Source organism: Saccharothrix sp. NRRL B-16314 (assembly GCF_000716595.1).
Lineage (GTDB): Bacteria > Actinomycetota > Actinomycetes > Mycobacteriales > Pseudonocardiaceae > Actinosynnema.
In genome coordinates, this window is record NZ_JNXC01000021.1 from 1 (window position 1) to 110,721 (window position 110,721).

The window sequence follows — 110,721 nt, forward strand, 5'->3', positions numbered from 1 at the left end:
CCAAGGCCCGACTGCGGGTCGCGCGTGTCCACGCCCGCATCGCCGACCGCCGCCGAGACCTGCTGCACAAGCTGACCACTCGACTCGTCCGGGAGAACCGACTGGTCGTGATCGAGGACCTGGCGGTCCGCAACTTGCTCAGGAACCGCACCCTGGCCCGTGCCATCTCCGACGCGTCGTGGTCGGACCTGCGGTCGATGCTGGAGTACAAGTGCGACTGGTACGGCCGCGACCTGGTCGTGGTCGACCGGTGGCTGCCCAGTTCGAAGACCTGCTCGGCCTGCGGACGGCTCCGCGACCGCCTGCCGCTGCACATCCGGAGTTGGGCCTGCCAATGCGGGGCACGGCTCGATCGCGACGTCAACGCTGCGAAGAACATCCTGGCCGCCGGGCTGGCGGTCACCGCCTGTGGAGACGGTGTCAGACCAACCCGACGCTAGTCGGCGAGGCAACCGTCACAACCTCCCTCGGGAGAAGAAGCAGGAATTGCCGGGCGCGAGCCCGACAGGAATTCCCTCCCGTCAGGGAGAGGAGGAAGTCAAGTGAGTGCCGCGTTCAGGTAGGCGGCGAGTTCGGTCAGGAGCTCGTCGAAGTCGAGGTCGGTGGTGGCCGGTCGGATCGACAGGACCAGCGACTGGGTGGTGAGCAGGACCAGGCGGGCCTGGGCGGCGGTGGAGCCGGGGCGGATGGAGCCGTCCGCGTGACCCGCCTCGACCTGCGCCACCAGGAACCCCTCGACCAGCCTCTGCGTGCTGCCCAGCCGTTGCACCAGGTATGGCAGCATCAGCTCGGCGTCGAGGTCGAGCACGCGCCGCATCAACGGGTCGGCGGCGAGCAGTCGGATGCTTGTGATGGCCTGCGTCACGAGCCGCTGCCGCGCGTTGTCGCCGCTCGGCGGGATGCGACCGAGGAGCTTGGTGAACTCCCTGGTCATCAGGGCCCTGACCAGGGTGCCGACGTCCGGGAACCGGCGGTAGAGGGTCATCCGGCTCACGCCGGCGCGTTTGGCGATGTCCGTCAGCGTGGTGCGGCGGACCCCGACTTCGACCACGCAGTCGCGGGCGGCGTCGAGGAGCGCGTCATCACTGTGACGTTGAGACGTCATATGTCACACTGTAGCGGTGACCGAGCACATCGACCACACCCTCCGGGGCAGTTGGACCACGACCACGGGCTCGATCCCGCCGCACGCGCTGAAGTGGCTGCGTGCGCGCACCGGGCTCGCGGCCGGCCGAGCGGATGACCTGGTGGATACCCGAGCGGATGACCGGGCCGAGACGGGTGGGCCGGGTAGTGCGGAGTCGGCCTTGTCGGAGGCCGCGCACGCGGCGCTGGACGCCGTCGTGGGGCCGGGGTACGTCCGGGTCGACCGCGACTCGCGGGCGGGTCGCGCGGGCGGTCTGTCCTATGTGGACCTGCTGCGGCAGCGCGGCGCGGGCGATCCGGCGGTGCCGGACGCGGTGGTGCTGCCCGCGTCGCCCGAGCAGGTCACCGACGTGCTGAAGGCGTGCGTCGAGCACGACGTGGCGGTGGTGCCGTTCGGCGGCGGCACGTCCGTGGTCGGCGGCGTGAACGCGTTGCGCGGCGACAAGGCGGCGGTGATCGCGCTCGACCTGCACCGGCTGGACAAGCTGGTCTCGGTCGACCCGGTGTCACGCCTCGCCGTGCTCCAAGCCGGTCTGACCGCGCCGCGCGCCGACCAGCTGCTCGCCGCGCACGGGCTGACGGTCGGGCACGTCCCGCAGTCCTACGAGCGCGCCACCATCGGCGGGTTCGCGGCGACCAGGTCGGCCGGTCAGGCGTCCTCCGGCTACGGCCGGTTCGAGGACATGGTGGAAGGGCTGCGGCTGGCCACCCCGGTGGGCGAGTGGCGGTTGGGCCGCGCGCCCGCGTCGGCCGCCGGGCCGGACCTGAAGCAGCTGGTGGTGGGTAGTGAAGGCGCGTTCGGCGTGATCACCGAGGTGACGCTCCGGGTGCGGCCGAGGCCGGAGGTCGAGCGGTACGAGGGCTTCGTGGTCGACGGCTGGGCGCGCGGCTCGGCGCTGGTGCGCGAGTTGGCGCAGCGGCGCGTGCTGGCCGACGTCACGCGGCTGTCCGATGTGGACGAGACCGAGGTGTCCCTCGCGCTGGCCGGCGGGTGGAAGACCGACGCGCTGAAGGCGTACCTGCGGGCGCGCGGCGTCCGGCAGCCCTGCCTGCTGGTCCTCGGGTGGCACGGCGCGGACCAGGCTGAGGTCAAGCGCCGGCGGGCGGAGACGCTGCGCGGGGTGAAGGCGGTGTCGCTCGGCACGGCGCTCGGCGAGGCGTGGCGGCACGGCCGGTTCAACGGGCCGCGCCAGCGGGACGCGTTGCTGGACATCGGCGTGTGCGTCGAGACGTTGGAGACGGCCACGCACTGGTCGACCGTCTCCGAGCTGCGCAGCGCGGTGCGCGAGGCGCTGGTCGACGCGCTCGGCGAGTGCGTGGTCATGTGCCACATCTCGCACGCCTACGAGACCGGCGCGTCGCTGTACTTCACCGTCCTCGCGGCGCGGGACGCGGCCGACCCGATCGGACAGTGGCAGGTCGCGAAGGCCGCCGCGAGCGAGGCCATCGCGGGCCTCGGCACGATCAGCCACCACCACGCGGTGGGCACGGACCACGCGCCGTACCTCGAAGCCGAGATCGGCGGGCTGGGCCTGGACGTGCTGGCGTCCGTCAAGCGGACGCTCGACCCCACCGGGGTGCTCAACCCCGGCAAGTTGATCGCTGGCGACTTCACCCCGGCGGGGCTAGCGTCGCCTGGTGACCGGTGACCTCCTGATCCGTTCCGTGCGGCCGTGGCCGAACCTCCCGGGCGCACCCGTGGTCGACGTGCTCTGCGAGGGCGGGCACGTCGCGGCGTTCGCCCCGGACCTCGACCCGCCGCCCGCCGTGCCGGTGGTCGACGGCCGGGGCGGCGTGCTGCTGCCCGCGTTCACGGACGCCCACGCGCACCTGGACTCCACCCGGCTCGGCCTGCCGTTCCGGCCGCACGGCGCGGGCGCCGGGCTGGCCGACCTGATCGAGCACGACCGGCGCAACTGGCGGTCCGCCGAGGCGTCCGTCGCGCAACGCGCCACGCACACGCTCGCCCGCACGATCGCCGGCGGCGCCACGCACGTCCGCAGTCACGCCCAAGTGGACGTCGACTCGGGGCTGGAGAAGCTGGAGGGCGTGCTCGCCGCGCGCGAGGAGCACCGGGGCCGGGCGCACGTCGAGGTGGTGGCGTTCCCGCAGTGCGGCATCCTGCGGGAGAAGGGCACGGCCGAGCTGCTGGAGGCGGCCCTGCGCGCGGGCGCGGACCTGGTCGGCGGGCTCGACCCGGCGGGCTACGACCGGGCCCCGGTGCGGCACCTGGACGTGGTGTTCGGGTTGGCCGAGAAGCACCAGCGCGGGGTGGACGTGCACCTGCACGACGGCGGGACGCTCGGCGCGTTCCAGGTGGAGCTGATCTGCGAACGCGTGCAGGCGCTCGGGATGCAGGGGCAGGTGACGATCAGCCACGCGTTCGCACTGTCCACTGTGGATGGTGATCGGCAGCGGGAACTGGTGGAGCTGCTGGCGGAGCACGACGTCGCGGTGACCACGGTCGCGCCGGGCGTGCGGGAACCGCTGCCGCTGCGGGAACTGCGGCGCGCGGGCGTGCGGCTCGGGCTCGGCCAGGACGGCATCCGCGACTACTGGTCGCCGTACGGCAACGGCGACATGCTGGACCGCGCCTGGCAACTGGCCTACCGCAACGGGTTCCGCCGTGACGACCTGGTGGAGATGTGCGTCGACATCGCGACCCGGGGCGGCGCGGCCGTGATGGGCCGGGCGCTGGGCCTCACCGAGGGCTCGCCGGCCGACCTGGTCGTGGTGCCGGGTGACACGGTGACCGCCGCGGTCATGGACCGCGCCCCGCGCACGCTGGTCGTGCACGCGGGACGCGTCGTGGCCGCCGAAGGCGAGATCGTCTGAGGTTGTCGGTGGTGGCCGCTAGCCTGCGCGCATGAGCGAAGACACCTGGAAGGCGTTGGCGGCGACCCCTCTCGCCGAGGCCCGCCGGCGTGCGGCGATCGTCGGCGAACTGGCGGGGGTCGCGCCGGTGGCGGTGGACGACGCGGAGCGGTTCGCGTGGAACGACGGCGGCGGGCAGTCGGCCGTCTGGTACTTCACGCCGGACGGCCGGGCGCTGCTCCTCACCTTCGACCACGAGTCGGACCTGAACCTGTACGCCGAGGGCGACTACGCCCTCCAGGAGTCGCTGTACCGCGGGGTGCCCGAAGACCTGGTGCGGCTGGTGCGGAACCGGCCCGAGAACTACGAGTCGCTGAACCTCGTCGACCCGGAGACCGGGCACGCGATCCACTACGCCGGTGGCGTCTTCTGGTTCGACGGGGAGCGGTGGCGGGCCGCCGAGGGCTTCCTGGAGCACTGCGAGCAGGAGGGCCTGTCCCCGATGACCGAATCGGGGTTCGACTACTGCCTCGACGCCTGCGCGTTCGGCCGGGAGTTCACCGCCGGGACGGTGGTCGGGCAGGGTGACTCCGACGGCCGGTACGAGGAGGCCGCCGACCGCGACGCCGCGCTGGTCGAGGTCCGGGAGGTCTTCGACCGGCACGCGGCGTCGCTGGGGGCGGGATCGTCCGGGCGTGGTTAGAGGGTGACCAGGGCCTTGCCGGTGTTCTCGCCGTTCAGCATGCCGATGAACGCCTCCGGAGCCCGGTCCAGGCCCTCGGTGACGGTCTCCCGGTAGCGCAGCTTGCCCTCGGCGATCCAGCCGGCGACCTCGCGCACGAACTGCTCGCGCAGGTGCTCCAGGTCGAACACCAGCATCCCGCGCAACGTCAGCCGCTTGCCGACGGCCAGACCGAGGTTGCGCACCCCCGTCGGGGTCGTGGTGTTGTAGTTCGAGATCGACCCGCAGAGGGCGACGCGGCCGAACAGGGTCAGCGCGTCGATCGCCGCTTCCAGGTGCTCGCCGCCGACGTTGTCGAAGTACACGTCGATGCCGTCCGGCGCGGCGTTCGAGAGCAGCTCACCGACCGGGCCGTCCTTGTAGTTGAACGCCGCGTCGAAGCCCAGCTCCTCGACCAGGTACCGCACCTTCGCCTCGCTGCCCGCGCTGCCGATGACGCGCTTCGCGCCGCGCAGCCGGGCCACCTGGCCGACGACCTGCCCGACCGCGCCCGCCGCGCCGGACACGAACACCGTGTCGCCCTCCTTGAACGCGGCGATCTCCAGCAGGCCCGCGTAGGCGGTCAGGCCGGGCATGCCGAGCACGCCCAGGTACGCGCCGAGGGGCGCGGCCTCCGGGTCGACCTTCACCGCGCCGGCCGCGTCCACCGCGCTGTACTCGCGCCAGCCCAGGAAGTGCCGCACCGTGTCGCCGACCGCGAAACCGGGCGCGTTCGAGGCCACGACCTCGCCGACGGCCTCGCCCGAGAGGACCTGGCCGACCTCGAACGGCGGGATGTACGACTTGCCCTCGTTCATCCGGCCGCGCATGTACGGGTCCACGCTCATCACGACGTTGCGGACCAGCAGCTGGCCGTCGCCGATCGTCGGCACGGGCACTTCGACCAGGTCGAAGTTGTCACCGGTGGGGAAGCCTTCGGGGCGGGAGGCGAGACGGATCTCTCGCGCGGTGCTCGGGAACGTCATACGGATCATGACGTTCCGAGGGCCTGCCGCTATTCCCGGCGTACCGTCACGCCGTGGACATCCGCCGGATCACGTCGCTCGAAGCGGTCATGGCCGCCGGTCACCTGTTCGACGACCTGCCGCGGGAGGACGCGACGCGGGCGTTCCTCGCCGACGACCGGCACCACCTGCTGATCGCGTACGTCGACGGCGAGCCCGCCGGGTTCGTGTCCGGCGTCGAGACCATCCACCCCGACAAGGGCGTGGAGATGTTCCTCTACGAGCTGGGCGTGGACGACGCCCACCGGCGCCGCGGCATCGCCACCGCGCTGGTCGAGCGGCTGATCGGGTTGGCCCGGGACCGCGGCTGCACCGGCGTGTGGACCGGCACCGAGAAGGACAACACCGCCGCCCTGGCCACCTACCGCCGGGCCGCCGCCGAACTCGACTTCGACAGCGTCATCGTGTCCTGGGGTTTCTGAACCGGGCTAGGAACCCTTGCGGCGCAACAGGGTGCGTTTCTGCAACGACTCCTCCAGCGCCTGGTAGGCCAGGTCCATCGCGGTGTTGTACTCGCGCTGGTCGCGCGCCGGCACCGACTCGTCCGGGCCGGGCACCGGGGTCATCGTCATCCACCGCTCGTCCCACAGCAGCTCGACCGCGGCCTCCCAGTGCACCGCGACGATCAGCTTCACCACCTGTTCCTGCTCGATCACGTCGGCCATCCGGTCCTGCGACGCGGCCAACCGGGCCAGCAGGTCGCGCACGCGGGCGCGGTCCGCCGCGCGCATCCGCTCGACCGACTCGGCGGCCAGCGCGACGATCTCCTTGTACCGCTCGACCGCCGAGACCACCTCGACGTCCGGCACCCCTTCCCCGCTGGTGCGCTGCACGGGCACTGCGGAGATCTGGCCGGTCATGATTCCTCCCCGGTGTCGAACGGGATGACGACCTGCGGGCGCGAGTGCTCGAACCGGTCGAAGAACAGGCCCCGGCGCGGTCGCGGTGACCACGCCATGACCTGCTCCGGCCCGAACGACAGCAGCTCCTTGCCCTGGATGTCGAACGCCACCCACGCGCCGATGTCGTCGTAGACACCGGGCGACAGGCTGTTCTTCAGCCGCTGCGCGCCCCGCCACCAGCCCAGCACGTGGGTGCGGTTCTCCGGGCCGTGCTTGAGCACGGTGCGCAGGTGGTCGACCCCGGAGGCCCGCGTCGTCGGGTTCTTCGCCTCCAACAGGGTGTGCGCCGCGTCCACCGCGTAAACCACCACGTAGTGCGGTTGCAGCGGCGCACCCGTCTCACCGGTCATGCTCGCGGTGATCCGACCGGCCACTTCCTCGACCAGCTGCCGGATGCCGTCGAGGCCCATCAGGTCGACCACGTGGCCCGCGTCGCGCAGCTGCTTGGCCAGCTTCTCCGCGTGCGGCCAGGCGTCCTCGGCCAGGCACGCCAGGGTGAACTGCGCGTCGCTCGGCTCGTGCTGCCGGGCCAGCGACAGCGCAGCGCCGCCCAGCACGTCCGCCGCGTCCTCGGCCAGCGATCCGAGCACCGCGATGTTCCGGCCGGGGGTGCGGGCGAAGCGCACCTTGGCCGCGCTGCCCGCCACGTCGATCACCTGGCCGAGCAGCACGGTCGGGTTGCCGGCGCCCGGTCCCAGCGCCCGGAAGTCCGGCAGGGCCTGGAGCGCGGGCACCTTGCTGCCGTCGAACAGGATCGGCTCGGCAAGGTCCGGCGGCCGGCGGCGGTGCAGCTCCGCTTGCAGCGCGTCGAACGTGCCCTTGGCGGTGGCGTCCGGGATGCGCGCGATCTCGTTGCCCGGCCGGACCCCGGACTCGTGGTTGACCACCGCGTGCCAGCGGGGCAGCTCGACGGCTGCGTCGTTCTGCGGCTCGGCCAGCACCCGCCGCGCCTTCGGCAGAGCGATGCGCACGGTGAACTGCTCGAAGATCGCCGACTTGCCCCAGAAGCCCTCGATGCCGGACACGTCCTGGCTGGACAGCACCAGGTGGATGCCCTGCGACCGCCCGCGCCGGGCCACGTCCTCCAGCAGCTGCGCGGCCTGCGCGGTGACCTGGTCGCGTTCGCCGAACAGGTACTGGAACTCGTCGATCACCGCGACGATCCGCGGCCAGTGGCCGAGCGGGTCCTCCTCGCGCAGCTGCTCCAGCTTGGTGACCTCGTGCCGCTTGGCCGCGTCCGCGCGCCGGCGCATCTCGTCGGCCAGGAACGCCAGCAGCGCCACGCCGAACTCGCGGTCGGTGTTGACGTTCACGCCGACCAGCCGCGCGTGCGGCAGCCACGTCGGGTCCTTGCGTCCCGGCGCGAACTGGGCGAACGACACGCCCTCCTTGAAGTCCAGCAGGTACAGCTCCAGCTCGTCCGGCTCGTACCGGGCGGCCAGGCTGCCGAGCATCGCGTAGAGGAAGTTCGTCTTGCCCGAGCCGCTGGGCCCGCCGATCAGCGCGTGCGGCGACGTGTCGCCCAACGCCACGTGCACCGGCTCGCCCTCCAGGAAGCCCACCGGGGCCACGACGCCCGCCGACGAGTCGTCCCGCCACAGCTGCTCCGGCAGCAGGTCCGCGAACGTGCTCAGCCGGTTGCGGCGCTCCTCCCGCTTGTCCGCGATAGCCGCGCACGCGCGGGGCACCAGCGCGCGGGGGAACGGCGGGTCGAGCGCGACCGTCACGTGCTTGCCCGTCATCGTGCAGGTCGCGGACTGGTCGGCGGCGATCGTGACGGTCTCGACCGGCGAGTTGACGGTGATCGGGATGTCGACGATGACCAGCTGGATGCCGGCCGCCAAACCGTTGCGCGCCACCCGTTGCAGCTGCTGCTGGTGCTCCTCCCGCAACGCCTGCCGGTTGCCGAACAGCACCGCCACCCGCCACGGCTCGGTCCGCCGACCGCCCGCCGCCGTCACCGACTGGTGGCCCTCGACCAGGACACCGGTGTGCACCCGCCGGATGTGGTCGGACAGCTCGTCCAGCAGCTCGTGCAGCCGGGCCGGGTCGTGCACGGTCAGCAGTCCCGCGCGGGTCAGCGGGTAGAGGCCGGGCAGCGCGCCGGTGAGCTGGCCGACGTCCCACACGTGGACGTGCACCAGTCCGGGCTGGAAGTGGCTCAGCAGCCGCAGCAGCAGGTTCTCCACCAGGCCCTCGGCCGCGTGCCTGCTCTCGTACGTGGACGACACGTGCAGGTGAGCGTGGTCGAGCAGCGGCACCGCCACCGGGAACCGGTGCGGCTCCGGCGCGCTGCGCACCGCACCCGTGCCGATGCGCCACAGCTCGGGCACGCCGTCCGTCGCGTCGGCCGTGCCCGGCGTGCCGAGCCACCTCTCGTGCGGCCAGGACGCCGGACCGTCCGCCACCGCGTCGACCAGGCCGGTCAACGCGTCCGGCCCGCGCTCGGACCAGTCGCGGAACGCGTCCACCCGGTCGATCAGCGCGTTCGCGACCTGTTGCTGGAACAGGGGGTTCGCCAGCGCGTCGGCCAGCAGCGGGTCCTCCATCGCCCGGTCCACGCCCTGCCCGCGCAGCATCACCTCGAACATGTCGCGCGCGCGTTCGTCGGCGAGTCGGCGCTGCTCGCGCGAGGCGTTGCCCAGCGCGGCGGCGACCGCCCGGCGGAACTCCTCGAAGGAGCCCTCGATCTTCTTCCGGCGCTCGTCACGCCTGCTCACGTCACAGCTCCACGGCTAGGCGTTGGACCAGTTCCAGGCTGCCGACGATCAGCTCCAGCTCGTCCGCGAACCGCTCGCCCGCCTTCACGAACCCGGCGGGCACCAGGGATTCGTGGTGGTCGGCGCTCGCCGAGACCAGGATGTCGACCGCCTCGTCCAACGCGTGCTGGGCCTCCCGGACGCTGCGGTAGGCGTCCCGGAGCAACTCGCAGCTCTGCTCGAGCGCGAGCTTGATCTCGCCTACCGAGGTCACGTCACAACCTGGAATTGATGCTCTCGGCCTGGGAGATCCCGGCGCCGAGGTGTTGCTGCAAGTCGGAGACGCCGCTGACCACCTCGGCGAACCGGGCGTTCGCCTGCTCCACGTCGGCTTGGACGCTGCCCTGGGTCGCTGTGCTCAGCAGGGCTTGCGCGTCCTCGGCCAGGTCGGCGGCCTGTTGCAGGGCGTTGACGCTCTGGCCCGCCTTCTCGACGGCCTGGGCGATCGCGGCGCGGACCTCTTCGATGCTGGCCATGTCGGATCCCGACCCTCCCGCAAAGCGTTTGCGTTCCTATAGTTGAAAGTAGTACCTAAAGAATCACGATTCACAAGCAAGATCGGCTGACCGGGTGGCGTCGAAATCCACTCGATCGGGTCAGCGTTTTCGATCTCAGTCCGGCACCGTCCACACGAACGCCGAGGCCGGTGTCGCTGTCAGTTCCAGAGCGGCGATCCCGGCCGGTGGCACGGGTGTCGCCGACCAGCGGATCGAGCCGGAACCGTCCGACCACTCGACCGGCGACCATCCCGAACGGCCCAGCGACGCCACCGCGTCGTGTAGCGCGACCGTGGGCGAATTAACGCTTGAACCGAGGTCGATGTGCACGCTCAGTAGGTGCCCGTGGGGAGCCACTCGGGTGATCTTGCCACTCCGCGCCACCCGACTCGCTACCGCCCGTGCCTGCCATTCGGCGCCGGCGGATCGGTCGGTGGCCACGTCGACCCGCAACGACAGCCGCGTGGCGGGTTCGGGCACGTCGGCGGGGGGTGCGGTCGGGTTCTCGGTGGGGTCGGCGGTGGGGTTGACAGCGGGAGTGACAGCGGGGCCGGCGGCAGGAGTGACAGCGGGGCCGGCGGTGGCGCCCGGCTCGGCGGCCCCCGATCCGGCGCGCACCGGACCGGGCTCCGATCCGGCAGCCCCTGGCCCGACATGCCCCGGCCCGACAGGCCTTGATCCGACATGCCCCGGCCCGGCTGGCCCTGAGCCGGCAGGTTCGGGTCTGTGCTCGGTGCGGCGAAGGTCGGTGTGCTGCGGGTCGTTGCGTTGGGGGTCGCCGCCGGCCCACGCCTCCACCAGCAGTCGCTCACCGCCCGGCACCGGGCCGTCGAGCAGCGCCGGGTCCTCCAGCACCGTCCACGCGGTCGGGGGTTCGCAGGCGACGCGGGGTGTCGGGAACTCGTCGCCCAACAGGCGCACGAACGCGCGGACCGCTCGGGCGAGCGCCCCCGCCACGTTCTGCGTCACGCGTTCGCCGCTGACCCCGCTGATCGTCACCGACCAGCAGCCGGGCTCCTCGTCGGAGCAGTCGACGGCACGCACGACCCGCCCGCGGACCTGGTGCAGCAGTCCGGCGCAGGCGGCACGCGCCTGCTGCTCGTCGTCGGCCGCCACCACCGCGGTGATCAGCAACTCCAGGTCTTGTCCAACCATCCCGACGGATTCTCCACGACGGCGCTGTGACGCGTGAGGGTGCCACCGATGTCACCCATAAGCAGGGGCTTGCGCACACCCCTTGTGATGTCCGCTGATCAGGCCCTTTTCGCCGGTTCAAACCGACGGTCACACGATGCGGTCGGCGTCGTTCGGAGCCCCACCGCCCGAGGTAACGATGTGAACGCACGGCCCACCAACCGCAGGAGGTTTCCACAATGCGCAGCATCATCCGACTCATCGCCGCGGGCGCTCTCTCGCTCCCGATCATCATCGGTGCCGCGGGCATCGCCTCGGCGGACGTCGAGTTCGACCAGAACAACGCGTCCGCCACGCAGCACGGCGCCGCCGTCTACGACCTCGCGTCGGGCGCCGATGATCACGGCAACGCGTACTTCTACGAGCAGTGGCAGGTCGCAGGGCCGTACGGCGCTGGTTCGGTGACCGTGGCGTCGTGGGTCCACAACGGCGACGCGGGCTACTTCGACCACTACGCCTGGGCGGACGCCTACGGTGCGTGGACAGGTTCGACACACGCGTCCGCCGACGGTGCGGACCACGACTGAACCGATTGAACCGTGAACGGGTGGGGCGGCACTGCGGCCACCGCCCCACCCCCACGGTGTTCAGCGCAGGTAGAGGTTCAGGGCAGGTCCAGTTTCAGGGCAGGTCGAGCACCCGGCGGACGAACTCGACCACGTCGGCCAGGACCTCGTCGGAGTTGGTCTCGTTGAACACCTCGTGCCGCGCACCGCGGTAGACGCGTTCCTCGAACAGCAGGCCGCGCAAGCGGTCGGTGCCGGTGCGGGTGTCGGCCAGGGGCACGAGGTCGTCGGCGTCACCGTGCAGCCACAACGTCGGCAGGTGCTCCAGCGCCGGCCCGTAGTTGACGTCGTCGAGCGCGCGTTCCAACGCCTCCAACGTCTCCCGCCGGTACGGGCCGTGCCACACCAACGGGTCGGCCGCGTACCGCTTCCCCACTTCCGGGTCGCGCGACAGCACGTCCGGGTCCAGCGGCACGTCCGGGACCTCCGCGCGGCCCAACAGGTCCAGCCCCTGCCACGTGCCCAGCACCGGCGCGGACAGCACCAGGGCCGACAGCGGGTTCAGCTGGGCGTACCGGGCCGCGACCAGCCCGCCCTCCGCGTGCCCGATCAACACCGTCGGCAGGTCGGACGACGCCGAGCTGATCGTCGCGCCGACGTCCGCCACCACGCCGTCGAAGTCCGGGATCAGCGCCCGTTCGCCCTCGGACCGGCCGTGCCCGACGTGGTCGGCCGCCACGACCAGCGCGCCCGCCCCCACCAACGCCTCGGCGACGTGCCCGTATCTCCCGCTGTGCTCGCCGTAGCCGTGCACGAGCACGGCGAGCCACCCGGCATCCAGGTTGGGCCAGGTGCGCACCGCGAGTTCACCGGCGTGGCCGGGGACGTTCGACTCGATCACCTAGCCAGCGTAGAACGCGCTGATCTCGATCTTCCCGCCGCCGCACACCGGACCCAGGCCCCACGAGAGGCTCATCGGCTGCGTCTCGTCCGGCGGGATCGCGGCGGCGCTCGTCGCCTCCGGCCGGCACGGACCGTCCACCGGCTCGTCACCGGTCGGCACCACGGTCCAGTGCAGGTTCGCCGCCGCCGCCGCGCCGGGGGCGAGGGTCACCAGGGACGGGCCGGGGTCGGGCTTGCGCTGGAGGTCCGTCGGCACGGGGTTGCCCGCCGCGTCGAGCAGTTGCAGGCCGCTGTAGCCGTTGAGCGTGCACGGCGCCGCGCCGTTGTTGGTCACCACGAGCTTGCCGTACCGGTTGCCCGCGCCGGCATCGGTCGTCTGCACCGAACCCGCGAGGGCCGCGGCCGTGCACCTGGTCGACCCGGCGGCAGCCGTCGTGGGCTGCGCCGGCGGCACCGGCTGCTCCGACGGCGGCGGGGTCGTCCCGGCGGTCGTCCGGGATGCCGTCTCCGAGGCCGAAGAGGGTGGCGTGACAGCGATGGTCTGCTGGTCGGCCGCTTGTTGGGGGCTCCCGCACGCGGTGAGCGCGACCGTCAGGGCGCCGAACGCCACGAGTCGCCTCATGTCCACCTCCTGGCTCGGATTCGTGGTCCTTGTCAGGAGGACGTACCCAACGCGGGATCGGTTGGGTGGGTCGGCGAAGAATTCACCGGATTGGGCGCATCATGGGCGATTCTCGACCCAGCCGTCCGGGAGCACCGGCATCCGGTCCACGTCGGCCGTCCAGACGTAGGTCCAGCAGACCTGCCCGTCCGGCAGCGTGACGCGCACCCGGCGGTACTGGTCGCCCTCGTACTCGTCCAGCACCGGCAGCGCGTCCTCCGGGTGCTCCAGCCGCAGCACGTGCCCCGGCACGCCCGGTCCGTCGCCCGGCCTCAGTGCCGGGTAGCCGCGGCCGGTGTCGTGCAGGGTGCCGGGCAGCGCGGCGGGTTCCGGGTCGCCGGTCACGAACGGCGCCATGAGGTGCCACGCGCCCATCCCCGGCTGGAGCGTGCCGTACGCGAACAGGCGGTCCGGCCAGTCGTCGGGCGTCGGGTCGCCGTGCACCGGGGTCACGTCCAGGCCGTCGTCGTCGGCGGGCCGCCCGCCCAGCCGTCGCGCGCCGCGCTGGTCCACGTCGGCGCAGCGCACGGGCTCGCCGTTGATCAGGAGCGGCATCCGCCTGGTGCCCGCGCCGGTGTACGCGAGCACGGAGTCGACGACGCCGCCGTCGAACAGCGTCACCCGGCCGGTGTGCACCCGGACGAGCCGGTACCGCAGGCCGCGTCCCTCGCAGCGGTCGAGCACCCGCAGCTGTTCCGCGGTGGCGAACCACACCGCGTGCTCTTCTTCGACGCCGGGCGCCGCCGCGAGGGTGGCTGGCCGCTGGCCGTCGGTCTTGCGCAGTCCCGCGGCCCAGACGGCGGCGAGGTCGGTACAGCGGGCACGCAGCACGACCGCCGGGCCGGTCAAACCGAGTTCGTCCCGCAGCCACGTCACCTTGGCGGGGTTGGCGTTGGAGCCGTAGGCCAGCACCGGCATCCGGCCCGCGAGCGGCGGTTCGCCGTGCTCCGCGAGCCAGTCGTCCAGGTCCTGCCCGTCCGGGGCGACGCGCCACCCGGAGTCGGCGCCGGGGTCGGGGGTGACCGGCCAGCCTTCGCCGTCGAGGTGCACGAAGCAGTGTCCCGGCCGAGCTCCCGGATAGGGCTCGGCCGGGTGACTATCGTCCGTGAAGGGCTGAGTCATGAATCCCATACTGGCAAACCTCACCTCGAATTCACCCGGCGTTGGGTTCGGGAGGTGACGTGCCCCACGTTCTCGGCGGCCCCGCGTGCGAGTGGGTCACGCCTTCTCGAGCCGTCGTGCGTCGTACTCGTCCTGCGCGGCGCGGAAGTGCGGCAGGTTCTCCTCGATCCACCCGAACAGCTCGCTGATCCGCTTCGCCGCGTGGTCGCCCAGCGGGGTGAGGGAGTAGTCCACCCGCGGCGGGATCACCGGGTGCACGTCGCGGTGCACCAGCCCGTCCCGCTCCAGCGCCTGCAACGTCTGGGCCAGCATCTTCTCGCTCACCCCGGCGACTTCCCGGCGCAGCTCGCCGAACCGCCGCGTGCCACCCAGCAGCTTGCCGAGCACGAGGCTGCCCCACTGGCCGGTGGCGTGGTTGGCGATCACCCGGGACGGGCAGTTGTGGTCGTACACGTCACCTCGCAGCTCCATGAGAACGACTCTACCTCGATACTTTCTGGAGGGTAAGTACCTGACAATCAGGTAGGTACTGTCGAATAGTTAGCGTCGGCCCTAACTTGGGTCGCATGACGACCTTGATCACCGGCGCGACCGGCCACCTCGGCTCCCTGATCCTCGAACACGCCCTCACCCGCCTGCCGGCCGACCGGCTCGCGGTGTCCGTCCGCGACCCGGAGAAGGCGGTGGGCCTCGGCGTCGAGGTGCGCCACGGCGACTTCGACGGCCCGCTCACCGACACGTTCGCCGGGGTGGACACGCTGCTGCTGGTGTCCGTCGACGGGCCGGACGAGATCCGCATCGCCCGCCACCTGAACGCCGTGCGCGCGGCGGCGGAAGCGGGCGTGCGGCACATCGTCTACACGTCGGTGTCGGACGCGGACACCTCGCCGCTCAGCCTGGCCAGGGTGCACAAGGCGACCGAAGAGGCGATCCGGGCCACCGGGATCACGTTCACGTTCCTGCGCAACGGGATGTACCACGAGAACTACCTCCCGCAGGGCCCCGGCCCGATCGTGACGGCCGCGGCGGACGGGCGGATCGCCAGCGTGGCCAGGGACGACCTGGCGCTGGCCGCCGCCGTCGTGCTGAGCACCCCCGGCCACGAGAACGCGGTCTACGAGCTGACCGGCGCGCGGGCGTGGAGCTTCGACGAGCTGGCCGCCCTCGTCGGCACCACGCACGACAAGGTCAGCCAGGAGGAGCGGGTCGCCGGTCTGAAGGGCTTCGGCCTGCCGGACTTCGTCGCGGAACTGCTGGCCGACATCGAGGTCAACATCGGCCGCGGTGTGCTCGCGGAGGTGCGGCCGGACCTGGAGAAGCTGATCGGCCGCACGCCCACCACGATCGAGGAGGCCACCCGCCGCTGACACCGGTCGCGGCTCGGCCGCCGGGCGATCAGCTGCCGACCGGTAGGGCCGCGTCGATCTCCTGGTGGGCTTCGGGGTGCTCCTCCCACCACTTCGCGTAACCCGGGTTGCGGGGGAGCGCCGCGCGGTACGCCCTGGCGGCGGCGATGAAGACGTCGTGGGCTCGACCGGCGGCGGGGCCTTCCCGGCGGGTGGCCAGCAGGAGGTCGACCATCAGCGGGGCGCCGCGCAGCGGCCGGATGACGATCCCGTCGCCGCCGCGTGACTGCGGGAGCGCGAAGGACACCGCGCCGCCGGCCACCAGGCTGCGGGCGATGCCCGCCTCGTTGACGTGGTGGGTGAACCGGGGCGTGAACCCGGCCGCCGCGCACACCGTGAGGAGCTGCAACCGGTGGCCGAGCACCGCGTCCGGCGGCGTGACCCAGTCCCGGTCCGCGAGCCGTGCGAGGTCCACCTCCTCCAGCTCGGCCAGCGGGTCGGTCTCCGGCAGCGCCACGAACTGCGGCTCGCTCACCAGCCGGCGGACCTCCAGCCCGCGCAGCTCGCGCCGGTCCAGCCCCTCGAACCGTTCCAGCACGCCCAGCTGAACCTGCCCGGACACCAGCAGTTCGAGCAGGTGCGACGCGCCGGACGTGATCTCGGTGCGCACCTCCGAGCAGGGGATCACCCGCCGCAGCTCCGCCACGAAGTGCCCGAAGAACAACGCGGGCACGCCGCCGACGAGCAGCGGGCCCGCCGTGCCGGGGCAGGTCCGCGCCCTGGCCAGCGACACCAGTTGGTCGACCTCGTCGAGCACCAGTCGTGCCGTGGTGACGACCTGCCTGCCCAGGTCGGTCGGCGCAGAACCGCAGGGGGTGCGGTCGAACAGCCGGCCGCCGACGATCCGCTCGGCGGTCCGGAGCTGGGCGCTCATCGCGGGTTGGGTGAGGCCGAGGCGCGTGGCGGCCTTCGTGAGGCTGCCTTCTTCGGCGATCGCGCAGACCGCGCGCAGGTGGCGGAGTTCAAGCTCGGGCATAGCGCTCTATCTATCCCCCTTTTCGCGCGGCCCGCCAGGGTCGTGGTGCGGCGACCGGCGGCGTGGACGCGTTGTCGGTAGCTTCGGAGGCATGTCAGTAGTGGACAGCCCCGTCGGCTGGGTGAAGAAGCACATCCAGAAGTACGTCGAGTCGGGCGGCACGGAAGGCCACGAGTGGCGGCCGGGCGTCTTCACGCTCCTGCTGACCACGACCGGCCGGAAGTCGGGTGAGCCACGGCGCACGGCGTTGATCTACCAGCCTTACGGTGACGCGTACGTGGTCGTCGCCTCGCACGGCGGCGCTCCGGAACACCCCTCCTGGTACCGGAACCTCCTCGCGGACGAACGGGCCGAGGTGCAGGTGGGCCCGGACGTCTTCACCGCCACGGCCCGCACCGCCGCCGGTGACGAGCGGGCGAAGCTGTGGAAGCTGATGACCGAGGTGTGGCCGGACTACGACGGCTACGCGGAGAAGACCGACCGCGAAATCCCCGTGGTGGTGCTGGAGCGCACGCAGCCCTGATCGGGGCTCGACCTGATCGGGGTTCAGCCCTGATCGGGGATGGGCACCGCCCCGCCCGTCACGGTGACCCGCGGGTCGTGGGGTGACACCTCGATCTCCAGCACGCTCGGCCGGCCCATGTCGTCACCCTGGTGGATGGTGATCGTCCGCGGCCGGGTGACCGCGCCGATCGTCCGCAGGTAACCACCGAACGCCGCCGCCGCGGCACCGGTCGCGGGGTCCTCCACGACCCCGCCGACCGGGAACGGGTCGCGCGCGTCGAACACGTCTTCGGACCGCTGGTGCACCAGTTGCGCGGTCAGCGCGTCGTTGGCGCGCAGCAGGTCGCCCAGCGCGTCGAACTCGTAGTCCAGCGAGGCCAGCCGCTCCCGGTCCCGCACCGCCAGCACCAGGTGCCGCGCCCCGCCGAACGCCCAGTGCGCGGGGTAGCGCGGGTCGAGGTCGTCGGCGGACCACCGCAGTGCCCGCAACGCCTCCACGACGTCCGCCTCGGGCGTGGGCGTGGACGACGTGGGCACGCTGGTCAGGGTCGCCGTGCCGGGCGCCGTGGCGATCTCCACCAGCCCGGCCTTGGTGTGGAACCGCAGCGTGCCGGGCCGTTCGAGGGCGACGGCGGTGGCCACGGTGGCGTGACCGCAGAACGGGACCTCCACCAGCGGGCTGAAGTACCGCACGTCGAAGTCGCGTTCACCGGCCCGGGGGAGCACGAAGGCGGTCTCGGAGTAGCCGAGGTCGGCGGCGATCTCCAGCATCCGGGCGTCGTCCAGCCCGGTAGCGTCCAGCACGACACCGGCCGGGTTGCCGCCCGCCGGGTCGGTGGTGAAGGCGCTGAAGCGGAGGACTTCGGGTCGGGGTGCGTCGTTCATGCGTACAGCGTGTGCCATCACCGGCATCGAGTCCAACGATTCCCTGTGATGCATCCGATCGGTATTGTCGATCCGGTGGACACCCGCCTCCTGCGCACCCTCCTGGCGCTCGCGCGCACGGGCAGCTTCACCGCCACCGCGGCGGAGCTGCACCTCGTGCAATCCACGGTGACGAGCCAGGTCAAGGCCCTGGAACGGCACCTCGGAGCCCGGCTGTTCGACCGGCTGCCCAGCGGCGCCCGGCTGACCGAGGCGGGCCGGCAGGCCGTCGAGCACGCCAGGGAGGTGCTGTCCGCCGAACAACGCCTGCGTGACGCGGTCCGCGGCAGCACCGCCGTGGAGGGCGACGTGCGGATAGCGGCACCCGAGTCGGTCTGCGCCTACCGGCTGCCGCAGCGCATCGCGGACGTCGCCATGCGCTGGCCGGGCATCTCCGTGCACCTCTCGCCCGCCGGGACCCGGCAGGCGATCACCGGTGTCCGCAACGGCACCCTGGACCTGGCGCTGGTGCTGGAGGACGCGGTGGTCGCGCCGGGTCTGAAGGTGACCGCCGTCGGGGCCGAGCCGATCGAACTGGTGTCCGCGCCGGGCGTCGTGCTGGACGAGCGGTACTTCCTGCTGGAGGAGGGCTGCTCGTACAGCGACCGGTTCGTCCGGGAGCTGTCCGCGACGCCGAGCATCACCCGGTTCGGCAGCATCGAGGCCGTCCGGTCGTGCGTGGTGGCGGGGCTGGGGTGGACCGTGCTGCCCCGCGTGGCGGTCGCCGAGCAGCTGGACGCCGGCACGCTCCAGCGCGTGCGCGAACTGCCCGACAGCACGCTGTTCCTGGTCACGGACCCGCGTCGGACGCCGTCGGCGGCGGTCCAGGCGGTGGCGGCGGCGCTCAACTGAGCGGGGCGAGCATCCCCTCGCAGCTGCGCACGACGACGGACGCGGCCCGCCGCTGCGCGTGGTCCAGCGCCGGGTCGACCGCGTGGTCGCGCCACCGGCCCAGCGTGTCCAGCACGGCGTGCCGCAGCTCGCCCTCGGTCGGCTCGTAGTCCATGCCCAGCCGCACCACCGGGTTCGTGCCGAGGCCGCCGACCAGCCGGGACGCCTCGGCGTCGAGGTCACCCGGAAGACGGGTCCGCCCGCCCTGCAACGCGGCCAGCAGCCGGAGTTCCCGGAAGTCGTGCGTGGACGCGAGGATGCGCTCCACCGCCGTCGCCAGGCCGATCGAACCGGGCCTCGGCTCGGCGCGCAGCACCACGTCCAGGCCCAGCAACGCGGACCGCGCCTTCAGCGCGTCGCGGCGTTCGGTGAAGTAGATGCCGACCGAGTCGCGCAGTTCGCCCAACCCGCTGCGCTGCACCAGCTGACCGGTGAGCTTCACCTGCGTGTCGAAGCCCTGCCGGATCAGGGTGGTCGTCAGCCGCACGCCGAAGACGCCGAACCGGTCCACCAGGCCGCGCCGCGCCGCCGGGTCAAGCCGGACCGGGAAGTCGTCGGCCACGAACCGGTCCGCGGACAGCAGGTGCTTGTCCAGGTCGGTGCGGGCCAGCGCCGCCAGCCTGGACAGCGCGGTGAACTCGTCCGCCCGCACCGTCCGCGCGGCCACCGCGAGCAGCCCCGCCACCGCGACCACGTTCTGGCACAACGGGGTCACGGTCGCCTCGCGCCGGTAGCGGCGGGCGATCTGCTTGGCCGAGGACAGCGCGTCGATCCGGCCGCCGCCGATCTCGTCCGCCCGCGCCAGCACCAGCACCGTGTTCACCGGCGCGGCCCGCGCCACCGGGTGGTCGTGCGCGGTCTGGAGGTACCGCACGTCCGTGGTGTGCATGTGCCTGGTCAGGTAGAGCACCGCGTCGGCCTCGCCGTAGACCTGCTCGACCGGCGCTTCGGCCGGCGTGTCGATCAGGATGAGGTCGCGCAGCGAGCGGGACGGCCACTCGACGACGACGCGCTCGGCGTCCGGCGCGTCGACGAACGCCTTGCCGTCGCGGCGGGTCACCGGCACCTCGTACGGGCCGACGTGCGCCTTCGCCTGCGGCCCGTCCTGGTACCAGGTGGTGGCGCCGGTCGGCGCGAACTCCTCGCCGATCAACGCGCTGACCACCGTCGACTTGCCCGACCGGCGCGATCCGGCGACGGCGACGCGGACCGGTTCGGCGAACCTGGCCTGGTGCCCCCGCAGCCACGCGACCGCCCGCGGGCTGTCCCGGTAGACGGCCAGGGCGTCTTCGAGCAGCGCCCAGACCTCGTCCTCCAGAGTGGTGCCGTCGAGCATCAGGCGCTGATCCCCAGCGGCGGAGCCTGACCTCCCGCGAGTGCCTGGACCCGCTGGTAGAGCGCGACGAGGTGGTCGAGCTCGCGCTTGGCCTCCAGGCTGCGGCGCTCGCGCTCGGAGTTGTCGTCCTGGACGGCGCGGCGCGCGCTGCGGGCCGACTCCAGCAGCGTCTCCTGCAACTCCTCGGCCAGCGTGGAGAAGTGGTTGCGCAGGCTGCGCTGGATGTGCCGCGCCGCGTCGCGGCAGTCCTTGCTGAACTTGATGAAGAAGTCGTCCACGTGCCGGGCCGCGGCGGACTTCGCGGCGGCCTGCCTGCGGCGCAACCGCTGATCGCTCTCGTCGATGATCGACTTGCCGCCGAACAGCGCGCCCGCGCCGAGCGAGATCGCGTTGATCAGCGGCATGCCCGCGAGGCTGGTGGCCAGGCCGAACATCAGCACGCCGCCGTAGGAGCCCTTCAGGCCGGTGAAAGCCTTCTGCACCACGGAGAACTTCTCGATCACCGGTTTCTCCATCGGTGACACGCGGTCCAGCACGTCGTCCGGGAAGATCGATCCGGGCAGCAGGTCGTCCCGGACCACCGGGAAGCTCTTCGCGACCTTCTCCGCCACCCATTCCGACCGGTCCAGCAGCCAGGCGAAGTTCGTCGTCGCGGCCTCGGTGAGGCTGTCCTCCAGCCAGGACTCGAACTTGTCCCAGCCCAGCGCCGGATCGGCGGTCTCGAACGTCTTGTCCACCTCGCGCATGATCTTGCGGGTCCGGTCGCGCAGGTCGTACTCGATGTCGGAGACCAGGTCGGCCATCTCGTCGGCCAGCACCGTCTGCCAGCGCGCGGACCGGCGCCGCAGCTCGTCGATGCGGCGCTGGGCCTCGTTCAGCGTGGCGATCGTGTCCTCCGCGCCCTTGCCCCCGGCGGCCCTCGACCCGCGGGCCGTCAGCTCCTCGCGCACCGGCGTCACCAGCTGCTTGATCGCGGACGCGGCGGTGACCGCGACCGTGCGGCGGGCCAGCACGTCGGCGGCGGCCACGATGTCCTGCCGCACGCAGGCCAGCAGCTCGGGGAACCCGGACTCGGCGTTGAGCGCCTTGTCACCGGTCTTGGCGGCGCGCAGCCGCAGCGCGGCGGACACCGGGATCAGCTTCGCGGCCACGCCCGCGCGGGCCAGGTGCGCCCGGTTGCGCTCGACCACGCGTCGCCACTGGACCGCGATGTCGATCTTCGTGAGCACGACCGTCACGTTCGGGCAGGACGTCATGACTCGCTTCAGCAGCTCCAGCTCGGAACCGGTCAGCTCGGCCGTCGCGTCGGACACCATCAGCACCGCGTCGGCCTGGAGGAGCGCGGCGAACGTGCTCGCGGTGTGCGCGGGCCGCAGGTCCCCGACGCCCGGCGTGTCGATCAGCACCAGGCCCGAGTCCAGCAGGGCGCGCGGGATGCCGATCTCGGCGCGCACCAGGTCGCCGCCGCCCTGGTCGGCGCTCACCCTGCTGGCCAGCTGGTCGATCGGCACGGGGATGCGCTCCGTGGGCGTGTTCGCGATGGACGCGCCGCGCACGAGGGCGGCGGACGGCGTCTCCGCGTGCTGCACGAATGTGGGAACCGTGGTGGTGGCGTCGTCACCCACCGGGCACACCGGTGCGTTGACCATCGCGTTCACGAGCTGGCTCTTGCCCTGCCCCGGCTCGCCGATCACGAGCACGCGGAGCTTGGGGTCCAGCTGGCGGGCGCGCTTCTCGCGCAACCGTTCGGCCAGGTCGGGCCGGTTGTGCGCAGCGCAAGCCCGGATCGTGTCGTCGAGCACGTCGAGCCAGGGCGCGGACATCACCCGGCAGAGTGTGCCGGTAAAACCCGTTCGGGTGAAAGTCCCGGGCACCGACGAGGGCCGGTGCCGTCCCGTGGACAGCACCGGCCCTCCGGTGGTCGATCAGTCTCAGAAGAGCAGGTCGTCCACGCCGAGGCCGCTCACGACCGGCAGGTCGAGGCCGTCCACGGTGCCGGTGACGTTGCTCACCAAGCCGCCGACGCCCGCGGTGTCCGCGACGCCCGAGACGGTGTCCGTGACGTCGGACAGCGGAGCGGTGCCGTGGGTGTCGAACTGGGCCGAGCCGTGCGCGGAGCCGGACACGCCCAGGGAGTCGCCGACGCCGCCGACGACGGGCAGGCCGCCGAGGTCGCCCAGGTCGCCGACGCTGCCCACGACGGGCAGGTCGCCGGTGAGGCCACCGGTCACGTTGCCGACCACGCTGGTCAGCGTGTCGACGGTGCCGAACGCGGTGCTGGTCAGGCTGTCCGCGTCCGGCAGCGAGCCGGCGACCCCACCGGCCGTGGCGAGGGCACCGTCCAGCGTGCCGGTCGCCGTGCCGGCCAGGCCGTCCACCGGCCCGGAAACGGTGGCCAACGTGCCGTCCAGGGTGTCGGTCACGTCACCCACCGCGGAGAAGTCGCCCTCGACGTGGAGCTTCGCCGAGCCGGCGATGTCCAGCAGGTCCCAGCTCGACACGCCGCCGAAGACGGTCAGGCCGTCGGCGTCCGCGCTCAGCGTGCCCGCCACGGCGGCCTTCACGTCGCCCGCACCGGTCGCGCCCGACACCGCGAGCTGGTCGGTCACCGCCTTGAGCTTGAAGATCGCGCCGGCCTGGCCCGCGTCGAGCACGTCGAGGGGCAGGTCCTCGAGGACCGAGCCGTCGAGAGCGGGCAGGCTCCCGGTCGGCACGTAGTCGAGGACCAGCGGGATGACTTCCTGCACGTCCAGAGCGCTGATGTCGCTCAGGCCCGCCCTCGCCAGGGTGCCCTCGGCGTCGGCCTGGAAGTCGGCCAGCGCGGTCGGGTCGCTGAGCAGGTCGAGAACGAAGTCGTGCAGCGTGTTGGGGCTGGAGCCCATGATGGATTTCTCCTGGTCGAATCGGACGCGGGAAGCAGGACCGGCAGGGGTGGGTCCGGCCTGGTGATCAAGGTAGGGGCGGGGGGATCACCCGCCATCGGGGATTACTCCCAGTAGATGCCGCAACCACTATGGGGTGGTTCTCGTTCACTCCCTAGGGGGTTAGGGGATGACCTTGTGACCCTCTCGTCACCCGTGTAGGTAGTGCCCTACTTCGATCAGGCGAATGAGGAGGCGTACGAGTTGCCGTATGTCCTCGGGGTCGACGTCGGCACCACGCGCACCGCGGCGGCGGTGTGCAGGCTGGGCGGCACCGGGCGGGCCGAACCGGAGCCGGTCGGCCTGGGCGGTCCCGGTGGCGGCGTCGCGTCGGCGCTGAACCTCGCCCCGGACGGCGCGTTCGCGGTCGGCGAGCCGGGCGACCCCCGGTGGACCGCCACCGGCTTCAGCCGCCGCGTCGGCGACACCGTGCCGATCGTGCTCGGCCCGGAGGTGGACGGGGCGCAGCGGTGCCCGGCCGAGGAGCTGACCGCGCTCATGGTCATGTGGGTGGCCGACCAGGTGACCGCCCGTGAAGGCGAACCGCCCGCGCACGTCGTGCTGGCGCACCCGCCCGGGTGGGGGTCGCACGCCAAGGGGCTCATGCACCGGGCGCTGCGGTCGGTGGGGGTGGAGGCGTCGCTGGTGCCGGAGCCGGTCGCGGCGGCCGAGAACCACGCGTTCAGCCGGTCGTTCGCCGGGTCGCTCGGCGTGTTCAGCCTGGGCAGCCACGCGTTCGGCGCGTCCGTCGTCGGCCGCGGGTTCGAGCTGGTCAACGCCGTGGAAGGGGTCGACCAGGCGGCCGGCGTCGATTTCGACGACGCCGTGTTCTCGCACGTCCGGACGTCACTCGGGCGGTCGCTGACCGAGCTGGACGCCGACGACCCGCGCACCCGCGGCCTGTTCGGGCGGCTGCGCCGGGACTGCGAGGCGGCGAAGCGGGTGCTGTCCGGCGCGGTGGAGACGTCGATCCCGGTGCACCTGCCGTCCGGGCCGGTGGACGTGCCGATCACCAGGGCGAGGTTCGAGGAGCTGATCCGGCCCTCCGTGGACCAGGCCGTCGCCACGTTCGCCCGGGTCGCGGCCGGCGTCGAGATGACCGTGCTGGTCGGCGGCAGCGCCCGGATACCGCTGGTCGCGGCGTCCGTGCCGGGCCGGGTCGTGCTGGAGGCCGCGCCGGAGACGTCGGTGGTGAAGGGCGCGGCGCTGGCAGCCCGGCGGCTGGTGCTGGGGCCGGACCGTGAGCCCGAACCCATCGAGACCTCGATCATGGTGCGGGACGACGACCCGCTGCTGAGGTTCCCCGTGGGCGGTCTGGACGCGCCGGACGCGGAGTTCACCGCGCCGCCGCCCCGGCCGCCCGTCGACATCACACCGCTGGACCTGCCGGAACGACGCTCGGTGAAGCGCGTCGTGCGCGGGCTCGCGTTGACCGGTGGGCAGCGCCGTGCCCGTGACCCCGAGGATGGCCGTTGAGCCCGAGCATGACCGCGCGCCCCGTGTTGTCCCGACAGGTCTCGCAGGTCCTGGAGGTCGTCGCGGCCGGGTCCGCCGTGCGACTCGGGATCGTCGCGCCCGGCGGGTACGGGAAGACGACCGTGCTGCGGGAGGTCGAGCGGGCGTTCGAGGACGCCGGCACGCCCGCCACCGTCGTGGACGACGCCCACCTGCTGCCGGACGCCGAGCTGCTGGCCCTGCGCGCACGGGTCGAACGCGGCGACGAGAGCGTGGTGGTCGCCTACCGGCCCTGGCCGCGGTCGCGGGCGCTGGCGGCGCTGGCCGAGTCGCTCGGCCGGTCGCGGCCGTCGCTGATGCTCGAACCGCTGACCCGCGAGCAGGTGCGGGCGGTGCTGCCCGCGTCCGCTCGGGGGCTGGTGGACTTCGTGCACCAGCAGACCGGCGGCGTGCCGCGGTTCGTGCGGCGGCTGGCGGGGCTGACCGCCGCGGAGGTGCCGGCGGAGGTGGTGGCGTCGTTCCGGGTCGACCTGGACTGGCTGGACCCCGACGTGCAGAAGTACCTGCTGGCCGCCGAAGCCGGTGCGGCGCTGCGGCTCGACCTGCTCGGCGGGCTGCTCGGCGGTGACGCGGACGCGGTCGGCGACGTGATCGAGGCGGGCCGGGCCACCGGGCTGGTGTCGGCGGACGGGACGCTGCCGCCGATCGCGCGCACGGCGGTGGCCGCGTTGAGCCGGACGGACCGGCGGATCGCGGTGCGGCAGCGGCTGGCCGAGCTGCAACTGCGGTCCGGTGGTCCGGTGCTGGAACTGGTGCGGCCGTTGGTCGGCCTGGGCGGGACGGGCGTCGGAGCCGGCGGTCAGGCGGGCGTCGCCGGGCCGGAGCTGGCGGCGGCGTTCCGGGCGGCGGCCGACGAGGCGCTGGCCACCGACCCGGCGCTGGCGGAACGGCTGCTGGCGGCCATCGGCACGCCGAGCGCCGAAGTGGCCGTGCGGCGGGCGACGGCGGCGGCGATGGCGGGCGACCTCGACGCGGCGATGAGGCTGGCGGACCAGGTCATCTCCAGCGGTGACACGGCGCATCGCGGCACGGCCGCCGAGGTGGCCGCGATCGCGTTGGCGCACCGGGGGCAGCTGGCGCGCGGCACCGAGCTGCACAGGTGGTCGCCGAGCTCCACGTCGGCGGCGTTCGCGGTGATCGGTCAGGTCGGCACCGGGCGGCTGCCCGAGGCGCCGTTGCCGGTCGCGCCGCCGACCATGCTCGACGGCGGTGCTGCCCTGATGGCGCAAGGGGTGGTGGAGTCGGTCACGTCGTCCGCCACCACCTCACTGTCCACTTTGGTCCGCGCGGCCGGGTTGCTGGAGCCCGCGGGCAAGGCCGTGCTGCTGCCGGACACGCCCGCCGCGCTGGCCGCGCTGGTGGCGTTGCACAGCGGTGAGCCGGGTGTCGCCGAGTCCGTGCTGGACCGGGCGGTGGCGACGTCGTCGGGCGGCGCGCTGATGGCCGTGCGGCACCGGCTGCTGCGGGGCTGGATCGCGATGCAGCGGGGCAACCTCGCGCAGGCGCGGGAGACGTTGGTGGCGCTGCGGAAGGCAGGGAGGCCGCTGGAGCCGCGCGACTGGCTGTTCGCGGTGGCGCTGGAGATCGGCATCGCCCGGCGCAACAGCGACCTGGCCACGTTGAAGCGCACGTGGGAGCAGGCGTGCGAGGCGGTGCTGCGGCACCCCGTCGACCTGTTCACGTTCCTGCCGCTGGGCGAGTTCGCCACCGCCGCCGCACGGCTGCGCGACCAGCACCGGTTGGCGCCGCACCTGCTCGTGGCGCGGGACCTGCTGCGCGACCTGGGCGATCCGAGCCTGTGGGCCGTGCCGCTGCACTGGAGCGCGCTGCACGCAGCGATCATCGCCGAGGAGACGTCGGTCGCCGAGGAGCACGCGGCCTCGCTGGCCGCGTGCCGGGACCGGAGCCGGTACGCCGGGATCGTGTCGGTCGCGGCGGAGAGCTGGCTGGACGTGCTGGCGGGCAAGGTGGACGCCGACCAGGTGGAGGACGCCGCCCGCGGGCTGCACGCCGTCGGCCAGTGGTGGGACGCCGCCCGCCTGGCCGGTCAAGCCGCGATACGGACGTCGGACCGGCAGGCGATGGTGCGGTTGCTGGACTGCGCGCGGCTGCTCCAGGGACGGACGACGGGCGTGGCGCGCAAGCAGCCCGAGCCGGTGGCGGAGACCGACGCCGGGAAGCTCAGCGACCGCGAGCGCGAGGTGGCCGAGCTGGTCGTCGGCGGGCTCACGTACAAGCAGGTCGGCGACCGGCTGTTCATCTCGGCGAAGACGGTCGAGCACCACATGGCCCGGATCCGGCAGCGGCTGGGCTGCGGCAGCCGGGCGGAGCTGCTGGACCAGCTCCGCCAGATCGTCGGCTAGTCCGGCACCACTTCGCGTGACCTGCTCGCGTGCAGCAGGACGAGCCCCAGCGCGGCGACCACGAAGTTCTGGAACGCGGCGGACAGCCCGTTCCAGTCCTTCGACTGCCACATCACGAACCACTCGCCGCCGATCGCGATGAACCCGCCCCCGAACAGCAGCACCTGCATCACCCAGCCGGTGGACGACAGCCGCCGCGCGGTCTCCTCCCGGCCGCGCAGCCAGGCGACCAGCCCGGCCACCAACACCAGCGCGGTGACCGCTTCCCACGCGATGATCATCACGTAGGCGATGGTCACGAGCGTCGGGTTGGTGATCGCGCGCCACGTCGTGTTGGGCGACCCGAACGTCGTGTCCATCGCGAACACGTGTTGGACGAACGCGTGGTTGGTCGGGTAGTCGGTGATGTTCCCGAACGCCACGAGACCCATGTAGAGCGCGGTGATGCCGGTCAGTGCCGTGATCGCCGCCTGCGGGCTCCCCACCCTGGCAAGTAAACGCATGATCTGTAGAACCTAGTCACGATCGGGTGGTTGTCCATCGGTTCACGGGCACGGGGGTTCGTAGTCCAGCTGCGGCAGGTGCTCGTGCCACCGCTCCTCCGGCAGCACACCCTTGGTCCTGGCGCAGATCCGCTCGATCGCGTGCTGGAGGTCGAGGTTCCACACCCGCACCGTGCTGTCGGAGCTGGTGGACGCCAGGACCTGGCCGTCCGGGCCGAACACGAGGTCCCGCAGCCCGCCGTCGTGCCCGGTCAGCACCTGCCCGAGCGGCGCGGCGCGGTGCAGGTCGTGCACGTCCCACAGCCGGATGGCGCGGTCCTCGCCGCCGCTGGCCAGCGTCTGCCCGTCCGGGCTGAACGCCACCGCCACCGCGCCCTCGACGTGACCGGTGAGCGGCGCGCCGATCGGCTTGACCCGGCTCGGCGAGGTCAGGTCCCACAGCCGGATCGTCCGGTCGTCGCCCGCGGTGGCGAGGGTGCGGCCGTCGGGGCTGACGTCGCCCGCCCGGACCGCCGCGGTGTGCCCGGTCAGCGGGTGCCCGAGCGGCTGGGCGGTGGCCGGGTCCGCGACGTCCCACAGCCGCACGGTCTGGTCCGCGCCCGCCGTGATCAGCGTCTTCCCGTCGGGCGTGAACCCGGCGTAGTGCACGTACTCGCCGTGCCCGACGAGCGGGCGCCCGAGCGGCTCCGGGTGCTCGCGGTCCCTGATGTCCCACAGCTGGACGGACTCGTCGTCGTGCCCGGTGACCAGCACCTCGCCGTCCGGCCGGAACGCCACCGGCGAGCTGTACCGGGTGCCCACGGCGATCGGCTCGCCCAGCGGACGGGGGTGGTCCGGGTCGGTGAAGTCCCACAGCCGCACCGACTTGTCGCTCACGGTGGCCAGCGTCCGGCCGTCGTCGCTCAACGCGAGCGACCAGACGCCCTCGCCGTGCGAGAACGAGGCGGACGACCTGGGCGCGTTCGGGTCGGTCAGGTCCCACGTCCGGATCGAGTGGTCCTCGCTGGCCGACACCAGCCGGTGGTCGTCGGGCGTGAAGCGGGGGCCGATGGTGCGGCCCGAGTGCCCGACGAGCACCCCGCGCGGCAGCGACCACAGCCGGACGACGGCGTCGTGGCTGCCGGTGGCCAGGGTGGCGCCGTCGGGGCTGAACGACACCGCGTAGACGATGCCGTTGCGCCCGGCCAGCGGCTTGCCGAGCGGCACGGCGTGCGCGGGGTCGGTGACGTTCCACACCCGGGTGGTGCCGTCCGCGCCGGACGTCGCCAGCACCCGGCCGTCCGGGCTGAACGCCACCGACCACACGCCCTCGGTGTGGTCGGTCAGCGGCCGGCCGAGCGGCCGGGGCAGGGCCGGGTCGGCGAGGTCGAACAGCCGCACGTGGTGGTCCTCGCTGCCGGTGGCCAGCACCCGGCCGTCCGGGCTGAACGCCAGCGAGCGGACCGTGTTGTCGAACCCGGTGATCGGCTCGCCCAGCGGCTTCGGGTCGTGCCGGTCCCGCACGTCGAACACCGCGACGGTCCGGTCGTCGCCGCCGGTCGCGAGCAGCGTGCCGTCGTGGTTGAACGCCACCGACCGCACCTGCCCGGTGTGCCGGCCGAGCGGTTCGCCCAGCCGCTCCGGCGCGGACGGGTCGGACACGTCCCACAGGCGGGCCGTGCTGTCGCCGTTGGCGGTGACCAGCGTCCGGGAGTCCGGCGTGAACGCGAGCAGGTAGATCGTGCCGTTGTCGCCGTTCAGCGGCTCACCGAGGGAACGCGGGCGCGCCGGGTCGGCGACGTCCCACAGGCGCACCGTCTTGTCGTCGCCCGCGGTGGCCAGCGTCCGGCCGTCCGGGCTGAACACCGCGGACGTCACCCAGCCGGTGTGACCGGCCAGCGGCGAGCCGAGCGCCTTCGGGTCGTCCGGGTCGCGCAGGTCCCACAGCCGGACGGTCTGGTCGAAGCTGGCGCTGGCCAGGGTCTTGCCGTCGGGTGAGAACGACGTCAGGTACACCGGCCCGGTGTGCCCGGCCAGCGGCATCGCCAGCGGCGACGTCTGGGTGGACAGCAGCCGGGTGCGCACGTCGCGGTCGTCGGGCCGCATCCGGTGCGCCACCAGGGCCAGCTGCGCGGACAGCGACGGGTCGGCCTCCTTCAGCCGGTCCGCCTCGGCCACGACCTGCCGGAACACCGCGTCGTCGCGCTGGCGGACCGCCAGCACCGCGGCGGTGGCGGCGATCAGCGCGAGCACGACCACGCACGCCACCGCCGCGCGTCTGCCCCAGGCGGCCCGCCGGCGGGACTGCATCGACACGGCGAGGAAGTCCTGCGCGGTGCCGGTGAGGCCTTGCGGACCGGCCGCGTCCGCCCAGTGCCGCGCCGTCTCCAGCCGGGCGCCCCGGTAGAGCAGCGACGAGTCCCGGTCCTGGCCCGCCCACGTCGCCGCGTCCTCCTCCAGCCGCTGCCGCAGCAGCTGGCCCTCCCGGTCCTGGTCGATCCAGCTGCGCAGCCGCGGCCACGCCTGGAGCAGCGCCTCGTGGGTGATCTCCACCGAGCCGGCGTCGAGCGTCACCAGCCGGGCGCGGGCCAGCACCTCCAGCGCCGCCTCGCCCGCGGCCTGGTTCGAGGCCTGGTCGACGAGCTCGTGCCGGGTGGACCGGCGGCGGGTGTCCTGCGTGTCCTCGCCGACGCGCACCAGGCGCAGCAGCAACGGCCGCGCGGCCTGCTGGGCGTCCGGCGCGAGGTCGGCCCACGCCCGTTCGGCGGTCGCCGCGACCGCGCCCTGGATGCCGCCCGCCGAGCGGTAGCCCGCGATGGTCAGCTTGCCCGCCTGCCGGCGTTGCCAGGTGGCCAGCAGGGCGTGTGAGAGCAGCGGCAACGCGCCCGCGTCGTACGCGCCCTGACCGGCTCTCGCCTGCGCGCGCCCGCTGCGCACGCCCAGGTCGCGCAGCATCAGCTCGATCAGCCCCGGTTCCAGTTGCAGGCCCGCCGCCTTCGCCGGCCGTGACACCGCCTCGCGCAGCTCGGCCGACGTCATCGGCCCGAGCACCATCTGCCGGTCCTGCAACGCGTCCGCCAGCTCCGGGAACGCGAGGCAGCGGCCGTAGAAGTCGGCGCGCACGCCCACCAGCACCACCGCGGGCGGCGTTCCGCCGGGTACGGCCGGCGTGCAGGCCACGTGCAGCGCCTGCACGAACACCTGCACCCGGTTCTCGTCCGAGGACAGCGTGAACGCCTCCTCGAACTGGTCGACCACGACCACCACCCGGTCGCCGCCGTGCCGCTCAGCGTGTGCCGCGAACGCCGCCCGGATCTGCGCGGCGAACCGCAGCACGCCCATCAGCGTCTGCCCGAGGAACGTGTCGGGACCGTGCCCGGACGCCACCAGGTCCTGGTCCATCCCGTCCAGGCTGAGCGCCATGTCCATGATTTCGGCCAATTCCGGCACCTGCCGGACCAATTCGCGCACCGGGTCCGCGCCGGGCGTGATGACGACCGAAGGCCATTTCGTGGAACCGGGCAGCGCCAGCGCGCCGTCCCGAATGGACGGAATGACGCCCGCGCGCACCAATGACGATTTCCCGGCGCCGGAAGCACCGACCAGCATCACGATTCCGCCGGTTTCCGCGGCACTTCCCAACCGGGACACCAAAGCGGCGGTGCTGCGTTCCCGGCCGAAGAACCAACCGGAATCCTCCGGCTGGAACGCGGCCAGTCCCCGGTACGGGCACACGCCGATGCCGTCGGAACTCGGCGGGTCCTCGTCCTCGCCCGCAGACGCCGGGCTGGCCAGCGCCTCCTCCCACAGCGCGCGCCACGCGTCCAGGTCGTACAAACCGGCTGCGGGCGGCTGCGGGCGGGTCTTGCGGGCCTCGCCGATGAGGACTTCCAGCACTACGGAGAGTGCCGAGAACCGGGCCGGCACGTTGCGCCCGCGGCGCCAGTCGCTGACCCGTTGAGCCGTCGCCCGGACGGGCCGGCCGCGCTCGTCCGTGCGCCGGGCACGGCCGACCGACTCGGTCACCTTTTTCAGCGGCGGGTCGCCCGCTTCCGCGTAGAGCAACGCGAACCGCTCCGCGAACACGATGCGGGGACCCGACCCCTGACCGGAACCAGCCATCCGCGGCGTGCCTCCTCAGGTCCGGTGTTCCGGACCGGAAAACCGGATGTGAACGCGTGAACAGGTCGTTTGCCGACCGGTGCAGCTCTGGGCAGTCCACCCTAACGACTTGCACTGCCAAGCTGGCCAGGACGTTCCGGTGACGTCGTCAAGTTGTGCGAAGGGACCGGTCAAAGTGGTTTCGCAGACAACTACCGCGAGTGGCAGAGCGTTCTCCGCTGAGGAGTCCTGGGGGTCTTCTCAGCGCTGTGCGCCGAACCGGCCCGGTCGGTGGAACGGTGCGGCGACCTGCCATGCCGACCGGGGTTGACGGTGAGTGGGCCGGCCGCGCGCCGGTCACGGCCCGTGAGGACCGGGGCTTCCCCGGTGAAGCACGGGTCTGCCGGATCCTCCGGACGGTGCTGGACGCGCACCAGCGGGACCGGTCCGAGGTGAGGCTGGACCTGCTGGCCCGGATCGCCGGCCCGCCGGTCGTGCCGGTCTTCGACTCCCGGTGCTTCGACTGAGACCCGTCGCCCTTCCCCTCGGGTAGTGCCGCACATCGCGGTGTGGCATTACCGGAGTCGGCACTATCGCCGCAGCCACGGACTATCGAGGCAGCCACTATCCGGCCGGCCACTTCCGGGTCCGCGACTTTCGGGTAGGCCACTGTCGGGTACGTCACTATCGCGCCAGGCGTTATCGGGTCAGTGTTTTCGGGCCGGTCACTCCCAGGGCGGGCACTGCCGGGTCAGCCGCCGGCAAGGCGGGCACGGCACGTCCGAGACCGGCACAGCCGAGGCCAGGACTGCCTGGATCGGGACCGTCGGGAACAGCGCTGTTGGGATCGGGACTGTCGGGATCAGGCCTGCCGATGCCGCGTTTTCCTCCCTGTCGCATTTCCGCCGGCCACCGGTCGGTCGGGTGACCGATGCTGGTGCCGTGCACGAAGACGCGGAACGCTGTGTCCGGGCCGTCAAGTCCAAGGACGCCCGGTTCGACGGGTGGTTCTTCACCGCCGTCCTGACCACCCGGATCTACTGCCGGCCGAGTTGTCCGGTCGCGCCGCCCAAGGTGGAGAACATGCGGTTCTACCCGAGCGCGGCGGCGGCCCAACAAGCCGGGTTCCGGGCGTGCAAGCGGTGCCGTCCCGACGCGTCACCCGGATCGCCGCTGTGGAACCACCGCGCGGACTCGGTGGCGAAGGCCATGCGGCTGATCGCGGACGGCGTGGTGGACCGCGACGGCGTGCCCGGCCTGGCCGTCCGGCTCGGGTACAGCGTCCGGCAGGTCGAACGGCTGCTGCTCGCCGAACTGGGCGCCGGACCGTTGGCGTTGGCCAGGGCGCAGCGCGCGCAGACGGCGCGGCTGCTCATCGAGACCACGTCTTTGCCGATGGTCGAGGTCGCGTCGGCGGCCGGGTTCGCCAGCGTCCGGGCGTTCAACGAGACGGTGCGCGAGGTGTTCGGGCTGTCGCCGACCGACCTGCGCACCCGTCGACGGCCCGCGCCGGACACCCCCGGCGTGCTGTCGCTGAGGCTGCCGTTCCGCGCGCCGCTGCGCCCGGACAACCTCTTCGGCCACCTCGCGGCGACCGGCGTGCCGGGGGTGGAGGAGTGGCGTGACGGCGCCTACCGGCGGACCCTGCGGCTGCCGCACGGGCACGCGGTGGTGTCGCTGAGCCCGCAGGCCGACCACGTGGCGTGCCGGCTGGCGTTGAGCGACCTGCGGGACCTGTCGATCGCCATCGCCCGGTGCCGTCGCCTGCTCGACCTCGACGCCGACCCGGTCGCGGTGGACGACGAACTGCGGTCGGACCCGCTGCTCGCGCCCGTGGTGGACGCGGCACCGGGACGGCGCGTGCCCGGCACGGTGGACGCCGCCGAGTTCGCGGTGCGCGCGGTGCTCGGGCAGCAGGTGTCGACGGCCGCCGCCCGCACCCACGCCGGTCGGCTGGTGGCGGCGGTGGGCGAGGAGGTCGAGGACGTCGGCCTCACCCACCTGTTCCCGACGCCGTCCGCGCTGGCCTCCCTCGACCCGGCGCTGCTGGCCATGCCGCAGTCCCGCAAGATCGCGTTCCGCGCGCTGGTGGAGGCGTTGGACGGCGGTTCGCTCGACCTGGGGGTCGGCGCGGACTGGGCGAAGGCGCGGGCGGACCTGACGGCGTTGCCCGGTTTCGGGCCGTGGACGGTGGAGGTGATCGCGATGCGGGCGCTGGGCGACCCCGACGCGTTCATCCCCACCGACCTCGGCATCCGGATCGCCTCCCGCACCCTCGGCCTGCCCGACACCCCCGCCGCCCTGGTGCGGCGTGCCCAGCGGTGGCGCCCCTGGCGGGCGTACGCCGTCCAGTACCTCTGGGCCACCGGTGACCACGCGGTCAACCGGCTGCCCGCCTGAAAGGAACCCCCTGTGATCGGAAACCGCAGATGAGCCACACCACGGTGGACAGCCCCGTCGGACCGCTGACGCTGGTCGCGCGCGGCGGCGTGCTGTGCGGGCTGTACATGACCGAGCAGCGGCACCGGCCGGCCGACGACACGTTCGGCCCCGAGGACCCGTCGCCCTTCGAGGACGTGACCAAGCAGCTCGCCGAGTACTTCGACGGCGCGCGGACGTCGTTCGACCTGCCGCTGGAGCTGGTCGGTACGCCGTTCCAGCGGACCGTGTGGGAGGCGCTGCGCGAGATCCCCCACGGCGAGACCGTGTCGTACGGGGAGCTCGCGCAGCGGCTCGGCCGGCCCTCGGCGGCGCGCGCGGTCGGGCTGGCCAACGGTCGCAACCCGATCGGGATCATCGTGCCGTGCCACCGGGTGGTGGGGTCGAGCGGCAGCCTCACCGGGTACGGCGGCGGGTTGGAGCGCAAGCGGCAGCTGCTCGACTTCGAGCAGGGAGCACACCCCGACCAGCTGCCGTTCGGCTGAGGTCGGACCTGGAGCAGCTGCCGATCGGCCGAGGTTGGACCCCGACCGGTTGTGGTTCGGCCGAGGTCAGACCCGGAGCAGCTGCCGTTCGGCCAGGGTCGAACCTCGACCGATCCCGCTCCGCTGAGGTCAGACGCCGACCGGCTGACGTTCGGCCGAGGTCGTGCGGGGGCGGCGCTTGCGGGCGTCGCCCCGTTCCAGCCACCACTCGGCGGCCAGCAGCGGGAGCACCCACCCGAACCACGCGGCGAAGCCGGCGATCGCCTGCGTCAGGGCGACCTGGCTGCCGCCGAACGTGGTGTCGAGCTGCGGGGAGAGCGTGATCGTCGCGACCGCGCCCCAGATCCGGTTGCTCATGATCGACGCGGTGAGCGCGAAGCTCCGGATCATCCACCGCCGGTGGTCGACGAACCGCCGCTGCCGGGCCATCCGGAAGCCCACCACGGTGAACGCCAGCCACAGCGTGCCCATCAGCACCGTGCCGGTCGCGTTGAGCGGCCCGAACGGCGAGACCGACCCGATGGCCAGCGCGAGCACCCCGCCCGGCAGCACGCCGCCGAGCACGTAGACCCGCCCGATCCGCCGGTGCGCCACCGGGTACCGCTGCCGGAACCAGGGCCAGACCTGGAGCACGCAGGTCAGGATGGCGACCGACCCGAAGATCACGTGCGCGACCAGCGCCGGGAAGTACCACGCGTAGTCGCCGGGCTGCGGGACCCGCGAGTCGGCCGGGTCCAGCGTCAGGTACGGCGGCAGCGAGAAGGCCACGAACGCCACCACCACGAACGCGAACGGCGCCACCCAAGGGCGCCGGTACCACTTCGTCTTCCCCATGGACCGCACTCTCCGCGCCCCCGCTGACGGACCGCGCACCGATCGCGCACCGCCCCTCGCGCCGCCGCCCCCCGAGCCGCCCTAGTCCTCGCCACCGACAAATCGAGTTGTCTTGACAAGAAGAGTTGTCGGTGCGACAGTTCTCCCATGCTTGACGTGGCAGTGATCGAGGACCCGGCGATCGCCGAGGTCTCGCTGGACCCGGTGCGGGCGAGGTTGCTGGCCGAACTGGCCGAGCCGAACTCGGCGACCACGCTGGCGGCGAAGCTGGGCCTGCCCCGGCAGAAGGTCAACTACCACCTGCGCACCCTGGAGCAGCACGGTCTGGTCGAGCTGGCCGAGGAGCGCCGGAAGGGCAACATGACCGAACGCGTCATGCGGGCCACCGCCGCGTCCTACGTCATTTCGCCCGTCGCGCTGGCCGCCGTCCAACCGGACCCGGAGCGCGCGCCCGACCGCCTGTCGGCCCGGTGGCTCCTCGCCGTCGCCGCCCGTCTGGTCCAGGACGTCGGCAAGCTCATCACCGGCGCGACCAGGGCGGGCAAGAAGGTGGCCACGTTCGCGCTCGACGGCGAGGTCCGCTTCGCCACGGCGGCCGACCGCGCGGCCTTCGCCGAGGAGCTGACCGCCGCCGTCACCACCCTGGTCGCCAAGTACCACGACGAATCCGCACCCGGCGGACGGGCGCACCGCGTCGTCGTCGCCGTCCACCCCAGCATCCCGAAGGAGTGAAAATGGGGCACGAGTTCGAAGGCGTCAACGAGGTCGAGCTGACCGGCGTGACGCCCGAGCAGGTCTGGGAGGCCATCGCCACCGGCCCCGGCCTCGACTCCTGGTTCATGGGCGCCAACGAGGTCGACCCCGGCGCCGCCGTCCGGCAGGTCTGCTTCGGCGGCTACGAGCCGACCCACCGGATCACCGGCTGGGAACCGGGCAAGCGCCTCGCGTACGGCGGCGACAAGGCGCCCGACGGCCGGTTCATCGCCTACGAGTTCCTGATCGAGGGCCGGGACCGGGGCAGCACGGTCGTCCGGATGGTCGCCAACGGCTTCCTGCCCGGTGACGACTGGCAGGACGAGTTCGAGGCCATGACGGCGGGCGGCGAGATGTTCTGGCAGACCCTCGTCACCTACCTCCGCCACTTCGCCGGCCGCACCGCCCGGCCCGTCACCGTCGTCGGTCCGTCCATTGAGGACTGGCCCGCGATGTGGACGGCGCTGGGCCGCAAGCTCGGCCTCGACGCCGCGCCGAAGACCGGCGACCGCGTCGACCTGGACGGCGGCGTCGTCTACTTCGCCAACTCGCAGACCGTCGGCATCCGCACGGAGAAAGCGATGTACCGCTTCTTCCAAGGACTTCCCGGCGCCCTGATCTCCATGCACCACGTGTTCACCGACGACCACCGCGACGAGCGGACCTGGTCGACCTGGATGGGAGACCTGTCATGACCACCACGGCTGTCGAAGGGCGGGCCGTTTCCCAGGACGGCACCACGATCGCCTACACGCGCATCGGTTCCGGACCGGCGCTGGTCGTCGTGGACGGCGCGCTGTGCTACCGCGAGTTCGGTCCGGCCAAGGCGTTGGCCGAGGCGTTGTCCGCGCACTTCACCGTCTACACGTACGACCGGCGCGGCCGTGGCGACAGCGGCGCGGGCACCGCGTACGAGGTCGGGCGCGAGGTCGAGGACATCGCCGCGCTGATCGAGGCCGCGGGCGGGTCGGCGCACCTGTTCGGCATGTCCTCCGGCGGCACGCTGGTCGCCGAGGCGGCGCACCGGGGCGCGACGTCCGGGCGGATCGCGATCTACGAGTCGCCGATGATCGTCGACGGCACGCGCCCCCCGATGGACCCCGACCTCCCGGCACGGGTGGAACGAGCGGTCGCCGAAGGACGTGCGGGCGACGCGGTGAAGATGTTCATGCGTTACGTCGGCACGCCGGGCTTCTTCGTCCTGGCGCTCAGGTTCACGCCGATGTGGAAGAAGCTGAAGGGTGTCGCGCACACGCTGCCGAACGACTTCTCGGTGGTCGGCGAGTTCCAGCGCGGCACGCCGCCGGCGGCCGACCGGTGGGCCGGTGCCGACGTGCCCGCGCTGGTGATCGCCGGCGGCAAGAGCCCGGACTACCTGCGCAACGCGCAGCGGCACCTGGCGGACGCCCTGCCGCAGGCCGAGCTGACCGTCCTGCCCGGCCAGACCCACATCGTCAAGTCGGACGTGACGGCACCGGTGCTGGTCGAGTTCTTCCAGCGCTGAGGGCAGCGCGGAACCCGGTGGTGGGCGAGGGTCCTCGTCCACCACCGCAGTGTCCACACCGGACTCCGAACCCGCTCGCCCCCCGCGGCGCGCGAGCCCGGAACCCGCTACGGCTTGCGGGCCACGCCGCCGGCGATGCAGTGGCTCACCGCGTCCAGCTCCCTGAGCCGCGGCCCGTCCGGCCACCAGTCGGCGCAGATCACCAGGCCCGGCTCGACCAGCTCCAGACCGTCGAACAACTGGTGCAGCTCGGCCATCGTGGCGAACCGCCCGCTGCCCATCGGCGAGTGCAGGAACGTGTCCTCCATCCGCCGCGCGATCGCCGAGTGCTCCTCGGTCTCCGGGTCGAGGAAGTGCGAGAGCGCAACGTACGAACCGGACGGCAGCGCGTCGATGTACTCGGCCATGATCTCCGCCGACGTCGGCGCGTCACCGTTGTAGTGGTGCAGCGTGCCCAGCTGGAACAGCGCCAGCGGCTCGTCGAAGTCGATGTGCCTGCGCACGACCTCGTCGTTCAGGATGTCCCGCGGCTTGAAGATGTCCGCCGCCGAGAAGTGCGTGCGGTCGTTCTCCTCCAGCAGCGCGCGGCCGTGGGCCAGCACCACCGGGTCGTTGTCGACGTACACGACCCGTGCGTCCGGGCTGATCCGCTGGACCACCTGGTGCGTGTTCTCCGCGGTGGGCAGACCGGACCCGCAGTCCAGGAACTGGTCGATGCCCGTCTGGCTCGCGACGAACCGGGCGGCCCGGATCAGGAAGCTCCGGTTGTCCACCGCGAGGGTGGCCGCTTCGGGGGCGACCTGCTGCACGCGCCGCAGCACCTCGCGGTCGATCTCGTAGTTGTCCTTGCCGTTGAGGAACGCGTCGTAAACCCTGGCGATACTGGCTTTTGTGGTGTCGATGTAGACGGGGGCGGCGGCGTCCGAGGACGTACCCGGCATTGTGGTGACCTCGCATTACGGGGGCAGTAGGGCTGGCGTCTGTGCACCGCGTCACAGTCCGCTCAGCGTAAGCGTATGGGCTGTGCGCATGAGCGGAGCGCGTGCGGCTGACCGGGCAAGATCATGGGTGTACGTTCAGTGACGATGCGAGTTTGCCCGCCCCGGCCGCAACCGCTGTTCGGGTGGACAGGCATGACGGTCGGGAGGATCGGCAGATGGCGACTGGCGAGCCCGCGCCGGAGCGGGAGAGCGGCCCCACCGCGTTGCGCATCGTGCTCGGCGCCCAGTTGCGCCGGCTGCGCGAGGCCGCGGAGATCAGCCGGGCGGACGCGGGTTACGCGATCCGCGGTTCCGAGTCGAAGATCAGCCGGATGGAGCTGGGTCGCGTCGGCCTGAAGGAGCGCGACGTGAACGACCTGCTGACGATGTACGCGATGAACGACGAGGACGCCAGGGCGAAGTTCCTGGAGATGGTCCGCCGGTCGAACTCGCCGGGGTGGTGGCACCGGTACACCGACCTGATGCCGGACTGGTTCCAGGACTACGTCGGCCTGGAGGAGGCCGCGTCCCGCATCCTCACCTACGAGACGCACTTCGTGCCCGGTCTGCTCCAGACCGAGGACTACGCGATGGCCATCGCCAGCCACGGTCGGCCGGAGCTGGCCACGCCCGCGGTGCGGCGGCGGGTGTCGTTGCGGATGCAGCGGCAGAAGATCCTGGCCAGGCCGGGTGCGCCGCGCGTGTGGGCGGTGATCGACGAATCGGTGCTGCACCGGCCCATCGGCGGTCGTCAGGTATTGCTCGACCAGCTCGAATATTTGCTCAGCGTCACCAAGGACGGGCCGGTCACTCTTCAGATTGTCTCCTTCTCGTTGAGCGGCTACGCAGCGGAAGGTCCTTTCACGATGCTCCGGTTCAGTGAGCCCGACCTGCCGGACATCGTGTACCTCGAACACCTCGCCGGTGCCCTCTACCTGGACAAACTCGAAGAGCTGGAGGCCTACAGCCGGGTTTTCGACCGGCTGACGGTGGACGCCGAGACGCCTGATCGCAGCCGTCAGATGCTCGCGAAGATGCGAGCCGGCCTCTAATCTTCCTCCTTCCGGATGAGATTCGCGCTCTGCATCTGCACGTGCATTTACCCGTGCGCCACGCAGTGCTACCGTCCGTGCACAATCAGATGCACGTGCAGCTGCATCACTCGTGGTTGGAGGGCTGATGTCGATCGCCAGCAAGGTTCACAACGGCATGTCCGCAGCCGACTTGTCCGGCGTGACATGGCGCAAGAGCGTCCGCAGCGGCGCCCTCGGCAACTGCGTGGAGCTCGCGGTGCTCAAGGGGGACGCGATCGCGATGCGCAACTCCCGGTTCCCCGACGGCCCAGCGCTCGTCTACACCCGAGCGGAGATCGCGGCCTTCGTGGCCGGGGCCAGGGACGGGGAGTTCGATGACCTCCTCAACTGACTACTCCACGCGGACGACGTTCCAGCTGCGCGAGCTGATAGCGCGGGGTTTCCAGTTCCTCCACCCGCGGGACGCGAGGGGTGAGCTGGCGGCGGTGGTCGGCGTTCGCGCCCACGACGCCGTGATCGACGTGGTACGGCTGCACACCGAGGACGACGCGATCGCGATGCGGATGCCCGCCGACGAGGTGAACGTGTTGTCCCCCAGCCGTTTCTCGTGGCGTCGCCACGGACCGGCCGCGCACGTGCTCGAAGAACTGCTCGACCTGCCGGATGAAGACCGGGTGCAGTGAACCCGGGTTCTTCTTGCCGGGCAAGGACTTCCAGTCTTCCCGTCCGCGTCCGCGGTGGCGGACGGGCCGAGGGGTCACCACCCCTCAACGGCGAACCTGACCTGGAGGCGCAGCGGGAGTCGGCTCCGCGCCGGTTGTCGACACCACGCTCGGAGCGCAACTCCGTGTTCGTCGCGTTGCACGGCGTGGAGGTCGAGGTCGGCTTCGACCTCCACGCCGACCACTACGGGCGGCGCAGGCCGCTGAGCACGACTTCCAGGCCTCGGCGGAACTCCACGTCGGAGGGGATACCGCCGGCCACCCCGGCGGTTTCGGCCAGCAGCGGGTACTTCTCGCTCAGCCCGGTCATCGCGTCGGTCCCCTCGCCGGCCAGCGGGCTCCGGTGCTCCATCTCGGTCGCGCCGATCAGGTAGCCGAGCACCACGCGCAGCGCGATCACCCGCTCCTCGCCGGTGAACCCGGCCCGGGTGAGCACTCCGAGCACGGCCTCGCCCCACCGCAGCAGGCTCGGGCACCGGTGCCGGTGCGACATGGTGAGCGGCACCGCGTTGGGGTGACGGGCGATCGCCGTGCGGACGCGTTCAGCCAGGACAGCGACCTGCTTGTCCCACAAGGCCTTCTTCGGCGGATCGACGTCGACTTGGGACAGGATGTGCTCGACCGCCACGGCTTCCAGCTCGTCCCGGTCGGCCACGTACCGGTAGAGCGACATCGTGCCGACGCCGAGTTCGTTGGCGACGGCACGCATCGACAGCGCGGCCAGGCCGTCCCGGTCGAGGACGGCGAGCGCGGCGACGGCCAGCGCGGTCTGGGTGAGCGACTTCGGGCGTGGCATGGCGCTTGACAGCGTACAAGATACGCGCATAGCTTAGGTAGGCGTACAGCGCACGCTTACAGTGGAGGGGGAAGCGGACGTGAAGGTCACTGCACGTGAATGGGAGGCCGTCCTGGGCGGTGCGGTGCGGGTGCCCGACCCGGACCGCCTGGTGCACCTCCAGTTCCGCCGGTTCGCCGGGTGCCCGGTGTGCAACCTGCACCTGCGGTCGGTCGTCCAGCGGCACGACGAGATCACCGCACACGGGATCGCCGAGGTGGTGGTGTTCCACTCGACGGCGGACGAACTGCGTCCGCACGTCGCCGACTTCCCGTTCGCCGTGATCGGCGACCCGGACAAGCGGCTCTACGTGGAGTTCGGGGTGGAATCCGCGCCGCGCTCCCTGCTCGACCCGCGGGCGTGGGGCGCGATGGTGTCCGGCATCGTCCGCGACCTCGGTCCGGTGCTGCGCGGCCGTCGTCCGCTGCCCCGCCCGACCGGCGGGCGGCTCGGGTTGCCGGCCGACTTCCTCATCGCGCCGGACGGCCTGGTCGTCGCCGAGAAGCTGGGGCAGCACGCCTACGACCAGTGGTCTGTGGACGAACTGCTCGGCCACGCACAGGCCTTGACCAGCAAGAACTGAGTTGTCCACAGGGTTGTCCCCAGCTGTGGACGGATCGAACACGCGTTCGATAGTCAGCGGGTCAACCGCAGGAGATCGGGATCGCGCAGCGGGCGGCCGTGGCCGAACAGCACCAGCTTCGGCCGCAGTTCGGCCAGCCGGCGCATGGACGCCAGGTTGCGGGTGTCGTCGTAGCTGAGGAACTTCGGCGGCGCGCCGAGGCGGAGCACGTTGACGAACACGTCGCCGCAGAGCAGCACGCCGTCGTGGTCGCGCCACAGGGCGATGTGGCCGGGGGAGTGGCCGGGGACGTCGAGCACGGTGAACCCGGCGACCTCGTCCCCTTCGGCCAAGCTGCGCGCGACGGGGTGGGGTGGGGGCATCCGCATCCGCGACACCACCGCCGCGGCGAAGCCCGAACCGGTCACGGGTGTCGCGGTGGCCACGGCCTCCGCGTCCTTCCGCCCGATCCACAGCGGCACGTCGTACCGCTCGCACACCGCGTGGCTGGAGCCGAAGTGGTCCGGGTGGGCGTGCGTGACGACGTGGGCGGCGAGCGTGCGGCCGTCGAGCTGGCGGGTGATGCGGCGGCGGGCGGACCGCGTTCCGGCGTCGACCAGCACGTCCTCCACCAGGTAGGCGTTCACCAGGTGCGGAGGACGTCCGAGGAGCAGGTGGACACCCGGGGCCAACGGACGCACGTCGCCCATCGTAACCGCGCGTGGCTCAGTGTGATGGTTCGACGGCGTCGTCGGGTGGCACGCCGTCGTCGGGGGTGTCGTCGGGGGTGTCGTCGTGGGACGACACGACTTCGAACAGGTCGTCGAACTGCATCGGCGCGAGCGCCGTCAGCGCGCCGCCGATGAAGGCCGGGCCGGGCTGGAGCTCGCCGCCGAGGACGCGCGCGACCGTGGAGCGGTTGACGTCCATCGCCCTGGCCAGGGCGTAGTCCGACGTGAACCCCGCGAGCCGCGCGGCCTTGCTGAAGACGCCGGTGCGGAGCTTGATCTTCTTCGGCATGATCCGCCTTGTGTTGTGCGCACCCAACGAGTGGTGTGAGCGCACAACGCTAGCAGTGCGTGGTGCATTCGCAACGAATGTTGTTCACGCACAACACGCAGGTCAGGCCTACCTGGGGGGAGTGCGCAACACGCGTTGCGCCCGCGCGCGTACCATGGCGCGGGTGACCACAGACGAGAGTGCGGGCTCGACCTGGTGGGAGTGGGTCGAGCGCCAGCTGGAGGACCGCGCCATGACCCCGGCGGTCCTCGGCGAGCGGACCGGCCTGGACCGCAGTTGCTTCACCAGGTGGCGCAAGGGCGAACGCCCCACCATGGACACGGCGCGCCTGGTCGCCAGGGCGTTCGGCATGAGCCCGCTGGAGGTCATGGTGAAGGCGCACCTGATCAGCGCCGAAGAGGCCGGCCTGCGCGCCGCGGCCCCCGACCCGTCGACGCTCACGGACCAGCAACTGCTGGCGGAACTAGGCCGCCGCCTGAAGCGCACCCGCTGACACTGCGGTCGCCCAGAGCTTCCTCGGCTGCCGTCGACCCGGAAAGTCGCTCGCCAGAGCAGCCGATCACCAGTGCAATGGACCGGTGATCGACTACACGGAACTGAACCGCCGGCACTGGGAGAACACGGCTGCCGCCGCCCACGGACCGCTCGCCCGTGAGCACTGGGCGCGCGAGGAGGCCTGCTGGGGGCTGTGGGCGACCCCCGAGTCGCAGGTCTCCGCGCTGCCCGCCGACGTGTCCGGGATGGACGTGATCGAACTCGGCTGCGGCACCGCGTACGTGTCGGCGTGGCTGGCGAGGCTCGGCGCGCGACCGGTCGGCGTCGACATCTCGGCGGCCCAGCTGGCCACCGCCCGCGCCATGCAGGTCGAGTTCGACCTGGAGTTCCCCCTCGTCCTCGGCGACGCCCAGCAGGTGCCGCGGGACGACGCCACGTTCGACCTGGTGATCAGCGAGTACGGCGCCTCCCTGTGGTGCGACCCGTACCGCTGGATCCCGGAAGCCGCCCGCCTGCTCAGGCCGGGCGGCCACCTGGTCTTCCTGAACCGGTCACCGCTGTTCGCGTTGTGCGCCCGCACCGACGACACGGCGGCGACGTCGCTGCTGCGCCCGCAGTTCGACCTGCGCCGCCTCGACAACGACACGTCCGCCGAGTTCACCCTCGCCCACGGCGACATGCTGCGCCTGCTGCGGTCGACGGGCTTCACCGTGGAGGACCTGGTGGAGATCCAGGCCCCCGACCCCGCGCACCGCGAGTACAGCGAGGTGTCGTCGTCGTGGGCGCACCGGTGGCCGAGCGAGGAGATCTGGAAAGCTCGCCTGACCGGGTGACGTGCGGGGGTCGGCCGCGCGGGCACGGCTCACGGACTCGTCGACGCGAGGTCGGTCCGCCGGGTCTGCGTGGACCTGATCCAGCAGAGCACCGCGGGCACGGCGAGCACGGCGGACACCCCGCACATGATCAGCATCAGGTCCTGCGCGCCCGTCACCGCGCCGAACACCGCCAACAGGACACCCGCGACCGGCGTGGCGGCGAGCACGGCGGCGACGAAGAACCCGAGCGCGCCGCCGACGACGTCGGGCGGCAGGTAGTCCAGTCGCCTCGTGCGCAGCCAGATCGTGAACACGGTGACGCCGGCCGTCCACAGGACGTAGGCGGCGGTGAAGACGACCAGGTTCGGCGCGAGCGCCATCGCCGGACCGCTCGCGACCAGCGCGGCACCGGCACCGGCGACCACGGTGCCGAGGGACGTCCTGCGGAGCAGCCGCTTCGTGAGCAGCGCGGCCACGAGGCTCATCACGCTCGCCGCGCCCGCCACAACGCCGGCCATGGACGGCGCGGCGTCGAAGTCGCCCACGACGATCACCGGGAGCGCACCCAGGGCGAGGCCCGCCACGAGGTTCACGACGATGGTCAGCGACACCAGCGACATCAACGGCTTGCTGCCCAGCACGACCCGTGCGCCGTCGACGAGGTTGCGCAGCGGTGACCCCGTCACAGCGCCACGGCGCACCTCAAGGGACCTGAGCGCGGCGGACGTCGCCGCCGCCGCGACCACGAGCACACCCGAGATCAGCACGACGCCACCGGACAGACCCGGCCACACCAGCAGCGCGCCACCCAGCGCGGGACCTGCCGTGAACGACAGCTGTTGCGCCACCTGCACCCTCGACTGCGCGTCCGGCATGAGCCGGCTCGGCACGCACCTGGTGAGCACGGTCTCCGTCGCGATCACCGCGTGCCCGTTGAGCAAGGTCATCACGGCGGACGCGGCCATCAGCGCCACCGGGTCCGCGACCACCGCCACCACGAGGAGGACCCCCGCCCTGGCGAGGTCGTTGACCAGGAACTGCCTCGCGATCGGGAACCGGTCCACCAGCACGCCGAGGACGGGCAGCGCCACGACCCGGGGCAGCCACTGCACGGCGAACGCCAGCCCGGACAACCCGACGCTGCCCGTGGTCGCGTAGATGACCACGGGGATCAGGTACGTCGACATCTGGTCGGCGAGCAGGCCGAGGAACCGCGCGGCGATCATCCGTTGGACGGCACGCGCGGTCGTGCCCGGGATCTCCCGCTCCACCGCGGGGTTCATGCCAGCACTAATGAGTCGTTGAGCCAGGCCATGGCGTGCCCGAGCTCGTCGAGCACGACGCGGCGGCTGTCGCCGACGACGACCATCGCGGCCACGCAGTCCACGCTGGACGTCGAGTCGGCCAGCTCGGTGCCGACACCGACGCGCAGGTCGTAGTCCTTCACGGCGGGCAACGGGCACACGGTCGGCACGGACGTGACGACACCGGGTCGGGGCGGCGCCAGCAGCCACCCGGCCTGCGTGCGCGGTGCCGCGGCAGGCGTCGGCATGCGGTCACCGGTGCCGAACGCGTGCCGGACGTACCACTCCAGCAGGTCGACCCCGAACGCCTGGATGAGCATGTCCCGGATCTTGCCCCCGCCCACGCGGCAGCCGATCTCGTTGAAGACCAGCTCACCGTCGGGCGTGCGGAACACCTCGGCGTGGAACAGGCTCACGTTCGGCGTCGGCAACGCCCTGATGGCGCGCGTGGTCAGCTCGACGAGGGCGGCGCGGTACGGGTCGTCGGGTTCGAGGGCCGACGACAGCAGCGGGTCGCCCGACTCGAACGCGAGACCGTTGGTGATCTGCGAAGGCCAGCACAACTGCACCTCGCCGTCGCGCACGCAGCCGTCGACCGTGTACATCTCGTTGGGCACGAAGCGCTCCGCGATCAGGTGCGCGGGCTGGTCGGTCCTGATCGGACACCCCGGGCCGAGGAACCGCTCCAGCTCCAGCCGGTCCCGCAGCACGTGGACGTCGATGGACGACGCGCCGGTGCGGGGCTTCACCACCACGGGGTAGTCGTGGCGCCGGGTGAACTCGACGAGGTCCGTCGCGCTGTCGACCGCGCCGTACGGGGTCACCGGCACGCCCGCCGCGCTGAGCACCTGCTTCATCACCAGCTTGTCGCGGTAGGCGGTGGCGCTGTGCACGCCCTGCCCCGGCAACCCCCACGCCTCCCGCAGCGCGGCGGACCGCAGGATGTCGAACTCGGACATGGCGAGCACCGCGTCGAAGCGGTAGGTGCCGTGCAGGCGGTAGGCGTGGAACTCGACCATCGCCGTGCTGGTGTAGTCGTCGAGCGCCACGATCTCCGCGTACCCCTCCGGCTCGACGGGGGGCAGCGCGCCGGCGCGGGTCAGCAGCACCAGCTCGTGCTCGTCGTCGATCCACTCGCGGTAGGGCACCCGGTCGAGCGCGTAGCGGTTGAGGATGAGGATCTTCATGTCGGAACTTCCCGCCAGTCGAAGGACAACGCCCGCACGGCGTCGTTCGCACGCTCGGCCGCGACCGCCGAATTCCCGGCCGTCGCGATGACCGAGGCCACCCGGTCGCGGTTGGACCCGTTGCTCTCGTAGGTCACGCCGACCCCCTTGTACAGCCGCACTTCCGCCACGTCCGGCCGTGCCCGCACGTCGTCCACGCCCTGGATCGAGCGCAACCGGCCGCTCGGCGGCGCCACGGCGAACGCGATGGCCGCGCCACCCGTTCCCGTGCCCGGCTCTCCCGGCGGCAGCCCGAGGTGGGCGCGCACGAGCTCGGTGGTCAGGTCGACGCCGATCGCCAGCCGCACCAGTTCCGGGATGCGGTCGCCCGCGAGCCGCGGGTTGACCTCGATGATCTTCGCGTGATCGCCGGAGAGGCGCAGTTCGACGTGCGCGGCGCCCCACCCGAGGCCGAGCGCGCGCAAGGCCGTCAACGCCGCGTCGGCCGCCTGTCGGTGCACGGGCTCCGGTTCCGGTGCGGGCACCAGGTGCCCGAGCTCGACGAAGTACGGCTCCGGTCCGATCAGCTTCCTGGTGACGGCGACGGCGCGGCCACCCACGACCTCGACCGAGAACTCGGTGCCGCGGACGTACTCCTCGACCTGCACCAGCGGTCGCACGGCGAGCCCGACGTACTCGCCGATGGCCAGGATCAGCCGCGCCTGGTCCCGCACCTCCTCCTCGGTGGCGCAGAGCTTCACGAACGCGCTGCCGGTCAGGTGCACCGGCTTCACGACCACCGGGAACCCCAGCTCGGCCGCCTGCTTGGCGACGAGCACCGGGTCGTCGCCGACGACGTACCCGACCGTCAGCTCCGGTGCGCGGTCCCGCAGCACCCTGCGCATCTCCGGCTTGTCGCGGCACCGCGCGACGGCGTCCGGATCGGGCCCCGGCACGCCGAAGACCAGCGCGGCGCGGGCGGCGATCTCCGTGGTGTACTCGTAGAAGGACGCGATCCCGCGCAGTCCGTACTCGTCCGCCAGCGCGCCGCACGCGCGCACGACCTCGTCCAGGTCGAACGTCGCGCACTTCACGACCGGCACCCCGAGTTCGGCGTAGCGGTCCAGCAGCCCCGCGGGGAGGTCTGCCGCCATCTGGCTCAGCAGCACCGGTTGGACGCCGCACTCCAGCATCCGCACGGCCGCCGACTCACCCGCGCCGGTGCGCGGGGTCTCGACGATCACACACGCGTCCCGCTTCACGACGCACCTCCGGCGAGCGCCACGAGGTCGGCGCACCCGAGCACCGCCAGGTCGGGGTCGACCCGCGCGGCGGTGCCCTGGAAGCGGCCGGGATCGGGACCGATGCCGACGAAGGGCAGGCCGAGCGCGGCGGCGGCCTCGGCGTCCCACACGCCGTCGCCGACCGACACCGCCCGCAAGTGCCCCGCCGGCTCGTGCCCGGCCCGCTCGTGCCCGGCCCGCTCGTGCCCGGCCCGCTCGTGCCCGGCCCGCTCGTGCCCGGCCCGCTCGTGCCCAGCCCGCTCGTGCCCCGCCGCCCGCAAGTGCCCCGCCCGCTCGTTGCCCGCCGGCTCGTGCCCAGCCCGCTCCACTGCGGCGGCCACGATCTCCACGCGGCTGAGGTGATCGCTCGCGGTCACGACCGGGAACCTCTCGGCGGCGGTGCCGAAGTGCGCGAGCTTCAGCGCGGTGACGCCGGCCATCCCGCCCGTCGCGACCACGGCCGTGCAGGAGTCGGATTCGGCCAGCTCGGCGATCAGCCGCGCCGCACCCGGTACCTCCTCCAGCGGTTCCCGCGCGAGTTCCTCCACGAAGTACTCGGTGAGCAGCGAGTCCAACCGCGCCAGTTCCTCCGGTGAGACACCGCGACCGACACCGGCCTCGAACAGCTCGTCGAGGATGCCCGAGTCCGTGTGGTGCCGGAACCGGTCCCAGCCGCCCGTCACGGTGGGCACGGGGAAGTGCGCGTACGCGCGCACCAGCGCGGCCTGGTGCTGGCGCACGCTGTGCAGCAGGGTGCCGTCGATGTCCAGCACGACCGTCACCATGGTCCACCTCCGTCGAGGACGATCAGCATTGGCGCCGCTACGACGCAGAAGGCGGTGAACACGTGCACACCCCATCCGGTGATCTTCGGCACCGACAGCGCGGAGACGTGCAGCACCGCGCAGCACACGACCACGGCGTACAGGACGACCGGGAACGCGGCGTCCAGGAACGGCGTGGCCAGCACCACCAGCGCGATCACCGGGGTGTTGTGCACGATCGGCAGACCGCGGTAGCGGCCGGACGCGTCGAGCCCCACCACGTTGAAGTAGGCGAGCCGGACCGCGCCGGCCACCGCCACCGCCAGCGCGCCCGGCCAGTACTGCGGCGCGAACCCGCCCGCCGCCAGCAGCACCATCGCCGGGTTGATCCCGCCGCTCACCAGGTCGGCGAGCGAGTCGAGCTGACCGCCGAACTCGCGGGTCAGCTGCGCGCGGCCCGCCGTGGCCCGCGCGACGCGGCCGTCCCACCAGTCGCACAGCACCGCGAGCAGCGTCATCGCGACCGCGAGCTCGACCCGGCCGATCGCGGCGAACGCCGTGCCGCACAGCGCGAGCACCAACCCGCCGAGCGTCAGCAGGTTGGCGGGATCGACGACCACGGCGCCGATGCCGTGCCGGCGGAGGTCGCCGCTCATGCCGGCACGACCAGCCGGTGGCTGTCGTCCACCGTGAGCCGTGCCATCCCGTCCAGCAGCCGGTAGTTCTCCTCCGCGGTCCGGGACGCGATGCGCAGGAACCGGTGACCGTCGACCATGGACTTCCCGGCGCAGTGCTTGACCATGGTGCCGTAGAAGGTGAACAGGTCCTCGGCGAGCGCGCGCCCGTCCATCGGCCCGGTCAGCTCGACCATGACGAAGTTCGCGTCCGGTCGCCACGCGGTGATGCCCTCGATGTCCACCAGGCCGTGGTAGAGCTGGTCGCGCTCGACGCGCACCTGGCGGCAGCTGAGCGTGAAGTCGTCGAGGAACCTCGGCAGCAGCCGCAGGAACGACTCGGCGAACCCGTTGACGTTCCAGATCGGCAGGTCGGCCCGGACGGCGTCCACGAAGTCGGTGTCGGCCGACGCGACGTAGCCGAGCCGCAACCCGCCGATCCCGTACACCTTGCTCATGCTCTTGAGGATCACGAGGTTCGGGTGCTGGTCCAGCTCACCGGCGAGCGTCTGCCGAGCCGGGTCCCCGCAGAAGTCCACGAAGGACTCGTCGAGCAGCAGGGTGCAGCCCGCCGACGCCAGCTCGCGGCACAGCCTGCGCAGGTCGGCGGCGGGCACCGCCAGCGACGTCGGGTTGTTCGGGCTGACGACGATCGCCAGCTTGGCCCCGCACCGCCGCGCCTCGGCGGCCAGGTCGTCGACGTCCAGCTCGAACGACGGCCTCGGCAGCTCGTACCGGACCAGGCGACCGGGCTCGACGCTGTTCTCGTACTCGTTGAACCCCGGCACGGGGATGATCACCGGGCCGGAGGTGACGCGGACCAGCGCGCGGATCAGCTCCGAACCGCCGTTGGCGACCGCGAGCCGGTCCTCGTCGAGGCCGAGGGCGAGGGACGCGAGCCGGGCCAGCTCCCGCTGCCCGCTCGGGTAGTGCGCGATGAGGTGGTCCATGTCCCGGGCCAGCGCGCGTTTCAGACCGCGGGGCGGGAAGTGCAGGTTGTACAGCAGTGCGTGGTCGATCACGGGATAGCGCCAGTAGCTGCCGTAGATCTCGTTGAGCCTGCGCAGCTGCGCCTTGCGGTCGGTGAGCTGGAACTCGGCCCGGTCGCGGTCGGTGTGGTCGTCGATCTCGAACCACTGCTCGGCCGGCCACACGACCTGGTGGAACTCGAACCGGCCCTGCTCGATGGAACGTCGGAACGCCGACTCGTAGTAGTCGCCGGTATTGCCGGCGGCGATGGCCGCGTCCAGGGCCGGCACCAACTCTTCGACGAGGTAGTCCTTGCGGAGTAACGAGATGTTGACGGTCTTGAAGGTGCCGTCGAAGTCGAAGTCGTCGCCCTGGTTCGGCTTGTCGACCAGGCAGGTGACGCGCCCGGTCGGGTCCGCGGTGACGACCGTGCCGTCCATCGTGGACGACCACCGCGAGGTGACGAGCACGTTGCCGGCCGGCCTGGTCAGCAGCGACCGCAGCAGGTGGCCGCGGAAGACGATGTCGGCTTCGAGCAGCAGCACGTCCTCGGTGAGGTGCTCGCGGGCCAGCCAGAGCGAGTAGATGTTGTTGGTCGTGCGGAACTCCTCCGACATGACGTACGTGATGTCGATGCCCGCGAAGCGGGGGCCGACGGCCTCCCGGATCTGCTCGTGCATGTGGCCGACCACGATCACGGCGGTTTCGACGCCGACGGCCGCGAGGTTCTCCAACGTCCGGTGCAGGATCGCCTTGTGGGCGACCTCGATGAGCGGCTTCGGGCTGACACGGGTGGACAGACCGAGGCGGTTCCCCCTGCCCGCGGCCAGGATGACGGCTCGGGTGGGTGTCGTGGCTGTAGTCAAGGATCTTCTCCGTGAGCGCGCGGACGGGCCGCAGGCGCTCCTGCCGGCGGCGACAACGATTTCGTCAGACGATGGCGGGGCGACGCAGGGTCGAGGTGATGACGGACCCGACGTCGTGCTGGTAGAGCCAGACGCCGTCCGCCCGACCGCGGAAGCGCGGCTCGCCACCGACCGCGGCGGACACCCGCAGCCCGCAGCCGAGCCCGAACGCGACGAGTTCCGGCACGGACCGCCCGGCCTCGTCGACGAGGTGCCCGTCGGCGTCGACCGCGTGGCCGTCCGCCGTCGTGAGCAGGCGCAACGACTCGCCGTCCCGTCCGGTGACGGGTGGGACGGCGCCGTCGAACCCGGTCGCCGCGACCACGAGGTCCGCGGACGCGAGCACGTCGGTGTACGTCCGACGCGGGGTGTCCCGGGTGATCGGCAGCACGTCGAGCGTCGCCGGCCGTGAACCGGCCAAACCCAACGTGCGGGCCGCGAGATCCTTCGCCCTGCCGCGCAGGCCGCTGTACCGGTTCACCCTGCCGCTCAACGGGCACACGTCCTCGGTGTCGAACGGGTAGCCGTCGGCGGCGGCCAAGGCGGTGCTGGTGTAGAACAACCGCAGCGGGCTGCGGTGGAGCACCGTGACGTGCGGACGTGCGCCGAGCACTTCCTCCTTCAGCAACAGGTGCGCGACCGACCAGGCGCTGTGCGCGCCACCGACGACGACCACGCGGGCGTTCGGCCCCAGCGGGGGGAGTTCGGTGCGGCGGTCGATCACCGCCGAGGAGTGCACCGACTTCCCGAGGTAGTCCCGCAGGCTCAGGTCGTCACGCAGTTCGACCCGGTCCAGCGGACGTGGCCGCCCGCCGGTGGCGACGACGACGGTGCGCGCCGTCGCGGTGTCCGCCGCGCCGGTGACCTCGTCGACCATCCGCACCTCGGCCCCGCCGGCCGGTAACAGCCGGATGGCGTCGACCCGGGTGCCCAGGCGGACGTCACCACCGGGGTGCGCGGAAATCGCTTCGCCCACAACGGTTCCGAGCTCGCGCAGGTACTCGCCCACCACCGGCAGCGGCGGCGTCGTGCCGGCGAGCGCCCGCACGGCCGCCACCGACGGGTGGTTGCGCAGCGCGGCGAGCCGGGGGTCCACGGCGTCGTCGTCCAGCGCTTCCAGGAACGCCCCGCCGAGCGAGTTGGCCTCGATCCGGTAGTGCGCCAGGGAGCCCGCGCCGAGCTGCGTCGACCGCTCGACCAGCAGGACGCCGGGTGCGAGGAACGCGTCAAGTGCGTTGTGCCGCATGGCGTGCACGAAAAGCCCAGTGCCCGCCGGACCACCGCCGCAGACGATCAGGTCGTGGTTCACGCGACGGTCTCCAGCGCGCGGTGGGCGAGCATCCAGTCCACCGCGAGGTCGACGAACGGTCGCTGCGGGAACAGGACGGCCTCGCCGTCACCGACCTTGCCCGTGCGGGCCTCGGGCAGGCGGTCGAGGCACCACCGGCCCATCGGCTCGAAGTCCTCTTCGTAGAGCTCGATGTCGGCGCAGGTCGTCCACCGGGTGCGGCCTCCGTGCGGCACGGGCACCGACCTGGTGAGCGTTCTGCGGCCCGCGTAGTCGGCCCGGTTCTCGGCGAGGTGGAACGACGTGTTCTTCGCGAAACCGATGCCCAGCAACAACACCCACCCGTCCACGTCGTAGACCCGTGCCAACGGAGAACCTTCGCCGAAGCGGTAGTCCAACGCGTGCTCACCGACGATGTGCGCGGCCTTCGGTCCACTCGCCGCGAACGAGTTCTGCGGGTGCGGACTGCGCAGGACGCCGTGTCCGGTGCGGAAGCACTCGGCGACCGCACCCGTGCCACGGGTGGCCGTGCGCGCTTCGTCGTAGGCGGGCAGCTCTTCCCGGATCGTGTCCCACCATTCCCGCGGTGCGGGAGGGTTGCGCCAGGTGGCCGGATCGGACAGCTGCCCCGAGAACGTCGGCATGACCAGCGTCCCAGCGGTTCCGACAGCCGTTTCGAGCGCGGTGACCACGGCGTGCGCGCCACCGCACACCCAGCCGAGGGCGCTCAGGGACGAGTGCACGAGGAGGGTGCTCCCCTCCACCACGCCCAGTGAACGCAGGTCGCGTCCTAACGAGCGTGCTGTGACAACAGCGGAACCGTCCACCAATGGCTTCTCCCCCCAGTGGCCACCTGGCTGTTACCAGACGTTTACCCTAGGCATTGGTGCACCGCAAGCGGAGTGATCTCACCGTGACAGGCGCTCACGTCTCGTCTCGGCGAAGTCCTTGGCGGCCCACCGGATTCCCCGAAACCGAACAATGCGGGTCTTCGAAGTACCCAAACAGCGTGACCGTCCGTAACGGACAGTAGCCGCACGGCCGTGGACAGTCCCGATCACCACCACGACGTCCGCTCCTGGAACAGAGTTCAGCGGAAGCGGGCTGTGTCGCCGTCGATGCGGAGCAGGAACTCGGTGATGGGTGGTCCGCCGTCACTCGGCAGGAGCACAAGACCTGCCGTCATGATCGCTTCGTCAGCCGCACGGGCCGCCTCCAGGTCTCTGCGCCTCCATGCCTCGGCAGAGCGGGCGATGAGAGGGCGCACGTCCTCCCACGCCGGACCTGGCTGGAAGCGGCAGTCGGACCAGAACATGTCCTGTGCCTCGAAGATCAGCGTTCCGACGGGACGATCCGCCAGTTCGAGCGCCCAGGTCACCTTCGGCGAATCGCTCGCTTGCGCGTCACCTGCGGGCACGCCCGAAGCATACGACTGACGCGGTCCCCACCCGGTGGCAAGACGGCCCGGCAGTCGATCACCGTGCCCTGCCACCCGACCCGCGCGACCGTCCCGCCCGGCAAGCCGCGGTCTCTGTACCGACGTGATGACCGCCCGGCCGCGTTCCGGCCGGCGGCGCGTCTCGACCCGGTAGCACCGTCGACCCCTGACCGGGTCGATGGCCGCCGCCACCGGCAGCGGGCCAGGCCTGCGGGCAGATCCCGGCTGACGGCGACTGAGGTAAAAGATCAGGCCCCGAGCGCGTTGCCGCTGCTCAGGGCCTGATTCACCCGGCGAAAGGTGAGTGCCCCCGGCAGGATTCGAACCTGCGACACACGGTTTAGGAAACCGCGTGGCCCAAGTCGCGTTGCGCATCACCTGACCTGTACGAACCCGGTCCCAGCGCTCACCACGCCACACAGCCAGTCCGTGAGGAGTCCGCAGTCCGCGCGCTGCCCTTCGGCGGGCCTCGCTCCAGCGCGCCCAAGACCCGATGGCAAGGCGGCGAAGCCGTCGCGGCAGTCGATCGCCCCGGCCACCACGGTAGCCGGGTAACCGCGCGATCGTCCCGACCGGCAAGCCGCGGGACTCCTCGGCTTCCAGCTCCGTTGCGCCCAGACGGCGTTGCCCCGGTGCTCCCTTATGCCGTTGCCGCTCCGCGCCGCCTCCGGGCCATGTGCACCGACTCCGCGCACGGCCGCCGGGTGGAGCGAAGCGGGAGCCCGGCGTGCCGTGATGCGGGAGTCGGTGCCAACATGCCCCCGGCCTGCCCGCGCGCAGCTGCAGGCGGCGCGCCTTGATCCTGTATAGCCGGATTCGGCAGTGGTCCCAGGTTGGATGTGCCCTGGTTGCCGGCCAGCTCCTGGCGTATTACGCCTTGTGCTCGCTGGTTGTTTTCCGTAATACGGTTATCTACACTGAGGGGGTGCCGGCTGGTGAGGACGACTATGACGGTGTGGCCTACGGAGACCTGGTCTTCGGGGATGTGGACTGGTCGGAGGTAGGTGATCATGACCCGGCTCGGCGGTCCGCCAGGAAGGGGACGACCGAGCAGAACGTCCATGTGGAATGGGCGACGGAGGCTTGTCAAGATCCACGGCGCTGGGTGCGGTCAGCCGGGAGTAAGTCCGGAATGACCGTCAAGGTCACCGGTTACTCGGAGTCTGCCGGGTTCCTTGTGACGGCGGTAGTGGCACCGAAGGACAGCCCGCCTCGAACCAGCTGGTGGGGTGCATCGGCCTGGAAGGCCAACACCAAGGACATGGAGCAGTATAGGGAGGGCGGATGAGCGAGAGCATTCGAGACATGCTTGCGCGGGAGGCCGCCGAGGCTGAGGCGCAGGCGGAAGCGGAAGAGCGAGGGGAAGTCGCTCCTCCGCGAGGACAGCGAGGACGGAAGCGCGCTGAAGACCCTTCCCAGGTTTATGCGGTCCGAATTCCCGTATCTCGACTCAATGAATTGCGCGAACTTGCCGACAGTCTAGGCGTGCCTCCTACTTCTTTGATTCGAGAGTGGGTCATTGGGAAGCTGGATGAAGCAAAAGAAAATGAACACTCCGATGTCGCGTCAGTCGCACGCCTCGGCGCAGATTCGCTCGCTCCAGGAGAAGTGCGTCTAGGGCCACCGAGGCAGCCGAAGTTTGTCGAAGGATTGGACTTGTTGCCGCAGAAAGTGGTGCAGCGTAGGAGGCGTCGTGCCTGACACTTTGTATGTTCCGGTATTGAAGGGCAGGCAAGGCGAGCTTTCGGCCCTCGGAAAGATACAGCCTATAACGCGTTCGGCAGTTCTTCCGCTTCTTGAGATAGTCCCCGGTGAGTCCGACGATCCGGAATCGGTCCGGCGCGTGATCGATCGGACTGCTAAAAAGCTTGATCAATGGGGCGGAGAAAGGTTGATGGTCGATGCCGGCTTGCTTGGTTCGACTACACCGGTACAAGATGAATCAGGTGCCGCTGCCTATGCAGTTGCTAAGGCTCGCGAGTTCGGGATTGGGGCTATTCCGGTAGTCCGTCTCGCTGACGGCGAGTTGGCACGCAATGATGTGCGTAATACGCACCAGTCATATCAATCTGGAATTGCTATTCGCCTCAATGTCGAGGACATGGATGAAGATCCAGACGACGTAAATGACGCTGTGTCTGCCCTGCTCGATCAACTCAGCGTCAAGCGTGCGGACGCCATTTTGATCCTAGATCTGGGTGTAGTGCAAGGCGACATCGCTGTCAGAGCAGGCTCGCGCATGGTTCTTGATGTGCTTCGCGATGCTGACGGAGTCGATGAATGGCGGCATATTGTCGTCGCATCTGGTGCTTTTCCAGCGGATTTGTCTACAATACTTCCCCGTAGCATTGGTGATCTACCTCGTTACGATGCCGCCTTGTATGACGCTCTACGGGGCCGTCGTCGCCTACCGCGTTTGCCGCTGTTCGGTGACTATGGTGTGTCTTACCCACTTCTATCCAGTGGGCCCCCGTTCCCTGCTGCGCCACAGTTGCGCTATACAGTATCTGATCGTTGGCTCGTTCTGAAAGGTAAGCGCAGCGATCCGCGTGGTAATGAACAATTCTACGAAGTATGTGACACAATCGCGGGGCACCCGGAATTTGCAGGAGCGGCATTGGGTGCGGCTGACGCCAGGATCGCCGATTCGCGTGCATACGGCGGTCCCGGCAACGGCTCAACTTGGCGTGAGATTGGCACTACTCACCATCTTGACTTCGTAGTACGTAGATTTACCACTGTTGGCGAGCCTTGATGGCTTCCCTGACCTCGCTCTGGAGCGTTTCGAGAGGTAGCTCTTCGGCTAGTCTATTCCATAGACGCCATCTAGTGGACGTTCTAAATCCCGCTGCCAAGTCATATTTTTTCAAGATTGCATAAGCTTCGTCGCGGAGAACTAGTTGCGCTACTGATAGTGGATCTGGGCATGGATTCAAACAATGCGGCCGAATGATCCTCAGTGTAACTCCTCGACTTGTCTCCGAGGCTTGCCAGATGCCCCACCAGGAAGGGACTGCGGAATCGGCCCGACGAGTGGCCTGATCGCCCTCAACAACTAGTACGGCAGTGTCTAGAACGGCGCTATAGAGAGGAACTTGCGAAGCGAGGCGCGAGAAATTGTCACGAGAACTTTTGATCTCGCAACCCGTTATTTCCCCATTGATCGCTGCAAAGTCGATTCTTGTAGCGCCCGCCGCTATGGGCCATTCTCGACGGTAGACGGTCCTACGTCCGCGGTGACTGCGACGAAGACGCTTCTCGACTGCATCAATGATCTGGGCCGCCCACACCGGGCGAGTCTAGCCCGACTGCCTCTGTCCTACATGGTGCGTTCGGTCGCTAAGGTCATGCTGTGGACGTCTCGACCATGGCGTGGAACCTCGCGTGGGACACGCTAGGCGGCTCCTCGCCGCGCCGCTGGCTGCATGTGCAGGGCGTCGGAGCGCGCGCTTCACAAGCAGCCCCGATGCTGGCACCGCCCGAAGGTGTACTTCTGGTGGCCGCTGCACTACTCCACGACATCGGCTACGCGCCTAACGTCGCCTTGACCGGTTTCCATCCCTTAGACGGTGCTCGCTACCTGCAAACCCAGGGTCTGCCCGAACGTCTTTGCGCCCTTGTCGCTCATCACTCGTGTGCCCGTATGGAGGCGGAGCTACGGTGCCTGTCCGTTGAGCTGGCAGCTTGGAACGACGAGAAGACCGAGCTCCGAGATGCTCTCTGGTGGGCTGACATGACGACGACACCGGACGGTAGGCCAACCAACGTGCATGACCGGATCGTGGAGATCGAGAGACGGTATGGGCCGCATGATGTGGTTACGACCTTCATCCGGCAAGCCGTGCCAGAGCTAGTAGGCGCTGTTGAGCGGACTGAGGAACGGTTGCGGGTGGCTGGGTTGGGTCACTTGGCGAAGTAGGGGGTGGTCCGCGGTGCGAAGCCGTGTTCGATCCGGAGGCGGATTGATGGGTGGATGTTGAGGGCTTGGAGGTCTTCGCGGGCTACCCAGTGGACTTCGCTGGATTCGTTGCTTGTGCGCAGCTCGCCTCCGATGGGTTGAGCGCGGAAGCAGATGGAGAATTCTTGGCGGACTTCGCCGTCCGTGTAGGAGATGACGTGGGCCGGGTCCGAGTAGATGCCGATGACATCGGTCGGTTCGACATCGAAGCCGGTCTCTTCCTTGACCTCGCGGATGACGGTGTGGCCGATGGTCTCGCCTACGTCCTGGGCTCCGCCGGGGATGGAGTAGAGGTCGTTGTCGGTGCGGCGGATCATCAGTAGGCGGCCTTGGTCGTCTTGGACGAACGCGGTCACGGCTACGACGATGTTGGTTGCCTTGGGGGCGTTGGGGTCGTTGTAGTGGTCGGTGCGCGCCATGTGTCCCTGCCTACCACTTGGGTGGCTTGGCGTCGTCCCAGACGCCCTGGAAGCTCTCCGCGTAGGTCTCGAAGAGGTCGCCTCCGGAGAGGCGGCGCAGGTGCAGGACCGGGGCGTGAGCTGCCATGAAGCCGTGTACGTGGGTGTTGACCAGCATCTCGTCGTCGAAGCGGTAGATCGAGTTGTAGAGCGTGGTGCGGTGGCACCTGACTTCGGCGTGGCCGGTGTCGGCCAGTGGCTTGAAGAACGCGAGGGCGTTGCGGACTTTGGCGGCGAGGGTGCCCTTGCCGATGCCCTCTTCCTCGCTGCGGCGGGCTACCTCGCGGCTGGCTGGGTCGCCGAGGAGTAGGCGGATCTTGACGCCTGCCTCGGCCTTCTGGCGGAAGGTCTTGATCAGGTTCGGGTTGTCGGTGAGGAACATGCCCGAGTAGATCAGGATCGAGATGTTCATGCGGGCCTGGTCGACCAGGTAGGTCCACTGCTCCTGGGGGATGGAGTGGCGGTGCGGGTAGACCTGCACGACCTCGGATTGGGTGATCTCCTTCTTGGCATCCGGGGCGAGGGCGTTGGGCCAGAGGTAGGTCTCGGCCTCCCGGACCATGGCGGCGATGGTGCGCCGGTGCCGGGGGTACGGGGTGCGGTCGAGGTTGATCCAGCGTTCAACCGTCTTGGGGTCCACGCCGGTGGCTTTGGCCACCTGGATGAGGTCGAAACCGTTGCGTAGCAACGAGTCTCGTAGGCGTTGGTTCGGCATGGCTCCCCCTGTGGAACGAGTTGGGACGCCTTCAAGGTAGCAAGGACGTCTGTAGTTGTCCCGCTATGCGGTGCTGCCGTCCCGCATTTCTGCCGAAAGTGGTTGGTGTCGAGATGCCGGACAGCAGGTCCGGCCGACGCTGACGACAGGAGAACGGCTATGGCGATCACGGGTGGGAGCAGGCTCCCCACGTCGCACGACTTCGTGTTCCCGCGCGGTGCGTTGGTGATGGGCGTTGAGCCGGTGCTCAAGTTCCAGTCCGCCGAGGAGCGGGCGAAGGGCCTGCCGGTTCAGCAGGAGACGGACAAGGAGACCGGGTTGCTGGTGTGGTCGGTCCTGGTGATCGACCAGGCGGCCGAGCGGAAGACCGATGCGGCGGTCACGGTGAAGATCGCTGCTCCTCACCAGCCGGTGCCTCCGGAGGCGATTCCGGGGACGGATGTTCGGCCGGTGGTGTTCGAGGGGTTGACGGTGACGCCGTGGATCGATGACAAGGCGTGCCGGGGGAGCCACGGGGGTGAGCGGCACCGGTGCCGGGCGAAGCTCGGGTACAGCCTGCGCGCGTCCGGGATGAAGCCGGTCGTCGCCAAGCCCGCCTCTAAGGCCGCGTGACCCCGGTGGCGGACATGGTGCGTCTTCACGTGACCGCTGACCTGCCGATGCGGGTCGAACCGCTGGTGTTCGCTGGGCGGGTGGAGGTCCGGTTTGGCAACGCCTTCCCGGCCGTGCTGTTGGTGGACCACGCGGCGCTTCCGCGTCTGGTGCGTGGCCTCACCGAGGGGCAGGCGGCTCTGGAGCAGGTGGCCCCTCCGAAGGCGGGGCGGCATGTGCTGGTTGAGGAGGTCGGTGATGACGCCACCGGGGAGGGTTGAGTCGATGGCCCTGCCGCAGGTGGGCGGCAACGTCGCCCTGATCGTGGCGCGCTACCCGGAGCTTGGCCGCCTGGTCGAACTGGAGGCGGCGGGGTGGTCGTTCATCCACCACCGGGACGCGGAGGGCGTCAAGCAGGTGGACGCGTTCCGGGCGTGGCCTGACGGGTGGATGGACTGCCTCCGGGTCCGCTCGGCCACTGATGCGATGGGGCTGCGGTCGACCGGTGGTGATCCGCCCGCGTTGACGTGGGAACGGACCGGGGATCTGGCTGAGGTGGTCGACGGGCTGATCGGGCTTCCGGCACCGGGGGAGAGGACTGCTCCGCGATTGGTGCGCGGGGTTGCTCCGCGGTTGTGGACGCCTGGGGGGCGGCGGTGACTGCGGAGGGTAAAGCCGCACGTCAACCGGCACGGCGCTCGGTGTACTACCAGGTGTTGGGCGGGCATCTGCGGCAGTTGCGTCGTGAGCGGGGCGTGTCGACGGTGGACATGGCCGAGCGGTTCGGGATGTCGGTGGCGATGTTCTCCAAGATCGAGCATGGGACGCGGGGGCCAAGTCCGGCGGCGTTGGAGATGTATGCCGAGGTCACGGGTGTGCCGCTGCTGGAGCTGTTGGCGGGCGCGGCGGCTCGGCACCGGGAGGAGTTGGACCCCTTCGATCTGTTGTTGCGGGTGGAGCTGCCTGAGCACGTGCGGGCGTTGGACGGCCTGGCGTTGTACGCGGGCATCCCGGCGCGGCACATGCCCCGGTCGCTGCCGCTGCGGCTCACCGACACCTCGGGCGTGATCTTCGGCGCGGCCGACGCCTACACCCGCAGGAGCGGCACGGAGGCGGGGTGATAGCTGACTGAAGTCCTGTTTGGACAAACCGCGTGATCCGCTGTGGGTCATGTGGCGATGCCGCACATCCTGTTGCGGCGCAACGCTTTCCGTAAGACGCAGGAGCGGTACCGGGCTACCAACCTCGCCGCTCCTGCGTTGTCCACACCGCGTGGGAGTGAACAACGATGACGGTAAGGCATGGGCGCAAACACGCGCCAGAGAGGGTCACCCGGACGCGCTGCGCGACCTGTCGCAGGTTCACGCGGCTGCTGTCGGGACAGAGCGAGTGCAACCGCTGTGTTGGGGCGCTGGACTTGGACTTCGGCGGTGCCCGATGAGCGGCGGCAGGTGGGTTGACCCGGCTCCGTTCGAGGGCGCTCGACCTCGCGTGCCGTGGTGGGTCCTGGTGCCGGGCAGGTTGAGGTGGATCGCGTTCCTGGTGGCGCTGGTGTGGCTGGTGGTGGTCGGGATCGTGCGCCTGGTGCTCGTCGTCGTGCGCTACCCGGTCGTGACGGTGGTGCCGGTGTCGGCGGTCTGGTGCTGGTGGCGGTTCGGGCTGTCGCCACTGGTGCTGGCGCTGTTGTCGCTGGTGGCGGCTCTGACGGTCTGGGCCGGGTACGACCGGGCGTCGTTCCTGCGGCACTGCTGGTACCGGCTGGTCACCGAGTGGCGGCGGGCCACGGTCTACGTGCCGAAGTGGCGGGCCGTCGTGCGCCTGGCGGACCTGGCCAAGCGGGATCGGGGCCGTGAGTACCGGCCTCGACTGCGTCGGGTGCGGTCGGAGGGGTGGCGGGATCGGGTTCGGGTGCGGATGGTGCCTGCGCAGGCACCGGAGGCGTGGGAGCTGCGGCGGGACGGGCTGGCGCACTCGTTCGGAGCTCGGTCGTGTCGGGTGCGGGTGCTGCGGCCTCGGGTGATCGAACTGGACTTCGTCCACCGTGACCCGCTGGCACGTCCGCTGCCGGTGCCTGTGCTGGCTGACGTTGAGGTCGATCTGAAGCGCGTGGTCGTCGGGCGGACGGAGACCGGTAAGCCGTGGCGACTGCGGTTGCTGGGATCGCAAGTCCTGGTGGTCGGTGTGCCCGGTGCGGGTAAGGGCTCGGTGTTGTGGTCGCTGGTGTGGCAGCTCGCGCCGGCGGTCCGGGCGGGCTTGGTGCGGCTTGTGGGGATCGACCCGAAGGGCGGGATGGAACTGGGCCAGTGTCCGGATGCCTTCGATCGGGTTGTCTACGACAACGGGCCGGAAGCTGTTGCGCTGCTTGAGGAAATCGCATCGGCGGTCAAGGAGCGTGCGACTCGCTACCGGGGTGTGCGGCGGCTGTGGGCGCGGTCGACGGGTGAGCCGTTCACGGTCTTGGTGGTCGATGAGCTGGCGGACCTGGTCGCCTACCAACCGGACAAGCAGCTCCGGGAACGAGCGGTGCGGGCTATCCAGACCATCACCTCACAGGGCCGTGCTCCTGGCTACGCGGTGGTCGGTCTGGTGCAGGACCCGCGTAAGGAGGTCGTCTCCTTTCGGCACCTGTTCAGCACCCGCTGGCGTTGAGGCTGGACGAACCGCAACAGGTGGACATGGTCCTGGGCGACGGTGTCCGGCAACGCGGCGCGGCGGCTCACGAGATCAGCGAGAACACACCCGGCGTGGCCTGGGTCAAGCAGGACGGGCAGCGGGAGCCGGAGCGGGCCCGGGCCTTCCACGTCACCGATGCGGACTTGGTCGACTTGGGCGTCTACCTGGCCGACGCCACGGTGCACGACTTTCCGACTCGGCCGGATGGCACGGGGGAGGTGGCGGCGTGAGCGAGTACCTGACTCGTGCCGACCGGATGAAGCAGCCGGCGGCGCTCGACGTGGCTCGGGCCGTGGCCGAGGAGCACGGCGTCTGTGTCCGGCCGCTGGCCAAGGAGCGAATCGACCTGGACACCGGACGAGTGGAGATCGTGCCCGTGCCGTGCGGCTCGACCGTGGCCAGTGTGTGCCCTACCTGCGCGGAGAAGAACCGGCGGTTGCGGATGGCGCAGTGCCGAGAGGGATGGCACCTGACCGAGGAACCCGACTTCACCCCGAACGCTCCCAGCGACGATCAGCGGGCGCTGACCGCGTACCGGGCGGATCTGGTCAAGGCGTACCGCCAGGCCGTCGAAGAGGACGACGAGATCGGGGCGGCAGAGGTACGGGAGGAGGTCGCCGGGGTTGACGCCGAACTTCGGCAACTGGGAATCTGCGGTGCACTCCCGGCGCTTGAGGTGCGGGCTCGGGCGGTGCGCAAGCGGTCGACCAGGCGGCGGCAGGATGCGCCGAACCTGCCTCGGCGGCCGGTCCAGAAGCGCACGGTCGGCCGGGTCTTCGGCGGCAAGTACCAGCCCTCGACCTTCCTCACGCTGACGCTCGACAGCTACGGCAAGGTGCGCAGCGACGGCACGCCGATTGACCCAGCCAAGTACGACTACCGACGTGCGGCTCGGGACGCGGTGCACTTCGCGGCCCTGCTGGACAGATTCGTGCAGAACCTGCGGCGCTGTGTCGGCTGGGATGTGCAGTACTTCTCCACCGTTGAGCCTCAGCGACGCCTGGCGCCGCACTGGCACGCGGCTGTGCGGGGTTCGATCTCGCGGGCGGAGCTGCGGGCGGTCGCGGAGGCCACCTACCACCAGGTCTGGTGGCCCAACCACGACGAGATCAAGTACAGCGGCGACAACCGGCCGGTCTGGGATTCGCGGGCGAAGGGGTTCGTTGATCCGGTTACCCGTGAACCGCTGCCGACGTGGGAGGAAGCGCTCGATCAGGTGGAGCGTCCGGCGCACGTGGCGCGGTTCGGGGTGCAGGTGCACTCCAAGGGCATCCTCGGCGGCACGGAGGAGGCCGGACGCCATATCGGCTACCTGACGAAGTACCTGACCAAGAGCATCGGTGAGTGCTTCGACGCCCGAACCAGCCGCCAGGAGGACCACGCCGAACGCCTCGGCGCCGAGCTGGCCGTCACGCCCTGCTCACCGCAGTGCCCGGTGTGGCTGCTCTACGGCGTGCAACCCAAGGGCGCTCGGCTGTCGATGGAACCCGGCCGGTGCAAGGGCAAGGCGCACAAGCGCTCAACCCTCGGCGTCGCCGGACGGCGGGTGCTGGTGTCACGGAAGTGGTCCGGGAAGTCGCTCGCCGACCACAAGCACGACCGCAAGGAATTCGTTCGGCAACTGCTCGCCGACGTGGGGGTCACCGGGGACGACCAGCCGAAACGGGTCGTCTGGAACAACGTGCAGCCCGGTGACCCGAACGTGCCCCCAAGACCTCACCTGCTGTTGCGGGCGGTTGCGGAGCGGCGTCGATGGAAGGCCGAGTACACGGCGGCGCTGCTCGCCTCGGCCAGTCCGCCAAATCGTTCGGCAACGTCTCAAGCTGCGTAAACGGGGGTTCGGGCATGAGTGGCAAGGTGCGTGAGCTGGCTCAGTTGATGTCTGTTCCGGAGATGCTGGAGGCCCTGGGCGGGGAGGTCTCGCGGGACACGTTCTACAAGTGGCGACAGACGGGGAAGGGGCCTCGGTGCTTCACGCTGCCCAATGGTGAGCTGCGGTGCAAGCGGGTGGACTTCCTCGCCTGGCTCGACGACCTCTACAGGGCGGTGGCATGACCACCACGTTCAAGGTCAAGTTCTGGGAGATCAAGAAACGGGCGGGGCGGAAGCGGCCGTACCCGGTCCGGTGGCTGACGGACAAGCGTGAGCACTCGGAGTGGTACGCGACCAAGGCGTTGGCTACGAGTCGGCTCTCCGAGCTGAGCCAGGCGGCGCGCAACGGTGAGCCGTTCGATGTGGAGACCGGGTTGCCGGTGGCGGAGATTCGGCGGCGGAACTCGTTGTCGTTTCTGGAGTTCTGCCAGTCCTACATGGACATGAAGTGGGCGGACGCTGCCGCGACGACTCGGGGGAGCACGGTGGAGGCTCTGGCGACTGCCGGCGCGATGTTCGTGCGGGACGGGGTCGGTCGGCCGGAGGTGGCGGAGCTGCGGGGTGTGCTGACGCGGAACCTGCTGCCCCCGACTACTCGTGACGCGGATCTGTCGGCCGATGATCGGGAGGTCGTGGACTGGCTTGTGCGGAACTCGCGCCCGTTGTACGACGTCACGGACGCCGTCGCTGTTCGAGGGCTCCTGGATGCACTTGCCTCCAAGCTCGACGGCAAGGCGGCGGCTGCCACGGTCTATCAGCGGAAACGGGCGGTGCTGTTCAACCTGCTCGCCTATGCGGTCGAGCGGGAGCTGATTCCTGACAACCCGCTGACCAGGGTGAAGCGCAAGGTCGCGAAGGTGGTCGAGCAGGTTGACCCGCGTGTGGTCGCCAACCCTGGCCAGGTGGGCAAGCTGCTGACGGCGGTGACGTACGTCGGCCGGCGAAATCAGGAGCGGGGCGCGCACTTGGCGGCGTTCTTCGCCACCGGCTACTACGCCGCTGCTCGGCCCGCTGAGGGCCTGGCGCTCCGTGAGGACGACTGCACCCTGTCCGAGGAGGGCTGGGGCCTCCTGATGCTCGGTGAGTCGCGGCCTGCGGCGGGAAAGCGGTGGACGGACTCCGGGGAGGTCCACGACCGGCGCGGGCTCAAGCACCGGGGGCGGAGAGAGGTGCGGCCGGTTCCCATCCCTCCGGTCCTGGTCACCGCGCTCCGTGAACACCTCGACCGGTTCGGGACCGGGCCGGATGGTCGGCTGTTCCGCTCGCCCGGCGGAGGGGTCGTGTCGTCGTCTACCTACTACCGAGTGTGGGAGGAGGCCCGCCAGTACGCCCTCACGCCCGCTCAGGTCGCCTCTCCGCTGGCTGGGCGGCCGTACGACCTTCGGCACGCCGCAGTCTCGCTCTGGCTGAACGGGGGCGTTCCGGCTCCGGAGGTGGCTGAGCGTGCCGGTCACTCGGTGGACGTCCTCCTGAAGGTCTACGCCAAGTGCATCGACGGGCAGCGGGAGACCGTGAACAAGACGATCGAGGGTCTGTTCGAGGAGTGATCGACAACGAGTGACCTCGAACTTACGTGCTGATGGGCGGCACACCGGGGCAGAGCTTTGGCGTCCCTCTGCGTACCGAGGTGCCGTCCGCAGACTCGCGCGCCCGAGAAAGCGACGAAAAGTTGCCCGGTCACGCGCACCTCAGGACTGAAAGCCCTGGGGTGCGCGTCCGGCGGCCAGCAAGTTGAGTGGTGTCCCATCGGTGTCCCAGATGGGTCGCCCAGACGGTCTACCATCGGCGTTCCATACTGGCACCTGGCAGAGCATGTTTAGCGGGCCGGTTCGTTTGTTCCTAGGAACTGGTTCGTCTAGCTTGGTCACATGGCAACCAAACTACTCACCGACCCGTTCGCAGGGATCGAGGATGCGCCGGAGCCGACGCCTGCCGAAACGCGCGCCTCTCTGCTCAAGTCCACCAGGCGTGGCTACGTTCCCCTTCGCAAAGAGTTTGTACAGAGGCGACGCGGTGAGGGCTCCGAGCCTCGGAGTTCGCTGCTCGCTCAGTTCGTCACCAACCGGCGGCATCGTCCGCTCGACGCGTTCCTCCTGCTGCACGCCCTCTACCCGATCACTCGTGACGAGCCCTTGGATCTCAAGACGTGGGCCAGGCTTCTGTCCGTCGGGAATCCGTGCACCCCAAACCTGGTTGGCAAGTCGTTCTCCGTCTTGGAGGAGATGGGGCTTGTTGAGCGGGCGCACGAAGGGCGACGCATCATCGTGCGTCCGCTCAAGGAGACCGGGGACAGGTCTCCCTGGACGCGCGCTGGCGAAGACTCGGGTGAGGGCGGGCCGGGTTTCTTTGTGATCCCCCACGCCTTCTGGACCGGCGGGCTAAGCGAGCGACTCACTATGCCGGGTAAGGCGATGTTCCTGGTACTTCTCCACGACACGCAGAGTCCACGCACACCTACTTTCCACGTCGCGCTTGAGCGGATGGCCGAGTGGTATGGGATCAGTGAGCGGACTGCCGAGCGTGGCTACCGTGAGCTTGACACGGCAGGGGTCCTGACCCACCACGTGCAGAAGATCGTCGACCATCGCCATCCGATCGGTCGACGCACCGTCCACCACCGTGCACTCGTGCCGCCATTTGGCACACGCGACCGGATGGTCCTGCAGGGCAGGACTCGGGCCGCCGTGAGGAAGAAGGTCGAGAAGACGCAGGCGGTCGGAACCGTTGGCGGTGCCCAGTGACCGATAAAGCGGACGGGGCCCCTTCCGAGACCCCGCCCAATGACCAAGCCCGCGGCAACGGGCGGTCAAATGGGCCAATCACCAACTCTCCCCAGGTCACCGAGGATGCTGAGCGGCCCATGCGCACGATACCTGTCAGTCCGCTGATCCCGCAGGATGCCAGCAGTCAGGACGCGAGTTCACTGGCTATGATCGTGGTGGCGGTACTGGACTTCTTCCGACCCACGATCTTCGGTAGTTCCTGGACGCCTTGGCTGAGGGCCATGTTCGCGATCATGGTCCTGGCCGCTGCGATTGTCGCCGTCGCCTTGTCGGTGCAGTTGACGTAGTTACTGCCAGTCGGGACAGATGGGCCGGAGCGAGTGAACTTGCCCCGGCCCCACCTGCAAGGGCGGATGCGAGGCGTACGGGCAGTGTCGGCGGTGCAGAACCAGTCCGTGATGAGTCCGTGGACGGTGGCAGACAAGGGCAGATCCCGGCTGACGGCGACTGACGTAAAAGATCAGGCCCTGAGCGCGTTGCCGCTGCTCAGGGCCTGATTCACCCGGCGAAAGGTGAGTGCCCCCGGCAGGATTCGAACCTGCGACACACGGTTTAGGAAACCGATGCTCTATCCCCTGAGCTACGAGGGCGCGTGGGGGAGCCTACCGGGTGGCCGGTGCGGGTTCGGGTGGTGGGGTTGTCACCCGGTGGGCGTACGAGTGTGCACCTTCGGTCATCTGCCGCCCCCTTCCCCATCGGCTGTCCGAGGGAAGTGGCCCGCCTCATCTGTTCCGCATCGGTCCAGTGAGGTACAGAGGGGTACATCTGGGCAAGCTCCCCTCCGACGAAAGCCATCCCATGAGCAGTAGACCCTGGCCTGACTTCCGTCCCGGCCCGCTGGGCTCCCTCGCCGCCTGGTGGCGTCGGCGCCGCACCCGCGACCACGACGAGCAGTACACGTTCGTCCCCGCCCCGACCGCCCACCAGCACCCGCTCGAGACGCCGCTCCCCAGCGCCGTCTACGGCCTCGACTTCCACGCCCGGCTGACGATCCACTGGCGGGTCGACCTGACCTCCGGCTCGCGGCACGCCGCACCGCGCAGCGCCGCCGTGAACGACATCATCCTCCGGGCCAAGGCGCTCACCGAACGGTCGATGCTCGTCCACCACGCACCGCTCCAGCACCAGCTCGGCGCGGAGCTGGCCGCGGAGCGGCAGGTCGACGGGACGCACGTCTGGGCCCGCGCGGACGGGATCGAGCTGACGGTCGACGAGCCGGACCTGGAGATGGCCCGCAAGCACATCGAACTCCTCCAGACCACCACCATGCGCCAAGCCGAACGGGACGCCGAGCGCGCCGAGATCAAGTACCTCCGCGACGAAGTCCTGACCGACCTGTCCACCGCCACGATCTGGTGGCTGGTCCGCAACGGCTACGAGGTCGAGCAGGCGGTCGCCCTGAGCCGGCACCTCGCCGAGCTCGTCGGCATCGCCTCCCAGCGCCGCGACCACCACTGGGCCGACACCCTGGTCACCTCCTTCGAGAGCGCCCTGCCCCGGCTGGACGACGGGCACCGCGCCGACGTCCGCCTGCACCTGGCCAAGGCCCTCGGCATCTACGGCGGCTCGACCGTGGCCGCCGAGTTCGCCGCCCAGGTCGGCCTCCAGAACGGCGCGAAGCCCCTGACCCAGCCGGAAATCCGGCCGAGTCCCTAACCTGGTCACCGTGACCCACAACCTGACCGAGGTGCGCGGCGCGGCCGTGGCTGGCGCGTTGCGCGTCCTCGCCCGGCTGACGCCGTTCGTCGAACCCGAGCTGATCGGCCTGCGCGACGTCGTGCGACCCGGTGACGTGTGCGTCGACATCGGCGCCGCGCTCGGCCTCTACACCGTGTCGCTGTCGCGACTCGTCGGTCCACATGGGACTGTCCACAGCGTCGAGCCGCTGGTGTTCGCGCACCCGACGCTGTCGTACCTGCTCCGCCCGCGCGAGGCGCCCAACGTGGTGCGGCACTCCGTCGCGCTCGGCGCCGCCGAGGGCCAGGACGTGATGAGCGTCCCGGTCCGCCACGGCACACCGGTCACCGGCCGCTCGTTCCTCACCTCCGGCGCGGACGGCCTGGGGTCCAACGCCGAATTCGCCGACCACCTCGAGGTCCTGGTCCGCACGGACACCCTGGACCGGTTCTGCGCGGCCAACGCGATCGACCGGCTGGACTTCGTCAAGGCCGACGTGGAGGGCGCGGAACTCCGCGTGCTGCAAGGCGGTTCCGAGACCATCGAGCGGCTCCGCCCGAAGCTCCTCCTGGAGATCGAGGAACGGCACGTGCTGCGCTTCGGCTACCGCGCGCGGGACGTCCAGGACTGGCTCGCCGAACGGGGCTACCGGATGCACACCTGGCACCGGAACGCGTGGCGCCCGACCGACCGGATCGACGACAGCGTGCGCAACTACCTGTTCCAGCCCCGGTAAGCCGAACCGCGGGGGTCGAACCCGGAACAGCGGAAGACCCCGGTCCCTGGGGGTGGACCGGGGTCTTCCTGTAGGCCGGTCTACGTGACGTAGACCTCAAGTTCGTAAATCGAGTATCCGTACCCCGTCGCCCGTTGGATACCCGTCATTCGTACGAATCGTGCCGCACCGGGTGCGAAGGACGCAAGATCCCGGCCACCATCACCCACGGATGTCGTATACACCGTGCGCCACGCGCTGCCATCGGTCGACAGCTCTATGCGATATGCCCTGGCATAAGCGGCTTCCCAGGACAGCGCGACCCGCCCGACGGTGCGCGTCGCGCCGAGGTCGACCTGCAACCACTGCTGGTCGGACCAGTCGCTGGCCCACCGCGTGGCCGGCTTGCCGTCGACCGCGTTGGACGGCGGTGACGGGTACCAGCCGCGCTCGTGACTGCTGGCGGTCGCGGTGGCGCCGGCCGCGAGGTTGGTCAGGTCCGTACCGCGGCGGGACGGGAACTGCACGACCTGCTGGTACGTCGGCCGGTTCTGCCAGTTCACCTTGTCGTGCGTGATGCCGCCCATGGACCGGTGGATGATGGTGTCCGCGCACCACTGGTCGCCCGCGGAGCAGGACGCGTCGCCGGGGTACACGGCGGTCGCGGGCTTGGCCGCCGCCGCGCGCAGGCTGTCCAGCAGCACCTGGCGGCACGCGGTGACCGAACCGCCACCGCAGTACTTCGAGCCGAGTTGGCCGTCCACACGATCGCCGAGCACCGCGCGGAGGTCCTTGTCGACATAGCTCCACCAGCCGTGCTGGAACGAGGAACCCTTGTGCGGCGCGGTGCCGTGCGCGTCCGACGGTGGCTCGTCCACTTGGACGGCACGCGTCAACTGGCCGTACAGGGCGTCACCGAGGCCGGGCTTGAACTGCGCCTCCACCAGCATCGGCCACCACGCGTCCAGCACCCGGATCGCCTCCGAGTGCCCGTACGCCTTGCTGCCCCGCGACGCCTCCTTGCGCAGCGAGCCGGACCGCTGCCAGTCGCGCAGCTTCGCCACCGCCGACGCCAGCGCCGGGTCGGTCACCGCAGCCGTGTCGATCACCCGCAGCAGGTCCGGCAGCACCTGCTCGGCCCGCAGGTCGGCCACGCCCGCCTCGGCCATCACCCGGGTCAACGACGCCCGCGTGACGGGACCGCTCGCGATCAACGCCCGCACCCGGTCGTCCAGCAGGTCGCCGCGGTGCACGGAGCCGTTGCCGTAGCCGGACGCCGAGTAGTCCAGCGCCTGCTTGTTGTTCCAGCTGATGTAGTAGTCCTGGTTGACGGAGTTCGGGTGCTGCGCGAACGGCGTGTACGTCGCCGTGTTGCGGTCGGCGTTCCAGCCCTCCCACTCGTACGCGGCCTCGGCCTTCACCGGCAGGTGCGGGTCCACCGACGCCTTGCGCACCGGGTTCGCGCCGGAGTTGAAGTACGCGGTGTCGCGGGAGTCGACGTAGAACCAGTTGAACGCGTACCCGACGTGCTCGGCGGCGCGCTGGAAGTCCGCCGCCGACCTGATCGCGTCGGGGTCGTTGAACTCCTGGAACCCGATGATCGAGTCCACCTCGTGCATGTACGTCGACCGCAGGGACGTGTACGCGACGAACTTCCCGTCGACCTTCGCGCGGCTCTGCACCAGGCCGTACTTCGTGCGGTGCATGACGAGCGTGTACGAGCCCGCGGGCGTCGGGTCGGCCACCGTCGGCTTCCAGGAGTTCTTGCGCTCCAACCGCTCCATCGGCAGGCACTGCCCGTGGTACCGGTAGTGCAGGGACGACGCGGTCGGGGCGCCGGACGGCTCGCACAGCTCGACGGCGTACGTGTCGGTGATGTCCTGCCCGGCGGACGTCGCGCTCCACGAGTAGTCCGCGCCACGGCCGAGCTGCACGTACATCGAGACGCCCGCGAACGACACGCCACGCGCACGCAGGCCCGGACCGTGCAGCTCCTGCAACATCAGCAGCTGCGGCGCGAAGTACCCGGTCTGCGGTCCCCACACGGCGATCGGGTTGCCCGTGTCGGTGTGCGCGCCGGAGACGGCCAGCGCGTTGGACATGCCCTGCTTGCGGCTGAGCAGGTCGCGCGGCAGCACGCCGTCGGCGAAGAGCCCTTCCACCGCCTTGAGGTCAGCCGGGACGTCCACAGTGGACTGGGCGTTGGACGTCTGGTCGTGGACCATCGGCTCGGGCGTCACCACGCCGCCGTCCGGCAGCGCCACGCCCTCGGGTGACGCGGGCGTCGTCCCGTAGGGGAAGCGCTGCCCGTCGTGCAGGGTGAGCACCGCCTCGGGGTCGTTCTGCTCGCGGAACGACCGCCACACCCGCTCGCCGTCGGCCGCGCCGTACCGGTTCTGCGCGGCCAGCTTCACCAGCGCGTTCTGCACCTCGCCGCCACCGCCCGCGCCGAACAGCCCGCCCACCACGGCGGCGATCGCGACCAGGTCGGTCAGCTGGAACGGCTTGATGTCGTTCCAGTTGGTGATCGCGTCGGCGTGCCCGGTGAGCACGTACTCGCCGGGGAACGTCCGGCTGTTCACCGAGGCGGTGATGTAGGCGTTGATGCCGGCGACGTAGTCCTTGACGTCCTGCAGCGCCAGCGCGCCGCGCGGACCATGTGACGCGAACTGGTCGATCTGCGCCTGGAGGTCGGCCTCGGTGTACGGGATCTGGTTGTAGAAGCTCTGCTCCAGCGCCCGGTTGCCCTCGGCGCCGCCGGCGAACCCGGACAGCTGACCGCGGCCGAGGTGGCGGAACAGGTCCATCAGCCACAGCCGGTCCTGCGCGGCGGCGTACCCCGCGCCGAACTCGGTCCCCGACCGGGTGGTCCCGTAGATGTGCGGCATCCCGATGGTCTTGTCGCGGACGATCGTGACGTCGGCCCGCGGCTTGATCGTGCTCTCGACCTGGTCGGCGGGGACGCCGAACGAGGCGTCGTTGAAGAAGGTGCCCAGCTGCTCGTTGGTGAGGCCCCCGTAGCCGGAGACGAGGGAGTCGTAGCGGCCGAGCTGGTCGGCGGAGTGCGCCGGCCGGGTGCCGAACGCCTGGTGGGCCAGGATCTCGGCGAGCGTCGCGTTCCCGTTCTGACCGGGCGGCAGCACGTCGTGGCACTGGCCGAGGCAGTGGTCGTCCGGCGTGAACGCGGTGGTCTTGACCTGCGCCTGAGCGGCGGCGGGGACGGTGAGGACGGCCGCGGTGAGGAGGGTGACCACGGCTAGCGATCGGGCGGCTCTCCGCATCACGCGAAGCTCCTTCCAGGCAGGGATCGTGTGATGCACGTTACTGACAGGTACGGATTTGCGAAAGTCCTTCGCGTTTGAAATTCGGCCGTCCGGGTGTGAACGGGGTGTGAACTCTTGACCTATCGACCGGACATTGGGAAAAAGGTCAACATGATGCGACGTCGATCGCTGCTCACCGGTCTGGCCGGCGCGGGTGTGCTGGCGGGTCTCGGCGCCTCACCCGCCTTCGCGGCCTCGCCCGTCCTGCCCATCCGCAGTTGCGCCGACTGGGGCGCGCGCCCGCCGTCCGCGCCGACGACCGCTGTGAACGAGCGGCCGGTCCGGATCCTCATCCACCACACCGCTTCCGCGAACGTCAACGACTACTCGCAGGCGGCGGCGTACGCCAACGCGCGGTGGATCCAGAACCTGCACATGGACACCAACGGCTGGATCGACTCCGGCCAGCACTTCACCAACAGCCGCGGCGGGTTCCTGATGGAGGGCAGGCACGGGAGCCTGGCCGCCCTGCGCGGAGGCGACCGGGTCGTCGTCGGCGCGCACTGCCCCGGCCAGAACACCGCCGCCATCGGGATCGAGAACGAAGGCCTCTACATGGACGTGGAGCCGCCGACGTTGCAGTGGGACACGTTGGTCTCGTTCTGCGTGTACACGTGTGAGCAGTACGGCATCTCGCCGTCCGCGATCCAGGGCCATCGGGACTACCGGGACACCCTCTGTCCGGGCGACAAGCTCTACGCCCTGTTGCCCCGCCTGCGCCAGGAAGTTGCGCAGGTCCTGAGCTGACCTCGGAATTCTCCTGGCAACTGTGAACGGGCGGCACCCGCGTCTTTCCGTGGTGAGATAACGGTGAATTAACATCAGCTTGCGTGTTCGTGCGCGATGCTGGGCGAGTACGAACACGAAACGCCAAAGCGGGGAGGCGTCGTGATCAAGGTGATGCTGGCCGATGACGAGGACCTCGTCCGGTCCGGCCTTCGCATGATCCTCAACAGCACCGGCGACATCGAAGTCGTGGCCGAGTGCGACGACGGGCACCTGGTGGCCGACCTGGCCCGCCGGCACCGCCCGCACGTCGTGCTGCTGGACATCCGGATGCGGTCGAACGACGGGTTGATGGCGTTGCGCAGGCTGCGAACCCTGCCCGACCCGCCGAAGATCGCCATGCTGACCACGTTCGACGTGGACGAGTACGTGTCGGAGGCGCTGCGGCTGGGTGCGTCGGGATTCCTGCTCAAGGACACCGAGCCCGAGCAGCTCGTGCGCGCGGTGCGCGACCTCGCCGTGGGCGGCGCGGTGCTCGACCCCGGCGTGGCGGCGCGGGTGCTGGCCGCGGTCGCGGACGGCGAGCGCGCCGCCGAGCCCGCGCGCCGGCTGCTGGCGTCGCTGTCCGAACGGGAGCGCGAGGTGCTCGTCCTGATCGGACAGGGCATGTCGAACGCCGAGATCGGCGGCACGCTGCACCTGTCCGAGGCCACCGTGAAGGGCTACGTCTCGTCGGTGCTCGGCAAGATCGGCGCGGTGAACCGGGTGCAGGCCGCCCTGGTCGCCTTCCGCGGCGGTCTGATCGCCTGACCACCCGCGCGAGCGGGTCAGACCCCGGAGACGGTCTCGGTCGGAACGTCCAGGTAGGGCTCGACCTCGACGCGGTTGCGGCCGTGGCGCTTCGCCCGGTACAGCGCCATGTCCGCCGCCGCGAACAGCTGGTCCAGCTTGGCCGGTCCGGCCGCCACCCCGATGCTCACCGTCGGCCGGCGCGTCGTCCCGAGGACCACGGTCCAGTCGTGGCCGTCCACCGCCGCCCGGATGCGCTCGGCGACCGTCGGGCCGACCTCCGCCGAGGTGCCGCCCTGGTCGCCGAGCAGCACCACGAACTCGTCACCCGCCCACCGCGCGACCAGGTCGGCGGACCGGCACTCGCGCCGCAGCAACTGCGCGATCTCGCGCAACGTCGCGTCACCCGCCGCGTGGCCGGCGTCGTCGTTCACGCCCTTGAACCGGTCCACGTCCACCAGCACCAGCCACGGCACCCGGCCACGCGCCGCCGTGCTCTCCAGCAGCCCGGCCGCCGCGCGCTCCAGCCCGAGCCGGTTCGCCAGCCCCGTCAACGGGTCGCGCGCCGCCGCCTCCTGCGCCGCGACCGCCATCCGCTGCGCCTGCACCGCCACCCGGCGCTGCTCCAACGCCTGCGCCAGTCCTTCCTGGAGGGTCTCGGTCGCCGTCTTGCCCGCCGCGACCGAGCACCGCAGCGCGGTCGCCTCGCCGACGTGGTCGCCCATCTCCGCGCAGATGTCCGCCAGGTCCAGCGAGAACCGCAGCAGCAGCGACGGGTCGTTGATGGACTCGGCCGCGGCCACCGCCCGGCTCGCCAGCGTGCGGGCCTCCACCAGCCCGCCCTGCTCGCGCCGGACCACCGCCAGCACCCAGCCGGCCACCGCCATCGCCCACTTGTCGCCGGCGTCCCGCGCCTGCCGCAACGTCTCGGCGGCGTTCTCCTCGGCCCGCTCCAGCTCGCCGACACCCGCCAGCGAACGGCTGTACGCGGCTTGCAGCGCCAGCCGCATCTGCTCGTCCTTGGCCAGTTCCAAGCCCTCTTTGAGGTACCCGCGCGCCTCCTCGAAGATCGCCGCCGCGCGGTCGGGCGGTGACGAGATGGCGCGGAAGTTCAACGTGCCGCCCAGGCCCTGGAGGCAGTGGCCCAGCACCTCGACGCCGGCCTCCGACGTCTCCGCCGCCTTGCGCGCGACCTGCACCGACAGCCGGAGCATGTCCACCGCCGCGCGGCGGTTGCCGATGCCCTCCAGCAGGTAGGCCAGCGCGTGCATCGCCTGCGCGGCGGCCGGGTTGTCGGCGTGCTCGCCGTCGAGGTCCGTCCAGCCCTCCGCGGCCAGCTCCAGCGCCAGCGGGATGCGGCCCAGCCGCCACGCCAGCTTGGCCCGGTTGACCAGGACGGCCGAGCGCTGCCACCGGTCCGCGCCGGGCGGCACCCGGCTCACGACCTGGTCGAAGAGGGTGTTGGCCTCCGGTAGGCGGCCAGCGTTCAGCAACGCCTTGACCTCAAGGTCGAGTTGCGGCACCTGCCCCGCTACCAGCGGATCTCGCTGCTCCACTCGTGCTGACACTCCATTCCGACTCGGCGAGGCGGTACGCGGGCCCGCTCGCCGCCGGCACGGCTACCACAGGCTACCGGCCTGAACGCCGGGTGTACCGCTCCTCGTGCAGTACGTCGTCAAGGGGCAGACGGTTCCGCCAGCCGTGCCGTTCCAGGTCGGGTGTCTCGGGCAGGGAGGCGACGGGCCCGAGGCACAGCCACGCCACCGGCCGCAGCCGGGACGGGATGTCCAGCAGCCGGCGCAGCATGTCCTCGCGGTAGAAGCTCACCCAGCCGACGCCGAGGCCCTCGGCGGTCGCGGCGAGCCACAGGTTCTGGATGGCGAGGCACACCGAGTACAGGCCGGCGTCGGCGATCGCGTGCCTGCCGAGCACGGCGGGGGAGCCGCGGTCCGGGTCGTAGGTGACGACCACGCCGACCGTCGACTCCAGGATGCCCTCCACCTTGATCTTGGCGAACAGCTCGGCCTGGCGCGGGTCCAGCTCGGCGGCGAAGACGCTGCGCTCGGCCTGGACGTGGTCGCGGAACGCGCGGCGGGTGTGCTCGTCGCGCACGACGACGAAGTCCCACGGCTGGGACAGACCCACGCTGGGCGCGGCGTGAGCGGCCGAGAGCACCCGGCGCAGCACCTCGGGCGGGATCGGGGCGCCGGTGAACTCACCCCTGGTGTCCCTCCGGCGGTACAGGACGTCGTAGAAGCTCATTCGGAGGATCGTGCCTCACGCGATCCGGTGAACCTGACCGTCGCGGACGTGGCGTGCGTCTCAACTGGGCTTGAATGGTCGGTCATGGTCGGAACTGTGCAGGGGTCCGCGCTCGGCTTCGCAGGAGGTGTCGGCGTGACCGCGCTGGCCGCGAACTGGCCGGTGTTCGCCCTGGTCCTGCTCGTGGTGGTGGTGGCCGTCGTGTCGTGGTGGACGACCGTGCTCGGCGCGGTGCTGACCGCGGTGCAGTGCTGGGGCCTGTACGCGAGCTTCGTCGTCGGCGACGAGGGCCACCTCGTGCCGGACTGGGCCGCGCTGGGCGTCCTGGTCGTCGCCAGCACGGTGTCGCTGAGCGGCCTGGTGCGCGACCCGGCCGCCCCCGCCCGTTCCTGAGCCCTCTTCGCACCCGGCGATCCGCCTGTTGACCTTCACCCTGGGTGAAGCGCCACCGTGGAACAGGCCGGGCCACGGACCCGGCGGGGGAGGGGTGCGACGTGGAGCTGTTGACCATCGGGGCGTTCGCGCGGGCCAGCCGCCTGTCGCCGAAGGCGCTGCGGCTCTACGACGAGCTGGGCCTGCTGACACCCGCCCGGGTCGACCCGCTGTCGGGCTACCGGCGGTACTCGCCGGACCAGCTCGACCGGGCCCGGCTGGTGGCGTGGCTGCGGAGGCTCGGCATGCCGTTGGCCCGCATCCGGCTGGTGTGCTCGCTCGACCCGGCGGACGCCGCCGACGAGGTGCGCGCCTACTGGACGCAGGTCGAGGAGGACACCGCGGCCCGGCGAAACCTCGCCGCCTCCCTCGTGGAGCGACTGTCCGGGAAGGACAAGACCATGACCCTCGCACTCCAGTACGCCCTGCGCACCGACCGCGGGCTCGTCCGGGACTCGAACCAGGACGTCGGCTACGCGGGTGAGCGGCTGCTCGCCGTGGCCGACGGGTTCGGCGCGCGCGGCGAGCCGCTCAGCTCGATGGCCATCGACGCGCTCGCCCCGCTGGACACCGCGATCCCGGCGGGTGAGCTGCTGAACGCGTTGGCGGACGCCGTGCACCGGGCCGGGACGGCGGTCGGTGACTACCTCTCGGCGCACCCCGGCGACGAGTGCAGCGGGACCACGGTGACGGCGCTCGTGCTGTCCGGGTCGCGGCTGGGGCTGGTGCACGTCGGTGACGCGCGGGTGTACCTGCTGCGCGGCGGCGAGCTGTTCCGCATCACGCACGACCACACGGCGGTGCAGTCGCTGATCGCCGAGGGCCGGCTGACCGAGGAGGAGGCGGTCAGCCACCCGCAGCGCTCGATGCTCGTGCGCGCCCTGCACGGCAAGGCGGTGCAACCGGACCTCGCGCTGCACGACGCCGTGCCGGGCGACCGGTACCTGCTGTGCTCGGACGGCCTGCACACCGTGGTCCCGCAGGCGGACGTGCGGGAGGTGCTGGTGTCCGCGGCCGACCCGGAGGAGGCGACGCGGCGACTGGTCGACCTGGCCAACGCCAACGGCGGACCCGACAACGTGGTGTGCGTGGTCGCGGACGTGGTGCCGGACGTGGTGCCGGGCGTGATCCCGGGTCAGTAGGCGGCGATCGGGCCTTGGGTCTCGCCGTCCGGAGACGGTCGCCACTGGTCGAACGGCCGGTCGAGGTGCCAGGTCTTGCCGTCGTTCGTGAGCACGCGGTGTTCGCAGGTCTCCAGGTTCGACAGCGACTCGAACAGCTCGATGCTCCACCCGAACAGGCGGCGGCAGAGCAGGCGGATGGTCAGCCCATGTGACACCACCAGCGCCGTGGACGGGTGGGCCGGGTCGCGCATCCGGGTTTCCAGGTCGGTCAGGAACGCGGCGAGCCGGTCGTCGACGTCGGCGCCCGACTCGCCGTTCGGCAGCCGGAAGAAGAAGTGGCCGAACGCGTGCCGCTGGTGCTTGAGCACCTCCTGCTGCACGGGGTCCTGGAGGTTGCCCCAGTCCTGCTCCCGCAGCCGCGGCTCGGCCACCGTCCGCTCGGCCTGATCACCGAGGTCGAGGTTGCGGAGGGTGGCCCTGGTCCGCACGTACGGGCTCACGTAGACGGCCGCCGGGTCGCCGTTCAGGAGTTCCTTGATCCGCGGGCCGGCGGCCGTCGCCTCACGCTCGCCCGGTTCCGTCAGCGGGAGGGCGTGGTCGGGGACGCGGCAGTACGCCGACTCGTCGACGTTGCCCAGGCTCTGCCCGTGGCGCAGCAGGATGATCCGCACCGGTCCATGGTGCCGGTGTTACAGTCACACGCGAAACCGGACGGAAGGTGTCACATGGTCAAGTATGTCGCCCTGTACCGGAAACCGGCCGACGTCGAGGCGTTCGACGAGGCGTACTTCGCGTCCCACCTGCCGTTGGTCGAGCGGACACCGGGACTCCTGCGGGCCGAGATCGCGAAGGTCACGCGGGTCTTCGTCCCCGGTTTCCTCGGCGGGCACGAGCTGCACGTCATGGCCGAGATGTACTTCGAGTCCTCGCAAGCGATGAAGGACGCGTTCGGGTCGCCCGAGTGGCAGGCCGCCGGCGCGAACCTCACCGAGATCGGCGGCATGGAACTCGTGGCCATGTTCGCGGCGGAGGTCGTGGACCGATGATCTCGGTGGTGATCGGCGGCGGCACGATGGGCGCGGGTGTCGCCCACCTGTTCCTCGCGGGCGGGCACGAGGTGGTGCTGGTCGAGGCGGGCGCCGAACGGGCGTCGGCCGCGCGGCGGGCCGTCGAGGCGTCGCTGGCCAAGGCGGCGGACCGGGGCAGGCTCGAAGCCGTCCCGCACGAGCTGTTGAAGCACCTCACCGTGGTGGAGCGACTGGACGACGTGGCCGCGGGCGCGTCGCTCGTGGTCGAGGCCGTGCCCGAGGACGTCGAGCTGAAGCGGCAGGTGCTCAAGGCCGCCGCAAACGCTTGCCCCGACGCGGTGCTGGCGTCCAACACGTCGTCGCTGTCGATCTCGGCGCTGGCCGAGGGGCTGCCCGGCGAACGCGTGCTCGGCATGCACTTCTTCAACCCCGTCCCGGTGCAGCAGCTGGTCGAGCTGGTGCTCCACGACGGGGTGTCCGCCGACGTCGTGGCCCGGGTCCGGGGGTGGGCCGAGGCGCTGGGCAAGACCGTCATCGAGGTGCGGGACGCGCCCGGTTTCGCCACGTCGCGGCTCGGCGTCGCGGTCGGCATGGAGGCGATCCGGATGCTCGAAGAGGGCGTGGCGAGCGCGGAGGACATCGACACCGGCATGAGGCTCGGCTACGGCTGGCCGATGGGCCCGCTGCGGCTGACGGACCTGGTCGGGCTGGACGTCCGGCTGGCCATCGCCGAACACCTGGCCGCCGAACTCGGTCCCCGCTTCGAACCGCCCGCGCTGCTGCGCGACAAGGTCGCCGCAGGCCACCTCGGGCGCAAGACCGGCCAGGGCTTCTTCACCTGGTAAAACGACCCGCCGGCCCGCGCACCCTCTGGCGATCGCCCGCGCACGGCCGCGAGCCGGCCAACCCGCCGTGACGCCGCGCCATTCGACCGGCTGGTCGGCGTACCTGGTTGCCCGGCCACCTGGCGTGCGGCGTCCGGCGGACTGCTTCTAACCTGACCAGCCGTGCTGCTCGCCGTGCTGGAACTGATCGGTATCGCCGCGTTCGCCGCCTCCGGGGCGGTGGCGGCGGTGCGGGCGCGGCTGGACGTGTTCGGGGTCATCGTGCTGGGCCTGACCACGGCCCTGGGCGGCGGGATCGTGCGGGACGTGCTGCTCGACGTGCACCCGCCCGCGGCGTTGATGAGCTGGCCCTACCTCGCCGTCGCCGGGGTCACCGGACTGGTGGTCTTCTGGTTTCACCCGACGGTGGCGAAGCTGTGGCGGGCGGTGCTGCTGCTGGACGCGATCGGGCTCGGGCTGTTCGTCACCGCCGGCACGACCACAGCCCTCAAGCTGGGCGTTCCGCCGTACGCGGCGTGCCTGATCGGGATGACCACGGGCATCGGCGGCGGTGCGCTGCGCGACGTGCTGCTGCGGGAGATCCCGCTGGTCCTGCGCCGGGAGATCTACGCGGTGGCGGCGTTGTGCGGGGCGGTCGTGGTGGTCCTGGGCGATCACTTCCGCCTGCCCGCGGTGCCGGTGGCGCTGCTGGCGTCGGCGTTGATCGTGGGTCTGCGGCTGGTGGCGATGTGGCGGCGCTGGAACGCCCCGGTGGCCCGGGACGTCGACGGCGGAAAACTTGACGGGTAGCTCACACTCCCTTCTCAGGCGGCTCTCAGGACCAAGAGCAAGACTGACCCCATGCGCATCCTCGTTGTCGACGACGACAGGGCCGTGCGTGAGTCGCTTCGTCGCTCACTGCAGTTCAACGGCTACCAGGTCGACCTGGCCGGAGACGGTCAGCAGGCTCTCGAGTCCGTCGTCTCCCAACGTCCCGACGCGATGGTGCTGGACGTGATGATGCCCCGGCTCGACGGGCTGGAGGTGTGCCGCCGGCTGCGCAGCACCGGTGACGACCTGCCGATCCTCGTGCTCACGGCCCGTGACGCGGTGTCCGACCGGGTGTCCGGGCTGGACGCCGGCGCGGACGACTACCTGCCGAAACCGTTCGCCTTGGAGGAGCTGCTGGCCCGGCTGCGGGCGTTGCTGCGGCGGGCAGCCTCGGACGCCGAGGAGCCGGCGGGCGTCACGCTGCGGTTCGCCGACCTGGAACTCGACCCGAGCACCCGGGACGTCCGGCGCGGTGAGCGGCCGATCAGCCTCACCCGGACCGAGTTCGCGCTGCTGGAGCTGTTCCTCGGGCACCCGAAGCAGGTGCTGACCAGGGGGCGGATCCTGGAGGACGTCTGGGGCTACGACTTCCCGACCTCCGGCAACGCGCTGGAGGTCTACGTCGGCTACCTGCGGCGCAAGACCGAGGCCGAGGGCGAGCCTCGGCTGCTGCACACCGTGCGCGGCGTGGGGTACGTGCTGCGGGAGACGCCTCCGTGATCGGTGCCGCCAACGGGCGACTCCAGCGGGTGTCGCTGCGGGCGCGGGTCACTCTGCTCGCCGCGTTCTGCGTCGCCGGTGCCGTCGCGGTCGTGTCGCTCGGCGCGTACATGACGGTGAGCCGGAACCTGCACGACCAGATGGACGAGAACCTGCGGCAGCGGGCCGAGGCCGCGGTCAACGCGCCGAAGGTCAACAACGACGTCACCGAGATCCCCGGCGCGTTCCTGGCCGCCGGTGACGTGCGGATCGGCGTGCTGGACGTGAGCGGGCGCATCCTCTACCCGAAGGGCACGATCGCGCCGCCGACCCAGCCCGCCGACCTGGACGTGGCGCGCGGGCAGCGGTCGGAGAACTTCTGGACCGACGAGCGCACCGACTTCCGGGTCATCGCGGTGCCGTACGGGGACGGTCAGGCGATGCTGATCGCCCAGTCCACCAAGCCGCTGAACGTCTCGCTCGGCAAGCTGTCCGTGGTGCTGTTCGTGATCAGCGGGTTGGGTGTGCTGGTCGCGGCGGCGGCGGGGACGGCGGTCGCGCGGACGGGGCTGCGGCCCGTGCAGCGGCTGACGGAGGCGACCGAGCGGGTCGCGATGACGGGTGACCTGCGGCCGATCCCGGTGTCCGGTGACGACGAGCTGGCCCTGCTGTCGCAGCGGTTCAACGCGATGCTGGGTGCGGTGGCGGAGTCGCAGGAGCGGCAACGGCGGCTGGTCGCGGACGCGGGGCACGAGCTGCGCACGCCGTTGACGTCGATGCGGACGAACCTGGAGCTGCTGCTGGCGTCGGAGAAGCCGGACTCGCCGACGTTGTCGGACGAGGACAAGGCGGAGATCAACGCCGACGTGCGGGCGCAGCTGGACGAGCTGACCACGTTGATCGGTGACCTGGTGGAGTTGGCGCGGGAGGACGCGCCGCAGGTCGTGCACGAGCCGGTGGACCTGGTCGAGGTGGTGGAGCGCGCGCTGGACCGGGCGAAGCGGCGGGCTACCGACGTGCGGTTCGTGGTGGAGTCGCAGCCGTGGTCGTTGCTGGGTGATTCGAGCGCGTTGGAACGTGCCGTGCTGAACCTCCTCGACAACGCGGTGAAGTTCAGCCCGGCGAGCGGTGTGGTCCGGCTGAGCCTGCGGCAGTTGGGTGACGGCAGTGCGGTGGTGGAGGTGGCGGACTCCGGTCCCGGCATCGCCGACGCCGACCTGCCGCACGTCTTCGAGCGCTTCTACCGCTCGTCGGAGGCCCGCACGCTCCCGGGCTCCGGCTTGGGTCTGGCGATCGTCAAGCAGGTGGCGGAACGTCATGGCGGCATGGCGTACGTCGGCCGTGCCCCCGAGGGCGGCGCGATGTTCACCCTCCGCCTCCCCGGCCGCCCCAGCCCCGTGCCCACCTCCCACCACCCCGCGTGAGTCCTACGTTCACGTCGCGTGAGTCGTACCTTCAGGACACCCGTGTCCTACGTTCGGAACCCCCGAGTTCAACGCTCAGGACAGACCGGCCGTTCTGAGCGTTGAATTCGGGGGGCACGAACGTAGGACTCACGCGTTCTGAACGTAGGACTCACGCGTTCTGAACGTAGGACTCACTGGTTAGCCCTTGGTGGAGCCCAACGTCAGGCCGCCGATGAACTGGCGTTGGAGGACGAAGAAGACGACGAGGGTGGGCAGGGCGACGAGCAGGGAGCCGGCGGCGACCAGGTTGTTGTCCACGAAGAACGTGCCCTTGAGGTTCTGCAACGCGGACGTGATCGGCATCTTGTCACCGGTCTGGATCAGCACCAGCGCCCACAGGAAGTCGTTGTAGATCCAGGTGAACTCCAGCGTCGCCAACGCCGCCAGCGCCGGACGGCACAGCGGCAGGATCACCTGCCAGTACTGCCGGAACACACCGGCGCCGTCCACCCGGGCCGCCTCGCTCAGCTCGTGCGGGATCGTCTTCATGTAGTTGCTGAGCACGAACACGCAGAACCCCGACTGGAACCCCACGTGGATCAGCACCAGGCCCACCTGCGAGTCCAGCAGCACACCGCTGTCGCTCAACCACTCCGGCAACGGCGTGAGCAGGTACAGCCGCCACAACGGGGTCACGATCACCTGCTGCGGCAGCAGGTTGCCCGCTGTGAACAGCATCAGCAGCACCAGGTTGAACTTGAAGCTGAACCGCGACACCCCGAACGCCACCATCGAGCTGAACAGCAGCACCAGCACCAACGCGGGCAGCGTCACGAGCAGCGTGTTCAGGTAGTAGTGCGGCAGGTCGGCCTGCGTCCACGCGTTGCTGTAGTTGTCCAGCGTCAGGCTTTCGGCAACTGAGAAGTACCCGTTGCGCGCGGTGTCGTCGTACGTGCGCAGCGATGCGTACAAAGCCCACACCAGCGGCGCGAGGGTCACCAGGCACGTCACGATCAGGAACGCGTGCAAGGCGATGCGCGGCAAGGAAACGCGTGGCGAAGAGACGGGCGGCGGAGAAGCGGGGGACAAAGAAACGCGGGACTTCACGCCCGTTCCTCCTCGCGGAACACCTGGAACAGGTAGGTGATGATGAACCCGAGCGAGATCAGCAGCAGGATCACCGCCAGCGCGGAACCCCACCCGATCCGGCTCGACTCACCGATGATGTTGTCGGTGACCAGCACGGACAGCAGTTCCAGCCCGTTGCGCCCCTTGTTGATCACGTACACGATGTCGAACGCCCGCAGGCCCTCGATCACGGTGACCACGAGCACCACCACGTTCACCGGCTTGAGCACCGGGAACGTCACCTGGAAGAACGTCTGCCGCGCGTTGGCGCCGTCCAGCGCCGCGGCCTCCTTCAACGCCGGGTCCACGGCCTTCAGCCCGGCGAGGTACAGCAGCATGATGTACCCGGTGTGCCGCCACCCGGCGGCCACGAGCACCGCGTACAGGTTGATGTCCGGATCGCCGAGCCAGTTCACCGGATCGGTGGACGCGGTGCCGAGCACGTTGTTCAGCAGCCCCTGCTCGGGCTGGTAGATCAGCTGCCAGATGAACCCGACCAGCGCCAGCGACAGCACCATCGGCAGGTACAGCGCGCTCTGGTACAGCCGGCCGAACCGCAGCTGCCGGTCCAGCAGGACGGCGAGCAGCAGCCCGGCCACCGTCGGCACCACGATCAGGAACAGCAGCCAGATCAGGTTGTGCTGCACCGCGGGCCAGAACCGGGGGTAGCGGGTGAAGATGTCGACGTAGTTCTGGAAGCCGACCCACTCGATGTCCTCGAACCCGCCGATGCCGTCCCACGAGCTGAACGACAGCGCGATCGAGCCCATCGCGGGCACCCACACGAGCACGAGGTGCACCAGCGACGGGATGCCGAGCATCAGGCCGAGCACGAGCTTGTCACGGGGCGCGAGCGCGGTGGCGCGACGCCTGCCGCGCCGGGGCGACGGGGAGGGGTCCGTCGTCCCGGCGGGCTTCGGGGGGGACTGCAAGGCGGTCACGAGATCACTCCGTGAAGATCGTCTTCGCCTGGTCGGCCATGCCCTTGAGGATCGAGTCGATGTCGTCGGGGTTCTGGATGAACGCGTTGATCCCGTTGGTCGCGGCGTCGCTGGCGAACCGCGGGTCGGTGTCGCGGTCCAGGAACTGCGTGATGTGCGCGGCTTCCTTGATGACCTGCGCGGCCTTCTTCTGCAACGAGTTGTAGCCGGACGTGTCGGCCTTGTTCGACGCGGCGATCTGGCTCGGGTCGGCCTTGATGTACGCCAGCTGCGCGGCGGGCGTGGACATGAACTCCAGCAGCTTGGCCGCGCCCTCGGGGTTGCTGGGCTTCCTGGACATCATGTAGCCGTCGATCGGCGCTTCCACGGTGTCCTGCCCGTGCTCCGGGTTGATCTCCGGGTACGGGAAGAAGTCGAGGTCTTCCTCCTGGCCCTTGAACTGCTGCGCGACGAACGTGCCGAGCAGGAACATGCCCGACTTGCCCTGCTGGAGCGACTGCGCGGCCTCCTGCCACTCCCGGCCGAGCGCGTTCTCCTGGTGGAACGGCAGCAGCCGCTTCCAGGTGTCGAACACCTCGCGCACCTTGGGCCCCTGCCAGTCCTCCTTGCCGGCCATGAGGTCGACGTGGAACTGGTAGCCGTTGATGCGGAAGTTCAGCTGGTCGAACGTGCCCATGCCGGGCCAGCCCTGCTTCTGCGCGAACGCGATCGGCGCGAGCCCGTCGGCCTTCATCCTCGTGGACAGCGCGACCATCTCGTCCAGCGTCTTCGGCACCGTGTAACCGCGCTGCTGCCACACGCTCTTCAGGTAGAACATGCCCCACGGGTACTGCACGAACGGGATCAGGTACTGCTTGCCGTCCGACGCGGTGGACGCTTCCTTCAGCCCGGGTTCGTAGCCGGCCGAGACCTTCGACCACACGTCGCTCAGGTCGCCGGTCAGGCCCTTCTCGGCGAAGAAGCGCATCCGGTAGCCGGCGAACCAGGACAGCACGTCGTCCGGCTTGCCCTGCAGGTAGTTGTTGATCTGCTCCTGGTACTGCTCGTGCTGCTTGGTGTTGATCGCGACCTTCAGGCCGGACTCGCCCTCGAAGGACTTCAGCACGGCGGTGATCGCGTCCTTCGGCACCTGGTCGGACTGGTTGTTGCCGAACGACACCGTGTCGGTGGCGCCGCCACCGCCGTCGCCGGAGCCGCAGGCGGCCAGTCCGGGCACGGCGGCGATGCCCGCGCCCGCCAGGACTGCCTTCAGCAGGGCACGCCGGCCCATGAGCGGGTGGGGACTGGCGGAGAACCTCGTCATCGTCGCTCCTACGGGTGACACTCGACCGGAATCAACCGAACACCGAACATGGAGTCCAACAAGATTGCCCACAATGTGGTGCGCGGCACACAGGCTGTCAAGCGCCGTTATCGAGCCGTTAACGCCGTCTTACCTTGCTGAATCGACCCCAACTGGGGTAGTGCCACCGGGTCTCGATCTTGTACCGCCGAACAGAGGTAAACGAGGGATTTTGTTGGACTGTGTTGACGTTTGCCATGACGGTCAGTCACGCTTGCGCGCATGACGACGTGGCCTGACGGCGTGCGCGGCCTGGCCTGGGGCGCCGACTACAACCCCGAGCAGTGGCCGGAGGAGGTCTGGGTCGAGGACGTCGAGCTGATGCGGCGGGCGGGGGTGAACCTCGTCAGCGTCGGCATCTTCTCGTGGGCCCTGCTGGAGGTCGAGGAGGGCCGGTACGAGTTCGACTGGCTCGACCGGGTCCTCGATCGGCTGCACGCGGGCGGCGTGCGGGTCGACCTGGCCACCGCGACCGCCGCGCCGCCGCCGTGGCTGACCACGGCGCACCCCGAGATGCTGCCGGAGACCGCCGACGGCGTCCGCCTCTCGCACGGCTCGCGCCAGTCCTACTGCCCGAGCTCGCCGGTCTACCGGGCCAAGGCCGTCGCGCTGGCCCGCGCGCTGGCCGAGCGGTACCGCGACCACCCGGCGCTGTCCGCGTGGCACGTCGGCAACGAGTACGGCTGCCACGTCTCGCGCTGCTACTGCGACCGGTGCGCGACGGCGTTCCGCACCTGGTTGCAGGCCCGTCACGGCAGCCTCGACGTGCTGAACGAGGCGTGGGGCACGGCGTTCTGGAGCCAGCGCTACACCGCGTGGGACCAGATCCTGCCGCCGCGCGCGACGCCGTCGTCCAACAACCCCGGCCAGCTGCTGGACTTCGACCGGTTCTCGTCCGACGCCCTGCTGGAGCTGTACAAGGCCGAGCGGGACGTGCTGCGGGAGGTCACGCCGGGCGTGCCGATCACCACGAACTTCATGGCCGCCTCGTTCGCCCAGCTGGACTACTGGAAGTGGGCCGCCGAGGTCGACTTCGTCTCCAACGACCACTACACGTTCGGCGAGGACCCGGACCGGCACATCGACCTCGCGTACTCCGCCGACCTGGTGCGCGGCCTCGCGGGCGGCAAGCCGTGGCTGCTGATGGAGCACTCCACGTCGGCGGTGAACTGGCAGCCGCGCAACATCGCCAAGCAGCCCGGCGAGCTGCGGCGCAACTCGTTCGCGCACATGGCGCGCGGCGCGGACGGCACGCTGTTCTTCCAGTGGCGGCAGTCGCGGGCGGGCGCGGAGCGCTACCACTCGGCGATGGTGCCGCACGCCGGTCCGGACACGAAGGTCTTCCGCGAGGTCGAGCAGGTCGGCGCGGAGTACCGGCGGATCGCGGAGATCGTCGGGTCCACTGTGGACGCACCGGTCGCGGTGGTCTTCGACTGGGAGTCGTGGTGGGCGCTCAAGCAGCCCGCGCACCCGACGGTCGACGTCTCGTACCGGGACATCGTCTTCGGGCTGTACCGGGCGTTGTGGCGGGCCGGGGTGACGGTCGACTTCGTGCCGCCGGGCGCGGACCTGTCGAAGTACCGGCTGGTCCTCCTCCCGGCGCTGTACGTGGTCGACGACGCGACGCCGTACGAGGAGTACGTCGCGGGCGGCGGGCACCTTTTCGTCACCTACCTGTCCGGCGTCACGGACACGCGCGGCCACGTGCACCTCGGCGGCTACCCCGGCGCGTTCCGCGACCTGCTCGGCGTGCGCACGGAGGAGTTCTTCCCGTTGCGCGCGGACGAGGTCGTGGCGCTGGACGACGGCTCGTCGGCCACCGTCTGGACCGAGCACGTGCACGCGGACGGCGCGAAGGTCGTCGCCTCCTACACCGACGGCCAGCTGCCCGGTGTGCCCGCCGTGACCCGGAACGACCACGGTGACGGCGTGGCCTGGTACCTGGCGTGCGGGCTGACCGGCGACGGGCTGGACCGGCTGGTCCGGACCGCGCTGGACCAGGCGGGTGTGCCGACCGGCGCCGAGGACGTCGAGGTGGTGCGTCGCAGCGGTGAGGTGGCCGGGGTCGCCGTATCGTGGCTGGTCGCGGTGAACCACGGGGACGGCGACGCCGAGCTGTCCGCGGTGGGCGTCGAGCTGCTGTCGGGCGCGCGTGCGTCGGGCCGCGTGGTCGTGCCCGCCGGCGGCGTGGTCGTGGTCAGGGAAGAGGTGTGACGTGCTGGCACGTCAGCGGCAAGCGGTGATCCTGGAAGAGGTCCGGCGCACCGGCGCGGTGCGGGTGAGCGACCTGGTCGTCCGGCTGGGCGTCTCGGACATGACCGTGCGCCGCGACCTGGACGTGCTGGCCGCGCGCGGCCTGGTGGAGAAGGTGTACGGCGGGGCCACGTCCGTGGTCGGCCGCAGCACCGACGAGCCGGGGTTCGAGGCCAAGTCGGTGCGCCAGCTGCCGGAGAAGGAGGCCATCGCCGCGTTCGCCGCCGGTCTGGTGCGCCCCGGCACGGCCATCGGCCTGTCCGCGGGCACGACCACGTGGACGCTGGCCAGGTTCCTCGACGACATACCGGACCTGACCGTGGTGACCAACTCGATCCGGGTCGCCGACGTGCTCCAGCAGAGCGGGCGCACGGACCGCACGGTGGTCCTCACCGGCGGGGTGCGGACGCCGTCGGACGCGCTGGTCGGGCCGGTCGCCGTGCAGGCGCTGCGGTCGCTTCACCTGGACGTGGTGTTCCTGGGCGTGCACGGGATGGCCGAGCGGTCCGGTTTCACCACGCCCAACCTGAACGAGAGCGAGACCGACCGCGCGCTGGTGGACGCCGCCGGCCGGGTCGTCGTGGTCGCGGACCACACCAAGTGGGGCACCGTCGGCATCTCCACGATCGCCGCGCTGGACGAGGCGGACGTGCTGGTGACCGACGAGGGGTTGCCCGAGGCCGCGCGGACGGTGCTCGGCGAGCAGGTCGGTGAACTGGTCCTGGTGCGGGCGCCGGGCCGCGGAGAGGAACTGGCGTGAGGCGCACGGCGGGGAAACTTGCCGATGGTCGGGAGATCATCTACTTCGACGACACCCCGGACGCGCCGCCGCGGCACGCGGTGGACACCCGTGACCTGCCGCGCACGCAGGCGCTGTCGGAGGTGCGGCGGGACCCGTTGACCGGTGAGTGGGTGGCGATGGCAGCGCACCGGCAGACGCGCACGTACAAGCCGCCGGCCGACCTGTGCCCGCTGTGCCCGTCGACGCCGGGCAAGGCGACGGAGATCCCCGAGCCGTCGTACGACGTGGCGGTGTTCGAGAACCGGTTCCCGTCGTTCGCGCCGGGCACGCCCGAGTTGCCGTCCACTGTGGACGGTATGCCGATGGTGGCGCGGGCGGCCGGGCGTGGCCGGTGCGAGGTCGTGTGCTTCACGTCCGACCACAACACGTCGTTCGGCTCGTTGACCGCTTCGCGGGTGCGGACGGTGGTGGACGCCTGGGCGGACCGCACGGAGGCGTTGAACGCGACGCCGGGGGTGGAGCAGGTCTTCCCGTTCGAGAACCGCGGTGAAGAGATCGGCGTGACGCTGCACCACCCGCACGGGCAGATCTACGGCTACCCGTTCGTGACCCCGAAGACGGAACGAATGCTGGCCGCCGCGGCGGACTACCAAGCGTCACACGGCCGTCCACTGATGGGTGACATTCTGGCGGCCGAACGGGCAGTCGGGACGAGGGTCGTCGCGGAGAGCGAGTACTGGACGGCGTTCGTGCCGGCCGCCGCGCGCTGGCCCGTCGAGGTGCACGTCGTGCCGCACCGCCAGGTGCCCGACCTGCCCGCGCTGACGGACGCGGAGCGGGACGACTTCGCCGCGTTCTACCTGGCCGTGCTGCACCGGCTGGACGCCCTCTACCAGCGTCCCCTGCCGTACATCGCGGCGTGGCACCAGGCTCCCGTGCGGGTCGGCCGTGACCTGTCGTGGCTGCACCTGGAGGTGTTCTCGGTGCTCCGGGCGCCCGACAAGCTCAAGTACCTGGCGGGTTCGGAGTCCGGCATGGGCGTGTGGATCAACGACGCCACGCCCGAGCAGATCGCCGAGCGGCTGCGCGCGTCGGCATCCGGGTGACGGGTCCGGACTCACAACTGATGCCCAGTTTCGTTTAAGGCTGCTCTCAGGCGGGCACCGCACAGTTGTGGACATGACCGAGAACGAGCAGCCGAAGCGGCCACACCAGTCTCCGCAGCAGTCTCCGCAACCGGAGCAGCAGAGCCCGTGGGCACGCGGCGGCGCCGAGCCCGGTCATGACGACGCCGGCTTCCAGCAGCAGGGTGCTGGTCAGCCGGACACCGGTGGTGCGGGCGCCGTGCAGGGCGGCGTCGGCGGGCCGGGGTCCACCGGAGCGCGGGGTGCCTGGCAGGGAGGCCCGGCGCGACCGGAGGACGTGACCGACGGATCGGCGGCAGGGGTCGATCGGTCGGACGGCGGGTCGGCGGGTGCTCCGCAGGGGAGCACCGCCCACCCGGCCGAAATCGCACCGCGGAGCGTCGCCGACGAGGCCGCTTCGGGTGTGGTGGGCGCAGCCCGTGACGGCAGCCTCTACCCGGACAGCGTCACCACGACATCGGACGTCACGGCTACACCGGACGTCACCGCGACACCGGACGCGTCCGGTCGCACAGCGAACTTCGGCCCGCCGGCTGCTCCTGGGATGAGCGCCGGCCGGCCTGGACCCGGGTCGCCGGCTGCCTCTGGCGCCGGTCACTCGGATGACTTCGGCTCACCGGGCGCTCCTCAGTCGAGCGCGGGTCAGTCGGGAACCGGTCAGCTCGGCGCCGTGCAGGGCGGCGTCGGCGCGACCGGAGCAGGTGTGGCGGGTGGCGTGCAGGGCGCCGCCGGCCAGGCCGGAACCGGTGGGTTCGGCGCCGTGCAGGGCGGCGCCGGCCTGCCGGGTTCCGGGTCGGAGGCGTGGCACTCCGCCTACCAGCGTCCGGAGCAGGGGCAGCACGGCCAGCACGCGCTCGGGCAGCCGGAGCAGGGGCAGCCAGGCCAGGGGCAGCACGGGCAGCAGTCGCTCGGGCAGCCGGGACAAGGGCAGCCGGGACAGGGGCAGCCGGGTTTCCCCGGCGCGTCCGGTCCCTACTACGCGCAGCCCGGTCAAGTGCCGGAACAGCCGCGGCAGCGGGGGCGGAGCAAGGTCGTCGCCGGTGTCGCCGCGCTCGTGCTCGCCGTCGGTGGTGTCTCGGGCGGGATCGGCGGCTACATCGGCTACCAGGCGGCCGAGTCGGCCGGGCCGGTGACCAACGCGCTCAACCAGGCCCCGCCGGCGCAGCAGATGTCCAACGCGCCCGAGGGCTCCATCGAGCAGGTCGCCCAGAAGGTGCTGCCGACGGTGGTCCAGGTGCAGGTCACGGGCGGTGCGGGGTCGGGCTTCACGCTCAGCTCCGACGGCCTGGTGCTGACCAACAACCACGTGGTCGAGTCCGCCGCGGACGGCGGTCCCATCAAGGTGCAGCTCCAGGACGGCCGCTCGTTCGACGCGAAGATCGTCGGCCGCGACCCGTCGTCCGACCTGGCCGTGCTGAAGATGGAGGACGTCTCCGGCCTGCCCACCGCCGAACTCGGCAACTCCGGCGACCTGAAGATCGGCCAGCAGGTGGTCGCCGTCGGCTCCCCGTTCGACCTCAACGGCACCGTCACGTCCGGCATCGTGAGCTCGCTGAACCGCCCGGTCCGCGCCGGCGGCCAGAAGGGAACCCCGGACACCGTGCTCAACGCCATCCAGACCGACGCCGCGATCAACCCCGGCAACTCGGGCGGCCCGCTGGTGAACATGCGCGGCCAGGTCGTCGGCATCAACTCGGCCATCTACAGCCCGAACTCCGGTGAGGCCACGCAGGGCGGTTCGGTCGGCATCGGCTTCGCCATCCCGGTCGACCAGGCCCGCCGCACCGCGAAGGAGCTGGCCGAGACCGGCAAGGCCACCCAGACCGTGCTCGGCGTGCAGGTCGGCGACGCACCGGAAGGCGGCGCGGTGGTCCGCGACGTCACCGCGGGCGGCGCGGCCGAGGCGGCGGGCATCAAGAACGGCGACGTGATCACCAGGTTCGGCGACCGGCAGGTGGAGACGTCGGACACCCTCGTGGCCGCCGTCCGCTCCCGCGCCCCGGGCGACAAGGTGCAGATCACCATCGGCAAGGACCGCACGGTCGAGGTGACGCTCGGCAGCCAGACCGTCGAGCCGCGCTAGGCGTTGCCCGGGAGCGGACCGGAACCCCGCCGTACCCGGCCACCATGGACTTCCTAGCGACCGGCTCCCTTGCGGCGGAGCCGGTCGCGCCATTCCAGCAGCATCTTCAGGTGGTACTCCCCGAGGTTCTCGTCCTGGGGGTAGATGGTGCACCGCTCGGCGGCGAGCTCCTTCTCCACGTAGACGAGGGCCCGCTCGAAGTCGCCGTGGCGCTCCAGCGTGTAGGCCAGGCCGACCCAGGTCTCGCGCAGTTGCTCGTCCGAGGGTCGCTCCAGGGCCTCCAGCTCGGTGAGGACGTCGGTGAACACCTGGACCGCCTCGGCGACCGCCCCGCTGTCCCTCAGCGAGTACCCGACCGAGCGCCGGGTGAGGAGCGTGTCGCGGTGGTACGGGCCGAGCACCCGGGCCCTGTCCTCGGCGAGACGCCGCGTCTCGGCGATCACCGCGGGCCAGCCGAGGGTCTTCGGAGCGAGGTGGATCATTCCCCAGCGAGCGGCCAGGGTGTCGGGGTGGTCCGCGCCGAGTGCCGCCGTCCGGTCGGCGACCTCCGTCTGGGCGAGGCGGATCGCGGTGGCCGGATCGCCCTCCTCCACCAGCCAGAACCGCAGTTTGGCCCGGGCCTCCGCGGTGTCGGGGTGCCAGGGGCCGAGGGTGCGGGTCAGGAGTTCGATGCCCCGCTCGGCCTTGTCGCCGGCCATCGACCTCGGCCGCGTCCAGGGCTTGAACTTCCGCAGAACCCGCCGACGTCGCACCCACGACCTCATGCCCATCGGCGAAGTTTAGGATCAGCGCGGGCCGCGGTGGGCGCAGACGTCGCACGGCTTCACATGGCCGGCGGGGGCCGTTCTGTCATTGGCTGCCAGGCGAGGGCACTGCCACCGTCAGGCAACCCTTCACCTGTCGGCGCGCGGCCTCGTCAGCGTCACGGCCAGGACGCCGAGCCAGATCACGGCGACCGCCACCAGCAGCCCGACCAGGTAGTCCCGGTCGTTCAGGCCGGGGTTCGGCGACCCGGCGAACGGGCGCCACAGCAGGGGGACGGCCAGCGCGAGCAGCACTCCGGTGAGCAGCCCGCCGACCTGCACCGGGGCGCGCCACCGCCCGGGCACCCAGCGGGCGACGAGGAGCCCGAGCCCGCCGAGGAGCGGCGCGAGCAGGAGGTCGTGCACGACCGGGCCGCCGATGAACCACAGCGCCAGGTTGACGTCCACCAGCGGCAGGAGCAGGAACGCGCCCCACGAGCCCATGGCCACTCCCAGCGCACCGATCAACCACCTCATCGGACTACCTTTAGACGGGTGACCCACTTGGTCTGCGTCACGCCCGGTCGGCTCGGCGCGATCAACCGGCACGGGTAGCCGTGGTCCAGCGGCAGGGTCTCGCCGTCGACCTGCAAAGCCAGCAGGGTCAACGGGTCGCGGGCGTGGAGCGCGGGCAGCGTGCTCGCCCGGTAGATCCCGTCGCGCTCCAGCGATTCGACCCGGACGTCACCCGGCTCGACCCCGGCCAGCGCCAGCAGGTCGCGCACCGGCACGCCGGTCCACCTCGCCGACGCGCTCCACCCCTCGACGCACGCGATCGGCAGTTCCGCCGTGGTCTGCGGCAGCGCTGCCAGCTCGGCCAGGGAGAACCGCCGGTCGCCGACGGTGAGCCGCCACGCGGAAGGGTCCACAGCGGACACTCCGGCCGCGCCGGCCGTGCGGTTGACGGGAAGTGCCGCCGAACGCGTGCCCAGCACCGACACGGACCGCAGCCACGGCACCGTGGCGCCGACCGTGGCGAGCACCGCGACCGCCGCCGCACCGCCCGTGGTGAGCAGGAATCCCCGCCGGCTGAGCGCACCCGGGTGGGACGGACCCCGCCGCACCTCCTCGGCGGGCGTGCGCATCAGCGGCAGCTTCACCGCGATGTGCACGAGCAGCGCCCCGACGGCGATCCACGCCACGGCGTAGTGCGCGGGCGGGAAGAAGAACTGCCACGGGTAGTTCTGCGTGGCGTTGAACAGGCCGGTGACCAGCTCGAAGAACGACGCGCCGACCAGCACCAGGATCGACCCGCGTTCCACCGCGTGCGGAACGGACTTCACCAGCGGTCGGGTGAACAGCTTCGGGTAGACGGTCCACAGCTTGGCCAGCAGCAGCGGGATCGCGGCCACCCCGGACGTGACGTGCACGCCCTGCGTGATCCGGTACAGGCCGACGGGCCGGGTGGGCCAGGTGAACCACCCCGGCGGGTGCTGGACGTAGTGGCTGAGCACCCCGGTGACGAAGCACAGGCCGAACGCGATGCCCAGCCAGGTGCCGATCCGGGTCGCGGTGTGCGGGCTGGACTCCCGCGTCGGGAGTCTCACGATCGCACCAGCTCGGTGAACCAACGGCCGTCGCGCTCGGCGAGCCACCGCGGCTTGAGGCCGGCGCGCGCGGCGGTGGGCCGGATGGCCCTGGCGTCGACCCTGGCCCAGTCGAACCACGCGCCGCCGTCCACCCGAGCCCGTTCCCGGCGCAGCCCGCAGCCGGGCGGCTCGACCTCCACCAGCACGCTCCCACGCCCGTTCAGCAGCCCTCGCGCCCGGCGCAGCAGCACGACCGGATCTCCGCCGATGCCGATGTTGCCGTCCGCGAGCAGCACGTGCGCCCAGCGGCCGACCCCGGGCAGCCGGCCGAACACGTCGCGGTGCAGCGCCGCGCCGCCCCGGCCGCGGGCGAGGGCGACGGCCACCGGCGAGTGGTCGACGCCGAGGGCGGCGATCCCGCGCCGCGTCAGCGCCGCGACCAACCGGCCGGGGCCGCAGCCGAGGTCGATGGTCGGGCCGTGGCAGGCGTCGAGCAGCACGTGGTCGGCGTCGTTCGCGTCCTCGTGCCACCGGTCGACGGGGAGCGGCACGTCATCGCCCCCGTCCAGTTCGAGCCGGCACTCCGCGCCACCGAGGCCGACGTCGAACGCCGTCACCGCGGCACACCGAGGTGGGCCAGGGCGGCGGCGAACCGGGTGTGGGGCACGGCGGCGGCGACCTCGCGGGCGGTGGCCATGTCGTCCACATCGGACAAAACCGGCAGCACCCCGATGTCGTGCCCGTCCAGCGCGAGCAGGGTGCGCGCACCGGTGTCGGGCCGGGACATCGGCACGCCGCGCAGGTGCCGGGCGAGCGACGGGTCGTCGAGGCCGAGCGCCCACCAGCCGCCGTCGGCCGCCGGACCGAGCACCGCGTCGTGCCCGGCCAGCCGGTCGACCGACTCGGCCAGCAGCAGCGGGGTCACCTGAGGGGTGTCCATGCCGATCTGGAACACCGGCAGGCCGTGCCTGGCGGAGGTGTCGGCGTGCGCGTTGGCCAGGCGTTCGGCGAACGTCGCGCCGCGCTGCGCGATGACGGTGCAGTCCCGCAGCGCCGTGGCGATCTCCGCGGACCGGCACGCCCGGTGGAGTGAGCCGGTCAGCGCCACGACCGGCCGCACGCCGGGGGTGCGGAGGACGGCGTCGAGGGTGTCCAGCAGCGCGGCGGCGGCGACCTCGGCCGCCTCGCCGGGCGTCGCGGGCGGGCAGAGCCGGGTCTTCGCCAGACCGGGCACCGGCGCCTTGGCGACCACCAGCAGGCTCGCCCGGCTCACCGGAGCACCGCCGCCATGTCCCGCACCGCGCGCACGGTGCCGCGGACGGAACCCGACACCTTGGACTTCGTGCCCGCCGCACGAGGTCCGTAGCGCACGTCCCGCTCGACCACCCGCCACCCGGCCGCCGCGGCGCGCAGCAGCAGTTCCAGCGGATAGCCGAACGCGCGGTCCTCCACCGCCAGGTCCAGCAGGTCCTGCCGGCGGAACGCGCGCATCGGCGCGATGTCCCGCACCGGCAGCCCCTTGCGCCGCAGCATCGCGGCCAGCACCGCGTTGCCGGCCCGCGCGTGCCACGGCCAGCTGCCCGCGTCCGGCACCCGCCGCCCCACGGCCAGGTCGGCCCGCGCGAGCAACGCCACCAGGTCGGGGAGCTCACCGGGGTCCAGCGAGCCGTCCGCGTCGAGCACGCACACCACCTCGGACCGCGCGTGCTCGATGCCGGTGTGCACGGCCGCGCCGTACCCGGGCCGGGGCTCGTGCACCACCTCGGCGCCCAGCGACCGGGCGACGTCCGGCGATCCGTCACGCGATCCGTTGTCCACCACCAGGGGCCGGTAGCCGGCGGGCATGGCCCGCAGCACGCCCGGCAGGGCCGCCGCCTCGTCCAGGCAGGGGAGCACCACGTCGATTTCGTCCACGAGCACCAGGATGGTCCGTCATGGACGGCGGGAAACCGTTGTGCCGCTTACCGAATCCTGACGTGTGAACCAGTTCTTACGGACCGCTGACGGATGGCGCCGTGAACGCGCCGACCCGGTGCCGCAGGCCCTACGGTGGGTGTGTGCTCCGTGTCCTGGCCGCCGCGGCCCTCGTCGCCTCGGCCGCTGTGGTCGGCGTGCTCCTGGGCGGTGAGCGCACGTTCGCCGGCGCGCCGCCGCTGTTCGCGGGGTGGTTCCCGCACGTCGGCATCGGCACGCCGTTGGCCGTGCTGGTCGCGGTGCTGGTGGTGGTGTGGGGGCCGAGCCTGGCCGGTCGGCTGTCGTGGCGGGCGGCGTTGGCCGCCGGGTACGCGACGGCGGTCGCGTGGATCGTCTCGCTGGCCCTGGTGGACGGGTGGAAGCGCGGGTTCAGCGGTCGGCTGACCACGTCCGACGAGTACCTGCACGAGGTGCCGGGCGTGACGGACGTCGGCGTCGTGCTGCGGGAGTTCTCGTCCCGGATCCTGGACTTCCAGCCCGACTCGTGGACGGTGCACGTGTCCGGGCACCCGCCCGGCGCGCTGCTGGTGTTCGTGGGGCTGGACCGGGTGGGGCTGTCCGGCGGCGCGTGGGCGGCGGCGTTGGTGGTGCTGGTGGGCGCGTTGACGGCCGTCGCGGTGCCCGTGACGGTGCGCGCGATGGTGTCCGAGGAGCACGCGCGGCGCGTGCTGCCGTTCGTGGCGCTGTTCCCGGGCGCGGTGTGGATCGGCGTTTCGGCGGACGGCCTGTTCGCGGGCGTCACGGCGTGCGGGATCGCGCTGCTGGCCACCCGCCGTGCGCTCGCGGGTGGTGTGGTGCTCGGCTTCGGGGTGTTCCTGTCGTACGGGCTGGTGCTGATCGGGGTCCTGGCCCTGGCCGTGTCGTGGCCCGATTGGAGGCGGATCGGCCTGGCCGTGCTCGGCGCGGTGGGCGTGGTGGCGGTGTTCGCGGCGCTCGGGTTCTGGTGGCTGGACGGCTACCACCTCGTGGTCGAGCGGTACTACCAGGGCATCGCGTCTTCCCGCTCCTACGGCTACTGGGTGTGGGCGAACCTCGCCGCCGCCGTGCTCGCGTGCGGGTTCGCGCCATTTGCCGCACGGTGGCGAGGCCCTGCCCTCACACTGGCCGCAGCGGCGGCGGTGGCCATCCTGGTGGCCGACGTGTCCGGTTTGAGCAAGGCCGAGGTGGAGCGGATCTGGCTGCCGTTCACCGTGTGGCTGGTCGTGCTCGTGCCGGACCGGCCACGGGCCTGGCTCGCGGCCCAAGCGGTGACCGCGCTCGCGGTCAACCACCTCCTGCTGACCAACTGGTGAGGCGTGACATGGATGGGACGACCGGGCGGGTCCTCGTCGTGGACGACGACGTGACCGTGCGCGACGTGGTGCGCCGGTACCTGGAGCTGGCCGGGCACGAGGTGGAGGTCGTCGGCGACGGAGAGAGCGCGCTCCGCCGGTTCGCCGAGCGCGAGCCGGACGTGGTGGTGCTGGACCTGATGCTGCCCGGCGTGGACGGGCTGGAGGTGTGCCGCCGGCTGCGGGTGCGCAGCGCCGTGCCGGTGGTGATGCTGACCGCGCTGGGCGAGGAGGAGGACCGGATCGCCGGGCTCCAGCTCGGCGCGGACGACTACGTCACCAAGCCGTTCAGCCCGCGTGAGCTGGCGTTGCGCGTCACGTCGGTGCTGCGCCGGTCGAAGGTGGCGGCGTCGCGGTCGTCGTCGGTGCTGGAGGACGCCGGGCTGCGGGTGGACGTCGGGGCGCGCTCGGCGTGGCTGGGCGGGCGCGAGCTGTCCCTCACCACCCGCGAGTTCGACCTGCTGGTGTTCTTCCTGACCCATCGCGGCACCGCGTTCAGCCGGAGCGAGCTGCTGTCGCGGGTGTGGGGCTGGGAGTTCGGCGACCAGTCCACCGTGACCGTCCACGTGCGACGGTTGCGGGAGAAGGTGGAGGCCGACTCGGCCCGGCCGGTGCGGATCTCGACCGTGTGGGGCGTCGGCTACCGGTACGACGGCGGTGCGTGATGCTGATCGAGATCTACCACATCCTGCCGTTCGCGGTGCTGTTCTCGCTGCCGCTGGCGCTGCTCGGGGCGGTGGTGCTGCGACGGCTGTCGAGCGGGTCGCTGGCCACCGCGCTGACCGTGCTGGCGATCGTCCCGGTGGTGGCGACCATCGGCGGTGTGCTCGCGGTCAGCGGGTTCATGTTCACCCCGATCCTCACCACGACCGTGCTGGTGTGCCTGCTGGTGGCGCTGGTGACCGTGCCGACGGCGGTGCTGCTCGGTCGGGCGCTGGCGCGGCGGAGCGTGTGGGAGAGCGAGGCGCGGGCGCGGGAACGCGCGGCGGAGGCGTCCCGGCGCGAGCTGGTCGCGTGGATCAGCCACGACCTGCGCACCCCGCTGGCCGGCATCCGGGCGATGGCCGAGGCGCTGGCGGACGGCGTGGTGGCGCGGCGGGACGAGGTCGCCGAGTACGCGGGGCGGATCTCCACCGAGGCCGAGGCGTTGTCCGGGATGGTGGACGACCTGTTCGAGCTGTCCCGGATCACCGCCGGCGCGTTGCGGCTGACGTTGTCCGAGGTGCCGCTGGCGGACGTGGTCAGCGAGGTCGTGGCGGCGGAGAGCCCGGTGGCGTCGCGCAAGGGCGTCCGGTTGCAGGCCGACGCGGCGACGTGGCCGGTGGTGCTGGGCAGCGACCCGGAACTGGCGCGGGTGGTGCGCAACCTGCTGTCCAACGCGATCCGGCACACCCCGCCGGACGGGACGGTGGCCGTGCGGGTCGACGTGGACGGGTCGTCGGCGCTGCTGAGGGTGGACGACGGCTGCGGCGGCATCCCCGAGGCGGACCTGCCCCGGGTGTTCGAGGTGGCGTTCCGCGGCACGCCGCACCGGCAGCCGGTCGGCGGAGGCCTGGGATTGGCGATCGCCCGGGGCCTGGTGGAGGCGCACCAGGGCACGATCGACGCGCGCAACCACGGGCGCGGCTGCCGGTTCGAGGTGCGGCTGCCGCTCAGCGCAGGGGGTCCGCTGCGAACTGCTTGACGCCCGCCGCGAACGACGTGGCGGCGTGGAAGCCGATGAGGTCCCTCGCCTTGGCGGGGTCCGCGACGACGTGCCGGACGTCGGCCGGTCGCGCGCCGCCGACGACGCGCGGCGGCGGGCCGCCGTACGCGTCCGCCAGGTGGGTGGCGAGGTCGCCGACGGTGTGCGGCTCGCCGGAGCACACGTTGAGCGCGGTGAGCGTGCCGGGCGGGCCGGGTCGGTCGATGGCCAGCACGTTGGCCCGCGCCACGTCGGTGACGTGCACGAAATCACGGCGCTGACGGCCGTCTTCGAGGACGGTCGGCGCCTCACCGCGTTCGAGCGCGCTGCGGAACAGGCTCGCCACGCCCGCGTACGGGGTGTTCTTCGGCATCCTCGGGCCGTACACGTTGTGGTACCTCATCGCCCACACGTCGCCGCCCGTCTGGCGGGCCCACGCCGCCGCGTAGTGCTCTTGGGCGAGCTTGCTGGCCGCGTAGGTGCTCCGGGGGTCCAGTGGGGCGTCCTCGGGGACCAGTCGCGGTTCCAGGGGGTTGCCGCAGTGCGGGCAGGGCGGTTCGTAGCGGCCCTGGTCGAGGTCCGCCTGGCGGCGTGGCGCGGCGCGGACGATGCCGTGTTCGGCGCACTCGTAGCGGCCCTCGCCGTACACGACCATCGACGAGGCCATGACCAGGCGTTTCACGCCCTTCTCGTGCATCGCGGCGAGCAGCACGGCGGTGCCGAGGTCGTTGTTGAGCGCGTACAGCGGCGCGTCGGACGGGTCGAGGCCGTGGCCGACGACGGCCGCCTGGTGGCACACCACGTCCACGCCGTCGAGGAGGTCCTTCACCGTGTCGAGGTCCGTGACGTCACGGACCTCGGGCGGTCGGGTCCGGTGGGCCTGGGGGAGGTAGGCGTCGAGCACGACGACGTCGTGGTGTCGGGCGGCCAGGTGGTCGGCGACGTGTGAGCCGATGAAGCCGGCCCCGCCGGTGAGGAGAACGCGCACGTCACAGAAGTTAGGGGTGCTCCGGCGGAATTGCCCGGCGCGGCAGCGTGACGTCACGGAACCGTCAGATCCGCCGATTGGCTACGGTGGCGTTCATGGAACGCAGCGCGCAGCGACTGGGACGCGCCCTTGTCGTGATCGTGGACGACCGGGTGGCGCACGGTGAGCACGACGACAGCACAGGACCGCTGGTCACCGAGTTGCTGGAGGAAGCAGGGTTCATCGTCGACGGGACCGTCGCGGTGGAAGGCGAGGTCGTGGGCATCCGTGCCGCGCTGAACACAGCCGTCATCGGTGGTGTCGACCTGGTCGTCACCGTCGGCGGCACGGGCGTGTCGCCTCGTGACGTCACGCCGGACGCCACACAGGGCGTGCTCGACCGGCCCATCGCCGGGATCGCCGAGGCGCTCCGGGCCTCGGGGCTGGCGGCGGGCGCCGTCGACGCGGGCATCTCGCGGGGGCTGGTCGGCGTGTCCGGCAGCACCCTCGTGGTGAACCTGGCCGGCTCGCGCTCGGCCGTGCGTGACGGCATGGCGACGCTGTCGGCCCTGGTGCCGTACGTGATCGACCAACTGTCCGGGCTCGACGAAGCGTGACCGACCCCGCCGACGCCGCCGCCTCCGACGCCGCTGCTGCCGCCGATGCCGCCGCCGCTGCGTCGGAGGCGGCGGCGCGGCGTCGTCGGCTGGCCGAGGTGTTCGGGGACGTGCTGCCCGAGGGCTCGTCCGACGAGCCGAACCCGAGCAGGCGCGACGACCGGTGGTACGAGGAGAACCGGCCGCCGCACCACGGCGGTTAGCAAGGCGATCGCACCGGCCAGAACCAGCGCCGACCAAGAACCAGCGCCGGCCAAGAACTCGCGCCGGCCGGAACCAGATGCCGGCCGGAACCAGACGCTGGCCGGAACCAGATGCCGGCCGGAACCAGACGCCGGCCGGAACCGGCGTCGGCCAGAGCAGGCGCCGGGCAGAACCGGCGTTGGCCGAGAACTCGCGTCGGCCAGAGCAGAGGCTGGCCAGAATTAGCGTTGGCCAGAGCAGGCGCCGGCCGGAACCAGCGTTGGTCAGAGCTGGCGCTGGGAGGCGAGCAGGTCGCGGATCTCCTTGAGCAGTTCCACGTCGGTGGGCTCGGCGGGACCGGCCTCCTCGCCGCGCTTCCGACGTTCCTTGATCTTGTTCATCGGCAGCACGAAGATGAAGTAGACGACCGCCGCGACGATCAAGAAGTTGATGGCGGCGGTGATGATCGCGCCGAAGTCCATGATCGTCTTGTCGCTCTCGCCGAGCTTCACGGCCAGGCCGTTGACGTTGTTGCCGCCGAACAGCGCGATGATCGGGTTGATCAGGTGCGAGGTGAGCGCGGTGACGATGCCGGTGAAGGCGGCGCCGATGACCACCGCCACGGCGAGGTCCACGACGTTGCCGCGCATCAGGAAGTCCTTGAAGCCCTTGATCACGGTTGGTTCCTCCGTTTGGGGGTATAGGGGGCGAGCGGAGGGTAACGGCAGAGGGCTCCGATCGTCACTCAGCGGGTCTGCGTGTCGAGGGAAGATCGGGCACGCAGAGCAGGCCCAACAGGCCTGACAGGTCTAACCGGTCGAACACCGGCGGGGCCGAACATGGTGATTTCCGCCATCCGGACGCCCTTCGACGCGGAGCATTTCCAGCCTGACGCCGGAACTCCGCGTCGCCGCTCCGACGCCACCCCGACCCATCCCGACCTCGGCCGCCCGTGACTTTGATCGCAGCGGTTCACCCCTCCTCCGTCTGGGGGAGGCGAGTCCTGAGCCGCGCGCGACTTCCGGGCTCGCCCTCGCCGCTCGGCTGACCGGTGCCCGGCCGGCCGCGTCCTCGACCATCCACTGCCGCTCGACCATCCACAGTTGCCCGTGCTGCCGTGCTGCCGTGCTGCCGTGCTGCCGTGCTGCCGTGCTGCCGTGCTGCCGTGCTGCCGTGCTGCCGTGCTGCCGTGCCGCCGTGCCGCCGTGCCGCCGTGCCGCCGAGCCGCCGAGCCGCCGAGCCGCCCGAGCTTCGCGTGCCCCCGTGCTGCCGGTGCTTCTGGTGCTTCTGGTGCCGCTCGTGTTGCCTGTGGCGCCAGTGCTCCTCGTGCTGACGGTGCTGTCGGTGCCGCCGGGTGCTTCTCGTGCTGCCGGTGTTGCCGTGCCGCCCTGGTGCTGCCTGTTGCCGCGCGGTGCTGGCTGTGCCGGCCCGTGCTGCCGGTGCCTTCCTGTCGCCTGCCGCGCTGCCGTCCACGCGTCGGTCACCGTGCTGCCTTGAGGCCCGCACCGCCGACCCCAGCGCGGGCCGGTGGCGTGCTGGCTGGCGGCTGGCGGCTGGCGGCCTGTGGCATCGGCGCTCCGGCTGCTGTCAGTGCAAGTGTCAGTGCAAGGTCACCGCCACCGGGTTGGCCAGGGACTCGGCGGCGATGCGGTGGGCCGCCGCGCGGTTCGCCGAGATCACCACCACCTCGCCCTCCCGGACCGCCACCACCGAGGCGTCCGCCGCCAGCACGTGCGCCTCCGCACCGACCACGTCCACCCTGCTCCCCGGCCGCAGCAACCCGACCACCCCGGCATCGGCCAACCGCACGGCCACCGACGACACCTCAGGGTCGACCGGGGTCAGGCGGGCGTCGGTGAGGGGTTCGCCGGCTCTCGCCGCGCCTACCAGTCCGCGGCCTAAGGCGTCGCCCTCCGAGACCGCCCCGGCGGGTGCCAGGGCAGGCGGCATGGCGACCACCCGCACGTCTGTCGCGCCCAGCGGCACGCCCGGTGCCAAGTCGTGCGCGGCTACCAGAACGTCGACCGTCGGACTGCCCGGCAGCAAGGCCAGACCCACGGCTACCAGGGCCAGCAGGCCCGCCAGGATCCTTCTGAGGTGGAGGAGCATGGCTTCGACGTTAGGGACGGGGCAGGGTTGGGGACAGCGCAAACCCCCGAGCTGTGGACAACTCGGGGGCTTGTGGACAACTAGAGCGGCTTCAGGACGCGGCGGCGGCCGGAGCGGAAGACGAAGAAGACGACGAGGACGAAGAAGAGGACGAAGAAGTCGACTCGGTCTTCGCAGGAGCCGATTCGGTCTTCGTGGCCGCCGGAGCGCCCGAGGACGACGAACGGCTGTCCGTCCGGTAGAACCCGCTGCCCTTGAACACGACACCGACCGCGCCGTACAGCTTGCGCAGCCTGCCGGAGCACTCCGGGCACTCGGTCAACGCGGAGTCCGAGAAGGACTGCACCGCGTCGAACCGGTGGTCGCACTCGGTGCAGGCGTACTGGTAGGTCGGCACGGCGGGCCCTCCACGAGTCCTGGTTGGCACTCCTCCGTCACGAGTGCCAACAACGATGATGCGCCACTCGGCACAGGTGGCGCAAACATCACAGGTCAACGTCACAACGGCAGTCGAACCAGCCCCGATCCGGGCGTCAGCACCGCATCCATCCGGACGTCGTGCGGTTCGGCCGGCAGGGACGGCACGAACTCCTCGTCCCGCACAAGCGCGACCAGCGGACCTGTGGACAACGTCAGGGCACGGTCGTAGTAGCCGCCACCCTTGCCCAGCCGCACCCCCGAGTGGTCCACCGCCAACGCCGGCACCAGCACCAACGCCGCCGACCCGACCGCCGCCGCACCCAGCAACGGCCCCACCGGCTCCCGCAGCCCGAACGCCCCCGGACGCAACTCCCCGGAGTACGCGGCCCAGTCCAGCTCCGACCCGACGACCACCGGCAGCAGCACCCGCAGCCCGTGCGACCGCAGCACCTCCACCATTTCCAGCGATCCCGGTTCGTGAGCCGAAGCGACGTACGCGCAAACGGTCTGACCCGGAGAAAGGGCGAAAGCATCAACGGCCAGCAGCACTTCGGCCGCCATCGAAGGCACGACACCGCTACGCCGCGCGGCCCGCAGCCGTGTGCGCAGCGTGTTCTTCCGATCACTTACGTCGGACGTCATGGCAGGTCACACTAAGCGCGCCGTTACGCTCGCAGGTCATGAGCGCCTTCCAGACAGCAATCGTGCCCGCGGCAGGCCTGGGCACGCGCTTCCTCCCGACCACCAAAGCGGTGCCCAAGGAGCTGCTGCCGGTCGTCGACACCCCGGGCATCGAACTCGTCGCTGCCGAGGCCGCCGAGGCGGGTGCGACGAAGCTCGTGATCGTGACCTCACCCGGCAAGGACGCGGTCGCGGAGTACTTCCGCCCGCAGCCGGAGCTGGAGGCGACGCTCGAAGAACGCGGCAAGACGGACCTGGTCGCCAAGGTCCGCCGCGCGCAGAACCTGCTCACCGTGGAGACCGCCCTCCAGGACAAGGCCCTCGGCCTCGGTCACGCCGTCAGCTGCGCCGAGGGCAACCTGACCGGCGAGGATGAGGCGGTGGCCGTCCTCCTGCCCGACGACCTCGTGCTGCCCACAGGCGTGCTCAAGAAGATGGCCGCTGTGCGCGAGAAGGTCGGCGGCAGCGTGCTGTGCGCGTTCGACATCCCCAAGGACCAGATCTCCGCGTACGGCGTCTTCGACGTCCAGGACACCGCGGACGACGACGTCAAGAAGGTCGTCGGCATGGTCGAGAAGCCGAAGGCCGAGGACGCGCCGTCGACGTTCGCCGCGGCCGGCCGCTACCTGCTGGACCGGGCGATCTTCGACGCGCTCAAGCGCATCACGCCCGGCGCGGGCGGCGAGCTCCAGCTCACCGACGCCATCGCGCTCCTGATCAACGAGGGCCACCCCGTGCACGTCGTCGTGCACCGCGGTGGGCGACACGACCTGGGCAATCCGGGTGGATTCCTCAAAGCTGCGGTTGACTTCGCACTTGAACACCCGGACTACGGGCCCGAGCTGGGGGTGTGGTTGCGGGAACGCCTCGGCAACTCCTGAACGAGGGTCGACACATGAGGTCAGTGGATGAGCAGCTCGCCAGGGTGGTAGCCGCCGCCGTGCGGCCCGCCCCCGTGCGCGTGGCGATCTCCGAGTCGCAGGGTCTGCTCTGCGCCGAGGAGGTCGTCGCCGAGCGCGCGTTGCCCGGGTTCGACCAGGCGGCGGTCGACGGCTACGCGGTGCGCAGCGTGGACGTGCAGGCGGCCAACGAAGAACCCGTCCAACTCCCCGTCGTGGGTGAGATCCCGGCGGGATCGCGCCAGCCCAGACGGTTGCAGCCGGGTCAGGCGGTCCGGGTCGCGACCGGCGCGCCGCTGCCCACGCTGGCCGACGCCGTGGTGCCGCTCGGCTACACCGACGGGCACGCGGCGAAGGTGACCGTGCAGCGGTCGGTGCCGTCCGCGGCGTTCGTCCGGCGCACCGGCGAGGACGTGCAGACCGGCGACGTCGCGGTGCGCCGCGGCTCGTCCATCGGCGCCGCCCAGGTCGGCCTGCTGGCCGCGGTCGGCCGGAACAAGGTGCTGGTGCACCCGAGGCCGCGGGTGTCGGTGATCTCGATCGGCGAGGAGCTGGTCGACGTCGACCGCACCCCCGGCCAGGGTCAGGTGTACGACGTCAACTCCTACGCGCTGACCGCCGCCGCGCGGGACGCGGGCGCCGAGGTCAGCCGGGTCGGCATCCAGTCGCCCGACCCGCGCCGGATGCGCGAGGTCGTCGAAGGACGGTTGCTGCTGTCCGAGATCGTGGTCGTCGCGGGTGGCGTCGGGGGCGCCATCGGCGACGAGGTGCGGGCGGCGCTGGCCGACCTCGGGGACCTCGACGTGACCCGGGTGGCCATGCACCCCGGCTCGGTGCAGGGCTTCGGCCGCCTCGGGCCGGACGCGGTGCCGACGTTCCTGCTGCCGGCGAACCCGATGAGCGCGTTGGTCGTTTTCGAAGTGCTGGTGCGTCCGCTGATCCGGGCCGCGCTGGGCAAGCGCAACCCGTACCGGCGGGCGGTCAGCGCGCGGCTGCTGTCGCCGCTGACGTCGACCAAGGGCCGGCGCGGCTACCTGCGCGGCCAGCTGCTGCGCGACGCGGACAACGGCGAGTACCTGGTGCAGCCGCTGGGTACCTCCGGGTCGCACCTGCTGGCGTCGTTGGCCGAGGCGAACTGCCTGATCCTGGTCGACGAGGACGTCACGGACGTGTCGGTCGGTGAAGAGGTCACCGTGTGCTTCTTGGCGCAGAGGGGATAGATGAACCACGCGTGGGAAGGCGGTCGGCACCCCGGCTGGCCCGCGCGGCTCGGACCGCTCCGGGTGGCCGCCGGTCTGGTGGCACTGCGCCCGCCCAAGCTGCTGGACGCCGCGGAGTGGTCCCGCACCAGGCTCCGCGACCAGGCGTACCTGGAGGCCTGGGAACCCACCGCGGTCGAGGGCTGGCAGGAGCGCAACGCGATGCTGGCGTGGCCCGTGCAGTGGTCGTCGCTCAAGGCCCTGGCCCGGCGCGGCCAGGCGCTGCCGTTCGCGATCACGGTGGACGGCGTGCTGGCGGGGCAGATCACCGTGGGCAACGTCGTGCGCGGCTCGCTGCGCTCGGCCTGGGTGGGCTACTGGGTGGCGGCCGACCGGGCGCGCGGCGGCGTGGCCACCGCGGCGCTGGCGCTCGTCGTCGACCACTGCTTCGGCGACGCCGGCCTGCACCGGCTGGAGGCGACCGTCCGCCCGGAGAACCAGGCCAGTCTCCGGGTCCTCGCCAAGGCCGGTTTCCGCGAGGAGGGCCTGTTCCTGAGGTACCTCGACGTGGCCGGCGCCTGGCGCGACCACCTGTGCTTCGCGATGACCGCCGAGGAGGCCTCACCCGAGGGACTGGTACGCCGGTTGGTCGCCCGCGGATACGCCCGAACGGCCTGATCAGAGGGGCCGTGTGGCTTATTCGTGTCACCCGAATGTGGGTGATACACCACACTTTGGTACGCACGCCGGTCGGCGTGCCTCCGACACAGGTGTGACTGTTGTGACTAGCGTGGCACGTGCACCGAGCGCGTCGCGGGGTAGGGGGAGGTGACGAGGATGCCCAGCTCGCTGATCGTCGTGGGACTGGTCGTGGCCTGGTTGGTCGTCCTCGTGCCGATGGTCGCGCGCAAGCGCGCCGACGCGACGCGCGGCAGCATGGAGGAGGAGTACGACGCCATGCCCGAAGCCGATACGGAGTTCGAAGCCGAGTTCGACGACTACGACGAGTACGACGACGACATGGACGAGTTCGTCCCGCCGCGGGTGTTCCGCCCGGGTCGTGGCGGCTACGACCCGGAGACCGCGGCGATCGTGGCGCAGGCGAAGTACGCCTTCCGCCGCCGCGTCGTCGCAACGCTGCTGCTGACCGCGTTGGTCACCGGTGTGATCGCGGGCGTGCTCTACCCGCTGGCGTGGTGGGTGCACGCGGCGGTGGACGCGACGCTCGTCGCCTACCTCGGCTACCTGCGCCGCCAGGTGCGGATCGAGGAGGACGTCCGCGCGCGCCGGCAGGCCCGGATCGCGCAGGTCCGCCGCCGTTCCGCGCGCCGGTCCGGCGAGGCGCAGCCGCACCTCGTGGGCCGGCCGTCCGCGCCCCCGGCCGAGGGCGAGGCGTCCCGTGACCAGCAGCGCCCGGCCCCGCCGCCCAGGTTCCAGCACCACGTCCGCCCCGGCACCGTCGTGGTGGACGTGGACGACGAGGACCCGGTGTTCGTGGAGCTGGACGGCCCCGACGCGCTCCCGTACCGGCGGGCGTCCGGCGAGTAGAGGGGGGTGGCGGAACCACCCCCCGACTACTGATATGCTTCCTCCCGCACGACAACGGAACACGGGGCTGTAGCGCAGTTGGTAGCGCGACTCGTTCGCATCGAGTAGGTCAGGGGTTCGATTCCCCTCAGCTCCACGTTAGAACGCTTACTAGAACACTGGATCAAGTCCATGCCAGTGAGTAGGCCGGAGATCTCGTTGTACGAAGCAGGGCCACTCCCGGAAACCGGGGTGGCCCTGCTGTCGTCCGGGAGGTCATCTGTCGATGTTCTCGGGTCTGGCTTGTCGCCTGGGGGTTCCGTCCCGTGCTGACCCTTCTGGATGGGGCGAACGGCTGATGCAGGTCGTGACCGAGAAAACCATCTCCGAGTAGTACGGCCGGTCGGCGGCGATGCGGTCGATGGGTAACAGGGTGCCGTCGAGGATGACGTAGGCCTTGCGCATGGCGGCTTTCAGCGCGTCGGCCAGGTCCGGTTCCAGTGCTGCCAGGAGTTGGACGGCCTCGTGGATGTAGCGGCAGACGGTGGCCAGGCCGACGCCGAACCCCGCTGAGGAACGTCAACCCGGAATCCTTCCAGCACAAGACGAATGGCACACCCCCGGAGACTCCGGGAGGCGATAACAGTAAGCTCCCAGCAAGGCCGATCGAGGACGATTCAGGCTCGGGGAAGTCGAAGTGAAGCGTCGAAGGACGGGTCTCCCTCGAATGTCCGAGATTGTGGATGTTCAGGGCGCGCGTCGGGTTTGCATCGTAGTTCTTGACCATCTGACCCAAAATGCCCAATCGGAGTTGCTTCTCGGAGATTCTCGGGCGATCAGGGCTGTCATCAATGATCTCACCGGCGCCCTCGAAGATCTGAGTGGACTTGAAGCTCGGGTCAAGAAGTTGGAGCGGCATGGTGCGCGAGACACGCGAATAAAGTGGACGCGGCGGTGGCTTGGCTCGAAGGCACTGCACGGCTGATGGCGTTGGCACTCGCTCGGGAGCTGTACGCGGGGCAGAGTGCACGAGTCGCAGCCGCCCTTTCCGCTCAGCGCAGGCTGACCCCGAAGCAGATCAGCGAACGCCTTGGCCTCAGTGTCGAGATGGTGGAGGCGATGATTGATAAGGCGCTGTCCGACCCACTTGACCAGCCGATGGTGTTGACGTTCCTCGATGTTATGCCCCCGAATGCCTGGAAGCAGTGCCGAAAGCTGGTCTCTCGCCAGCGCACGCTACGGAGAGGTGATTCTGATGCTGAATCGGACCATACTTGCGACTCGGCACACTTACGATCACCTTCAGTGGGTGCCCTTTTCGACGAATGATTGAAGGACTTCTAGTGTGTGCCTATTCGCCCCTTGTGACCGTGCACGTTCCGCTGCTACGTACGGTTCAATTGCGGTCCACACCTCGACCATTCTCGGTACAGGTTCCCGAGACTCTCGGTCTTGTCTAGGATACTGAAGCTTCTGAGGGATGCGAAAGTCTGATAGAAGAATGCCTGATCAATGACGTCAGACCTGGCAGGTTCAGGCAATTGCGAGAGGCCGCAACTGGGAGGATGCTCCAAGTGTAGCCAGTTTACTACATAATCGTAACGATCATGAAATGCCGGCTTGCGGAATTCTGCGAACAAGCTCGCCACCACAGGGAAGTGGTTGATCTTTCTGAACTGGGCGAGCTGTTGACGATAGGATGTATAAGCGATTGTCGTGGCCAGCACCGACAGCGTCAGGGCCGCCACTGAAAGCGATAGCGATAGCATTGACTTCTCCCTTGCGCTCGTCATTTCAGCCGCTCGGACAAGCCGGGCGAGGTCGACGCGAACTTGAGTCGCACGTTGCTCGTTTACAGCAGCTTGTCGACATAGTTTGCAAATGGGACTGCGTAGAATCGTCGCGCAACCTTCCATGCCTCTTTGTACTCATCGATTCTAAAGTCCGCCGCTATCACCCGTTCCCAACTTTCCCAGATCTCGCCTGGAACCCTGCACTTTGCGTTCCGTAAGAACATGGCCTCATGAGTACCCAGGCGCAACAGGATGAAGGTCAAAGTTTTCCCTTGCTCGACCGTAAGAGTGCCGAAGCCGTGCGCCTCGAAGTGCCACCGCATCACGTCGGGTTCCCCCAGGAAGAGTACTGCCAGATCTTTCTCCGAGGCGATTTGCGCGTCATGAGACGACTGCTCGAGGGTTCCTACGATGACTTCAGTCTGCTTTACAGCCGCCTCAGCCTGCTTCGTCGCGACTTCAGCCTGCTTCGCAACGCTGCGCATCTGGCGGAAGCCGACGGCAAACGCTCCTGCAATGAAGATAAGTGTTCCAACCTCAATCAACT

General features: G+C 70.9%; 116 protein-coding genes, 2 tRNA genes and 1 pseudogene (1 of these 119 only partly in view). 63 read left to right on the forward strand and 56 right to left on the reverse strand.

Annotated features, from left to right (window positions below; genetic code table 11):
• Positions 1–440, forward strand: a 440-nt coding sequence (locus OQ02_RS25475) for a transposase (RefSeq protein ID WP_231500223.1), incomplete at its 5' end; no start/stop codon positions are given.
• Positions 441–538: 98 nt separating this feature from the next.
• Here the strand turns inward: OQ02_RS25475 and OQ02_RS25480 are convergent.
• Positions 539–1,105 (reverse strand): TetR/AcrR family transcriptional regulator, encoded by a 567-nt coding sequence (locus tag OQ02_RS25480; protein ID WP_033441116.1) that lies wholly within the window; start codon positions 1,103–1,105, stop codon positions 539–541.
• Between the two features lie 16 nt (positions 1,106–1,121).
• On the opposite strand from OQ02_RS25480, the gene OQ02_RS25485 reads away from it, so the two are divergent.
• The 3 genes from OQ02_RS25485 to OQ02_RS25495 are packed head-to-tail and all read left to right on the forward strand — an operon-like array spanning position 1,122 to position 4,663.
• Positions 1,122–2,795: an FAD-binding oxidoreductase gene (locus OQ02_RS25485; protein WP_033441117.1), complete on the forward strand. Its 1,674-nt coding sequence runs from the start codon at positions 1,122–1,124 to the stop codon at positions 2,793–2,795.
• A complete protein-coding gene (locus OQ02_RS25490) occupies positions 2,785–3,981 on the forward strand; it encodes an amidohydrolase (RefSeq protein ID WP_033441118.1) in 1,197 nt (398 codons plus the stop codon). Before OQ02_RS25485 ends, OQ02_RS25490 begins: the two co-directional genes overlap by 11 nt.
• A gap of 31 nt (positions 3,982–4,012) precedes the next feature.
• Positions 4,013–4,663: a hypothetical protein gene (locus tag OQ02_RS25495; RefSeq protein WP_051772800.1), complete on the forward strand. Its 651-nt coding sequence runs from the start codon at positions 4,013–4,015 to the stop codon at positions 4,661–4,663.
• On the opposite strand, the gene OQ02_RS25500 is transcribed toward OQ02_RS25495, so the two are convergent.
• Complete coding sequence (locus tag OQ02_RS25500; RefSeq protein ID WP_033441119.1) at positions 4,660–5,667, reverse strand: NADP-dependent oxidoreductase; 1,008 nt, start codon at positions 5,665–5,667, stop codon at positions 4,660–4,662. The two genes, OQ02_RS25495 and OQ02_RS25500, sit on opposite strands and share 4 nt — an antisense overlap.
• A gap of 53 nt (positions 5,668–5,720) precedes the next feature.
• Here OQ02_RS25500 and OQ02_RS25505 point away from each other — a divergent pair, with 53 nt between their 5' ends.
• Entirely contained in the window at positions 5,721–6,128 is a 408-nt protein-coding gene (locus tag OQ02_RS25505; RefSeq protein ID WP_033441120.1) for a GNAT family N-acetyltransferase, read from the forward strand.
• A gap of 6 nt (positions 6,129–6,134) precedes the next feature.
• Here OQ02_RS25505 and OQ02_RS25510 read toward each other — a convergent pair whose 3' ends face one another.
• The 5 genes from OQ02_RS25510 to OQ02_RS41315 all read right to left on the reverse strand — a co-directional run bounded on the left by OQ02_RS25510 (position 6,135) and on the right by OQ02_RS41315 (position 11,019).
• The gene (locus OQ02_RS25510; protein ID WP_051772801.1) at positions 6,135–6,566 is read right to left on the reverse strand and encodes a hypothetical protein; all 432 of its coding nucleotides are present in this window, start codon (positions 6,564–6,566) and stop codon (positions 6,135–6,137) included.
• Complete coding sequence (locus tag OQ02_RS25515; protein WP_033441121.1) at positions 6,563–9,328, reverse strand: FtsK/SpoIIIE domain-containing protein; 2,766 nt, start codon at positions 9,326–9,328, stop codon at positions 6,563–6,565. The genes OQ02_RS25510 and OQ02_RS25515 overlap by 4 nt, the downstream gene beginning before the upstream one ends.
• Position 9,329: 1 nt before the next feature.
• Complete coding sequence (locus tag OQ02_RS25520) at positions 9,330–9,581, reverse strand: hypothetical protein (protein ID WP_033441122.1); 252 nt, start codon at positions 9,579–9,581, stop codon at positions 9,330–9,332.
• Between the two features lies 1 nt (position 9,582).
• Entirely contained in the window at positions 9,583–9,843 is a 261-nt protein-coding gene (locus tag OQ02_RS25525) for a hypothetical protein (protein ID WP_033441123.1), read from the reverse strand.
• Between the two features lie 135 nt (positions 9,844–9,978).
• Positions 9,979–11,019, reverse strand: coding sequence for a hypothetical protein (locus tag OQ02_RS41315; protein ID WP_051772802.1), 1,041 nt, complete (start codon positions 11,017–11,019; stop codon positions 9,979–9,981).
• A 218-nt stretch (positions 11,020–11,237) separates the two neighbouring features.
• Here OQ02_RS41315 and OQ02_RS25535 point away from each other — a divergent pair, with 218 nt between their 5' ends.
• Entirely contained in the window at positions 11,238–11,585 is a 348-nt protein-coding gene (locus OQ02_RS25535; protein WP_033441124.1) for a hypothetical protein, read from the forward strand.
• Between the two features lie 94 nt (positions 11,586–11,679).
• On the opposite strand, the gene OQ02_RS25540 is transcribed toward OQ02_RS25535, so the two are convergent.
• The 4 genes from OQ02_RS25540 to OQ02_RS25555 form a co-directional block, all read right to left on the reverse strand.
• A complete protein-coding gene (locus OQ02_RS25540) occupies positions 11,680–12,465 on the reverse strand; it encodes an alpha/beta fold hydrolase (protein ID WP_033441125.1) in 786 nt (261 codons plus the stop codon).
• Positions 12,466–13,089, reverse strand: coding sequence for a DUF4232 domain-containing protein (locus OQ02_RS25545; protein WP_033441126.1), 624 nt, complete (start codon positions 13,087–13,089; stop codon positions 12,466–12,468).
• A 99-nt stretch (positions 13,090–13,188) separates the two neighbouring features.
• Positions 13,189–14,178, reverse strand: a complete 990-nt coding sequence (locus tag OQ02_RS46985) for a gamma-glutamylcyclotransferase (RefSeq protein WP_331281552.1) — start codon at positions 14,176–14,178, stop codon at positions 13,189–13,191.
• Between the two features lie 168 nt (positions 14,179–14,346).
• Positions 14,347–14,721 carry a winged helix-turn-helix transcriptional regulator gene (locus OQ02_RS25555; protein ID WP_033441128.1) on the reverse strand — a complete coding sequence of 125 codons (375 nt, stop codon included), beginning with the start codon at positions 14,719–14,721 and terminating at the stop codon, positions 14,347–14,349.
• A gap of 95 nt (positions 14,722–14,816) precedes the next feature.
• On the opposite strand from OQ02_RS25555, the gene OQ02_RS25560 reads away from it, so the two are divergent.
• A complete protein-coding gene (locus OQ02_RS25560; protein ID WP_033441129.1) occupies positions 14,817–15,617 on the forward strand; it encodes an NAD(P)H-binding protein in 801 nt (266 codons plus the stop codon).
• Positions 15,618–15,645: 28 nt separating this feature from the next.
• Here OQ02_RS25560 and OQ02_RS25565 read toward each other — a convergent pair whose 3' ends face one another.
• Positions 15,646–16,632: a LysR family transcriptional regulator gene (locus tag OQ02_RS25565; RefSeq protein ID WP_033441130.1), complete on the reverse strand. Its 987-nt coding sequence runs from the start codon at positions 16,630–16,632 to the stop codon at positions 15,646–15,648.
• A gap of 91 nt (positions 16,633–16,723) precedes the next feature.
• Here OQ02_RS25565 and OQ02_RS25570 point away from each other — a divergent pair, with 91 nt between their 5' ends.
• On the forward strand, positions 16,724–17,155 hold the full coding sequence (locus OQ02_RS25570) for a nitroreductase family deazaflavin-dependent oxidoreductase (RefSeq protein WP_033441131.1): 432 nt from the start codon (positions 16,724–16,726) through the stop codon (positions 17,153–17,155).
• 23 nt (positions 17,156–17,178) lie between these two features.
• Here the strand turns inward: OQ02_RS25570 and OQ02_RS25575 are convergent, their stop codons facing one another.
• A complete protein-coding gene (locus tag OQ02_RS25575; protein WP_051772803.1) occupies positions 17,179–18,021 on the reverse strand; it encodes a PhzF family phenazine biosynthesis protein in 843 nt (280 codons plus the stop codon).
• 75 nt (positions 18,022–18,096) lie between these two features.
• Here OQ02_RS25575 and OQ02_RS25580 point away from each other — a divergent pair, with 75 nt between their 5' ends.
• Positions 18,097–18,912 carry a LysR family transcriptional regulator gene (locus OQ02_RS25580; protein ID WP_033441132.1) on the forward strand — a complete coding sequence of 272 codons (816 nt, stop codon included), beginning with the start codon at positions 18,097–18,099 and terminating at the stop codon, positions 18,910–18,912.
• On the opposite strand, the gene OQ02_RS25585 is transcribed toward OQ02_RS25580, so the two are convergent.
• From OQ02_RS25585 to OQ02_RS41320, 3 genes are all read right to left on the reverse strand, one after another.
• Positions 18,905–20,287 (reverse strand): GTPase domain-containing protein, encoded by a 1,383-nt coding sequence (locus OQ02_RS25585; protein WP_033441133.1) that lies wholly within the window; start codon positions 20,285–20,287, stop codon positions 18,905–18,907. The two genes, OQ02_RS25580 and OQ02_RS25585, sit on opposite strands and share 8 nt — an antisense overlap.
• Entirely contained in the window at positions 20,287–22,110 is a 1,824-nt protein-coding gene (locus tag OQ02_RS25590; protein WP_081915944.1) for a dynamin family protein, read from the reverse strand. Before OQ02_RS25590 ends, OQ02_RS25585 begins: the two co-directional genes overlap by 1 nt.
• Positions 22,111–22,218: 108 nt before the next feature.
• Positions 22,219–23,169, reverse strand: coding sequence for an IniB N-terminal domain-containing protein (locus OQ02_RS41320; RefSeq protein ID WP_051772804.1), 951 nt, complete (start codon positions 23,167–23,169; stop codon positions 22,219–22,221).
• Between the two features lie 243 nt (positions 23,170–23,412).
• On the opposite strand from OQ02_RS41320, the gene OQ02_RS25600 reads away from it, so the two are divergent.
• Positions 23,413–24,684: an Hsp70 family protein gene (locus OQ02_RS25600; protein WP_033441303.1), complete on the forward strand. Its 1,272-nt coding sequence runs from the start codon at positions 23,413–23,415 to the stop codon at positions 24,682–24,684.
• Between the two features lie 8 nt (positions 24,685–24,692).
• Positions 24,693–27,086, forward strand: a complete 2,394-nt coding sequence (locus tag OQ02_RS25605) for a helix-turn-helix transcriptional regulator (RefSeq protein ID WP_051772805.1) — start codon at positions 24,693–24,695, stop codon at positions 27,084–27,086.
• Here OQ02_RS25605 and OQ02_RS25610 read toward each other — a convergent pair.
• Positions 27,083–27,571: a DUF2165 domain-containing protein gene (locus OQ02_RS25610; protein ID WP_231500224.1), complete on the reverse strand. Its 489-nt coding sequence runs from the start codon at positions 27,569–27,571 to the stop codon at positions 27,083–27,085. The two genes, OQ02_RS25605 and OQ02_RS25610, sit on opposite strands and share 4 nt — an antisense overlap.
• Positions 27,572–27,631: 60 nt before the next feature.
• Positions 27,632–31,690 carry a WD40 repeat domain-containing protein gene (locus tag OQ02_RS25615; RefSeq protein ID WP_033441136.1) on the reverse strand — a complete coding sequence of 1,353 codons (4,059 nt, stop codon included), beginning with the start codon at positions 31,688–31,690 and terminating at the stop codon, positions 27,632–27,634.
• Between the two features lie 293 nt (positions 31,691–31,983).
• On the opposite strand from OQ02_RS25615, the gene OQ02_RS25620 reads away from it, so the two are divergent.
• From OQ02_RS25620 to OQ02_RS25630, 3 genes are all read left to right on the forward strand, one after another.
• Complete coding sequence (locus OQ02_RS25620) at positions 31,984–32,196, forward strand: hypothetical protein (RefSeq protein ID WP_033441137.1); 213 nt, start codon at positions 31,984–31,986, stop codon at positions 32,194–32,196.
• 415 nt (positions 32,197–32,611) lie between these two features.
• Positions 32,612–34,069: a DNA-3-methyladenine glycosylase 2 gene (locus tag OQ02_RS25625; protein ID WP_033441138.1), complete on the forward strand. Its 1,458-nt coding sequence runs from the start codon at positions 32,612–32,614 to the stop codon at positions 34,067–34,069.
• A gap of 29 nt (positions 34,070–34,098) precedes the next feature.
• Entirely contained in the window at positions 34,099–34,593 is a 495-nt protein-coding gene (locus tag OQ02_RS25630; protein WP_033441139.1) for a methylated-DNA--[protein]-cysteine S-methyltransferase, read from the forward strand.
• Positions 34,594–34,722: 129 nt separating this feature from the next.
• Here OQ02_RS25630 and OQ02_RS25635 read toward each other — a convergent pair whose 3' ends face one another.
• Positions 34,723–35,427 (reverse strand): DUF2306 domain-containing protein, encoded by a 705-nt coding sequence (locus OQ02_RS25635; RefSeq protein WP_051772806.1) that lies wholly within the window; start codon positions 35,425–35,427, stop codon positions 34,723–34,725.
• Between the two features lie 147 nt (positions 35,428–35,574).
• On the opposite strand from OQ02_RS25635, the gene OQ02_RS25640 reads away from it, so the two are divergent.
• Genes OQ02_RS25640 through OQ02_RS25650 form a run of 3 tightly spaced genes read left to right on the forward strand, consistent with a single transcriptional unit; the run spans position 35,575 to position 37,684 of the window.
• Positions 35,575–36,159 carry an ArsR/SmtB family transcription factor gene (locus tag OQ02_RS25640; RefSeq protein WP_197043489.1) on the forward strand — a complete coding sequence of 195 codons (585 nt, stop codon included), beginning with the start codon at positions 35,575–35,577 and terminating at the stop codon, positions 36,157–36,159.
• A 2-nt stretch (positions 36,160–36,161) separates the two neighbouring features.
• A complete protein-coding gene (locus tag OQ02_RS25645) occupies positions 36,162–36,875 on the forward strand; it encodes an SRPBCC family protein (protein WP_033441140.1) in 714 nt (237 codons plus the stop codon).
• Complete coding sequence (locus tag OQ02_RS25650; RefSeq protein ID WP_033441141.1) at positions 36,872–37,684, forward strand: alpha/beta fold hydrolase; 813 nt, start codon at positions 36,872–36,874, stop codon at positions 37,682–37,684. Before OQ02_RS25645 ends, OQ02_RS25650 begins: the two co-directional genes overlap by 4 nt.
• A gap of 107 nt (positions 37,685–37,791) precedes the next feature.
• Here the strand turns inward: OQ02_RS25650 and OQ02_RS25655 are convergent, their stop codons facing one another.
• A complete protein-coding gene (locus OQ02_RS25655) occupies positions 37,792–38,625 on the reverse strand; it encodes an SAM-dependent methyltransferase (RefSeq protein WP_033441142.1) in 834 nt (277 codons plus the stop codon).
• A 215-nt stretch (positions 38,626–38,840) separates the two neighbouring features.
• Between OQ02_RS25655 and OQ02_RS25660 the strand changes: the two genes are divergently transcribed.
• The 3 genes from OQ02_RS25660 to OQ02_RS45040 all read left to right on the forward strand — a co-directional run bounded on the left by OQ02_RS25660 (position 38,841) and on the right by OQ02_RS45040 (position 40,381).
• Positions 38,841–39,716 (forward strand): helix-turn-helix domain-containing protein, encoded by an 876-nt coding sequence (locus OQ02_RS25660; protein ID WP_033441143.1) that lies wholly within the window; start codon positions 38,841–38,843, stop codon positions 39,714–39,716.
• A gap of 127 nt (positions 39,717–39,843) precedes the next feature.
• Positions 39,844–40,089, forward strand: a complete 246-nt coding sequence (locus OQ02_RS25665) for a DUF397 domain-containing protein (protein ID WP_156077311.1) — start codon at positions 39,844–39,846, stop codon at positions 40,087–40,089.
• Positions 40,073–40,381, forward strand: a complete 309-nt coding sequence (locus tag OQ02_RS45040; RefSeq protein WP_033441144.1) for a hypothetical protein — start codon at positions 40,073–40,075, stop codon at positions 40,379–40,381. The genes OQ02_RS25665 and OQ02_RS45040 overlap by 17 nt, the downstream gene beginning before the upstream one ends.
• A gap of 223 nt (positions 40,382–40,604) precedes the next feature.
• Here the strand turns inward: OQ02_RS45040 and OQ02_RS25675 are convergent, their stop codons facing one another.
• Positions 40,605–41,216, reverse strand: coding sequence for a TetR/AcrR family transcriptional regulator C-terminal domain-containing protein (locus OQ02_RS25675; RefSeq protein ID WP_033441145.1), 612 nt, complete (start codon positions 41,214–41,216; stop codon positions 40,605–40,607).
• A 79-nt stretch (positions 41,217–41,295) separates the two neighbouring features.
• Between OQ02_RS25675 and OQ02_RS25680 the strand changes: the two genes are divergently transcribed.
• Complete coding sequence (locus OQ02_RS25680; RefSeq protein WP_156077312.1) at positions 41,296–41,838, forward strand: peroxiredoxin-like family protein; 543 nt, start codon at positions 41,296–41,298, stop codon at positions 41,836–41,838.
• A gap of 53 nt (positions 41,839–41,891) precedes the next feature.
• Here the strand turns inward: OQ02_RS25680 and OQ02_RS25685 are convergent, their stop codons facing one another.
• Positions 41,892–42,518 carry an MBL fold metallo-hydrolase gene (locus tag OQ02_RS25685; RefSeq protein WP_033441308.1) on the reverse strand — a complete coding sequence of 209 codons (627 nt, stop codon included), beginning with the start codon at positions 42,516–42,518 and terminating at the stop codon, positions 41,892–41,894.
• A 25-nt stretch (positions 42,519–42,543) separates the two neighbouring features.
• Positions 42,544–42,837, reverse strand: a complete 294-nt coding sequence (locus OQ02_RS25690) for a transcriptional regulator (RefSeq protein WP_231500225.1) — start codon at positions 42,835–42,837, stop codon at positions 42,544–42,546.
• A 163-nt stretch (positions 42,838–43,000) separates the two neighbouring features.
• On the opposite strand from OQ02_RS25690, the gene OQ02_RS25695 reads away from it, so the two are divergent.
• Both OQ02_RS25695 and OQ02_RS25700 read left to right on the forward strand, forming a co-directional pair.
• A complete protein-coding gene (locus OQ02_RS25695) occupies positions 43,001–43,330 on the forward strand; it encodes a helix-turn-helix domain-containing protein (protein WP_156077313.1) in 330 nt (109 codons plus the stop codon).
• A gap of 85 nt (positions 43,331–43,415) precedes the next feature.
• Positions 43,416–44,165 (forward strand): class I SAM-dependent methyltransferase, encoded by a 750-nt coding sequence (locus tag OQ02_RS25700; RefSeq protein ID WP_033441148.1) that lies wholly within the window; start codon positions 43,416–43,418, stop codon positions 44,163–44,165.
• 29 nt (positions 44,166–44,194) lie between these two features.
• Here OQ02_RS25700 and OQ02_RS25705 read toward each other — a convergent pair whose 3' ends face one another.
• The 9 genes from OQ02_RS25705 to OQ02_RS25745 form a co-directional block, all read right to left on the reverse strand.
• Positions 44,195–45,430: an MFS transporter gene (locus OQ02_RS25705; RefSeq protein WP_033441149.1), complete on the reverse strand. Its 1,236-nt coding sequence runs from the start codon at positions 45,428–45,430 to the stop codon at positions 44,195–44,197.
• Complete coding sequence (locus OQ02_RS25710) at positions 45,427–46,638, reverse strand: ATP-grasp domain-containing protein (RefSeq protein WP_033441150.1); 1,212 nt, start codon at positions 46,636–46,638, stop codon at positions 45,427–45,429. Before OQ02_RS25710 ends, OQ02_RS25705 begins: the two co-directional genes overlap by 4 nt.
• On the reverse strand, positions 46,635–47,879 hold the full coding sequence (locus OQ02_RS25715) for an ATP-grasp domain-containing protein (RefSeq protein WP_033441151.1): 1,245 nt from the start codon (positions 47,877–47,879) through the stop codon (positions 46,635–46,637). The genes OQ02_RS25710 and OQ02_RS25715 overlap by 4 nt, the downstream gene beginning before the upstream one ends.
• Positions 47,876–48,685: an HAD family hydrolase gene (locus OQ02_RS44105; RefSeq protein ID WP_033441152.1), complete on the reverse strand. Its 810-nt coding sequence runs from the start codon at positions 48,683–48,685 to the stop codon at positions 47,876–47,878. The genes OQ02_RS25715 and OQ02_RS44105 overlap by 4 nt, the downstream gene beginning before the upstream one ends.
• Positions 48,679–49,320: a CDP-alcohol phosphatidyltransferase family protein gene (locus OQ02_RS25725; protein ID WP_051772807.1), complete on the reverse strand. Its 642-nt coding sequence runs from the start codon at positions 49,318–49,320 to the stop codon at positions 48,679–48,681. Before OQ02_RS25725 ends, OQ02_RS44105 begins: the two co-directional genes overlap by 7 nt.
• On the reverse strand, positions 49,317–51,173 hold the full coding sequence (locus OQ02_RS25730; RefSeq protein WP_051772808.1) for an aminotransferase class I/II-fold pyridoxal phosphate-dependent enzyme: 1,857 nt from the start codon (positions 51,171–51,173) through the stop codon (positions 49,317–49,319). The genes OQ02_RS25725 and OQ02_RS25730 overlap by 4 nt, the downstream gene beginning before the upstream one ends.
• A 64-nt stretch (positions 51,174–51,237) precedes the next feature.
• Positions 51,238–52,521 (reverse strand): FAD-dependent oxidoreductase, encoded by a 1,284-nt coding sequence (locus OQ02_RS25735; RefSeq protein ID WP_033441153.1) that lies wholly within the window; start codon positions 52,519–52,521, stop codon positions 51,238–51,240.
• On the reverse strand, positions 52,518–53,264 hold the full coding sequence (locus OQ02_RS25740; RefSeq protein WP_197043490.1) for an aminoglycoside N(3)-acetyltransferase: 747 nt from the start codon (positions 53,262–53,264) through the stop codon (positions 52,518–52,520). Before OQ02_RS25740 ends, OQ02_RS25735 begins: the two co-directional genes overlap by 4 nt.
• 326 nt (positions 53,265–53,590) lie before the next feature.
• Positions 53,591–53,917 carry a hypothetical protein gene (locus OQ02_RS25745; protein WP_231500226.1) on the reverse strand — a complete coding sequence of 109 codons (327 nt, stop codon included), beginning with the start codon at positions 53,915–53,917 and terminating at the stop codon, positions 53,591–53,593.
• Between the two features lie 1,305 nt (positions 53,918–55,222).
• Here OQ02_RS25745 and OQ02_RS45045 point away from each other — a divergent pair.
• Both OQ02_RS45045 and OQ02_RS42720 read left to right on the forward strand, forming a co-directional pair.
• Positions 55,223–55,639: a hypothetical protein gene (locus OQ02_RS45045; protein WP_197043491.1), complete on the forward strand. Its 417-nt coding sequence runs from the start codon at positions 55,223–55,225 to the stop codon at positions 55,637–55,639.
• Complete coding sequence (locus OQ02_RS42720; RefSeq protein ID WP_197043492.1) at positions 55,632–56,693, forward strand: beta family protein; 1,062 nt, start codon at positions 55,632–55,634, stop codon at positions 56,691–56,693. The genes OQ02_RS45045 and OQ02_RS42720 overlap by 8 nt, the downstream gene beginning before the upstream one ends.
• Here OQ02_RS42720 and OQ02_RS47245 read toward each other — a convergent pair.
• A complete protein-coding gene (locus tag OQ02_RS47245) occupies positions 56,671–57,228 on the reverse strand; it encodes a sce7726 family protein (RefSeq protein ID WP_156077315.1) in 558 nt (185 codons plus the stop codon). The two genes, OQ02_RS42720 and OQ02_RS47245, sit on opposite strands and share 23 nt — an antisense overlap.
• 77 nt (positions 57,229–57,305) lie before the next feature.
• On the opposite strand from OQ02_RS47245, the gene OQ02_RS42725 reads away from it, so the two are divergent.
• The gene (locus tag OQ02_RS42725) at positions 57,306–57,857 is read left to right on the forward strand and encodes an HD domain-containing protein (RefSeq protein WP_081915962.1); all 552 of its coding nucleotides are present in this window, start codon (positions 57,306–57,308) and stop codon (positions 57,855–57,857) included.
• On the opposite strand, the gene OQ02_RS25755 is transcribed toward OQ02_RS42725, so the two are convergent.
• Both OQ02_RS25755 and OQ02_RS25760 read right to left on the reverse strand, forming a co-directional pair.
• Complete coding sequence (locus OQ02_RS25755; protein WP_033441157.1) at positions 57,842–58,315, reverse strand: NUDIX hydrolase; 474 nt, start codon at positions 58,313–58,315, stop codon at positions 57,842–57,844. The genes OQ02_RS42725 and OQ02_RS25755 overlap by 16 nt on opposite strands.
• A gap of 10 nt (positions 58,316–58,325) precedes the next feature.
• Positions 58,326–59,069 carry a DUF5919 domain-containing protein gene (locus tag OQ02_RS25760; protein WP_033441158.1) on the reverse strand — a complete coding sequence of 248 codons (744 nt, stop codon included), beginning with the start codon at positions 59,067–59,069 and terminating at the stop codon, positions 58,326–58,328.
• Positions 59,070–59,228: 159 nt separating this feature from the next.
• Here OQ02_RS25760 and OQ02_RS25765 point away from each other — a divergent pair, with 159 nt between their 5' ends.
• The 11 genes from OQ02_RS25765 to OQ02_RS25810 all read left to right on the forward strand — a co-directional run bounded on the left by OQ02_RS25765 (position 59,229) and on the right by OQ02_RS25810 (position 67,275).
• Positions 59,229–59,681, forward strand: coding sequence for a hypothetical protein (locus tag OQ02_RS25765; protein WP_033441159.1), 453 nt, complete (start codon positions 59,229–59,231; stop codon positions 59,679–59,681).
• 29 nt (positions 59,682–59,710) lie between these two features.
• Positions 59,711–59,941: a hypothetical protein gene (locus OQ02_RS25770; RefSeq protein WP_197043493.1), complete on the forward strand. Its 231-nt coding sequence runs from the start codon at positions 59,711–59,713 to the stop codon at positions 59,939–59,941.
• Positions 59,942–59,945: 4 nt separating this feature from the next.
• Entirely contained in the window at positions 59,946–60,320 is a 375-nt protein-coding gene (locus OQ02_RS25775) for a hypothetical protein (RefSeq protein WP_051772823.1), read from the forward strand.
• The gene (locus OQ02_RS25780; RefSeq protein ID WP_197043494.1) at positions 60,317–60,781 is read left to right on the forward strand and encodes a helix-turn-helix domain-containing protein; all 465 of its coding nucleotides are present in this window, start codon (positions 60,317–60,319) and stop codon (positions 60,779–60,781) included. Before OQ02_RS25775 ends, OQ02_RS25780 begins: the two co-directional genes overlap by 4 nt.
• Before the next feature lie 388 nt (positions 60,782–61,169).
• The gene (locus OQ02_RS40245) at positions 61,170–62,309 is read left to right on the forward strand and encodes an FtsK/SpoIIIE domain-containing protein (protein ID WP_231500227.1); all 1,140 of its coding nucleotides are present in this window, start codon (positions 61,170–61,172) and stop codon (positions 62,307–62,309) included.
• Positions 62,306–62,563: a hypothetical protein gene (locus OQ02_RS46050; RefSeq protein WP_231500228.1), complete on the forward strand. Its 258-nt coding sequence runs from the start codon at positions 62,306–62,308 to the stop codon at positions 62,561–62,563. The genes OQ02_RS40245 and OQ02_RS46050 overlap by 4 nt, the downstream gene beginning before the upstream one ends.
• A 26-nt stretch (positions 62,564–62,589) precedes the next feature.
• Positions 62,590–64,164 carry a replication initiator gene (locus tag OQ02_RS25790; RefSeq protein ID WP_051772824.1) on the forward strand — a complete coding sequence of 525 codons (1,575 nt, stop codon included), beginning with the start codon at positions 62,590–62,592 and terminating at the stop codon, positions 64,162–64,164.
• 47 nt (positions 64,165–64,211) lie between these two features.
• The gene (locus OQ02_RS25795; protein ID WP_197043495.1) at positions 64,212–64,388 is read left to right on the forward strand and encodes a helix-turn-helix transcriptional regulator; all 177 of its coding nucleotides are present in this window, start codon (positions 64,212–64,214) and stop codon (positions 64,386–64,388) included.
• Complete coding sequence (locus OQ02_RS46055) at positions 64,385–65,752, forward strand: tyrosine-type recombinase/integrase (protein WP_033441163.1); 1,368 nt, start codon at positions 64,385–64,387, stop codon at positions 65,750–65,752. Before OQ02_RS25795 ends, OQ02_RS46055 begins: the two co-directional genes overlap by 4 nt.
• A 321-nt stretch (positions 65,753–66,073) precedes the next feature.
• Positions 66,074–66,946, forward strand: coding sequence for a hypothetical protein (locus OQ02_RS25805; RefSeq protein WP_051772809.1), 873 nt, complete (start codon positions 66,074–66,076; stop codon positions 66,944–66,946).
• A 119-nt stretch (positions 66,947–67,065) separates the two neighbouring features.
• Entirely contained in the window at positions 67,066–67,275 is a 210-nt protein-coding gene (locus OQ02_RS25810) for a hypothetical protein (RefSeq protein WP_033441164.1), read from the forward strand.
• Positions 67,276–67,505: 230 nt separating this feature from the next.
• On the opposite strand, the gene OQ02_RS25815 is transcribed toward OQ02_RS25810, so the two are convergent.
• Positions 67,506–67,578: transfer RNA gene (locus tag OQ02_RS25815), tRNA-Arg, on the reverse strand.
• Positions 67,579–67,786: 208 nt separating this feature from the next.
• Between OQ02_RS25815 and OQ02_RS25820 the strand changes: the two genes are divergently transcribed.
• Positions 67,787–68,644, forward strand: a complete 858-nt coding sequence (locus OQ02_RS25820) for a hypothetical protein (RefSeq protein WP_051772810.1) — start codon at positions 67,787–67,789, stop codon at positions 68,642–68,644.
• A 10-nt stretch (positions 68,645–68,654) separates the two neighbouring features.
• On the forward strand, positions 68,655–69,401 hold the full coding sequence (locus tag OQ02_RS25825) for an FkbM family methyltransferase (protein WP_033441165.1): 747 nt from the start codon (positions 68,655–68,657) through the stop codon (positions 69,399–69,401).
• 80 nt (positions 69,402–69,481) lie between these two features.
• Here OQ02_RS25825 and OQ02_RS25830 read toward each other — a convergent pair whose 3' ends face one another.
• Entirely contained in the window at positions 69,482–72,661 is a 3,180-nt protein-coding gene (locus OQ02_RS25830; RefSeq protein ID WP_033441316.1) for a penicillin acylase family protein, read from the reverse strand.
• 156 nt (positions 72,662–72,817) lie between these two features.
• Between OQ02_RS25830 and OQ02_RS25835 the strand changes: the two genes are divergently transcribed.
• Positions 72,818–73,450: a peptidoglycan recognition protein family protein gene (locus tag OQ02_RS25835; RefSeq protein WP_231500229.1), complete on the forward strand. Its 633-nt coding sequence runs from the start codon at positions 72,818–72,820 to the stop codon at positions 73,448–73,450.
• Between the two features lie 141 nt (positions 73,451–73,591).
• Positions 73,592–74,239, forward strand: coding sequence for a response regulator (locus tag OQ02_RS25840; RefSeq protein WP_033441167.1), 648 nt, complete (start codon positions 73,592–73,594; stop codon positions 74,237–74,239).
• A 17-nt stretch (positions 74,240–74,256) separates the two neighbouring features.
• Here the strand turns inward: OQ02_RS25840 and OQ02_RS25845 are convergent, their stop codons facing one another.
• Both OQ02_RS25845 and bluB read right to left on the reverse strand, forming a co-directional pair.
• Positions 74,257–75,774: a GGDEF domain-containing protein gene (locus OQ02_RS25845; protein ID WP_033441168.1), complete on the reverse strand. Its 1,518-nt coding sequence runs from the start codon at positions 75,772–75,774 to the stop codon at positions 74,257–74,259.
• Between the two features lie 73 nt (positions 75,775–75,847).
• The gene (gene bluB / locus OQ02_RS25850) at positions 75,848–76,480 is read right to left on the reverse strand and encodes a 5,6-dimethylbenzimidazole synthase (RefSeq protein WP_051772811.1); all 633 of its coding nucleotides are present in this window, start codon (positions 76,478–76,480) and stop codon (positions 75,848–75,850) included.
• 84 nt (positions 76,481–76,564) lie between these two features.
• Between bluB and OQ02_RS25855 the strand changes: the two genes are divergently transcribed.
• Positions 76,565–76,873 carry a hypothetical protein gene (locus OQ02_RS25855; RefSeq protein WP_156077319.1) on the forward strand — a complete coding sequence of 103 codons (309 nt, stop codon included), beginning with the start codon at positions 76,565–76,567 and terminating at the stop codon, positions 76,871–76,873.
• Positions 76,874–76,974: 101 nt separating this feature from the next.
• Positions 76,975–78,054, forward strand: coding sequence for a MerR family transcriptional regulator (locus tag OQ02_RS25860; RefSeq protein WP_033441171.1), 1,080 nt, complete (start codon positions 76,975–76,977; stop codon positions 78,052–78,054).
• Here OQ02_RS25860 and OQ02_RS25865 read toward each other — a convergent pair.
• The gene (locus tag OQ02_RS25865) at positions 78,048–78,707 is read right to left on the reverse strand and encodes a histidine phosphatase family protein (RefSeq protein WP_033441172.1); all 660 of its coding nucleotides are present in this window, start codon (positions 78,705–78,707) and stop codon (positions 78,048–78,050) included. The genes OQ02_RS25860 and OQ02_RS25865 overlap by 7 nt on opposite strands.
• Before the next feature lie 54 nt (positions 78,708–78,761).
• Between OQ02_RS25865 and OQ02_RS25870 the strand changes: the two genes are divergently transcribed.
• The 5 genes from OQ02_RS25870 to OQ02_RS25890 all read left to right on the forward strand — a co-directional run bounded on the left by OQ02_RS25870 (position 78,762) and on the right by OQ02_RS25890 (position 82,842).
• Entirely contained in the window at positions 78,762–79,082 is a 321-nt protein-coding gene (locus tag OQ02_RS25870) for an EthD family reductase (protein WP_033441173.1), read from the forward strand.
• A complete protein-coding gene (locus tag OQ02_RS25875; RefSeq protein ID WP_033441174.1) occupies positions 79,079–79,909 on the forward strand; it encodes a 3-hydroxyacyl-CoA dehydrogenase family protein in 831 nt (276 codons plus the stop codon). The genes OQ02_RS25870 and OQ02_RS25875 overlap by 4 nt, the downstream gene beginning before the upstream one ends.
• 162 nt (positions 79,910–80,071) lie before the next feature.
• Positions 80,072–80,698 carry a trimeric intracellular cation channel family protein gene (locus tag OQ02_RS25880; protein WP_033441175.1) on the forward strand — a complete coding sequence of 209 codons (627 nt, stop codon included), beginning with the start codon at positions 80,072–80,074 and terminating at the stop codon, positions 80,696–80,698.
• Positions 80,699–80,749: 51 nt separating this feature from the next.
• Positions 80,750–81,439 (forward strand): response regulator transcription factor, encoded by a 690-nt coding sequence (locus OQ02_RS25885; protein WP_033441176.1) that lies wholly within the window; start codon positions 80,750–80,752, stop codon positions 81,437–81,439.
• Positions 81,436–82,842: a sensor histidine kinase gene (locus OQ02_RS25890; protein ID WP_033441177.1), complete on the forward strand. Its 1,407-nt coding sequence runs from the start codon at positions 81,436–81,438 to the stop codon at positions 82,840–82,842. Before OQ02_RS25885 ends, OQ02_RS25890 begins: the two co-directional genes overlap by 4 nt.
• Positions 82,843–83,022: 180 nt before the next feature.
• Here OQ02_RS25890 and OQ02_RS25895 read toward each other — a convergent pair whose 3' ends face one another.
• Genes OQ02_RS25895 through OQ02_RS25905 form a run of 3 tightly spaced genes read right to left on the reverse strand, consistent with a single transcriptional unit; the run spans position 83,023 to position 86,196 of the window.
• Entirely contained in the window at positions 83,023–83,868 is an 846-nt protein-coding gene (locus OQ02_RS25895; protein WP_197043496.1) for a carbohydrate ABC transporter permease, read from the reverse strand.
• Between the two features lie 59 nt (positions 83,869–83,927).
• Positions 83,928–84,893, reverse strand: a complete 966-nt coding sequence (locus OQ02_RS25900; RefSeq protein WP_033441179.1) for a carbohydrate ABC transporter permease — start codon at positions 84,891–84,893, stop codon at positions 83,928–83,930.
• Positions 84,894–84,897: 4 nt separating this feature from the next.
• The gene (locus OQ02_RS25905) at positions 84,898–86,196 is read right to left on the reverse strand and encodes an ABC transporter substrate-binding protein (RefSeq protein ID WP_033441180.1); all 1,299 of its coding nucleotides are present in this window, start codon (positions 86,194–86,196) and stop codon (positions 84,898–84,900) included.
• 261 nt (positions 86,197–86,457) lie between these two features.
• Between OQ02_RS25905 and OQ02_RS25910 the strand changes: the two genes are divergently transcribed.
• The 4 genes from OQ02_RS25910 (at position 86,458) to OQ02_RS46990 (ending at position 92,458) form a co-directional block, all read left to right on the forward strand.
• Positions 86,458–88,449 carry a beta-galactosidase gene (locus OQ02_RS25910; RefSeq protein ID WP_033441181.1) on the forward strand — a complete coding sequence of 664 codons (1,992 nt, stop codon included), beginning with the start codon at positions 86,458–86,460 and terminating at the stop codon, positions 88,447–88,449.
• Between the two features lies 1 nt (position 88,450).
• On the forward strand, positions 88,451–89,248 hold the full coding sequence (locus tag OQ02_RS25915; RefSeq protein ID WP_033441182.1) for a DeoR/GlpR family DNA-binding transcription regulator: 798 nt from the start codon (positions 88,451–88,453) through the stop codon (positions 89,246–89,248).
• On the forward strand, positions 89,245–90,336 hold the full coding sequence (galT, locus tag OQ02_RS25920) for a galactose-1-phosphate uridylyltransferase (protein ID WP_033441183.1): 1,092 nt from the start codon (positions 89,245–89,247) through the stop codon (positions 90,334–90,336). The genes OQ02_RS25915 and galT overlap by 4 nt, the downstream gene beginning before the upstream one ends.
• Positions 90,337–90,409: 73 nt before the next feature.
• Positions 90,410–92,458 carry a S1C family serine protease gene (locus tag OQ02_RS46990; protein WP_331281553.1) on the forward strand — a complete coding sequence of 683 codons (2,049 nt, stop codon included), beginning with the start codon at positions 90,410–90,412 and terminating at the stop codon, positions 92,456–92,458.
• Between the two features lie 53 nt (positions 92,459–92,511).
• Here OQ02_RS46990 and OQ02_RS25940 read toward each other — a convergent pair whose 3' ends face one another.
• The 6 genes from OQ02_RS25940 to OQ02_RS25965 all read right to left on the reverse strand — a co-directional run bounded on the left by OQ02_RS25940 (position 92,512) and on the right by OQ02_RS25965 (position 96,695).
• The gene (locus OQ02_RS25940; RefSeq protein WP_156077320.1) at positions 92,512–93,228 is read right to left on the reverse strand and encodes a hypothetical protein; all 717 of its coding nucleotides are present in this window, start codon (positions 93,226–93,228) and stop codon (positions 92,512–92,514) included.
• 123 nt (positions 93,229–93,351) lie between these two features.
• Complete coding sequence (locus OQ02_RS25945; protein WP_033441188.1) at positions 93,352–93,738, reverse strand: hypothetical protein; 387 nt, start codon at positions 93,736–93,738, stop codon at positions 93,352–93,354.
• Entirely contained in the window at positions 93,735–94,808 is a 1,074-nt protein-coding gene (locus OQ02_RS25950; RefSeq protein WP_051772813.1) for a molybdopterin-dependent oxidoreductase, read from the reverse strand. The genes OQ02_RS25945 and OQ02_RS25950 overlap by 4 nt, the downstream gene beginning before the upstream one ends.
• A complete protein-coding gene (locus tag OQ02_RS25955) occupies positions 94,805–95,407 on the reverse strand; it encodes a class I SAM-dependent methyltransferase (protein WP_033441189.1) in 603 nt (200 codons plus the stop codon). Before OQ02_RS25955 ends, OQ02_RS25950 begins: the two co-directional genes overlap by 4 nt.
• Positions 95,404–96,063, reverse strand: a complete 660-nt coding sequence (locus OQ02_RS25960) for a TIGR04282 family arsenosugar biosynthesis glycosyltransferase (protein ID WP_033441190.1) — start codon at positions 96,061–96,063, stop codon at positions 95,404–95,406. The genes OQ02_RS25955 and OQ02_RS25960 overlap by 4 nt, the downstream gene beginning before the upstream one ends.
• Complete coding sequence (locus tag OQ02_RS25965; RefSeq protein WP_033441318.1) at positions 96,060–96,695, reverse strand: glycosyltransferase family 2 protein; 636 nt, start codon at positions 96,693–96,695, stop codon at positions 96,060–96,062. Before OQ02_RS25965 ends, OQ02_RS25960 begins: the two co-directional genes overlap by 4 nt.
• Positions 96,696–96,847: 152 nt before the next feature.
• Between OQ02_RS25965 and OQ02_RS25970 the strand changes: the two genes are divergently transcribed.
• The 3 genes from OQ02_RS25970 to OQ02_RS25980 are packed head-to-tail and all read left to right on the forward strand — an operon-like array spanning position 96,848 to position 99,779.
• On the forward strand, positions 96,848–98,056 hold the full coding sequence (locus tag OQ02_RS25970; protein ID WP_442973678.1) for a hypothetical protein: 1,209 nt from the start codon (positions 96,848–96,850) through the stop codon (positions 98,054–98,056).
• An 8-nt stretch (positions 98,057–98,064) separates the two neighbouring features.
• On the forward strand, positions 98,065–98,760 hold the full coding sequence (locus OQ02_RS25975) for a response regulator transcription factor (RefSeq protein ID WP_063747152.1): 696 nt from the start codon (positions 98,065–98,067) through the stop codon (positions 98,758–98,760).
• Positions 98,760–99,779: a sensor histidine kinase gene (locus OQ02_RS25980; RefSeq protein WP_033441320.1), complete on the forward strand. Its 1,020-nt coding sequence runs from the start codon at positions 98,760–98,762 to the stop codon at positions 99,777–99,779. Before OQ02_RS25975 ends, OQ02_RS25980 begins: the two co-directional genes overlap by 1 nt.
• Here the strand turns inward: OQ02_RS25980 and OQ02_RS25985 are convergent.
• Positions 99,748–100,767 carry an NAD-dependent epimerase/dehydratase family protein gene (locus tag OQ02_RS25985; RefSeq protein WP_033441192.1) on the reverse strand — a complete coding sequence of 340 codons (1,020 nt, stop codon included), beginning with the start codon at positions 100,765–100,767 and terminating at the stop codon, positions 99,748–99,750. The two genes, OQ02_RS25980 and OQ02_RS25985, sit on opposite strands and share 32 nt — an antisense overlap.
• Positions 100,768–100,862: 95 nt before the next feature.
• Between OQ02_RS25985 and OQ02_RS25990 the strand changes: the two genes are divergently transcribed.
• Both OQ02_RS25990 and OQ02_RS25995 read left to right on the forward strand, forming a co-directional pair.
• Positions 100,863–101,363, forward strand: a complete 501-nt coding sequence (locus tag OQ02_RS25990; RefSeq protein WP_033441321.1) for a MogA/MoaB family molybdenum cofactor biosynthesis protein — start codon at positions 100,863–100,865, stop codon at positions 101,361–101,363.
• Complete coding sequence (locus OQ02_RS25995) at positions 101,360–101,566, forward strand: hypothetical protein (RefSeq protein WP_033441193.1); 207 nt, start codon at positions 101,360–101,362, stop codon at positions 101,564–101,566. Before OQ02_RS25990 ends, OQ02_RS25995 begins: the two co-directional genes overlap by 4 nt.
• Positions 101,567–101,830: 264 nt before the next feature.
• Here the strand turns inward: OQ02_RS25995 and mscL are convergent, their stop codons facing one another.
• The 4 genes from mscL to OQ02_RS26015 all read right to left on the reverse strand — a co-directional run bounded on the left by mscL (position 101,831) and on the right by OQ02_RS26015 (position 104,717).
• A complete protein-coding gene (mscL, locus tag OQ02_RS26000; protein WP_033441194.1) occupies positions 101,831–102,223 on the reverse strand; it encodes a large-conductance mechanosensitive channel protein MscL in 393 nt (130 codons plus the stop codon).
• Positions 102,224–103,145: 922 nt separating this feature from the next.
• Positions 103,146–103,655, reverse strand: a complete 510-nt coding sequence (locus OQ02_RS26005; RefSeq protein WP_051772814.1) for an SAF domain-containing protein — start codon at positions 103,653–103,655, stop codon at positions 103,146–103,148.
• Positions 103,656–103,746: 91 nt separating this feature from the next.
• On the reverse strand, positions 103,747–104,052 hold the full coding sequence (locus tag OQ02_RS26010; protein WP_033441196.1) for an FmdB family zinc ribbon protein: 306 nt from the start codon (positions 104,050–104,052) through the stop codon (positions 103,747–103,749).
• 101 nt (positions 104,053–104,153) lie between these two features.
• Positions 104,154–104,717, reverse strand: coding sequence for a 5-formyltetrahydrofolate cyclo-ligase (locus OQ02_RS26015; protein WP_033441197.1), 564 nt, complete (start codon positions 104,715–104,717; stop codon positions 104,154–104,156).
• Between the two features lie 38 nt (positions 104,718–104,755).
• On the opposite strand from OQ02_RS26015, the gene OQ02_RS26020 reads away from it, so the two are divergent.
• The 5 genes from OQ02_RS26020 (at position 104,756) to OQ02_RS26040 (ending at position 108,538) form a co-directional block, all read left to right on the forward strand.
• Positions 104,756–105,637 (forward strand): UTP--glucose-1-phosphate uridylyltransferase, encoded by an 882-nt coding sequence (locus tag OQ02_RS26020; protein ID WP_033441198.1) that lies wholly within the window; start codon positions 104,756–104,758, stop codon positions 105,635–105,637.
• 14 nt (positions 105,638–105,651) lie between these two features.
• On the forward strand, positions 105,652–106,875 hold the full coding sequence (gene glp / locus OQ02_RS26025) for a molybdotransferase-like divisome protein Glp (RefSeq protein WP_081915952.1): 1,224 nt from the start codon (positions 105,652–105,654) through the stop codon (positions 106,873–106,875).
• Positions 106,876–107,532, forward strand: a complete 657-nt coding sequence (locus OQ02_RS26030) for a GNAT family N-acetyltransferase (protein ID WP_033441199.1) — start codon at positions 106,876–106,878, stop codon at positions 107,530–107,532.
• A gap of 159 nt (positions 107,533–107,691) precedes the next feature.
• Positions 107,692–108,402, forward strand: a complete 711-nt coding sequence (gene sepX / locus OQ02_RS26035) for a divisome protein SepX/GlpR (protein ID WP_033441200.1) — start codon at positions 107,692–107,694, stop codon at positions 108,400–108,402.
• A 63-nt stretch (positions 108,403–108,465) separates the two neighbouring features.
• A tRNA-Ala gene (locus OQ02_RS26040) sits at positions 108,466–108,538 on the forward strand.
• 230 nt (positions 108,539–108,768) lie between these two features.
• Here OQ02_RS26040 and OQ02_RS42740 read toward each other — a convergent pair.
• Positions 108,769–108,954, reverse strand: a pseudogene (locus tag OQ02_RS42740) (IS5/IS1182 family transposase); the annotation flags it as partial.
• A 381-nt stretch (positions 108,955–109,335) separates the two neighbouring features.
• Here OQ02_RS42740 and OQ02_RS44115 point away from each other — a divergent pair.
• Entirely contained in the window at positions 109,336–109,710 is a 375-nt protein-coding gene (locus tag OQ02_RS44115) for a hypothetical protein (protein WP_156077321.1), read from the forward strand.
• A gap of 523 nt (positions 109,711–110,233) precedes the next feature.
• On the opposite strand, the gene OQ02_RS26045 is transcribed toward OQ02_RS44115, so the two are convergent.
• A protein-coding gene (locus tag OQ02_RS26045; RefSeq protein ID WP_033441201.1) for a hypothetical protein crosses the window boundary here: on the reverse strand, positions 110,234–110,721 show its 3' portion. Its footprint extends 13 nt past the window's final position; 488 of the gene's 501 nt are visible here — the last part of the coding sequence; its start codon lies beyond the right edge, outside the window; its stop codon occupies positions 110,234–110,236.

What these genes read in the sequence shown, in the direction of transcription:
- OQ02_RS25480 (WP_033441116.1), bottom strand. Translation starts at nt 1,105, where the DNA reads ATGACGTCTCAACGTCACAGTGATGACGCGCTCCTCGACGCCGCCCGC.
- OQ02_RS25495 (WP_051772800.1), top strand. Translation starts at nt 4,013, where the DNA reads ATGAGCGAAGACACCTGGAAGGCGTTGGCGGCGACCCCTCTCGCCGAG.
- OQ02_RS25500 (WP_033441119.1), bottom strand. Translation starts at nt 5,667, where the DNA reads ATGACGTTCCCGAGCACCGCGCGAGAGATCCGTCTCGCCTCCCGCCCC.
- OQ02_RS25510 (WP_051772801.1), bottom strand. Translation starts at nt 6,566, where the DNA reads ATGACCGGCCAGATCTCCGCAGTGCCCGTGCAGCGCACCAGCGGGGAA.
- OQ02_RS25525 (WP_033441123.1), bottom strand. Translation starts at nt 9,843, where the DNA reads ATGGCCAGCATCGAAGAGGTCCGCGCCGCGATCGCCCAGGCCGTCGAG.
- OQ02_RS41315 (WP_051772802.1), bottom strand. Translation starts at nt 11,019, where the DNA reads ATGGTTGGACAAGACCTGGAGTTGCTGATCACCGCGGTGGTGGCGGCC.
- OQ02_RS25535 (WP_033441124.1), top strand. Translation starts at nt 11,238, where the DNA reads ATGCGCAGCATCATCCGACTCATCGCCGCGGGCGCTCTCTCGCTCCCG.
- OQ02_RS25545 (WP_033441126.1), bottom strand. Translation starts at nt 13,089, where the DNA reads ATGAGGCGACTCGTGGCGTTCGGCGCCCTGACGGTCGCGCTCACCGCG.
- OQ02_RS25555 (WP_033441128.1), bottom strand. Translation starts at nt 14,721, where the DNA reads ATGGAGCTGCGAGGTGACGTGTACGACCACAACTGCCCGTCCCGGGTG.
- OQ02_RS25560 (WP_033441129.1), top strand. Translation starts at nt 14,817, where the DNA reads ATGACGACCTTGATCACCGGCGCGACCGGCCACCTCGGCTCCCTGATC.
- OQ02_RS25565 (WP_033441130.1), bottom strand. Translation starts at nt 16,632, where the DNA reads ATGCCCGAGCTTGAACTCCGCCACCTGCGCGCGGTCTGCGCGATCGCC.
- OQ02_RS25570 (WP_033441131.1), top strand. Translation starts at nt 16,724, where the DNA reads ATGTCAGTAGTGGACAGCCCCGTCGGCTGGGTGAAGAAGCACATCCAG.
- OQ02_RS25575 (WP_051772803.1), bottom strand. Translation starts at nt 18,021, where the DNA reads ATGAACGACGCACCCCGACCCGAAGTCCTCCGCTTCAGCGCCTTCACC.
- OQ02_RS25585 (WP_033441133.1), bottom strand. Translation starts at nt 20,287, where the DNA reads ATGCTCGACGGCACCACTCTGGAGGACGAGGTCTGGGCGCTGCTCGAA.
- OQ02_RS25590 (WP_081915944.1), bottom strand. Translation starts at nt 22,110, where the DNA reads ATGTCCGCGCCCTGGCTCGACGTGCTCGACGACACGATCCGGGCTTGC.
- OQ02_RS41320 (WP_051772804.1), bottom strand. Translation starts at nt 23,169, where the DNA reads ATGGGCTCCAGCCCCAACACGCTGCACGACTTCGTTCTCGACCTGCTC.
- OQ02_RS25605 (WP_051772805.1), top strand. Translation starts at nt 24,693, where the DNA reads ATGACCGCGCGCCCCGTGTTGTCCCGACAGGTCTCGCAGGTCCTGGAG.
- OQ02_RS25615 (WP_033441136.1), bottom strand. Translation starts at nt 31,690, where the DNA reads ATGGCTGGTTCCGGTCAGGGGTCGGGTCCCCGCATCGTGTTCGCGGAG.
- OQ02_RS25620 (WP_033441137.1), top strand. Translation starts at nt 31,984, where the DNA reads ATGCCGACCGGGGTTGACGGTGAGTGGGCCGGCCGCGCGCCGGTCACG.
- OQ02_RS25630 (WP_033441139.1), top strand. Translation starts at nt 34,099, where the DNA reads ATGAGCCACACCACGGTGGACAGCCCCGTCGGACCGCTGACGCTGGTC.
- OQ02_RS25635 (WP_051772806.1), bottom strand. Translation starts at nt 35,427, where the DNA reads ATGGGGAAGACGAAGTGGTACCGGCGCCCTTGGGTGGCGCCGTTCGCG.
- OQ02_RS25640 (WP_197043489.1), top strand. Translation starts at nt 35,575, where the DNA reads ATGCTTGACGTGGCAGTGATCGAGGACCCGGCGATCGCCGAGGTCTCG.
- OQ02_RS25645 (WP_033441140.1), top strand. Translation starts at nt 36,162, where the DNA reads ATGGGGCACGAGTTCGAAGGCGTCAACGAGGTCGAGCTGACCGGCGTG.
- OQ02_RS25650 (WP_033441141.1), top strand. Translation starts at nt 36,872, where the DNA reads ATGACCACCACGGCTGTCGAAGGGCGGGCCGTTTCCCAGGACGGCACC.
- OQ02_RS25655 (WP_033441142.1), bottom strand. Translation starts at nt 38,625, where the DNA reads ATGCCGGGTACGTCCTCGGACGCCGCCGCCCCCGTCTACATCGACACC.
- OQ02_RS25660 (WP_033441143.1), top strand. Translation starts at nt 38,841, where the DNA reads ATGGCGACTGGCGAGCCCGCGCCGGAGCGGGAGAGCGGCCCCACCGCG.
- OQ02_RS25665 (WP_156077311.1), top strand. Translation starts at nt 39,844, where the DNA reads ATGTCGATCGCCAGCAAGGTTCACAACGGCATGTCCGCAGCCGACTTG.
- OQ02_RS45040 (WP_033441144.1), top strand. Translation starts at nt 40,073, where the DNA reads ATGACCTCCTCAACTGACTACTCCACGCGGACGACGTTCCAGCTGCGC.
- OQ02_RS25675 (WP_033441145.1), bottom strand. Translation starts at nt 41,216, where the DNA reads ATGCCACGCCCGAAGTCGCTCACCCAGACCGCGCTGGCCGTCGCCGCG.
- OQ02_RS25690 (WP_231500225.1), bottom strand. Translation starts at nt 42,837, where the DNA reads ATGCCGAAGAAGATCAAGCTCCGCACCGGCGTCTTCAGCAAGGCCGCG.
- OQ02_RS25705 (WP_033441149.1), bottom strand. Translation starts at nt 45,430, where the DNA reads ATGAACCCCGCGGTGGAGCGGGAGATCCCGGGCACGACCGCGCGTGCC.
- OQ02_RS25710 (WP_033441150.1), bottom strand. Translation starts at nt 46,638, where the DNA reads ATGAAGATCCTCATCCTCAACCGCTACGCGCTCGACCGGGTGCCCTAC.
- OQ02_RS44105 (WP_033441152.1), bottom strand. Translation starts at nt 48,685, where the DNA reads ATGGTGACGGTCGTGCTGGACATCGACGGCACCCTGCTGCACAGCGTG.
- OQ02_RS25725 (WP_051772807.1), bottom strand. Translation starts at nt 49,320, where the DNA reads ATGAGCGGCGACCTCCGCCGGCACGGCATCGGCGCCGTGGTCGTCGAT.
- OQ02_RS45045 (WP_197043491.1), top strand. Translation starts at nt 55,223, where the DNA reads ATGAGCGAGAGCATTCGAGACATGCTTGCGCGGGAGGCCGCCGAGGCT.
- OQ02_RS42725 (WP_081915962.1), top strand. Translation starts at nt 57,306, where the DNA reads ATGGCGTGGAACCTCGCGTGGGACACGCTAGGCGGCTCCTCGCCGCGC.
- OQ02_RS25755 (WP_033441157.1), bottom strand. Translation starts at nt 58,315, where the DNA reads ATGGCGCGCACCGACCACTACAACGACCCCAACGCCCCCAAGGCAACC.
- OQ02_RS25760 (WP_033441158.1), bottom strand. Translation starts at nt 59,069, where the DNA reads ATGCCGAACCAACGCCTACGAGACTCGTTGCTACGCAACGGTTTCGAC.
- OQ02_RS25765 (WP_033441159.1), top strand. Translation starts at nt 59,229, where the DNA reads ATGGCGATCACGGGTGGGAGCAGGCTCCCCACGTCGCACGACTTCGTG.
- OQ02_RS25775 (WP_051772823.1), top strand. Translation starts at nt 59,946, where the DNA reads ATGGCCCTGCCGCAGGTGGGCGGCAACGTCGCCCTGATCGTGGCGCGC.
- OQ02_RS25790 (WP_051772824.1), top strand. Translation starts at nt 62,590, where the DNA reads ATGAAGCAGCCGGCGGCGCTCGACGTGGCTCGGGCCGTGGCCGAGGAG.
- OQ02_RS25795 (WP_197043495.1), top strand. Translation starts at nt 64,212, where the DNA reads ATGTCTGTTCCGGAGATGCTGGAGGCCCTGGGCGGGGAGGTCTCGCGG.
- OQ02_RS46055 (WP_033441163.1), top strand. Translation starts at nt 64,385, where the DNA reads ATGACCACCACGTTCAAGGTCAAGTTCTGGGAGATCAAGAAACGGGCG.
- OQ02_RS25805 (WP_051772809.1), top strand. Translation starts at nt 66,074, where the DNA reads ATGGCAACCAAACTACTCACCGACCCGTTCGCAGGGATCGAGGATGCG.
- OQ02_RS25810 (WP_033441164.1), top strand. Translation starts at nt 67,066, where the DNA reads ATGCGCACGATACCTGTCAGTCCGCTGATCCCGCAGGATGCCAGCAGT.
- OQ02_RS25820 (WP_051772810.1), top strand. Translation starts at nt 67,787, where the DNA reads ATGAGCAGTAGACCCTGGCCTGACTTCCGTCCCGGCCCGCTGGGCTCC.
- OQ02_RS25830 (WP_033441316.1), bottom strand. Translation starts at nt 72,661, where the DNA reads ATGCGGAGAGCCGCCCGATCGCTAGCCGTGGTCACCCTCCTCACCGCG.
- OQ02_RS25835 (WP_231500229.1), top strand. Translation starts at nt 72,818, where the DNA reads ATGCGACGTCGATCGCTGCTCACCGGTCTGGCCGGCGCGGGTGTGCTG.
- bluB (WP_051772811.1), bottom strand. Translation starts at nt 76,480, where the DNA reads ATGAGCTTCTACGACGTCCTGTACCGCCGGAGGGACACCAGGGGTGAG.
- OQ02_RS25855 (WP_156077319.1), top strand. Translation starts at nt 76,565, where the DNA reads ATGGTCGGAACTGTGCAGGGGTCCGCGCTCGGCTTCGCAGGAGGTGTC.
- OQ02_RS25870 (WP_033441173.1), top strand. Translation starts at nt 78,762, where the DNA reads ATGGTCAAGTATGTCGCCCTGTACCGGAAACCGGCCGACGTCGAGGCG.
- OQ02_RS25875 (WP_033441174.1), top strand. Translation starts at nt 79,079, where the DNA reads ATGATCTCGGTGGTGATCGGCGGCGGCACGATGGGCGCGGGTGTCGCC.
- OQ02_RS25885 (WP_033441176.1), top strand. Translation starts at nt 80,750, where the DNA reads ATGCGCATCCTCGTTGTCGACGACGACAGGGCCGTGCGTGAGTCGCTT.
- OQ02_RS25905 (WP_033441180.1), bottom strand. Translation starts at nt 86,196, where the DNA reads ATGACGAGGTTCTCCGCCAGTCCCCACCCGCTCATGGGCCGGCGTGCC.
- OQ02_RS25910 (WP_033441181.1), top strand. Translation starts at nt 86,458, where the DNA reads ATGACGACGTGGCCTGACGGCGTGCGCGGCCTGGCCTGGGGCGCCGAC.
- OQ02_RS46990 (WP_331281553.1), top strand. Translation starts at nt 90,410, where the DNA reads ATGACCGAGAACGAGCAGCCGAAGCGGCCACACCAGTCTCCGCAGCAG.
- OQ02_RS25940 (WP_156077320.1), bottom strand. Translation starts at nt 93,228, where the DNA reads ATGGGCATGAGGTCGTGGGTGCGACGTCGGCGGGTTCTGCGGAAGTTC.
- OQ02_RS25945 (WP_033441188.1), bottom strand. Translation starts at nt 93,738, where the DNA reads ATGAGGTGGTTGATCGGTGCGCTGGGAGTGGCCATGGGCTCGTGGGGC.
- OQ02_RS25975 (WP_063747152.1), top strand. Translation starts at nt 98,065, where the DNA reads ATGGATGGGACGACCGGGCGGGTCCTCGTCGTGGACGACGACGTGACC.
- OQ02_RS25980 (WP_033441320.1), top strand. Translation starts at nt 98,760, where the DNA reads ATGCTGATCGAGATCTACCACATCCTGCCGTTCGCGGTGCTGTTCTCG.
- OQ02_RS25990 (WP_033441321.1), top strand. Translation starts at nt 100,863, where the DNA reads ATGGAACGCAGCGCGCAGCGACTGGGACGCGCCCTTGTCGTGATCGTG.
- OQ02_RS26005 (WP_051772814.1), bottom strand. Translation starts at nt 103,655, where the DNA reads ATGCTCCTCCACCTCAGAAGGATCCTGGCGGGCCTGCTGGCCCTGGTA.
- OQ02_RS26015 (WP_033441197.1), bottom strand. Translation starts at nt 104,717, where the DNA reads ATGACGTCCGACGTAAGTGATCGGAAGAACACGCTGCGCACACGGCTG.
- OQ02_RS26020 (WP_033441198.1), top strand. Translation starts at nt 104,756, where the DNA reads ATGAGCGCCTTCCAGACAGCAATCGTGCCCGCGGCAGGCCTGGGCACG.
- glp (WP_081915952.1), top strand. Translation starts at nt 105,652, where the DNA reads ATGAGGTCAGTGGATGAGCAGCTCGCCAGGGTGGTAGCCGCCGCCGTG.
- OQ02_RS26030 (WP_033441199.1), top strand. Translation starts at nt 106,876, where the DNA reads ATGAACCACGCGTGGGAAGGCGGTCGGCACCCCGGCTGGCCCGCGCGG.
- sepX (WP_033441200.1), top strand. Translation starts at nt 107,692, where the DNA reads ATGCCCAGCTCGCTGATCGTCGTGGGACTGGTCGTGGCCTGGTTGGTC.